This is a genomic window from Sphingomonas sp. AC411 (genome assembly GCF_979253035.1).
The window spans coordinates 1,203,922-1,319,264 of record NZ_CEEDAQ010000001.1; the positions used below are offsets into that span (position 1 = coordinate 1,203,922).

The following is a 115,343-nucleotide window of genomic DNA, read 5'->3' on the forward strand; positions in this document are numbered from 1 at the left end:
GCCCGCGCAACGCCTGCGCGATCGCCTTCAACACGACGTAATACATAACCTGGCGATACCCGATCCGCTGCGGGATCAGCAGCCAGAGCAGCCGCCAGCGCTCCTTCCGCTCCAGCGCAAACGCGATCGTCGCGGCGAGCAGGTCGATCGCCGTGAAGATCAGCCAATAGGCAAGCATCGTATAGACGTCGTGGCTGGTCTGCTCCCAACCATGTGCCTGCACGGACAGATAGGTCGAGGCGAAGCTGACCAGCAGCGCGAGATCGATGATCGGCGAGATCGACGCCAGCACGATCTGGAACACGATCGCCTGCGGCAAGCCGGACCAGCCGAGCCCCCGCGGATGCGAGCTGCCGATCGCCGAGCGGTGCTTGTACAGGCATTGCAGCGTCCCGAACGCCCAGCGGAACCGCTGCTTCGCCAGCGCCCGCATCGTCTCCGGGGCCTCGGTCCAGGCGATCGCGAACTGGTCGTGCTTCACCGCCCAGCCGTGTCGTTGGATCGCGATCGTCAGGTCCTGGTCCTCGGCGAGCGTATCGTCGGGATAGCCGCCGACGCTGCGGATCGCCTCGAGCCGCCACGCACCGACCGCACCCGGCACCACGGTCATCGCGTTCAGCCGCGCGAGCGCACGCCGTTCGAGATCTCTGCGCGGTGATGTATTCCAGCGCCTGCCACTTGGTGATCAGATTGACGCGGTTGCCGACCTTCGCGTTGCCGGCGACCGCGCCGAGCTTCGGATCGTCGAACCACCGGGCGAGGCGCGCGATGGTCATCGGCTCGAACTGCGTATCCGCATCGAGCGCGATCACGATCTCGCCGCGCGCAAGTTCGAGCCCGCGGTTGAGCGCGCGTGCCTTGCCGCCATTCTCCAGTGTCAGCAACCGGACGCGGTCATCGCCCGAGAATGATTCTGGAAACGACGCGGCTGGTGCCGTCGCTGGAACCGTCGTCGATCACGATCACCTCGATCGCGACGTCGGCGGAGGCGAGCACGCCCTGCACCGCACGGACGATCACGCGCTCCTCGTTGAACGCCGGGATCATCACAGTGACGAACCGCGACGGATCGATCGCCGGGAACACGGTCTTCAACTCCTCGTCGCGCCTGGATCAGCGCGAGCGCGGAGAGGGCCAAGGCGCGCAGGATGCCGATCGTGATCGCGATGCCGAAGATCCAGCGGAGTGCGACGACGATCCCGCCGAGCGTGCTGAACAGCGCGAGATCGGCGACGGCGGCGACGCGGTCGCTCGACGAGATCACCGGCATCGCCGCATCGCGCGACAGGCCTGCCAGCGTCGAGACGGGCACGAAGCTGTAGCCCATCGCGCGTAACCGATCGATGATGATCGGCAGCGCGGCGACGGTCTCCGCGCGATTGCCGCCGGCATCGTGGAGCAGGATGATGTTGCCGCTGCGCTCCGGATTGCCCGCCTCGACGCCGGCGATCGTCCGGTCGATGATCGCCTGCACGCCCGGCCGCTTCCAGTCGTCGGGATCGACGTGCAGGCCGACCGAGATATAGCCACGCTGCTGCGCCTCGAGCGCGGGCAGGATTTCGTCCGCGGTGCTCGGCTCGGCATCGCCGAAATAGGGTGCTCGGAACAGCCGCAGCGAGCGTCCGGTGAACGCCTGGAACAGCCGCTGCGTCGCGTTGAGTTCGTACTTCACCTGGCGCGTCGAGACGTTGGCGAGGTTGGGATGCGTATAGGTGTGGCTGCCGATCTCATGCCCCTCGGCGACCATCCGTTCGAGCAGCGACCGCCGCGTCAGCGCATTCTCGCCGATCACGAAGAACGTCGCCGGCGCATGCTCGCGCTTGAGGATGTCGAGGATCTGCGGCGTCCATTCGGGATCGGGACCATCGTCGAAGGTCAGCGCGAGCTGTTTCGGACGATAGCCGGTCCGCATCACGACATAGGGCGACGGCATCCGGGTGAAGTTGACGTCAGCGATCGTACCGTCCTTGGCCGGCACCGCGTCGCGGATGCCGGTGACGGGCTCGGCGGCGATCTTCAGGATCTCGCCATTGCCCTCGATATCGACGTTGGTGCCCGCCGGCATGGCGTCGATCGAATCGGGCACCGGCAGTTTCCGATGATCGCGACCCCAGATCGACCAGAGCCCGGGATCCTCCGACCCGAGACGCCACAGAGCTACGCTGCCCAGCCCCGCCTTTTGCAGGAATGCGATCTGGTTGTACGCCGACGCCGCATCGAGCAGCCAGACCTGATGCTGCACGCCGCCCTCGGAATAGGCGAAGCTGCTGTTGCCGCTAGCCTTGTCGAAGGTCGGCACCGTCCCCGAATCCGCGGCGTTCTGCCACGCTTCCTCGACGTCGAGCGCGTCGCCGTTGCCGCTCTCGGCCCCGGCATGCCAGTCGTAAGCGTAGGAGCCGATCGCGACGACCAGCTTCGACGGCGGATGCCGCGCGCCGCATCGGCGACCATCCGCGCGAACCAGCGTTGCGACGCGATCGGGCCCGGCGCCCCGCTCGTCTCGTGCTCGTCATACGCCATCAGGAAGATCTTGTCGGTTACCTTGGCGTAGGCGGGCAGGCTCAATCGGGGTTCGCGACCGGCGCTGCGATCGCGACCACCCAGCCACGCGGCGCGAAGCGGGCGCGGGTCTCGGCGAGGAACGCGCGATAGTTGGGCTGCGCCGACGCGGGCAAATCCTCGAAATCGTAGAACACGCCGCCGGCATGGTTCGCGCTGAGGAACGGTACGAGCTTGTCGAGGAACGCCGCGCGTGCCTTCGGATCGGCGAACAGCGCTGCGCTGCCGGCGCCGTCCCAATTTCCTTCGACCGCGTTCTGCACCATCGGCAGGATCACCGGGCGATGCACCGCCTTGTTGAGGATATCGCGCCCCGCCTGATCGCGGAACACGGTGATCTTGTGATCCTTGCCGGTGATCGAGACCCAGCCGGGGATCAGCCAGTCGAGCTGTTCGACGTGCCGCGCGAGGCTCGCGGTGCTCGCCTCGTCCCACGGCACGTGAAAGGCGATCGCGAGCGACGGGTTGGCGCCGTTGCCGACACCGGGCTTGGCCGCGCTCGTCCCGAACAGTTGCCGGGCGTAGTAGTTGATGTCGCGCCGGGTCTCGCGAAGGATCCCACCACGCGGTGCGGGCAGCTTGTGGAGCGCGGGGTGCTCCGGCTCGATCGGCAGCAGCGGCGCGGTGGGCACCGCGCCGATCGACACCGCGAATACCGCGATCGACAGCAGCAGCAACGCGACGAACGCTGCAACGCCAAAGGTAAAGCGCCGACGCCGGCGGCCACTTGCATCGTAGAAGACGGGATTGAGCGACATGGGACGAGTATCAACCGGCGGAGGGAAAACGGCAAATTGCGATTTCAGGCCGCTACAGCGCGTGACACGCGGACGCTTCTGACAAATGCGTCACGCTGGCGTTAGGAATAGGCTGGATCGTACCGCGGCAAGCCGAACCGGGCAGGCTTGAATATTGGCTCGAAGCGATCCTCCCCGCAAGGGGAGGTGTCGCCGAAGGTGACGGAGGGGAGGACACGGAACGGCGGTTGCCGCTTACCTCCCCTCCGTCTGGCAAGTCGCCAGACACCTCTCCCTTGCGGGGGAGGATCGATGGCACCCTACCCGCTCAGCGGAACTTGCCGCTGAGCGATACGCCGATGATCCGCGGTTCGTTGAACACCGCCGCCATGTAGTTCTCGATCACACCCTTGAGGTTCTTCTCACCCGTGATGTTGCGCGCGAATACCGCGAATTCATACGCATCGTCCGGCGCGGCGTAACCGATCTTCAGACCACCCTCGAAGTTGCCGTTCGCGGTGAACTCCTTGGTCTTGTACAGCACGAACTGCGTATAGCCCTGGATGTTGAAGTCGCCCGCAATGAACGCGCGACCGCCATTGCCGAGCGGCTGGTCGTACCGCGCGGTGAAGTCGACGTTATACTCTGGCGCGTTCGGCAGCGGGTTGCCGTCGATCTGCGCGAACGTGTTGGCGCCCACCTTGATCGTCGGATCCTCGACCGTGCAGACCACGACGCCGTTCAGGATGCAGACCTGCGCGTAGACGTTCTTGTCGCGGATCTTGCTGTGCAACAGGCTCAGCCCCGCACCCAGCGTCAGGTTCGGCACCGGCTTCCAGTTCGCCTCGGCCTCCATGCCGTACGCATCCGCCTTGTCGGCATTGAACAGCACGCCATTGCCGTTCACGTCGTCTGCCGTTGAGCTGGATGTCCTTGACGCGGTAGGCGAAGACCGTCGCGTTCAGGCTCAGCGTGTTATCCAGCAGGCGGCTCTTGACGCCACCCTCCCACGACAGGATCGTTTCCGACTTGGCGGTCGTGAAGTCCGAATTGAACACCGCCGACCGGCCCTGGATCGTCGGCCCGCGGAAGCCTTCGGCAAGCGCGCGTGTAGAAGCTGACGTCGGGGCTCGCCTGGTACAACAGGCTCGCGTCCCAGCTCGGCTTGGTCGCCTTCAGCGTCACGTCGGTGCGGCCGCGATACGTGACGACGCCTGCCGCCGTGTCCGCGGTCTTGAGAAGCTGCGTACGCTTCTTGTCCTCGGTGATGCGACCGCCGACGGTCAACGTCAGCTTGTCGACCAGCTCATAGCCGACCTGCCCGAAGCCGGCCCAGGACGTGTTGACGTTGTGCAGCCGGACCCAGTTGTTGGGGTTGCGTGCGCGCGGTCGTCAGGAAATAGCCGCGCTGGTAGAAGTCGGTGATGTCGCGCGTGTCGAAATACAGGCCGCCGACCTGCCAGTTGAAACGACCGCCGGGGGTGCCTGCAAGCCGGACTTCCTGCGACCATTGATCGAGATCGCGGATCTGGCCCTGCGACTGGCCGAAGCCGTTTGGCTGACCGCCGACCGGGAAGTTCGCGGCCGCACCGCCATCGGTATCGCCGCGGCTGAAGCCCGAGGTCGTCTCGTACGCGGTGATCGAGGTCAGCGCGGCCGGACCGAAGTCGTAGGTCGCACGGACCGAGCCGCCATAGGTGTTGTAGCTCTGCGGGTTGTCGTTCGCTTCGTCGTACGAGACGACGTTGCGCGGCTCGGCCGACACGTCGTTCGAACCCTTCTTCAGCGCACCGCGGTGGAACAGCGTCGAGGTGCCATCATACCAGCGCGCATGGCCCGACAGGTCGAGCGTGAAGCGCTCGCCGGGGGTCAGCGCCAGTTGCACGCGGACGTTGCGGTCGTCGAAGCCGCCCATCGCGTCCTTGCGCGGCGTCGCGGTGTTGTCGGCGCTGACGCCCGCGAACCGGTTGTCGACGTAATTCTCACGGTGCTGAATCAGCGTCGAGAGGCGGATCGACAACAGGTCCTTGATCAGCGGGCCACCGACGCCGGCGTCCAGGTTGACGCTGTTATACGAGCCGACCGATGCGGACGCGCGGCTCTCGAAATCGTTGCTCGGCTTGATCGTGTCGAACTTGATGATGCCCGCGGTGGTGTTGCGCCCGAACAGCGAGCCTTGCGGGCCGCGCAGCACTTCGACCTGGCGGACGTCATAGACCGGGTTCGACTTCAGCACGACATGCTCGAGGATCACGTCGTCCTGGATGATCGTGACCGGCTGCGAGGCGCCGAGGTAGAAATCGATGTTGCCGAGCCCGCGGATGTAGAAGCGCGGGAAGATGCGGCCGGTGGTCGATTCGACGTACAGGCCGGGCACCCGGCCCGACAGCGCGAGCAACGTGTCGTCGCCGCCCGAGGTGTAGGTGCGCAGCGCATCGCCCGACGCGACGCCGACCGACAGCGGCACCTTCTGGAGGTTTTCCGAACGACGCTCGGCGGTGACGACGATGTCGCCGAGGCCTTCCTCTGGTGCAGCCTGCTCCTGAACGGGCGCGGTCTGCGCAAATGCAGCCGAGCCACCCACGACAGAACCAAACGCGACGCCAAGCATCAGCGCCGACTTAACGACCGAAATCTTCAAAGTTTTTATTCCCCAATCGTGCGCCGGCGTCCCTGACGACCGGCCGCACATCCCAATATGCAACGCCGCTACGCGCCATCGACCGCCCTCCCCGGACGGCCCGACGACGCCTCGCGACGCTCACTCCCCGAGCCGGCGGTTAGTCGGGGATTGTGTTGGTATGATGACAGTTGGTGATGGAGATTACGGGTAATCCCGACGCGCATGCACGACGTTGACGATCTCGACCGTGTCCAAGACGAGGCGATAGATCAGCAGATAGTTGGGATGAATGACAGCTTCGCGGGTGCCGTCGGCCCTGCCCGGTCGGTACAGGAACGGATGATCGACGAGACGGGTGCGCATGCCTCGATCGATGTCGAAAGGCGCAGTGCTGCGCTCATATTTCGTTCGGCGATGTAACCCAGAATTGTGGAGGCATCCTCAATCGCTTCAGGGCGCCAGATCAGCTTCAGCGATCTCCGCCTGATCGATCGGCAGAGTCCAAAACCAACCTCATCGCGGCAACGGCATCATCGTGCTGGATCGACGGACGGGGGTCGGCCAACGACCGCGCAACCTTTTCGCGTAGCCAATGATCATAGGCTTCCGCTGAGATCGAGGACTCGGACTCCGAGGGTTTGGGTGCGATTTGCGGCATTAGGCGAGCTTAGGCCTGTTACTGCCGAAAGCAATGTAGCCGCGCCGCGGCAAAGCCGCGTCGTCGAACGACACGACCGAGGACGAGCTCGGCCGGTCGCCGTCCGGCTTGGCGCTTTCCTCGGCTAAGCGGCTACGCGCTTAGCCTTGAGCGCCTACGCGTCGTCGCCCATCCGCAGCGCTGCGATAAACGCCTCCTGCGGGATGCTGACCGAGCCGTATTCGCGCATCTTCAGCTTGCCCTTCTTCTGCTTTTCCAGAAGCTTCTTCTTCCGGCTTGCGTCGCCGCCGTAACATTTCGCGGTCACGTCCTTGCGCATCGCACTGATCGTCTCGCGCGCGATCACCTTGCCGCCGATCGCCGCCTGGATCGGGATCTTGAACAGATGACGCGGGATCAGTTCCTTGAGCCGCTCGACCATCCCGCGGCCGCGCACTTCGGCGGTGCCGCGGTGGACGATCATGCTCAGTGCGTCGACCGGCTCCTCGTTGACGAGGATGCCCATCTTGACGAGGTCGCCCTCGCGGTAGCCGATCTGGTGATAATCGAAGCTCGCATATCCCTTCGACATCGATTTGAGACGATCGTAGAAGTCGAACACGACTTCGTTGAGCGGCAGTTCGTACGTCGCCTGAGCGCGGCCGCCGACATAGGTGAGGTTCTTCTGGATGCCGCGGCGGTCCTGGCAGAGCTTGAGGACGCTACCGAGATACTCGTCGGGGACGTAGATCGTCGCCTCAATCCACGGCTCGCTGATCGTCGCGATCTTGTTCGGCTCGGGCATGTCGGCGGGGTTGTGCAGCTCGATATGCGTCGTGCCGGACGGATCGGGGTGGGTCAGCTCGATCTCGTATACGACGGAAGGCGCGGTGGTGATCAGGTCCAGATCATATTCGCGCGTCAGCCGCTCCTGGATGATCTCCAGATGCAGCAGCCCGAGGAACCCGCAGCGGAAGCCGAAGCCGAGGGCCGCCGACGTCTCCATCTCGAACGAGAAGCTCGCATCGTTCAGCCGCAGCTTCGAGATGCTCTCGCGCAGCTTCTCGAACTCGGCGGCATCGACCGGGAACATCCCGCAGAACACGACCGGCTGGACTTCCTTGAAGCCCGCCAGCGCTTCCAGCGCAGGCCGCTTGGCGTCGGTGATCGTGTCGCCGACGCGGGTCTGCGCGACCTCTTTGATCTGTGCGGTGATGAAGCCCATCTCGCCCGTGCCGAGCTCGGTCAGCTGCTCGATCTTCGGCCGGAAACAGCCGACCCGGTCGACCAGATGCATCGTGCCGGTCTGCATGAACTTGATCTGCTGGCCCTTCTTCAGGACGCCGTCGATCACGCGCACGAGGATGACGACGCCGAGATACGGGTCGTACCAGCTGTCGACCAGCATCGCCTTCAGCGGCGCCTCCGGGTCGCCGCTGGGGGCGGGATCTTGGTGACGATCGCCTCGAGGATCTCGACGATCCCAATTCCGGACTTGGCCGACGCGAGCACCGCCTCGGACGCGTCGATGCCGATCACGTCCTCGATTTCCTTGCGGACCTTCTCGGGCTCGGCGGCGGGCAGATCGATCTTGTTGATGACCGGCACGATCTCGTGGTCGTGCTCGATCGACTGGTAGACGTTGGCGAGCGTCTGCGCCTCGACGCCCTGCGCCGCATCGACCACCAGCAGCGCCCCTTCGCACGCGGCGAGGCTGCGGCTGACTTCGTAGGCGAAGTCGACATGGCCCGGCGTGTCCATCAGGTTGAGGACGTAATCGAGGCCGTCCTTCGCGTGATACGCGAGGCGCACGGTCTGCGCCTTGATCGTGATCCCGCGTTCCTTCTCGATGTCCATGTTGTCGAGCACCTGCTCGGACATTTCGCGCGCGGTGAGGCCGCCAGTTTCCTGGATCAGCCGGTCGGCGAGCGTCGACTTGCCATGGTCGATATGGGCGATGATGGAGAAATTGCGGATGCGGTCGAGCGGAGTCATGCCGCGCTCCTAGCAGTGCCGCCCCGCCCGCGATAGATCGCGGACGCAGCAGATATTTGTCTTGCCGGGACTCGCAGTCGCGGCTAGGGCGCTCACCGGCAATGTTGTCGGGGCGTGGCGCAGTCTGGTAGCGCACTGGTCTCGGGGTCCAGGGGTCGTAGGTTCGAATCCTATCGCCCCGACCATTGCCGATTTTCCTGGGCGGATGCCCTATCCCCGATATCGAACGTCATGCGCGCCGTTTTACACGGCGTGACGGCGGCTGGTCATCAGGGATAGGAGCGATTCTGGTGATCGAGGTCAATTTCGACGGGATTATCGGGCCTACGCACAATTATGCGGGCCTTCGATCGGCAATCTCGCCTCGGCGAACAACGCCGGCAACGTTTCCGCACCGCGCCTCGCCGCACTCCAGGGCATCGCTAAGATGCGCCGTGCGATGGCGCTCGGGCTGCGCCAAGGCGTTTTTCTCCCGCATGTCCGCCCCAATATCGACTGGCTCAGGACGCTGGGGTTCGTCGGTGCCGATGCCGAAGTCCTCGCCTCGGCATGGGCCGCGGACCGCGCGCTCGTCGCCAACGCGATGTCCGCCTCGGCGATGTGGACCGCGAACGCCGGCACCGTGTCGCCGGGCAGCGATACCGCGGACGGCCTGTGCCACATCTCGGTCGCGAACCTGTCGACGATGCCGCACCGCGCCAGCGAAGCCGCGCAGACCGAACGCCAGCTCCGCCTCGCCTTCGCCGATCCGCGCTTCTTCCGGGTACATCCTCCTGTTCCGGCGGCCTTCGGCGACGAGGGGCGGCGAACTTCATGCGCCTCGCCTCGCCCGCCGGGCACGGCGCGGTCGAGATGTTCGTCTATGGCGAGGGCAATGCAGGCGGCTTCCCCTCGCGCCAGCGCCGCGCCGCCAGCGGAGCCGTCGCGCGTCGCCACGGTCTCGATCCAGCGCGCACGCTCATGGTGCGCCAGAGCGACGCCGCGATCGCCGCCGGCGCGTTCCACAACGACGTGGTCGCGGTCGCCAACGGCCATGTCCTGTTCGCGCACGAGCACGCCTTCGCCGATCCCGCCGCACTCCGCTCGGCGTTGCGCACGCTGCTGCCCGACGCCCTCGTGATCGAAGTCCCCGCGGACCGCGTCAGCCTGGACACCGCGATCTGCACATACCTGTTCAATTCGCAGCTGGTGACGCTACCGGACGGAGACATGGCCCTTATCCTGCCCGCCGAAGCCCGCGACAATGATGCGGTCTGGACGTGGCTCGGCGACCTCGTCGCGAGCGGCGGTCCGATCCGGCGGCTGGAGGTCGTCGACGTCCGCGAATCGATGCGCAACGGTGGTGGCCCCGCGTGCCTGAGACTGCGGGTGCAAGTCGGCCCCGAGGCGCTCGCCGCGATCGATCCCCGCTTCCTGCTCGACGAGGCAGCCTGCGCGCGGATCGAGGCGGTGATCGCGCGCGCATGGCCCGAGGCGATCGCGCCCGACGATCTCGGCGATCCGCGGCTGTGGGAGCGTTGCACCGCAGCGCGCGCGGCGCTGGTCGCGGCGCTGGGTTTCAGTCCGGGCGAAATCTGACTCGAACGGATACGTAGCCCGCTTCGCGTTCGGCCGTCAGCGGCGGACGTCGAGCCCGCCTGCCAGATACGCATCGATATCGGCTTGGCGGAACAGGCTCGCATCGCCGGGCAGCGAGTGCTTGAGGGCGGCGAGCGCGAGGCCGATGCGCGCGACGTCGCCGAGGTCCTCGCCCGAGCGCAGCCCGTGGAGCACGCCCGCCGCGAACGCGTCACCGCCGCCGATCCGGTCGACGATCCCGGCGAGCACGACCTCGTCGGTCTGGACATGCGTCGCGCGCGTATCGATCCGCGCGGACAGGCGGTGGAGATCGACATGCTCGACGTGCCGCGCGGTCGAGGCGATCGTCTGCAACCGCGGAAACGCCGCGAACGCCGCCTCGGCCGCCTCGCGCCGCCGATCCTCCGCATCCCCGAAAAGTCGCGGCCGAGCAGCAGCGCGATGTCGCGGTGGTTGCCGAACATCAGATCGGCGTGCGCGACAATTTGTGTGAGAATCGCCTGTGGATCCGAATCCCACCGCTCCCACAATTTGCCGCGCCAGTTGCCGTCGAACGACACAGGGATACCGCGGTCCGTGGCGGCGCGGACGGCAGCGAGCGCGCTATCCGCCGGGACCGGACCGAGCGCTGGCGTGATGCCCGAGAGATGGAAGCGGTCGACGCCGGCGAGCAGCGTATCCCAGTCCCACGCGTCGACCGCCGCCTCGGCGAACGACGACCAGGCGCGGTCGTAGATGACTTCCGTCGCACGCAAACCGGCGCCCGACGTGACGAAGTACAGTCCCATCCGTTCCCCGCCGAGCGAGGTCGCTGCCATGTCGACGCCGTGTCCCCGCAATGTCGTGATCGCCGCGCGACCGAGATCATTGTCAGGCACCATCGTTGCCATGCCGACGTCGTGACCGAGCCGGGCAAGCTGCGTGACGACGTTCGCCTCGGCGCCGGCGACCCACACGTCGAGCCTCGGCGTCTGCAACAGCAACTCGCGCCCCGGTGGCGACAGCCGCAGCATGATTTCGCCGAACGCCAGAAACTTAGCCATATCGTCCCTTCATCTGATCCTCCCCGGCATGGGGAAAGGGGCCGCCCAGGGCGGGGATTGAGGGGCGTGCCACGACGGATACGCTTGCGAAAGCCCCTCTATCGTCCGCCCAAGGCCGCGACCTTCCGTGCCCATGACGATTTTGCGGTGTCAGCCGCCATCGCCGCCCCAATGATACAACCATGGACGTAGTTCGTCGCTGCGTATGACTGAAAGGGCGCTGATGCGCGGGGCGGGGGTCATCTGAAGTGGATCTGCGTAAATTCGCGGGGGCGCGATGCGGGAAAAGCGCCCCGCTTGTCCGTGTGACTGAAACCGGCGGGGCGCTAAAGGTACGCGTTACTGTGGCGATGCCCTGCGGCCGCTCTGCACTGTCCAAGGTAAATTTGGTGTTAACGAGGCACCCCGCCCGTCCGTGCGACACTCGTATCCGGGCGGGGCGCCGAGGATGCTGCAACTGTCGAGCCGCGCATCGCTGATGACAAGCTAGCAGGTGATCGCCCTGAGAAAAGCACCACCCATCACGCCAGCGGCTCGGTTGGTCCGATATTGGCCGGTAGTTCGATATTCCCGAGCGAGGCGACCCGAACGCGGCGTTTCGCTATAGGCGGGTGCATGGCGCCTATCCTCTACAGCTTCCGTCGCTGCCCCTATGCGATGCGGGCGCGGCTTGCGATCGTGGCGAACGGCCGCTCGGTCGAACTGCGCGAGATCGTCCTGCGCGCCAAGCCGGCGGCGATGCTCCAGGTTTCGCCCAAGGGGACGGTGCCGGTGCTGGTGATGCCGGACGGCTCGGTGATCGACGAGAGCCTCGATATCATGCGCTGGGCCGGAGCGGACACGGACGACGGGTGGCCGACCGACGCCGACGCGGCGCTGATCGCGACCAATGACGGCGCCTTCAAACACCATCTCGACCGGTACAAATATGCCGATCGCCACGGCGTCGATCCGGTCGAGCACCGGACGCCGCGACGGTCCTGCTGCGCGCGCTGGAAGAGCGGTTGCGAGATACCGGCAGTCTGGGGAGCATCCGCGCGCCGGTCGGCAGTCGATGACCGATCTCGCGATCATGCCGTTCGTCCGACAGTTTGCGCAAACCGACCGCCCCTATTTCGACGGACTGCCGTTCGAGCGGCTTCACGCCTGGCTGGCGAGGCACCTGGCATCCGCGCTGTTTGCCCGGATCATGATACGCCCGGTGCCCTGGCAGCCGGACGATCCCCCGATCCTGTTTCCGGCGACCGACACGGAGTAAGGACCACGGTCAACCCGCGGCCCCCCTGCCCTCCTCAGAACCCTACGCTGATCGTCCCGAACACCTGGCGAGGTGCCAACGGGAACTGGTTGAAGGTGCCGCTCGCCGCGCCGATGCTAAGCGTCGAGGCGGCGCGCTTGTTGGTGATGTTGGTGAGGTTGAGGCTGACCGTCGCGGTCTTGACGATCTCCCCTTCCGACAGCGGCACGCGCGCGGCGATGCGGCCCGACAGAGTGAAGTAGGCCGGTACCGACAGGTCGTTGGTATAGGTTGCGAACCGCTTGCCGATATAGTCGCCGACCAGCTGTGCGTCGAAGATCCCGCAATTGGCCGAGGCGACGAACTTGTTGAGCCAGTCGGGGCTGCCCGGTACCTTCTTGCCGGCGGTCGCGACCGTGGACGTCCCGCTGATGTAATCCTCCTCGTAGCGCGAGTTGTTGTACGACAGCGCGTCGTAGAACGAGAAGTGCGGGCCGAACCGGACCGTGCCGGCGACGTCGAACCCGTCGGTCTTCACCGCGCCGACATTCTGGAGGATCGCCGCGCCGCTGACGACCGCGGTGACCACCGGCGTCGGGCTGATGCCGAGCAGGCGGTTGCTGAAATCGACGTGATAGACGCTGATCTGCCCCTCGAACCCGGTGATCGGGCCGAGGTTCACCGCATGGTGCGAGCGCAGTCCGGCTTCGTAGGTCCAGCTCGTCTCGGGCTCCACGTCCTGTTTGAACAGGTCGAACGCCGCCTGGCTGCCGAGCGCGAACGGCGACAGGCCGGCAGCGGCGCTGGTCTGGAACTGGCGGATGTTCTTCTGGACGTTGACGAACAGCTGCTCGGTGTCGGTGGCATCCCACAGCGCACCGAGCTGGGGCAGGAAGTATTTGTGCGTGTCGATCTTGCCGACCGGCAGCGCGACCGACCCGGTGAACGAGCCCGGGATCGGCTGCACGGGCACGCGCTGCGACGCGTTCTGGAACGTGCTCTTGACGCCGCCCTGGATCGTCAGCGTCGGCAGCAGCTTCCAGCTGTCCTGGATATGCGCCTGGTATTCGTCGACGCGCACTTCGCTGTGATACTGCGTGATCAGCGGGGTCAGATTGTCGTTCGGGCGCTGGTAGGGCGTGGTCGGGTTGTTGACCGGGAACGGATACCAGCGACGATAGGCGGACGAGCTCTGATGCTCGTACCAGGCGCCGAATTCGATGTGATGCGCGCCGAGATCGATGCCGACGCTCGAGACCAAGCCGCCGCGATCGATCCGGTATTCGGTGGTGCGCGTGGCGAGGCCTGAGCCGCCGAACACCTGCGTCAGGTTCTGACCGGGATAATAGAACGAGAACAGCTTGGGGAGGCCGGCGACGTCGATCGGGCCGCCAATGACGCCGACGCCGTCGTTATGGTGGTAATAGGCCTGGTTCGAGAAGGTGACCGTGTCGCTGACGTTCCAGTCGTATTTGACGTAGCCGAGATAATCGGTGCGCGCCGCGACGCCGTAGTAGTTGCGGTAGTTCGACCCGTCCGCCTTGTAGGCGCCGGAGTTCAGATAGGTCAGCATCTCGTTGAAATTGGGGTAGACCAACGGGCGGACGTACGGCGCGGTCGCTTGCGTCGCGGTTGTGATGACGGTCGAATCCTCGTTCGGCTCGGTCTTGTCCGAATAGGCCGCGTAGAGCGTCAGCTTGCCGTTCGAGTCATCGTGGACGAACTTGGCATTGGCCTGATAGCCGCCCTGGATTCCGTTGAAATCCCACGCCTTCGCCTTCTGGCGCGAGCCCGAGATGTAGAAGCTGTTGCCGTTGCCGAATGTGCCGCTGTCGATCCGCGCGAACAGGCGCGAGGTCGAGTTGCTGCCGAGCGTCTGGTCGACCTGGACGCCGAGATACTTGCGCGGATCGCTCGAGAAGGTGTCGATCGTGCCACCGAGGTTGCTGGTTGACGCGGTGCCGAGATCGCCGGCGCCACTGGCCAGCGTGACCCGCGAGACGTTTTCCGAGATGATCGCACGTTGCGGCGACAGGCCGTTGTAGTTGCCGTAATTCTGGTCGCCGAGCGGCAGACCGTCGAGCGTGTAGCCGAGCTGTTGCGCGTTGAAGCCATGGACGAACAGCGAGATGTTCTGTTCGTTATTGCCCCAGGGATCGGCGGTCAGGAAGGTGACGCCCGGCAGCGTCTGGAGCGCCTTCAGCGGGCTGACGCCGGGCAGAATCTTCTGCATGTCGACGCCGCTGATCTGCGCGACCGAGCGCGTGGCGGTGCCGGTGACGACGATTGCATCGTCCTGACCGGCGGGTGCCGTTGCCGGATCGGGTTCGGATACCGGCGCAGGCGAGCCGGGCTCGGCATCCTTAGCTAGCAGCGACTGCGCCGTCGCAGCGACTGGTGCGCCGACCGCGACCAGGCCGACCGCGCCGCACAACAGCCGTGCGGCGGTACGAGAAAACATCGTCATTCTTGAAAACCCCTAGCGAGATCGTTCGATCGTCACTCCCGGGGCTGCGCCTATTACGCCTGCGAGACAGTCGGATGACCGTTGCGCTACAGAATTAATATGGTGCGGTGCAGCGACCGAAAGGGCCGCCGCACCGCCGCCAGCGCTACTTCGCGGTCGCCGTCAGGCCGCGATCTTCGAGCATCGGACCGATGTCGGGGTCCTTGCCGTAGAACGCCTTGAACATCGGCGCATAGTCTTGGGTATGGCCCTTCGACAGGATCATGTCGCGGAAGCGCTGGCCGTTCGCGCGCGTCAGGCCGCCATGCGCCATGAACCACGCATAGGCATCGTTATCGAGCATCTGCGTCCACAGATACGCATAGTATCCCGCGGCATAGCCGCCCGCCCAGATGTGCGCAAAATAGCTGGTGCGATAGCGCGGCGGACGTCCTTCGTGTCGAGCCCCATCGAGTTGAGCGACTTGGTCTCGAACGCGTCGACATCCTGCGGCCCCGCCGAGGCCGGCAGCGAATGCCAGTCCTGATCGAGCGTCGCCGCCGCGACCAGTTCGCCCAGTTCATAGCCCTGGTTGAACTTCGCCGCGTTCTTGATCTTCGTGACGAGCGCCTGCGGCATCACCGAACCGGTGCGGTAATCCTTGGCATAGTTCGCGAAAACCTTCGGATCGAGCGCCCAATGCTCGTTGAACTGCGAGGGGAACTCGACCCAGTCGCGCGCGGTGTTGGTGCCCGAGACCAGCGGATAGGTCTGGTTCGCGAACAGCCCGTGCAGCGCATGGCCGAACTCGTGGAACATCGTCGTCACGTCGTCGAACGTGATCAGCGCGGGCTGGCCCGGCGCGGGCTTGGTGAAGTTGGCGACATTGTAGACGACCGGCTTGGTCTTCAGCAGCTTCGACTGGCCGACGAAGTTCGACATCCATGCGCCGCCCGCCTTGTTGTCGCGCTTCCAGTAATCGAAATACATCAGGCCGAGCTCGGAGCCGTCCTTGTCGAACACCGTGAACACGCGGATGTCCGGCTGGTAGGTCGGGATGTCGCGGCGTTCCTTGAAGGTGACGCCGTAGAGCTGGTTGGCGGCGAAGAATACGCCGTCGGTCAACACGCGACTGATCTCGAAATACGGCTTCAGCTCGTTCTGGTCGAGGTTGTACTTGGCTTTCCGCACCTTGTCCGAATAGAAATCCCAGTCGGACGGTGCGAGCGGGAACGAGGCGCCGGTCGCGTTTATCGTCTTCTGCAACTCGGCGGCTTCGCGACGCTGTTCGGCCGCCGTCGCGGGGACAAGCTGCGTCATGAAGCCCTTTGCCGCTGCCGGGGTTTTCGCCATCTGGTCGTATAGCGAATAAGCGGCATAGTTGGGATAGCCGAGCAACTGCGCCTTCTGCGCGCGCAACTGCGCGATCTTCTGGATCAGCGCGCGCGTATCGTTGGCGTCGCCGCGCTGCGACCGGTTCCAGCTCTTCTCGAACAGCGCCGCGCGGGTTGCGCGATCTGAGAGCGAGGCGAGCGCGGGCTGCTGCGTCGTGTTCTGGAGCGACAGGACGTATTTGCCGGGCATCCCCGCTCCTTCGCGCCTTGCGCCGCCGCGGCGATCTCGGCGTCGCTGAGACCGGCGAGCTTGGCCTTGTCGTCGACCACCAGCGCGCCTGCCTTGGTCCCGGCGAGCAGCTTCTGCTGGAAGTCGGTGGTCGCGGTCGAGATCTGCGTGTTGAGCAACCGCAGCTTGGCCTTGTCGGCATCGTTCAACTGCGCGCCGGCGTGGAGGAAATCACTGTGGTAGATTTCCAGCACCTGCTTCTGTTCGGCGTCGAGACCGAGCGAATCCTTCTTCGCGTACAGCGCCTGGACGCGCGCGAAGAGCTTCGGGTCGAGGTAGATCGCGTCGCTGTGCTGGGCGAGCTTTGGTGCCTCGATGCTGCGGACCTTGTCGAGCGCATCGTTGGTGTTCGCCTGCGACACGCCGAAGAACGCCTGGCTGGCGCGGTCGAGCGTCCTGCCGGAGCGCTCCATCGCCTCGATCGTGTTGGCGAAGGTCGGTGCCGCGGGGTTGTTCGCGATCGCCTTCATCTCGGCGATCTGTTCCGCCATGCCCTGTTCCAGCGCGGGCTGGTAATCGGCGTCGGTGATCTGGTCGAAACGCGGCGCCTGGAACGGCAGCGTGCTGGGGACGGTCAGCGGATTGACGCGGCCGGTATTCGGCGCCGCCTGCGCGGTGTTGGAGGTTGCGAGGACGAAGAGGAACGCGGCGGAACGAAGCAGGCTGGAACGCGGCATGGGAGACTCACAATGACAGGAGTGATGTCCCTATAAATGCCCTCGCCGGTCCCTCGTGACAATCCATGTGCAAACCGCCGGGTTGAGCGCTTGCGCTGCCGCGCGTGCGCAGGCAGTAGGCGGTCAAACCCCAGGAGTTCGAACATGGCAAATACCCTTGAAATCGATCAGGCGAGCGTCGTCGACAACGACATCCAGAAGCAGATCGAATTTTCCGGCGAGTTCGACGGCGACGAGTATGAGTTCGCGGTCAAGTACGCGGTTCTGAAGGAACTCAGCGGCGACGAGCCCGAGGACGACGGCATCGAGCTGTTCAATCGCTTCAACGACGATATCGTCGACGCCTGCCTCGCAGCGATCGAGCGCAAGCCGAACGCGACGACGATCGTCGTCGACGAAGACGATCTGGAATAGTCTGGAATACGCAGAACCGGGAGAGCGACGGAAGGGCCTTTGCCATCCGTCGCTCTCCCTGCGCACTGGTCGTTGGAACGGCAGGTGGACCGACCTGCAGAGTTCAGTCGCCGGTCACGAACCGTCTGATACGGGTCGAGTAGCGGCTGCCTACGAGTAAGGTCACGCCGAACAGCATTGACGCCCCCATATCGCCGCGATGGCGATAATGACGAATTTCACCATGGTCGGACTCCGACGTTGTTTCAATAATTCGGTTTCGATGGCTGGCGATTACGACCGCCAAGACGGATATCTGCTGAACGGGATAGCAATCCGAGGTTCAGGTTAACCTGAGTTTCCCGGTCGCACCTGCGTGATAGCGTCGCGCTCAGGTCGCTTTTGTCGCCGGGCGGCGGCGCAGGACGTAGATGTCCATGATCCAACCGTGCCGGTCGCGCAGCGCAGCGCGCGTCCGCACGATCTGCGGCCCGATGCGGTCGAGCGGACCCGCCAGCAGCGCTTGATGCGGCATGCCGAGATAGGCGCCCCACCAGATGTCGATCCCTTCCGGAACCAGGGCTTCGAACGCGCCGCCGCCATCGAGCATCACCGCGACGGTATCGGCGCCGGTCGGCCACCCCCTTCCCTCAGGCGGCGCCCGGTGGTGATCAGGACCGGCGCGCCCAGCGTATTCAGGGGGATCGCATGCGCCGCGGTCAGCACTTGCAGGCTGGTGATACCGGGCTCGACATGAACCCGTAGCGCGATCCCGTCGGCGCGCAGCCGGTCCGCGATGCGCAGCGTGCTGTCGTACAGCGACGGATCGCCCCAGACGAGTAGCGCGAGACGCCCGCCGTCGGGCAGATGGGTTGCGATCTGAGTGGCCCAGGCTGCGGCGATCGCGTCGTGCCAGTCGTCGACGGCTTCCAGATACGGCGCGCGGGCGTCGCGTTTGGGGAGGTCGAACTCGACCACGCGGGTCGAGCCGGTCAGGACGTCGGCGCAGATCGTGCGGCGCAGATCGAGAAGGTCGGACTTCGCGTCGCCCTTGCGGGGGAGCAGGATCAGGTCGGCGGCGTTCATCGCGGTGATGGCGGCGCGCGTGAGGTGGTCGGGGTTGCCGGTGCCGATGCCGATCAGGTGGAGGTCGATCATTCGGCGTCCATGAGCGGTCCGTAGAGGATCAGCGCGGGCTTGCTGGAAAAGCCTGCCTGCAACTGCGCGGCCAGTTCTGCGATCGTCGAGCGGGTCAGGGACTGGTCGGGGTGGCCGATATTCTCGGCGATCAGCGCGGGCGTGTCCGGGGACAGGCCGTGCTCGATCAGCGAGGCGGCCAGCGCCGGGAAGGTGCGCTTGGGCATGAAGACCACCGTCGTCGCCTCGGGATCGGCCAAAGCGGCCATGTTGCGCTGTTCGGGGAGGTCGCCGGTGACGTCGTGGCCGGTGACGAACTGGACGCGGCGGGCGCTGAGCCGGCGGGTGAGCGGGATCTGCGCGGCAGCGGCGGCGGCGCTGGCGGCGCTGATGCCGGGGATGATCTCGAACGGGATGCCGGCGGTCCTCAACGCGACGATCTCTTCCTCGAGGCGGCCGAACATTCCTGCGTCGCCGGACTTGAGGCGGACCACGCGGATGCCGGTGCGGGCATACTCGACCAGCAGTTGCGAGACGTGCGCCTGGGTCGGCGACGGGCGACCGGCGCGCTTGCCGACCGCGACGAGATCGGCGCCCGGGCGGGCGTGGCCGAGGACCGCGGAGGACAGGTCGTCGAACAGCACGGCATCGGCGGATTGCAACCGCGCGACGGCTTTCAGCGTCAGCAGTTCGGGATCGCCGGGGCCCGAGCCCACGAACGAGACGAAACCAGTCATGATGGGCGCGCGATCATGTGGAAGAAGCTACCGGTGACGTGGCCGCGATGCGAGCCGGTTTCGGGGACCGGACTGCCCTCGGCATCGGTGACGTGCGCGAGCGGCGCATCCGGCTGGTCGATGATCGTCGAGTAATGGAACTCGTGGCCGGTGAGCGCGGCGCCCGCCGCGAAGCCGCCCATCGGCGCGTGGAGCGTCGCATTGCGGTAGCCAAGGTGCATTTTCCGCTGGGCGTAGCTGGTGACGAGGCCGAGCAGTCCGGCCATCCGGTGACGCGTGCCGTCGGCGTCGATCAGCCCTTCACCGAGTGCCATATAGCCGCCGCACTCGCCGTGGACGGGACGCGTGCGTGCATGCTCGGCAAGAGATGTATGGAAGTTGCGCGCTTCCGCGAGCTTGCCCGCGTGGAGTTCGGGATAGCCGCCGGGCAGCCAGACCAGATCGGCGTGCGCGGCCGGGGCTTCGTCGGCGAGGGGCGAGAACGGCAGGATCTCGGCGCCCGCGCGCCGCCAGCCTTCGAGCACGTGCGCGTAGGTGAACGAGAAGGCTGCGTCCTGGGCGAGCGCGATGCGCTGGGCGGGGGCCGGATCCAGCTTTGCGTGCCTGCCGCCCGGGCGCCGGCTGAAGCGGCGTTGCGGAGTGCGGGAATGTCGACGTGCGCGCGGAGGAACGTCGCATAGTCGTCGATGCGGGCGTCGAGGTCCGGGTGCTCGGCGGCCTGCACCAGCCCGAGGTGGCGCTCGGGCAGTTTCAGGTCGCCGCGCCTTGGCAGCGATCCGAACACGCGGATGCCGACCGCGTCCATGCCGCTGCGCGCCAGACGTTCGTGGCGGGGGCTGGCGACGCGGTTGAGGATGACGCCGGCGATCGGGACGCTGGCATCGTAGCGGCTGAAGCCGAGCGCGGTGGCGGCGGCGGACTGTGCCTGGCCCGACACGTCGATCACGAGCACGACCGGCCAGCCCATCCTGCGGGCGATGTCGGCACTGGCGCCATTGCCGGTTGCGCCCGGCTTCGCGACCCCGTCGAAGAGCCCCATCGAGCCTTCCGCGAGCGCAAAGTCCGCGTCTTCAGCATTGGCCGCGAGCGTGTCGAGCATCGCGGCGGGCATCGACCAACTGTCGAGGTTGAACGACGCGCGGCCGCTGGCGGCGCGGTGGAAGGCGGGGTCGATATAGTCGGGGCCGCTCTTGAACGGCTGGACCGCGAGGCCGTCGTCGCGGAGCGCGCGAAGGAGGCCGAGCATGACGGTGGTCTTGCCGGTGCCCGAGGCGGGCGCGGCGATGAGCAGGCCGGGGGTCATGCGAGGTCTCCGGCGAACTTCGAGTCCGCGGATTGGGGACGGAAGCGGCGATCATAGCCCGTTGCGTAGAGGCTGCTTTCGACGAAATTCTCCGCGGCCAGCGCTTTGCCGACGAGGATCAGCGCGGTGCGATCGGGTTTGCCTTCGATAGCCTGCGCGATCGTCGCGAGCGTGGCGCGCTCGATCTGCTGGTCGGGCCAGCTCGCGCGCCAGACGATCGCCACCGGGCATTCCGGGCCGTAGGACGGCGTGAGGTCCGCGACGACCTGCGCCAGATTGTGGACCGAGAGATGGATCGCGAGCGTCGCGCCGGTTGCCGCGAACGCGGTCAGGGTCTCGGCGGCGGGCATCGTGCTTGCTCGACCGGGCGTGCGGGTCAGCACCACCGACTGCACGAGTTCGGGCAGCGTCAATTCGACCTCCAGCGCGGCGGCGGCGGCGGCGAAGGCGGGTACGCCAGGCGTGATCGTGAACAGGATATCGAGCGCGCGAAGGCGGCGGAGTTGCTCGCCCATCGCCGACCAGATCGACAGGTCGCCGGAATGGAGCCGCGCGACGTCCTGCCCGGCGTCGTGTGCGGTCTGGATCTCGGCGATGATCTGGTCGAGCGACAGCGGCGCGGTGTTGACGATGCGCGCGCCGGGAGGACAGTGATCGAGCATCGCCGTCGGGATTAGCGATCCGGCATAGAGGCAGACGGGCGAACCGGCGATCCGGTCGCGGCCGCGCAAGGTCAGCAGGTCCGGCGCGCCGGGGCCTGCGCCGATGAAGTGGACGGTCATGCAGCGGGTCCTTCGACACCCGATCGGGCAATGGCGCAGGTGGCCATCCGGTCGGGCGAGATATGGCGGGTGGCGAGAAGGTGCGCGCCGGGTCCGGCGGCCGCGAGGGCCGAGGCTTCGGCGACGCTGCCGGTTTGGCGGGCTTCGAGGCTGGCGATCGACTGCGTGTGCGTTTTCGGCACCTGCAACGCGTTGGGTGGTACGGCGATCACGGGTAGACCCAGCGCCTCCGCCAGTTCCGAAACGAGCGTCAGCTTGTCGAGGGGTGCCGCCAGAGCCTTCACGGGCGCGCATCCGTGCTGCGCCGCGGCGAGCGCGGTACGTAGCGCAGCAACGTCAGCGCCGGTACGAAATCCGAAGCCGGCGACGATCACGACACGACGCTCCACTGGACCACGGGATAGCTCGCCCGCCAACCCCGGCGCGTGCCGAGCGGAGCGGCGTCGGACAGTTCGATCCGCATGAGCGTGCCGCCCTTCGCTGCGTGCCAGCCGGCCAAGAGCGCTTCGGACTCCAGCGTGACGGCGTTGGCGACGAGGCGGGTGCCGGCCGGAAGCGCCTTCCAGAGTGCGTCCAGCATCGCGTTCGAAAGCCCCCGCCGATGAAGACGGCGTTGGGTATGGCCTGGTCTGCGAGGGCATCGGGTGCGCGGCCTTCGACGACTTGCAGCCGGTCGACCCCGAGGGCGGCGGCGTTGTTGCGGATGCGGTCGGCGCGGACGGGGTCGGCTTCGAATGCGATGGCGTTGGTGGATGGATGGGAGAGCAGCCATTCGATCCCGATCGAGCCCGAGCCTGCGCCGATATCCCACAGCGTCTCACCGGGTTTCGGCGCGAGCGCGGACAGCGTCAGTGCGCGGACCGGGCGCTTGGTGATCTGGCCATCATGCTCGAACCACGCGTCGGGCAGGCCGGAGGTGCGCGGTAGCACCGTGCCGTCGCCGGCAAACGCGATGCCGATCGCGACGGGATGAACGATGTCGTCAAACGTCAGCGTGGCGGCGGTCGCTTCGCGGATGCGTTCGCGGGGGCCGCCAAGGGCCTCAAGGACGTGGAGATGCGATGCGCCGAAGCCGAGATCGTCCAGATAGCAAGCGAGTTTCGCCAAGGCCTCGCCGTCGCGGAGCAGGACCAGCGCGCGGCGGTCTGGTGCGATGTGCCTGCGAAGGCGTGACAGGGGCGCGGCGTGGAGACCGATACAGGCGGTATCCTCGAGCGGCCAACCGAGAGCGCGCGGCGGCAAGGCTGAACGTGGAAGGCGCGAGGTAAGCGACCCACTCGGTCGGTGCGAGGTGGCGCGTTACGGAGGTGCCTGCGCCGAACCAGAACGGATCGCCGGACACGAGCATCGCCACTCGCCGGCCGCGGTGTTCCAGCAGGCGGGGAATGCCCGCGTCGAACGGGACTGGCCAGGGCATGACCTCGCTCTTAAGGTCCGGAAGGAGGGCGAGGTGACGGGCTGCGCCGGTCACCAGGTCGGCCTCGGCGAGTGCTGCCTTTGCCGCTACGGACAGGCCGGCCGCGCCGTCTTCGCCCAATCCGATGATCGCCAGCCAGGGAGTGTCAGCCATGTCGAACATCCTGGTGCTGGGCGGCACGACCGAGGCCAGTGCGCTGGCTGCGATGCTGGCCGAGCGAGGCGATGCGGCCGTGTTGAGCTACGCAGGGCGCGTGGCGAACCCCAAGGTGCAGCCGATCCCGGTGCGGGTGGGCGGCTTTGGCGGCGTCGAGGGGCTGGTCGCGTATCTGCGAGCGCAAGGCGTGACGCATCTGGTCGATGCGACGCATCCGTTCGCGGCGCGAATGAGCGCGAATGCCGTCGTGGCGGCAGCGCATGCGGGGGTGGCGCACATCGCCTTGACGCGCCCCGCCTGGGTGCCCGGTCCGGGTGATAGCTGGACCCGCGTGAGCGATATCGAGGGTGCGGTCGCGGCGTTGGCTGGCCCCGCGCGGCGCGTGATGCTCGCGCTGGGGCGGATGCACGTCGATGCGTTCGCGGTGCAGCCTCAGCACGAGTATCTGTTGCGGTTCGTCGACGCGCCAGAGCAGACGCCCGGGTTGCCGCGGCATCATCTGATGGTCGATCGCGGGCCGTTCGACGTCGACGGCGATCGGCGGTTGATGGCGGCGCACGGGATCGAGCTTGTGGTCTGCAAGAACGCTGGCGGCACGGGCGCGCAGGCGAAGCTGGGCGCGGCGCGTACGCTCGGGCTGCGCGTGATCATGATCGATCGGCCGGCCCTGCCCGCTCGGTTGGAGGTGCATGCGGCGGAGGACGTGCTGCGCTGGATCGATCATGGTGCCGACCGGGGCGTGTAGAGAATCGGGCCAGCCGGGCGGTCGATGATCCGGGTCAGGCTGGAGCCGATGATGATCATCGTCCGCATGTCGGCCATCTCGGCTCGGGCTTCGGTGAGGGGCAAGATGCGGAGGGTTTCCTCGGGCGTGGAGACGGCGCGGGCGAACAGCACCGGGCGATCGTCGCGGCAGGTCTCGCGGAGGATCTCGAAGACGCGGATCAGGGCGTCGGGGCGCGCCTTCGATCGGGGGTTGTAGAAGGCGATCGCGAAATCGGCTTCGGCCGCGAGGCGCACGCGGCGTTCGATCAGCGGCCAGGGCTTGAGATTGTCCGAGAGGTTGATCGCGCAGAAATCATGGCCGAGCAGGGCGCCGGCGCGGGCGCTCGCGGCGAGCATCGCGGTGATGCCGGGAAGTACGCGGATGTCGAGATCGCGCCATTCCTGCGGGCCGGCTTCGAGCGCTTCGAACACCGCGGCGGCCATCGCGAACACGCCGGGATCGCCCGAGGACACGACCACCACCCGCTGGCCTTGGGCCGCGAGCTGGAGGGCGTGCGTGGCCCGGTCCAGTTCGACGCGGTTGTCGGTCGGGTGGAGCGTAAGGCCGTCGCGGGGGGCGACGCGCGCGACATAGGGGATGTAGCCGATGACGTCGGTCGCTTCGGCGAGCGCGGCGGTGACTTCGGGCGTCACGAGGTTTGGATCGCCCGGGCCGAGCCCTGCGATCGCGAGCCAGCCGGTCATGGACGGCGTCCTTGCCCGTGGATCAGCAGGATCGAGAAATAGGGCGTGATGGCGTCCGCCTCGCAGAGCCGCGTGACGCGCTGATCGGCCATCGCGGCGTATTCGACCAGCCATGCCTCGCTCTCGCGTCCGGCGGCGGCGACGGCGCGGCGGAGCTTGGCGAGGTGACGGCCGATCTTCATCACCACCAGCGCATCGGTGTCGCGGATGCGGCGGACCAGATCCTCCTCGGGGAGCGTGCCCATCAGCACCGTGAGCACGTCGTCGCCCCAGGTGATCGGCGCGCCGCTCGCGGTCCAGGCGCCGGACATGCCGGTGATGCCGGGGACGACCCGGACCGGTGCAATCGTCTGGAGGCGCGTGTAGAGATGCATGAACGAGCCGTAGAAGAACGGGTCGCCTTCGCAGAGCACGACGACGTCTTCACCGGCGTTGGCTAGCGCCGCGAGGTGATCGATGCAGGTTTCGTAGAACGCCGACAGGCAGTCGTTGTAGCGCGGGTCCGAGACGGGGATTTCGGTGGTGACGGGGTATTCCATCGGGAATTCGATCACGTCGGCGCGGAGCATGCCGTCGACGATCTTCCGGGCCTGACCGGCGCGGCCGGCCTTGCGGAAATACGCGACGTGGCGCGCGCCGCGGACGAGGCGATCGAGCGGACGCTCATGAGGTCCTGCGCGCCCGGGCCCAAGCCTACGCCGTGGATCGTGCCGCCGGTTCGCGAGGGTGTCATTCGGTGCCGCTCGCCAGCGCGTTGATTGCGGCGACGGTGATCGCGCTGCCGCCCATTCGGCCTTCGACGACGACGCAGGGGACGGGCTGGTCGGTCCAGAGCGCCGCCTTCGATTCGACCGCGCCGACAAAGCCTACGGGGCAGCCGATGATCGCCGCCGGGCGCGGACAAGCGGGGTCTTCGAGCATGTTGAGCAGGTGGAACAGCGCGGTTGGCGCATTGCCGATCGCAACGACTGCGCCGGCGAGATGCGGACGCCAGAGTTCGAGTGCGGCGGCGGATCGCGTGTTGCCCATCGTCCGGGCGAGCTCCGGCGTTTCGGGCGCGTGCAGCGTGCAGACGATGCGGTTGTCGGCGGGCAATCTGGCGCGGGTAATGCCTTCGGTGACCATGCGGGCGTCGCACAGGATCGGCGCGCCGGCCTGCAGCGCGCGGCGTGCTTCGACGGCGAAGTTGGGCGAGAAGCGGAGGTGCTGGGCGAGGCCGACGAGCCCGGCCGCGTGGATCATGCGGACGGCGACCGGCTCTTCGTCGGGCGAGAACCGGGCGAGGTCGGCCTCGGCGCGGATCATCGCGAAGGACTGGCGGTAGATCGCCGCGCCGTCGGTTTCATAGGCGTACGGCATTCAGGCGGCTCCGAACTGAGCGAGGATCTGCGCGGCGTCGAGGCCTGCACGGAGGGTGACGCACCGACACGTGCGTCGAAGGCGAGGTCGTAGCGGCCTTCGCGACCGGTCAGCGTCACGTCGGCGGGGCGGCGCGCGCGCATCCCTTGGCGCATCCGGAGACGTGGAGCCGGCCGGTGACGTGGGGGGCTAGGCGGTGTGCGAGGCTGCGGGTTTCGACGGTAGCTTGCGGACAGGCCGGTGCGCCGACGCAGGCATCCGCGCGAAGAATCGGCGAGGATGGGTCGGTGATGAAGTCGGCTGGGTCCGGCTGCACGCGGAGCTTGGCATCCGTTTCGCAGATCGCGATGTGCCAGGGTGTCAGGCGGATCGCCTCGACGGCGGTTTCGGCTTCGGGGAAGCGGGTCAGTGCCGACGCCGAGACCCGACCGAATGGCAGGCCGAGCGCGATGCCGGAGGGGTGCCTGCCGGGTTGGAGCCTGTACGCCGATGGCGCGGGTGACGTGATGCCGGCAGCCCAGTCCGGAAGGGGCGCGTCGTGTCGTGCCATGCGACCGCTCGCGGTGCCGCCGCTGTCCACGAACCATCGGGCTAATGCGATCAGGTGGTCGACTTCGGTGCCGGGCGACAGCGGGGTGCCGAGTTTGCGGCCGTCGGCACAGAGGAGCAATTGACCGGATGCGGCGCGTTCGATGCGGAAGTCGGCGGGGGCGTCCTGCAGCGTCGGCGTGGCGCCGGCGTCGATCGCGAAGCCGACCTTGCCGGGGAGGTCGGGCAGTTCGGACAGGCGCGCGCGCAGCGCTTCGGCGATGCGGTGGGTGTCGTCGCCTGTGCGCCAGTCGGGTGCGACGAGGATGTTAGCGCGCGCCTCTCGGGTCTGGTCCCGGTCGATCAGGCCGAGATCGAGAAGCGCGTCGATCAGCGGGCGCCAGCTTTCCTCGCGGACGCCGCGGATCTGGAGGTTCGCGCGGGTGGTGGCGTCGATCTGGCCGTTGCCGTGCCGCGTCGTGGCTTCGGCAAGGCCCAGAACCTGCGCGCGGGTCAGGCGACCGAGCTGCGGGCGGACGCGAACGAGCAGGCCGTCGCCGGCCATCATCGGGCGCCACGCGTCGGGGCACCAGCCCTTGACGACGAACCCGGTCATGCCGGCAGGTCCAGCGCTGCGAGGATCGAGTTGCGGCGGGTCGGCCACAGGTCCGCGGCGTGGAGCGCTGCGAACCGCGCCTGCATTGCCGCCAGCGCACCGGGGTTCGCTTCGGCGAGGAAAGCGTGGACGTCGTCGCGGCCGAGCGTGGCGTCGTAATAGAGGTCGATCAGTTCGGGGCGGACCGCACTGGCGAGGTGGGCGAAGGCGCCAAGATGATCGAGCGTGGCGGCGATCTCCGCACCGCCGCGGAAGCCGTGGCGTATCATGCCGTCGACCCAGGCGGGGTTCGCGGCACGGGCGTGGACGACGCGGGCTATTTCCTCCTTGAGCGGGCGGGCCTTGGCCTGGGTCAGGTCTCTCGCGTCGAGATGGTAGAGGGTGGCGTTACCCCCGGCGACCGATTGCGCGGCAGCGAAGCCGGCCTCGTGCGCGGCATAGTCTGCGGCGAGGAGCAGGTCGGTTTCGGGCAAATCCTGGACGTGGACGAAGGCGTCGGCGGCGGCGACACGGTCGCGGATGCCGGTGGGATCGAAGTTGCCTTGGCGCCCTCCCCATCAGTGTCGAGCGCGTGGCTCGACGCCGACAGCCACGCCTGACCCGCGGCGAGGCGCGCTTCCGGCGTGTAGGTTTCGGCGGCGTCGCCCATGCTCAGGCCGTAGCGGCCGGGTTCGGGACCGTAGACACGGGCGGTGGAGGGTTTCCCGACGAACGGGTTCCAGTCTTGCGGTTCGTCGCGTGCGGCGAGCGCGCGAACGGCTTGGCCGAACATCGTGCAAAGCGTCGGGAAGGCGTCGCGGAACAGGCCGGATACGCGCAGGGTGACGTCGATGCGGGGGCGGTCGAAATTGGCGAGCGGCAGGATCTCGACGCCCGTGACGCGGTCGGACTGCATGTCCCACACCGGTTCCGCGCCGAGCAGGTGGAGCGCCATCGCGAACTCCTCGCCGGCTGTCCGCATCGTCGCGGAAGCCCAGAGATCTACCACGAGGTTGCGGGGGTAGTCGCCGTGGTCCTGTAGGTGACGGCGGACGAGTTCATCGGCGAGTTTGACGCCTTGGGTATGCGCGGCGCGCGACGGGACTGCTCGGGGATCGGTGGTGTAGAGATTGCGGCCGGTGGGGAGGACGTCTGCGCGGCCTCGCCAAGGGGAGCCGGAGGGGCCGGACGCGATGCGTTTGCCCTGGAGCGCGGACAGGAGCCCGGCGCGTTCGGCTTCGCCTTGGTCGCCGCGGCCGTAGATATGGAGGCCGTCGCCATATTGGCTTTCCTTCACGTCGCAGACGAAGGTGTCGATGCGGGTGATCGCGTCGGCTTGGGACTGCGCGTCGTCGAGGCCTAGAGTGGCGGCGAGGCCGGTGGCGGTGGCCTCGTCGCGGATGTCGCGTTGCAGGCGGTCGCGGCGGGCTGGATCGAGGCCGTCCGCGTTGGAAAATTCGTCGAGCAGCGCTTCGAGGCGGCCGAGGCCGGCGCCGGTGCGCGTGCGCTCCAGCGGTGGCGGGACGTGGCCGAGCGTGACCGCGCCGATGCGGCGCTTGGCTTGGGCTGCTTCGCCGGGGTCGTTGACGATGAACGGGTAAATGACGGGCATCGCGCCGGTGAGCGCTTCGGGCCAGCAGGCCTCGGACAGCGCGACCGACTTGCCAGGCAGCCATTCGAGCGTGCCGTGCGCGCCGACATGGACCAGCGCGTCGGTGCCGCGCGTGCGGAGCCAGAGGTAGAAGGCGACATAGGCGTGGCAGGGGCAGCGCGAGAGGTCATGATACTCCTCCGCACGTTGCTCGGTTCGGCCGCGTTCGGGCTGGAGGGCGACGAGTGCCCCGCCCTGGTCGATCGCGGTGAAAGCGAAGTCTTCGGTTGGATCGCCCCAGGTTTCCTGAAGGTCCTTTTGCAGAGCTTCGGGGAGGTGCGCGAGGGCTTTGCGGTACTCGGCGAGCGGCCAGTGAATGCGCGAGGTAGCCAGATCGGTTGCGTCGGGCGTGATCGCGTAGCCGGCTTCGGTGAGGTCGGCGAGGATCGCCTGCGTGGAGGCGAGTGCGTCGAGGCCGACGGCGTGCGCCATCTGGTACGTCTTGCCGGGGTAGGTCGAGAGGACGATCGCGATGCGGTGGTCGGCGATGGGTTTGCTGGCGAGGTTCGTCCAGGCTTCGATCCGCGCAGCGATCGCGGTGATGCGCGCGGGGTCGGCGCGGTGTTCGCGGCGGGTGTATTCGAGGTCGCCGTCCCTCGCCGCGGCTTCCTTGAAGCTGGCGACGCCGGCGAAGAGGCGGCCGTCCACTTCGGGAAGGACCACGTGCATGGCGAGGTCGGCAGGCGACAGGCCGCGGGTGGCGCCGGCCCAGGCGGCGCGGTCGGAGGTGGCCAGCGCGACCTGGAAGACGGGGACATCGGCGGCGTCGAGTGGGGTCGTCTCACTCGCGCCGCGTGCGGAGAAGGCGGTGGCGTTGACGATCGCGGCGGGCTTCAAAGCTCGGACCCAGTGGCCCATCCAGCCGGCCGCATCCGGTGCCTTGAGCGAGGGCGCGAAGAGGCCGATGACGTCGAAGCCTCGCGCCGTCAGTTCGGCGTGGAGCGCTTCGATCGGGTGGAGGTCTGCGGCGGTCAGGTAGGAGCGGTAGAACACGATCAGCACGCGAGGGCGGTGCGCGTTGATCGCGAACGCGGCCGGGCACGTCGCGCCGTCGTGCGGTTGCCAGCCGCCTACATCGGCGATCGCACGGACTCCGGTGACCGGGCCGGCATAGCAACCGGCGGCTAGCGCGAACTGCGCGAGTGCCGCCTGCGCCGCAACCGCGCCGCCGGTGTCGCAGAGATGAGCCAGGCGGCGGAGCGTCGACAGCGGGATCGTCGAGGCGGCGTCGAGGCGCGTGTCGACGCGGCCGTCTGCGGCAAGGACGGCGAGCGCGATGTTGTTCCCCCGCGCGAGGTTTTCGACCTGTTGCAGGCCGTAGCTCCAGTAGGAGCGGCCGCCGATCAGCCGGATCAGGATGCCCTTGGCGCCGGCCAGCGTCTGCTCGACATAGGTGTCGACCGAGAGCGGGTGCTGTAGTGCGCTCAGGTTCGCGAGGCGTAGCGACGGCAATCGGCTTCCGACGGCGTCCGCACGTCTCCAGCCCGCGGCGAATGCGCCGAGGTCACCGTCGGAGAAGGAGAGAACGACGATATCCGCGGGGGATTGGGAGAGGTCCTGCGGGACCGCGCTTTCCTCCAGCCCGTGGGTCTCGCGGAAGACGACGTGCATCGGGGCTCAGGCGTCCAGCGCGGCCTTGATGCGGGCCTCGTCGATGCGGTCGTGCTCGGCGATCACCACCAGTTGCGTACGGCGTGGTTCGCCTGCGCGCCATGGGCGGTCGTACTGCGTGCGGACGCGGGCGCCGACCGCCTGGACGAGCAGGCGCATCGGCTTGCCGGTGACCGCCGCGTAGCCCTTCACGCGGAGGATGTCGGCACTGCGGGCGAGTGCCTCGATCTTCGCGGTCAGGTCGGCGGGGTCGGCGATCTCGCCCAGCTCGACGACGACGCTGTCGAAATCGTCATGCTCGTGATCGTCCTCGCCGTCGTGATGCGAGGGGCGGCTGGCGATATCGTCCTCGGCCGCGGCGTTGAGGCCGAGGATTACGCGGGAGTCGATGACACCGTCGGTCAGGTCGATGACCGGGAGCGGCCGTGCGGACTCGGCGGCGATCACCGCGCGCGCCTTGGCGACGCCTTCGGGGCCGGCGAGGTCGACCTTGGTCAGGAGTACGAGATCGGCGCAGGCGAGCTGATCCTCGAACACTTCCGATAATGGCGTCTCGTGGTCGACGCTGGGGTCTGCGGCGCGCTGGGCATCGAGCGCGGCCACGTCGGGGGCGAAGCGACCGGCGGCGACCGCTTCGGCATCTGCTAGCGCGATGACGCCGTCGACGGTGATGCGCGAGCGGATCGCGGGCCAGTCGAATGCCTTCAGCAGCGGCTTGGGCAGTGCGAGGCCGGACGTCTCGATCAGGATGTGATCGGGGCGCGGGTCGAGTGCGAGCAGCGTTTCGACGGTCGGGATGAAGTCGTCCGCGACGGTGCAGCAGATGCAGCCATTGGCCAGCTCGACGACGTTTTCGGCCGGGCAATCGGGGATCGCGCAGCCCTTGAGAATGTCGCCGTCGATGCCGAGCGTGCCGAATTCGTTGACCACGACCGCGAGGCGACGGCCGTTCGCGTTGCGGATCAGGTGGCTGATGAGCGTCGTCTTGCCGGCACCGAGAAAGCCGGTGACGATAGTGACGGGGACCTTGGCCAGATTGGGGGAAAGATCGGGCATTGGTATTCTCCTGCAAGCATACGCGCGCACGACCGGACGGCCGCACGCGTTCGTCGCTCAGACGGAGGTACCGTGCCGCGACCATCCCCTGGATCGTAGCAAGAGCGACCATTGCGCTGGCAGGTCTCCTGGCTCGCGGGTCGAGGCTCGACGTACGCCTTCCCAGGTTTCCCCAGTGGCTGCCCTCCGAAACGAAGGGCATGTGCGTCTCGCTCACCGCTTACAGTTGCAGGGACAGCCGCGGCATTGGGAGGACATCCTCCCGCACCGCATTCCCATTCAAGCCCTTCCGGGCACCGGCGCGATCTGTGAGGTTCGGTGAAACCGAGCCTCGCGGATGGGGTTAGAGGAATTCCGGGGGCGTGCCAATTCGCATATCGCTTTTCCGACATCCTCCCCCGCCAGGGGAGGTGGCACCGCAGGTGACGGAGGGGAGGACACGGAACCTACGGGGTCGCCGTCCTCCCCCTCCGTCTGGCGAGTGCCAGCCACCTCCCCTGGCGGGGGAGGATCGAGAGGACGGAGCGAGCTACCCGTGCACGACTTCGATTTCGTCGAAGCGTTTCCAGCGGTAGATGGCGAAGCTCAGGACCCAGCACAGCACGAACAGGCCGATGATCGCGAAGCCGAGGCCGTTGAAGTTCTCGCCGAGTGCGGCTGCCAGATCCCAGATGCCACCGGTCAGGCCGAGCTTTGCCCCGAGCAGCGCGAGCGTCTCGATGCCGCCGATCGCGATCGCGACGATGGCGGAGATCAGCGTGATGGTGATGTTGTAATAGAGTTTGCGGATCGGCTTCACGAACGCCCATTCGTACGCGCCGAGCATGACGACGCCGTCCGCGGTATCGATTAGTGCCATGCCGGTCGCGAACAGCACCGGGAGGACGAGCACCGTGCCGATCGAGAGACCGTCGGCGGCCTGGCTCGCGGAAAGGCCGAGGATCGCGACTTCGGTGGCAGTATCGAAGCCGAGGCCGAACAGGAAGCCGAGTGGGGCCATGTGCCAGCTTCGGGTCACCAGCCGGAACATCGGGCGGAACAGCCGCGCGAGCAGGCCGCGACTGCCGAGCAGCAGGTCGAGATCCTCCTCGACATAGGTGCCGCCGCCGCGGACGTGGCCGAAGGTGCGCCAGACCGAGCGCAGGATGATGAGGTTCATCGCGGCGATCGTGAAAAGGAACAGCGCAGAGATCATCGTCGCGACCACGCCGCCGACCTGCTTGAACGCCTCGAACTGCGACAGCGCGCTGGCGGTGAGCGCGATCGCGACGGCGGCGATCAGCACGATCCCGGAGTGGCCGATCGCGAACCAGAAGCCGACGGCGATCGGGCGCTGGCCGTCCTGCATCAGCTTGCGGGTCACGTTGTCGATCGCGGCGATGTGGTCCGCGTCCACTGCGTGGCGCAGGCCCAATCCCCAGGCTAGCAACGCCGTGCCGAGCATGAGGGTTGCGCGTGGAACAGCGAGAATGCCCAGCCCCAGGCGGCGATATTGGCCGCGATCAGGCCTGCGAACAGCCAGCCGATGCGCTTGCGAGTCGAAACCCGCGCCGGTCTTTCGAATGTTGAAGTCGTCATGCACAAACCCCGCAGCGTCCGACGAGGACCGGGGCCTGCCGCGAACGGCCGGGACATACGACGACCGGACGCCATGAGCGGCCGACGCACGACGCCGATGCGGCCCCCGCCACATGGTCGTCGCTCAGCCAGTGTCACGCAGGCGGCGTTCACCGTGCCTCGGCCACCCCTGGACCGGGACAAGAGCGACCAGACGCCGGCAGGTCTCCTGGCTCGCGGGTCGTTGCTCGATGCACGCCTTCCCAGGCTTTGCGGCCCAGTGGCTGCCCTCGCGGAGAGGGCTCGTGCGTCTCGCTCGCCGCTTACAGTTGCAGGGACAGCCGCGGCATAGGACGGCGAACCGTCCGCACCGCATTCCCAATCAAGCCCTTCCGGGCACCGACGCGATCACGGGAAACGGCTGGAAGCCGCATCCCGCGCGATCGGTACCCTGCTTTCAGTCGCGTGCCAACGGGCGTGCCAACGGGCGTGCTATTTCGCGACGCCGAGCTGTTGCAGCATGAACGCCTGCCACTCCGAATTCTGGCGATAACGCTCGAACCGGCCGGACTTGCCGCCATGCCCCGCCTCCATGTTCACCCGGAACAGCAGCGAAGTGGTGTCGGTCTTCAGTTCGCGGAGCTTGGCGACCCATTTGGTCGGCTCGTAATATTGCACCTGGCTGTCCCATAGTCCGGTGCCGACATACAGCGCCGGATACGCCTTCGCCTTGACGTTGTCGTACGGCGAATAGCTCAGCATATAGTCGTACGACGCCTTCTGCGCGGGGTTGCCCCACTCGTCGTACTCGAACGTGGTCAGCGGGATCGACGCGTCGAGCATCGTCGTGACGACATCGACGAACGGCACCTGCGCGATGATCAGCTTGTAATCCTGCGGCGCCATGTTCGCGACGCCGCCCATCAGCAGCCCGCCTGCGCTGCCGCCCATCGCCGCGACGCGATCCTTCGCGGCGTATTTCTGCGCGACGAGATAGCGGGTGACGTCGATGAAGTCGGTGAAGCTGTTCTTCTTGTTGAGCAGGTGCCCATCGTCATACCAGCCGCGGCCCATCTCCTGCCCGCCACGGATATGCGCGATCGCGTAGACCACGCCGCGATCGAGCAGGCCGATCCGGCCCGGATCGACGGCCGGGTCGCTCGAGATGCCGTAGCTGCCATAGGCGTATTGGAAGAGCGGCGCGGTGCCGTCGCGCTTGGTGCCCTTGGCGTAGACCAGCGAGACAGGGATCCGCGTGCCGTCTCGCGCGGGCGCCCAGACGCGTTCGGTGACGTATTTTGCGGGGTCGTATCCCGGCACCGGGGCGACCTTGAGGACGCGGCGCTCGCCGGTTTTCGCGTTGACCTCATACGTGGTGGTAGGCGTCACGAGCGATCCGTAGGTGTAGCGGACCCACGGCGTCGACGTTTCCTCGTTGACGTCGAGCGACATGCGATAGGCGGGTTCGTCGGCAGTCACCGCGGTCGACTTGCCGGCATCGTTCAGCACGCGGATCATGCGGTTGCCGCCCTCGCGCTGGTCGATCGCGACGAACCCGTCGAACGGTTTGAACCCCTCGATGAAGACGGTGTCGCTGGCGGGCGTCAGGTCGCGCCATGCGGCCGTGCCCTTGGCCAGATCGGCGTCGGCGACGGTGACGAGCTTGTAGTTCTTCGCGTTCCGGTTGGTGCGGATGATCCAGCGGTTGCCGATGTGATCCGCGCTATAGCGGAACTCGCGTGCGCGCGGTGCGACGATCGTGAAGTTGGTCGGTGCAGCGGCGGGGGCGCAGCGTTGCTCGTCGCTGACCGTGCTGCTCACGCCGATGCAGACGAACTTGTCATCGGCGGTGCGGGAGACGCCCATCGAATAGGTGTCGTCCTTCTCCTCGTACAGCAGCCGATCGCTGACGGCGGGCGTGCCGAGGACATGCGCCTTCACGCGGTAGCCACGCAGCGTGACCGGGTCCTTCTCGACGTAGAGCAACGTCTTGTTGTCGTCGGCCCAGACGACGTTGGGCTCGATGTTCGACACGGTGTCGGCAATCGACGCGCCGGTCGTGAGGTCCTTCACCTTGAGCACATATTGGCGCCGCCCGACGGTGTCCTCGGCCCAGGCGACGCGGGCGTTGTCGGGGCTTACCGCCCAGTCGCTGAGCGCGAAGAAGCTGTGGCCCTTCGCCATCGCCGGCTCGTCGAACAGCGTTTCGGCGGGCGCGGTGCGGCTACCCTTGCGGCGTTCGAGGATCGGATAGTCCGCGCCGGTCTGGAACCGCGAGCCGTAATAATAGCCGTTCTTCGCGTAGGGAACCGAGCTGTCGTCCTGCTTGATATGCGAGACGGTCTCTTCGTAGAGCTTGGCCTGGAGCGGCTTCAACGACGCGAGCTGCGCATCCGCATAGGCGTTCTCCGCGGCGAGATAGGCGAGCATCTCCGGGTTCTTCCGCGTGTCGTCGCGCAGCCAGTAATAATCGTCCTCGCGCGCGCCGTTGGGCGACGTCACCTGGAACGGCTTCTTCGCCACGCGCGGCGGCTGGACCTGTGCGACCGCCGCCGTCGAGACCAGCGCCACGCCAGCCAGCATCATGTGCCGTGTCATCATTGTGCTGCTCCCTGCGCCGTCGCTACCGCCGGCTTCCGGTATCGATCGAACCAGGCGATGATCGCCGAGGCCTTGGCCGCGGATTGCGACGGGCGTGCGGCGAGGCCACCGTGGCTCGCGCCCGGCACCTTCACCAGCGCGGTCGGCACGCCGCGAGATCTGGAGCGCTGCGTAATATTGCTCGGACTCGCTGACCGGCGTCCGGTAATCGTCGCCGCCTACCACCACCAGGGTGGGCGTCTTGACGTTGCCGACGAGGCTCAGCGGCGAGCGGTTCCAGTAGCTCATCGGATCCTCCCACGGCAGCTTGGTGAACCAGTAGCGCGAGGTGAACAGCGTGTTGTCCATCGTCAGCGCCTCGCTGATCCAGTTGATCACCGGCTTCTGCGTCGCGGCTGCCTTGAACCGGTCGGTCTTGCCGACGATCCACGCGGTCAGCAGCCCGCCGCCCGAGCCGCCGGTCACGAACAGATTGTCGGGGTCGGCGGTGCCGTCCGCGATCGCTGCATCGACCGAGGCGATCAGGTCGTCGTAATCGGCCGCCGGATAGGTCTTGTCGATCAGGTTCGCGAACTCGGCGCCATAGGAGGTCGAGCCGCGCGGGTTGGTCCAGAGGACTGCGTAGCCGGCCGCGGCGTAGAGCTGCATGTCGGTCGCGAAGCCGGGGCCGTAGGCGGCGTTCGGACCACCGTGGATCTCGAGAATCAGCGGCACGCGCTGCCCCGCGACGCGTCCCGGCGGGGTGGCGAGCCATGCGTCGATCGGCCGACCATCGGGCGCGGTCACCGCGATCTTCCGCACCGACGCGAGCGCCTTCGATCCGGTCAGCACCGCGTTGAGCGTCGTCAGGCGCCGCGGCTTGCCGCCCGCCAGCACCCAGACATCGGCGGGGGCGCTCGCATCGCCGCCGGTATAGGCGATCGTCCCGCCCTTCGAGACCGAGAACTCGCCGCCGGTATAGGGCCGGTCGAGCCCGCCGCCCGCGACGTTGTCGATCAGCGGCGTGACGCGGCCATCCACACCGACGCGCGCAACGCGGCGCCGGCCGTGATCGTCGTAGCTCGCATACAGGCTGCGACCATCGGCGGCCCACACCGCATCCTCGATCGCACGGTCGAGCGTGGCGGTGAGCGAGCGCGGCGAGGCGGCGTCGCGATCACCGACATAGAGCTGCGTGTTCTCGTAGCTGCGGCGCTTGTCGTCGAAGCCGAGCCACGCGATCTTCGAGCCATCTGGCGACACGCGCGGCTGCGCGTCGGGACCGTCGCGCGTCGTCAACGTCCGCATCATGCCGCTCATCGCATCGACCGCGATCACGTCGGAGTTCATAACCTGGCGATCGGCGGCGGGCCCACGGATCGCCGCGAAGACGATGCTGCGGCCATCGGGCGTCCACGAGAGCGGGCCCCCGTCGTCGAACTTGCCGTAGGTGAGCTGCCGTGCCGCGCCCCGTCGGCGCCGACCACGAACAGATGGTCGTAGCCCGGCTTCACATAGCCCGGCCCGTCGTTGCGGTAGTTGACCCGGTCGATGATCGTCAGCGGCTCGGCCCATTTCGCGCCCTCGGGCTTGGGCGGCTGCGTGCCGAGCTTGGTCCCCTCGCCTGCTACCGTCGCGATATAGGCGAGCTTGGTGCCGTCGGGCGACCAGGCGAGCGCCTGCGGATCGCCGGGAAAACTCGTCACGCGCGCGCTCTGCGCACCGTCGATCCAGCGGACGAACAGCTGCGATCCCTCTCCGTCGCGTGCGGCATACGCGATGCGCATACCATCAGGCGACCAGCGCGGGCTGCTGCCGTCGGTGGCGAATGGCGTCTGGCGACCGCTCGCGACGTCGATCAGCCATAGCGACGACTGCATCCTGTCGGTCATCACGTCGCCGGTCCGGCGGACATAGACGATCGTCTTGCCGTCCGGGCTGATCTGCGGATCGGCCGCGATCGTCAGCCCGAACAGGTCACTCCCGGTGAAGTTGCGCGTCGGGCCATCGGGCATCGGCGCGGGTGTCGGCGCGGCCGGCTGTTGCTGGGCAAAGGCCGGCGTCGCCGCGAGCAGGAGTATAGCTAGGGTCAAGCGCAACGGGCGGCTCCTTCGAATGAACCGCGTTACGATGACACATTATTACGTGGAGGCAAGCGGTACGAACGTCACCGGCAAACCGTCCTTCGGGCGCGGGATCGGGAAGACCTGCCACGCATCGCCGCTGCCTGCCGCCGCCTCGATCCGGTAGCGCGTGAGCAGGTGTGCGATCAGCAGCCGCATCTGCATCGTCGCGAAGTGCAGCCCAATGCACATGTGTGCGCCGCCGCCGAACGGCACCCACGCGAACCGGTGGCGGCCCTTCGATGCTTCTGGCGTGAAGCGGAGCGGGTCGAAGCGGTCGGGATCGGGCCAATATTCGGCCATGCGGTGCGTGTAGGTGATGCCGACGCCGACGCTGGTCCCCGCCGGAATATCATACCCGCCGAAACTGAAAGCCTTCAGTGCGCGGCGCGGGATCGACGGGACGGGTGGCATCATCCGCAGCGATTCCTTGAACGCATATTCGGTGAGGATCAGGCGATCGAGCTGCTCGGTCAGCGGCACGGCGGGGTCGAGAGCGGCGACTTCCTCGCGCAACCGATCCTGCCACTCGGGGTTCCGCGCGAGCAGCATGACAAGGCTCGTCGCGGACGAGGTGATCGTGTCGTGCGCGGCCATCATCAGGAAGTTCATGTGGTCGGCGATCGCCAGCGCGGTGAGCGGCGCGCCGTCGTCATCGGTCGCGCGGCAGAATTGCGAGAAGAAATCCTGGCCGTTGCCGGTGCGTCGCGCGGGGATCTCGCGCTCAAAGAAGTCGATCAGATACGCGCGCGCCTTGACGCCCTTACGCATCTGCGTGCCAGGCCAGGGCTTGCGGATCGGCGAGACGCTTGCCTGTACCTCGTCGACGAACGCCTGGTTGATCTTGTCCGCTTCCGCGCCGAGCGGCACGCCCAGGAAACTGGTCGCAGCGAGATCGAGTGTTAGCTTTTTCACCACATCGTAGAAGCGCAATGTCTGCCCGGCCCAGCCACCGATCGCCGCCTCGATTCCCGCATCGAGTTCGGTCGCGTAATGCCGCATCGGCTCGGGCTTGAAGGCGACCGACAGCGTTTTCCGGTCGGCGCGATGCTTGTCGAAGTCCATCAGCATCAGGCCACGCGGGAACAGCAGGTTGAGCACCGGTCCCCAGCCCTGTTCGGACGAGAAGATCTTGTCGCGGTCGAACAGCACCAGTTCGTTCGCGTCGGGGCCGAGCAGGTTGACGCCGGTGCCGCCGAGCGCGCGATTGCGATACACCGGGCCGTACCGCGCCGCCATGGTCTCGGAGAACGCGATCGGATCGGCGAGCAGTTTGAAGGTGTTGCCGAAGAACGGCAGGCCGTAATTGCCCGGGATATGATCGAGCGCGCCTTTATGCTGACGCGGGAGCCAGTGCGCGCTGGCGTTCTGCAACATGGCGTGGCTCATCGGCGGATCCTCAGCGACATGCCGGCTTGGCAAGCCTCGAATACCGGCATAACTAATGTTCTGCAACCGGGGCGCGGATCCCGGGCTTTGACAGGAGAGATGCATGGACCTCGCAAACAGTGCTGCCGTGGTGACCGGCGGCGCGTCGGGATTGGGCGCGGCGACTGCGCGCGCGCTGGCCGCCAAGGGGTAAAGGTGGCGATCTTCGACCTTCAGGCGGACAAGGGCGAAGGGCTCGCGGCGGAGATCGGCGGGGTGTTCTGCAAGGTCGACGTTACTTCCGACGACAGCGTCGATGCGGGGTTTGCGGTGGCACGCGCGGCGCACGGCCAAGAGCGGATCCTGGTCAATTGCGCAGGCACCGGTAATGCCGCCAAGACAGCGGGGCGATCGAAGCAGGACGGCTCGATCAAGCATTTCCCGCTCGATGCGTTCGACCGGATCATCCAGATCAACCTCGTCGGCACGTTCCGCTGTCTCGCCAAATCGGCGGCGGGGATGTTGACGCTGGAGCCGGGCGAGGACGGCGAGCGGGGGCGATCGTCAACACCGCGAGCGCCGCGGCGGAGGATGGCCAGATGGGCCAGGCCGCCTATTCCGCGTCGAAGGCCGGCGTGGTCGGCATGACCCTGCCGATCGCGCGGGATTTGATGAGTGAGGGGATCCGGGTGAACACGATCCTGCCGGGGATCTTCGATACGCCGTTGCTGGCTGCGGCGCCACAGCCGGTCCGCGATGCGCTGGCCGCGTCGGTGCCGTTTCCCAAGCGCTTGGGGCGGCCGGAGGAGTTTGCGGCGCTGGCGCTGACGATGATCGAGTGCGGGTATTTCAATGGCGAGGACGTGCGGCTGGACGGCGCGATCCGGATGGCGCCTCGGTAACGCGAGCCTAAGCGCTAACCCCTCCTCTCGTCATCCTGACGAAAGTCAGGACCCAGGATTACAAGCGGTGTCGTCCGTGGCTCTGGGTCCTGACTTTCGTCAGGATGACGGATTTGATCAGGCTGCTCGAGCCGCCCGCGCCAACTGCCGGCCCTTGATCATATCCGCCGCCTTCTCCGCTATCATGATTGTCGGCGCGTTGGTGTTCGAGCCGATCAGCGTCGGCATCACCGATGCGTCCACCACCCGCAGGCCCTCCAACCCGCGTACCGCGAGCGTCGCGTCGACCACCGCCATCGTGTCGTCAGCCGTGCCCATCTTGCAGGTGCCGACCGGGTGGTAGATCGTCTCCGCCGTCCGCCGCACCCAGGCGTCGATCTCGTCGTCGGTCCGCACGTCCTCGCCGGGCGACAATTCCCCAGCGCGGTACGGATCGAGCGCAGCCTGCCGCGCGACGTCGCGGCCGATGCCGACGCAGGCGCGCATCACGCGGCGATCCTCCGCGGTCGCGAGGTAGTTCGCCACGATCACCGGATCGGCAAACGGATCGGCCGAGCGCAACCCGATCCGCCCGCGACTCTCCGGCCGCAACTGGCACAGATGCAGCGTGAAGCCGTCCTCGGTCGCCTTCACCTTGCCGTGATCCTGCATGATCGCGAGCACCGCGTGGATCTGGACATCGGGTCGCGACAGACCTTGGCGCGACGACACGAACGCGCCCGCCTCGAGGAATTGCTGCCGCCCTGCCCCCTTGCCGCGCAACAGGTAATTCAGCCCGACGCCGATCATGCCGACGCCCTTGGTCATCGCATATCCGGTCCTCAGCCCGCGCGATTTCCAGTTCATCACGACGTCGAGATGATCCTGGAGGTTCTCGCCGACGCCGGGCAGCGCATGGACGACGCCCACGCCCGCCGCGGTCAGTCGATCCGGATCGCCGATCCCCGACAACTGGAGGATCTGCGGCGACTGCACCGCGCCCGCGCACAATAGTACTTCGCGCGCAGCCGTTACCGACTCCGCCCGTGCCCCCTTGTCGAGCACGTAATCGACACCGGTTGCACGCCCCTTGTCGATCCGGATCCGCGTCGTCCGCGCTCCCGTCACGCAGGTCAGATTACGCCGCGCCAACACCGGCCGAAGATACGCTGCCGCAGTGCTCCAGCGCTTGCCGTCCGCGACGGTCAGGTCATACCGCCCGAATCCCTCCTGGCTCGCACCGTTGAAATCCTCGGTTACCGGGTACCCCGCCTGCCGCCCCGCCTCGACCAGCGCGTCGTAGAAGGGACTGTCAGACTCGCCGCCAGAGATCGTCAGCGGCCCCCCGCCGCCATGCAGATCGCACTCGCCGCGATGATGCCCTTCGAGCCGCTTGAAATACGGCAGCACGTCGTCGAACGACCAGCCGGGCAAACCCATCTGGCGCCACTCGTCGTAATCCTGCGGGTGCCCCCGCGTGTAGATCATGCCGTTGATCGACGAACTCCCGCCCAGTCCCTTGCCGCGCGGCCACCGCAGGCGGCGGTTGTCGAGATGCGGCTCGGGCTCGGTCGAGAAGCCCCAGTTGCTCGGGTTCTTGCTCTTGATGAGTTCGCCGACCCCAGCGGGCATCCGCACCAGCACGCCGTCGTTGCGCCCGCCCGCCTCGAGCAACAGCACCGACACGTCGGGGTCCTCGGTCAGTCGCGCGGCCAGCACGCAGCCGGCCGAGCCCGCGCCGATAATTACGTAGTCATACGTCTGCATGCCCGCATCCTCCTCATAACGCTCCGCTTTTTACGGAGTCGCATCACCGCGATACGCTAGCGCTCGCACAGCAGCGTAAGCAACCCGTTGCGCAGCACGCCGCGATCGAGCCCCTCGACCGGATGCACCTCGCTCAAGCCCACCGCGAGCAGCGCATAGCCGCGAATCCCCGCTTCGACGGAATCGAACCCGTGCGCGGTCAGTTGCTCCACCAGGAACGCCATCACCTTGTCGTCATGCTCGCGGATCGCCGCCGCGCGCGCGCGTCGCTCTTCGCCCAGGCGCGCATCGCCAGTGCCAATTGCGACATGTCGTGATCGCGGACATGCTCGGCGAACGCGCGGATCCGCTCGACAGGGGCGAGCTCCGACGCAGCCAGCGACGCCAGCAACGGATCGATCTGCGCCTCGGCGAAATACGATGCGAGCGCCGCATGATAGCCGTCGAAATCCTTGAAGTGGTGATAGAAACTGCCGGTCGACGCGCCCGCGGCCTGCGCGAGGCTGCGAAGTTTCAGTGCGCGCAAGCCGCCGCTCTTCAGCAACGCCTGCCCGATCTCCAGCCAGTCGCGCGGCGCCAGATCCGCGCGGGGTGCAACGTCGTTTTCAACCGATACCGTGCTTGACAAGCCACTCTCCATAACGAATGTTACGTCGGAACGAAGCCGGACGCAATCCGGCATCAGGCACCACGACCGCACCATAGTGGCGGGTGTAACAGGAGAGAGAGTGTGGCCGAGGCTTTGATCATCGACGCCGTTCGTACCCCGCGCGGGATCGGCAAGACGGGCAAGGGCGCGCTTGCGCACATGCACCCCCAACATCTCGCCGCGACCGTTCTCAAGGCAATTGCCGAGCGAAACAAGCTCGATACCGCCGATGTCGACGACATCATCTGGTCGACCTCGACGCAGCGTGGCGAGCAAAGCGGCGATCTCGGGCGGATGGCCGCGCTCGATGCGGGTTATGACGTCAAGGCTAGCGGGACGACGCTCGACCGGTTCTGCGGCGGCGGGATCACCGCGGTGAACTTCGCGGCGGCGCAGATCATGAGCGGGATGGAAGACCTCGTCATCGCCGGCGGGACCGAGATGATGTCGCTCACCACGACGATGATGCAGGACGACATGGCGGCGGGCAAGCGGCCGCTCGGGATCGGGTCGGGCAATGCGCGGCTCGATGAGCGCCACCCGCAATCGAACCAGGGCATCTGTGCCGACGCAATCGCCAGCATCGAGGGGATCGACCGTGAGCCGCTCGAAGCGCTGGGGCTCGAGAGCCAGCGCCGTGCCGCGGTGGCGATCGCCGAAGGGCGGTTCGATCGCAGCCTCGTGCCCGTCACCGACGCGACCGGCGCGCTGGTGCTCGAAAAGGACGAATATCCGCGTCCCGATACCACCGCCGAGGGTCTCGCCGCGCTGCGCCCCTCGTTCGCCGGGATCGCCGACGTGCCGCTCGACGAAAAGGGCACGACGTATCGCAAGCAGATCAACCGCCGCTATCCCGACGTCGATATCAAGCACGTTCATCACGCCGGCAATTCCTCCGGTGTGGTCGATGGCGCCGCCGCCGTGCTGCTCGCCAGCGCCGACTATGCCGCCAAGCACGGGCTGAAACCGCGCGCGCGGATCGTCGCGATGGCGAACATGGGCGACGACCCAACGCTGATGCTCAACGCCCTCGTCCCCGCTGCGCGGAAGGTGCTGGCGAAGGCCGGGCTAACGGTCGACGACATCGACCTGTGGGAGATCAACGAGGCCTTCGCGGTGGTCGCCGAGAAGTTCATCCGCGACCTGAAACTCGATCGCGACAAGGTGAACGTCAACGGCGGATCGATCGCGCTGGGCCATCCGATCGGCGCGACCGGCGCGATCCTGATCGGCACGATATTGGACGAACTCGAACGCCGCGACTTGAAGCGGGGCTCGTGACGATGTGCGCGGGCGGCGGGATGGCCCCGGCGATCATCATCGAGCGCGTCTGATGCATCCCGTCGCGCATGCGCTCACCACGCCCGACAAGCCCGCCTATATCATGGCGGCGACGGGCGAGACGGTGACGTATCGCGAGTTGGACACACGGGCGAACCAGGGCGCGCACCTGCTCCGCTCGCTCGGGCTGAAGCGCGGCGACGGCATCGCGGTGCTGATGGACAATTCGCCGCGCTATCTGGAGGTGATGTGGGCGGCAGAGCGCACCGGCGTCTATTGCACCTGCCTTTCGTCGAAACTGACCGCGGCTGAGGCGGCGTACATCATCCGCGACGGCGATTGCCGCGTGCTGATCGTGAGCAAAGGATGCGCCGAGGTTGCCGCCGCGCTGGTGCCGATGCTCGACGACGTGCGGCGCTACGTGGTCGACGGCACGATCGACGGATACGAATCCTACGAAGCAGCGCGCGATACGATGCCTTCGCACCCGATCGCAGACCCCTCACCCGGCGGCATTCTGCTCTATTCGTCGGGCACCACCGGCAAGCCGAAGGGCGTCAAGCACGCGCTGTCCGACGAGCCATTCGGCACCAACGTCTCGCCGCTCGTGATGCTCGGCAAGGGGCTGTACGGCTTCACGCCCGAGATGGTCTATCTTTCGCCCGCGCCGCTCTATCACGCGGCACCGCTGCGCTGGTCGATGGCGGTGCATCAGGTCGGCGGCACTGTCGTCGTGATGGAGCATTTCGATCCCGAAGCTGCGCTCGCCGCGATCGAACGGTTCCATGTCACGCATGCGCAATGGGTGCCGACGCACTTCATCCGCCTGCTCAAACTGCCGCCCGAGGTCCGCGCGCGTTACGACGTGTCGTCGCTGCAAGCGGTGTGGCATGCCGCCGCCCCTGCCCGCTTCCGGTCAAGCAGGCGATGATCGACTGGTGGGGCCCGATCATCGGCGAATATTACGCCGGCACCGAGGGCAACGGGTTCTGCGCGATCTCCAGCGCGGAATGGCTGACGCACAAGGGCTCGGTCGGCCGCAACCTCACCGCGCAGACGATGATCTGCGACGAGGACGGCAACGCGCTGCCCCCGCGCGCGGAAGGCGACGTGTATTTCGCGGGCGGCGGGGCGTTCGAATATCACAACGATCCCGCCAAGACCGCGGAAGCCGCCAACGCACACGGCTGGACGACGCTCGGCGATGTCGGCTGGCTCGACGAGGAGGGCTATCTCTACCTCACCGATCGCAAGAGCTTCATGATCATCTCGGGCGGCGTGAACATCTACCCCGCCGAGATTGAGAACCTCCTCGTCACCCACCCCAAGGTCGCCGACGTCGCGGTGATCGGCGCGCCCGACGACGAGATGGGCGAACAGGTGGTGGCGATAATCTGCCCCGCCGATCCATCCGAGGACCGCGACCAACTCGCAGCCGAGCTCAGCGCCTTCGCTCGCGCCAACCTCAGCCACGTCAAGGCACCGCGCCGGATCGACTTCCGGGAGACATTGCCGCGGCACGAGACGGGCAAGCTCTACAAGCGCCTGCTCCGCGACGAATATTGGGCGCATTCGAAGGAGTCCGCATGAACTTCGATTATTCCGACGACCAGAAATTCCTTAAGGACGAAGCGCGCAAGTTTCTGTCCGCGCACTGCGGCAGCGACCGTGTCCGCGCGGTGCTCGACGATCCCGCCAAAGCGTATGATGCGGACCTGTGGAAAGCCGTCGGCGCGCAAGGCTGGCTCGGCGCGGCGATCCCCGAAGAGTTCGGCGGACTAGGCCTCGGCCATATCGAACTCTGCGCGATCGCCGAGGAACTCGGCCGCGCCTGCGCGCCGATCCCGTTCGCCTCGACCGTCTATTTCGTCGCCGAGGCCTTGATGCTCTACGGAAGTGACACCCAGAAAGTCCGATGGCTGCCGAGGATCGCGGCGGGCGACGTCATCGGCGCGTTCGCCACCTCCGAAGGCGCCGGCCCGGTCACCGCACGCTCGATCCGCACCACCGTCTCCGGTGGCAGGCTGACCGGCGAGAAGATCCCAGTCACCGACGGCGACGTCGCCGACCTGATCGTCGTCCTCGCGCGCGACGGGCTCTACCTCGTCGAGAAGGGCGCGGGCGTCACCGCGGACGTGCTCGAAACCCTCGACCCCACGCGCAGCGCCGCCCGCCTCACGTTCACTGCCGCGCCCTGCGAAAGGCTTGGCAGCGACGACGGCATCGCCGCGATGCAGGCCGTATTCGACCGCGCGGCCGTGCTCCTCGCGTTCGAGCAGCTTGGCGGCGCGGATCGCTGTCTCGACATGGCGAAGGGCTATGCGCTCGATCGCTACGCGTTCGGCCGGCAGATCGGCGGGTATCAGGCGATCAAGCACAAGCTCGCGGACATGTATGTGAAGAACGAACTCGCGCGCTCGAACGCCTATTACGGGGCGTGGGCGCTGAACGCGGGCGCCGCCGAACTCCCGCTCGCCGCCGCCACCGCGCGCGTCGCCGCCTCCGACGCCTATTGGTTCGCGTCGAAGGAGAATATCCAGACGCATGGCGGGATGGGCTTCACCTGGGAGTCCGACTGCCACCTCTATTACCGCCGCTCGCGCCAGCTCGCGCTCGTCGTCGGCGCCCCCGCCGCGTGGCGCGAACGCCTCGTCGGCCAACTCGAAATGCGCAATGCCGCCTAGTTGGGCCGCCTGAAAGGACGAGCATGGACTTCAACGACAGCGACGCCGAAGCCACCTACCGCGCCGCCGCCCGGCGCTGGCTCGACACGAACATCGCCGAGCATGACGCCGGCCATTACCCCGACGACATGACCAAGGCGAAGGCGTGGCAGGCGCGCAAGGCAGCGGGCGGCTACGCGTGCATCACCTGGCCGCAGGAATGGGGCGGCGGTGGCGGCACACCGATCGAGAGCGTGATCTTCGGCCAGGAAGAGGCGAAACACGCGGTCGACGGCAGCTATTTCACGATCGGGCTCGGCATGTGCGTGCCGACCGTGATGGCCTATGCCGACGACGCGACCAAGCGGCGGTTCGTCGGCCCCGCGGTCCGCGGCGACGAGATCTGGTCGCAGCTCTTCTCCGAACCCGCCGGCGGCTCCGACGTTGCCGCGATCCGCACGCGCGCGGTGCGAGACGGCGACGACTGGGTGATCAACGGCCAAAAGGTGTGGACCTCGGGCGCGCATTACAGCGACTATGGCATCGTCCTGGTCCGCACCAACCCCGACGTGCCCAAGCACCAGGGCCTGACGATGTTCTGGCTCGACCTGAAGGCTCCGGAATCGAGATCCGGCCGATCCACCAGATGTCGGGCGGGTCGAGCTTCAACGAAGTCTGGTTCGAGGACGTCCGGATATCTGACGCACAACGCCTCGGCCCGGTCGACGGCGGCTGGAAGGTCGCGCTGTTCACGCTGATGAACGAACGTCTCGCGATAGGGACGAGCGGCGGCGTCGGCCCCGAGGATATCCTCGCCTTCGCCGCCCAGGCCAACGGCGCCGACGGTCCGCTATTGAAGGACGCCGCGTTCCGCCAGACGCTCGCCGACTGGTGGGTGCAATCGGAGGGCCTGCGCAACACCCGCATGCGGACGATCACCGCGCTGTCGAAGGGCCAGGTGCCCGGCCCCGAAAGCTCGATCGGCAAGATCGTCGCCGCCAACCAGTTGCAGGCGATCGGCAACACCGCGATCGAGGCCGGCGATCAATACGGCATCATATCCGACCCCGCGCTGACCCCGCTAAAGGGCGCGTTCCACGCCGCGACGATGTGGGCGCCCGGCCTGCGCATCGCCGGCGGCACCGACGAAATCCTCAAGAACATCATCGCCGAACGCGTGCTTGGTCTTCCCGGCGAAATCCGCGTCGACAAGGACCAGGCGTTCCGGGATTTGCCGGTGGGGCGTGAGCAAATATTTTTCCGGTGCGTTGCAAATCGGAGTAGGCCGGTTTCTATTAATACCGGGCTCAGTCGGTTCTTTCACGTGATTAAAGAGATGGACGATGACGGTTGATTATTCAGATGCCGTCACGAAAAACATCGATAACTGGCACAGCAGTTTATTCCCCAAGATTTCCGTCGGTGGGTTGATCGCGCGCAGCAGCATTGCCCATAAATGGAAGACGCCTTTCCGGTGCGTGATGTTGCGTGAAGCAACCTTCTGGCGCGATCATGATTTGATGAACCAGTCGCACGTTTATTTGGCTTAGGGCACGTCCTGAGCGCACGAATTTTGCTTCGTGGCGGCGTTGAGACGTTAGCAACCTTAACCTACTTAAACATTTTGATGCAGCAAGTAATCGATAAGGCGCTTGATTTTCATGTTTTCGGACAAAAGACAACCGCGCTGCTTCTCGGGTCGCGCAACAATGACGCGATGCTTAAATCGATAAACATCGTGACAGTCTTAGAAAAGTGCGACAAGCAGTACGCTGGCGTCATAGATCTTTATGCTGACCTTTCAGAAACCGCTCACCCAAGCCATGAGGGGCTATGCTGTGGATACTCGAAGATAGACCACGATGAACATGAGGCGGTATTTTCAAACCGCTGGATGGAACTACGTGGAGGTCAGCATCTTGAAAGTATGTCGCTATGCATGGAAACCTTCCATCACGAGTACAACGAGGTTTGGCCAGCGCTGTTCGAGCGGATGGAAAACCGGATCGTAGCAAACGATGAACGCCTTGAGGCGACCAAGGGTGAGAAACAGCTAGCTTGCTAAAAGCAGCCAGCCCCTACTTAGCCTGCTGAACGCATTCCCCATTTTACCTCCACCATCGAGGATGTCCTGATGACCGACATGCACACCATCCTCACCTCCCAGCGCGACGCGTTCATGGCGGAGTTGCCCGTCACCAAAGCGGTACGCCTCGACCGGCTCAAGCGCACGGCAGCGATGGTGAGGGATAACACGGCGCGGTTCTGCGATGTGATGTCGGAGGATTTCGGGCATCGGAGTCGCGAGCAGACGATGATGACCGATATCGGCGCGTCGCTCGCGCCGATCGCGCATGCCGCCAAGCATCTCGATCGCTGGATGAAACGCGACCGCCGTCCGGTGCAGTTCCCGCTCGGCCTGCTGGGGGCGAAGGCGTGGGTCGAATATCAGCCCAAGGGTGTGATCGGCATTATCGCGCCGTGGAATTTCCCCGTGAACCTGCTGATCGCGCCGCTCGCCGGCGTGTTCGCGGCGGGCAATCGCGCGATGGCCAAGACGAGCGAATATACGCCTGCCACCGCCGCGCTATTCGAAGAGATCGCCCCCAAATATTTCGCGCAGGACGAACTCGCAATCGTCTCCGGCGGCGCGGAGGTCGGCAAGGCCTTTTCCGCCCTCCCGTTCGATCACCTGATCTTCACCGGCGCGACCGCGATCGGCCGCCACATCCTCCACGCCGCCGCCGACAACCTGACCCCCGTCACGCTCGAACTCGGCGGCAAGTCGCCCGTCATCCTCGGCGCATCGGCGGACATCGCCAGGGCGACCGAACGAGTCACGCTCGGCAAGATGATGAATGCGGGCCAGATCTGTCTTGCCCCCGACTACATGCTCGTGCCGTCCGCCAACGAGGCGAAGGTGGTCGACGGCATCAAGGCGGCGGCGAGCGCGATGTACCCTACGTTGCTCGCCAACGCCGACTACACCTCGGTGGTCAACGACCGCCATCACCGGCGCCTCACCGACTGGATCGCCGACGCCCGCGCGAAGGGTGCGACGGTCGAGGTGGTGAACCCCGCCAACGAGGATTTCGCCAGCGCGAACTCGCGGAAGATGCCGCTGCATATCGTCCGCGACGCGACCGACGACATGATCGTGATGCAGGAGGAGATCTTCGGACCCGTGTTGCCGATCCGCCGCTATGACGGGATCGACGACGCGATCGCGCAGGTGAACCGCCGCGACCGGCCGCTCGGGCTGTATTATTTCGGTAGCGACGAGGCGGAGCGGCGCCGCGTGCTCGACCGGACGATCTCGGGCGGGGTGACGCTCGACGACGTGGTCTTTCACGTCTCGATGGAGGATCTACCCTTTGGTGGCAGCGGCCCGTCGGGGATGGGCGCGTATCATGGGATCGACGGGTTCCGGACGTTCAGCCACGCGCGCGCCGTCTTCAAGCAATCGAAGCTCGACGTCGCCAAGCTTGCCGGGTTGAAGCCGCCTTATGGGGCTGCTGCGGCGAAGACGATCGCGCGGATGATGCGGGGATGATTGTGTGCGTGATCGCCGCGCGTGCCCTCACCCTTCCCACGGCTAAGTAGCCGCGGGCCCCTTCCCTCTCCCCGAGGGGAGAGGGAGATTAGGTCGCTACCGTAACAATTTCGTCGATCGTCTCGCAATCGTCTTGGATCTGTCGCCGACGCGTCACGCGGATCGGCAATGGGCCGCTGAGCGTCACCGCGTATCAGGGAATCCCATGCAGACCATATCGTCGCTTCTCGCCGGCGTTGCACTTGCCGCGTTCGCCACGCCCGCCGCTTTTGCCCAGAACCTGCCGGAAACCTCCGCGGCGGCTCCAACGGTGGCGGGTCAGACCGACCCGGGGACCACGGCCGAGACGGATGCCAGCCCCAGCGCTTCGGCTCCCGCGGACATCGTCGTGCTCGGCTTCGGCCAGAGCCGCCAGGTACAGAGCGTCAGCGCGGTCGACCTCGCGCGGCTCACCCCGGGATCGAGCCCTTTGAAGGCGATACAGAAGCTTCCCGGCGTCAATTTCCAGGCGTCCGATCCGTTCGGCGCGTATGAGTGGGCGGTCCGCATTTCGTTGCGCGGGTTCAACCAGAACCAGCTCGGCTTCACGCTCGACGGCGTACCGCTCGGCGACATGAGCTACGGCAACGTCAACGGCCTGCACATCAGCCGCGCGATCATCTCCGAGAACGTCGCGCGCACCGAAGTCGCGCAGGGCGCGGGTGCGCTCGGCACCGCCTCGACCAGCAACCTCGGCGGCACGATCCAGTTCTTCAGCGACAAGCCGCGCGATACCGCCAACGTCACCGGTGGTGGCACGTACGGTTCGGATAATACCTATCGCGGCTATGCCCGGCTCGACAGCGGCGATCTCGGCGGCGGATTGAAGGGGTATCTGAGCTATGGCTACCTCACCACCGACAAGTGGAAGGGCGACGGCGTCCAGCGCCAGCATCAGGCGAACGGCAAGATCGTCAAGGATCTGGGCGCGTTCGGCAGCCTGTCGGCGTTTCTGAACTTCTCCGATCGTCGCGAACAGGATTACCAGGATCTGAGCTACGACATCATCCGCCGCCGTGGCCTGCGCAACGACAACATCGCCGGCAACTACCCGCTCGCGCTGCAGATCGGGAAAACCTACCAGAACCAGGCGGCGCTCGCGAGCTATACCAAGGCGAACAACGGCTCGTCGGTCGGCTTCGTCGCACCGTGGGCGGGGGTCGGCACGACCTTCCCGAGCGGGTTCGGTACGGTCGACGACGCCTATTTCGATGCCGGCGGCGTGCGGCGCGATTACCTGGGCGGCGTGACGCTCAATGCGAACCTGACGCCCGAACTGACGATGGTCACGACCGGCTATTATCACGACAACAAGGGGCAAGGATCGTGGATCACGCCCTATTCGCCTACTGCCGCGGGCACGCTGAACCAGGACGGCAGCGTGATCACCGCGCCGAGCCCGCTCGGCTTCCGGACGACCGAGTACAGCATCAAGCGTGGTGGGGCGCTTAGCAACATTGCCTATGAGACGGGTGCGAACACCTTAGAGGTCGGTGGCTGGCTGGAAACCAACACCTTCACGCAGGCGCGGCGCTTCTACGGGATGACGGACAGCGCAACGCCGAACCGCGACGTGCTCGAGTTCCAGAAGAACCCCTATGCGACGCAGTGGGACGGCAAGTACGGCACCGACACGATGCAGTATCATGTCGAGGATACACTGAAGCTGGCGGGCGATCGGCTGATCGTCAACGCCGGGTGGAAGGGCGCCTATGTCGTCAACAGTGCGACGATGCTGCCCGATACGACCTCTCCGCTGGCGGTCGGCCGTATCTCGGCGAAGGACTGGTTCCAGCCACAGGCCGGCATCCTGTTCAAGCTGACCCCGGCGGCGGAGATCTTCGCGGATTATACCGAGAACATGCGCGCGTTCGTCTCGTCGGCGACGACCGGACCGTTCGCGGCGACGCAGGCGGGCTTCAACGACGTCCGCGGGCGCCTCAAGCCCGAGCGCTCGAAGACCGCGGAGGGCGGCGTCCGCCTGCACAGCGGGCCGTTCCAGGCCTCGGCGGTCGGCTATTACGTCGACTTCTCGAACCGGCTGCTGGCGTTCGCGAACGGAGTCGGCATCCTCGGCAATGCGCCGACACTCAACAACGCGGGCAGCGTGCGCACCTACGGCGCCGAGGTCTCGGCGAACTACCGCGTGTTCCGCCCGCTCTCGCTGTTCGCGAGCTATTCCTACACCAACGCGGAATATCAGGACACCGTCACCGACGCCTCCGGATCGGTCCAGGTCCGCAAAGGCGATACCGTCGTCGACACGCCCAAGCACATGATCAAGGGCGAGATCGTGCTGGAGCAGTCGGGCTTCACCGGCCGGGTCGGCGCGGACTATATGAGCAAGCGCTACTTCACCTATCTCAACGACCAGTCGGTGCCGGGCCGCGTTCTCGTCGACGCGAGCATCGGCTATCGTTTCGAGGGTGACGGCCCGCTGCACGGCGTCGCGATCGAGGGCAGCGTCACCAACCTGACCGACAGGAAGTATATCGCGACGATCGGCTCGAACGGCTTCACCGCGAGCGGCGACAACCAGACGCTGCTCGCCGGGGCACCGCGGCAGTTCTTCGTGTCGTTGAAGAAGGGCTTCTGACGTCCGAATGGGTATCGGACCGGGATGCGATCGCCCGGTCCGATATCACTCGACGGCGCGTAGCCTCGGCCGGCCGGGTGGCGACTGACGCAGAAGCTCGTCGACCCGCGCGGCAAGGTCGGTCTGGCGAAACGGCTTCGATAGACGGATGACACCCTCGGGCACGTCCTCGCCCGCCGCGGCATAACCGGTCACGAGCAACGCCGGGATACGGTTGCCCGACGACCATAATTCGGTGATGAGCTGTCCGCCGGTCATGCCCGGCATCAGATAGTCGCTGACCAGAATGTCCGCATCGACGCCTGAGCGGATCGCCGACAAGGCCTGGCTGGCGGACGACACCTCGACCACGACATAGCCGATATCGCGCAGCATATCGGCGGTCGCCGCACGCACGAGATCCTCGTCGTCGACCAGCAACACCTTGGCGGCACGCTGCGCGGGACGGGCTCGGCGGTGTTCTCGACGGTATCGGTCGCGACTTCATCGGTGGCCGGCAGCCACAGTTCGACCGTCGTGCCTGAACCCGGTTCGCTGGTCAGGCGCAGCGTGCCGCCCGATTGCGCAGCGAGGCCGTGAACCATCGACAGGCCGAGCCCGGTGCCCTTGCCGACGCCCTTGGTGGAGAAGAACGGCTCGGTGGCGCGGGCCAGCGTCGCGCGGTCCATGCCGACGCCGGTGTCGATCGCCGCGATCCGGACATAATGGTCGGGTGCGAGGCCGACGACGTTGCGCTCGTCGACGACGACCTCGCTGACCGTCAACGTCAGCTTGCCGCCGCCCGGCATCGCATCGCGCGCGTTGATCGCCAAGTTGAGCAGGGCGAGTTCGAGCTGATTGGGATCGACCCGCGCCGACGACAAATGCCGTGGAATCTCGATCGTTACCGCGATCGACGGACCGAGTGACCGCCGCATCAGGTCGACCAGTCCGTCGATCAGCGCACCGATATCGACCGCGCGCGGTTGCAAGGCCTGCCGCCGTGCGAACGCAAGCAGCCGCTGAGTCAACGTCGCCGCGCGCTCGGCCGCCTGCAATGCGCCGCCGATCATCCGCTGCGTGCGTTCGTCGTCCTTGTGACGGCGCCGCAACAGATCCAGGCTGCCGACGATCGGCGTCAGCAAATTGTTGAAATCATGCGCGACGCCGCCGGTGAGCTGTCCAATCGCATCCATCTTCTGTGCCTGCGCCAGTTGCGCATCGGCTTCCTTGCGATCGGTGACGTCGGAGACCACGCCGGTCATCCGCGCCGCCTTGCCGGCGTCGTCATATTGCACGCGCCCCTTGGCGACGAGCCAGCGCGAGTGGCCGTCGGCCGCGTCGATGCGGTATTCGACGTCGATCACGCCGGTTTTCGTGGCTTCGGTCATCGCGCGCGTGACGATGCCGCGTTGCTTGACGTCGATATGACTGAGGAACGTTTCCAGGTTCCAGTCCGCCTTGCCCTCGGGATATCCATAAATGGCATCGTGTCGCAGCGTGCGCCGGGACTCGCCGGTCGTCAGGTCGATGTCCCAACTGCCCATGCCAGCGGCCTCGAGCGCGATCTCCAGGCTTTCGCGTGCGGTCCGTAGTTCGCTTGTCCGATCCAGCACGGCGCGTTCGAGCGTCACCGCCACGTCGCGCAACTCGTACTGCCGTCGCCGCGCCGTCAGCGCCGACCGGATCGCGCCCAGCATCGCCTCGGCGTGCAGCGGCCGTTCGAGCAGCAGGACGTTCCCCAGATCGGCGAGCCGTTGCGTGGCACGCGCGGTACGCGGCGTCCGTGTCCCGTTCGCCAGCACCACGAACTGGATATCCGCCCAATTGGGTTGCGCCGAGACCCATTCGGCGAGCGGCGCGACCTCTTCGGTCACCAGCGCTTCTTCGGTGAGCATCACTGCTGCGGCGCCCTTGGTGAGTTCGACGAGCAACTCCGCCTGATCGTGGCAGACGAATGCGACGATGTCGTTCCTGCCGAGCAGATCCGCCGCGATCGCCGAATCGCGCCCGCGCGGCGCCAGGATCAGGACGCGGTCGTCCATGTCAGCCGCGAATGTCCCGTATTCCCATCCGGCTGGCCATCAACGTCTTTCCTTCGCCGGAGAATGTCGGGACGCCGGTCAATACGCCCTGGAATTCGCGAAGGGGCTCGCCGACCAGCAATCCGTTGCTACCGATCTGAAACTCCCGGATCGTCCGTTCGTGCCGTGCGGTGCGCGTCTTGATCACCGAAATCGCCTGTCGCACCTCACCATGCGCCTCGAAATAGCGGAGCTGGACGATGGTATCCGACAGATAGCTCAGGTCGACATCGGACCGGACGTCGCCTGTGATGCCGTGCAGGCCGAGGATCAGCAGGCTGACGATGCCCTTCTGGCCGAGGTACGTCAGCATCTCGTGCATCTGCAGGATCAGGAACTGCTCGTTGGGCATCGCCTGGAGATAGGCGTTGAGGCTGTCGATCACGACGACCTTGGCACCATGTTCCTCGACCGCGGCGCGTACTGCGCCCGAAAACTCCCCGGCGACATCTCGGCGGGATCGATCGCGCGCAGTTCGAGCTGTCCGTTGTCGACATACGGCATCAGATCCATGCCGAGTGACGCGCTCCGCTTCAGCAGCGTGGGGAGACGTTCGTCGAACAGGAAATACGCCGCGCGCTCGCCGCGCTTCAGGGCCGCAAGCATCGACTGGACCGACGCCGTCGTCTTGCCGACGCCGGCAGGGCCGGTCAGCAACGTCGCGGTGCCGGGGATCAGGCCGCCGCCGAGCAACGTGTCGAGTTCGACCGAGCCCGTCGAGACGGCGTCGTCCGAATATTTCATGACGTGTTCGGACGCGATCAGGCGCGGATAGACGCACAGCCCGCCGCGCTCGATTTCAAAGTCATGATAGCCGCCGCGATATCGGACGCCGCGCATCTTCACGACGTGGAGGCGGCGGCGTTGCGCGCCGAACCCGGACAAGGTCTGTTCGAGCGAAACGACGCCGTGCGCGATGCTGTGCAGTTGGAGATCGTTGCCCGAGCCACTCTTGTCGTCGAGGAACAGCACCGTGCAGGCGCGCGTCGAGAAGAAGTGCTTGAGCGCGAGGATCTGGCGACGATAGCGGATCGGGCTCTGCGCAAGCAGACGAAGTTCGGACAGGCTGTCGATGACTACGCGCTTGGGCCGAAGCTCGTCCACCTTGGCCATCACCGAGCGAGATCGTCTCGCCTAGCTCGACCTCGCTCGGGTGGAGCAGCGTCTGTTCGTGATCCTCGCCAAAGCCGTCGGCGGGGACCATCTCGAACAGGCTGAGCAGAATCCAGCGACCAGCCATGCGTCTCCGCCACCGCGCGCAGCTCGACCTCGGTCTCCGCGAGCGTGATGTACAGCCCAGCCTCGCCGACCGCCGCACCGGCCAGCAGGAAGCCGAGCCCCAGCGTGGTCTTGCCGGTGCCTGGCGTGCCTTCGATCAGATACATCCGGTCCGGCGTCAGTCCGCCGTTGAGGATATTGTCGAGACCCGCGATTCCAGTCCGGGCGAGCGCCGGCAATTGTCCGTCTTTTGCCAACGCGGCCGTCCTCTCGTCGATCGAGCGCACCCCGCGGGATACGATTTGTTATCTGCGTCTTAGGGGATAAGCCACCCAGCGCATAGCCTTGCGCATGAAGGCTTCGCCGGCGACCTTGCGGCGGCGCGGTGAACCGTGACACAGCGCGCCATCGTCACGATCGAGGCCCTAATGCCACTCAAGCACTCGTTTCCACCGGTCGCCGACGACGATGCGCGCGTACTGGTCCTGGGGAGCCTGCCGGGCGACCGCTCGCTCGCCGCGCAGCGCTATTACGCGCATCCGCAGAACCAGTTCTGGCGGCTGATGTCGCCGGTCGTCGGCCATGACCTCGTCGCGCTCGCCTATGACGATCGGCTCGCGGCGCTGCGGACGCGCGGGGTCGCATTGTGGGACGTGGTGGGCTCCGCGCGCCGGGCGGGCAGCAGCGATGCGGCGATCGTCGATATCGCGGGGAACGACATTGCCGGGCTGGCCGGGCGACTGCCCCGGTTGCGCGCGATCGCGTTCAATGGTGGTACCGCGTTGAAGCAGGGGCTGAAACTGCTCGGGCGGGATGCCGGGCGTGCGGGCGCCGCTGGTCCGGCGATCGTCGCGTTGCCGTCAAGCAGTCCGCTTCACACGGTCGGAGTGGCGGCTAAGCAGCCGGCGTGGGATCGGCTCGCGGCGTTCTTGTCCGACCGGCCGGAGTCGCGCGACTAGGTTGGCCGCCGGCGCGGGACCGGCGCTTGCACTTTACAAGACTGGCGAAGTTTGACGCGCTGCGGCAAGGGCGGTGGATGTCGATCGAAACGCTCATCGCCCAATATGGTCTTGCCGCGATCTTCGTTGGAGCGGGACTGGAGGGCGAGACCTCGGTCGTGACCGGCGGGTTGCTCGCGCACGAGGGCCTATTGTCGCTGGGCGGCACCGCGCTGGCGGCCGTGGTCGGATCGTTCGCCGCGGACCAGCTCTTCTTCTTCGCGGGCCGGCGTTACCGCGACACAGCCCGGGTCCGCAGGATCGCCGCGAAACCGGCCTTCGCCAAGGCGCTGGATACGCTGGACCGGCACCCCACGGTCTTCATCCTCAGCTTCCGCTTTCTGTACGGATTGCGCACGATCAGCCCGATCGCGATCGGCACGTCGCACGTACCCGCGCGGACCTTCGTCGTGCTCAACGCGATCTCCGCGGCGGTGTGGGGCGTGTTGTTCACCGGCATCGGCTATCTGTTCGGCCATAGCCTGATCGAGGCGATCGATGCGGTAATGCCGCGGCACAAGCTGCTCGCCATCGTCGCGATCATCGCGCTGGTCGCGCTGGTGATGATCACGATCCGGTATTGGCGTCGGCGTCGATCGAACGCCACCCGCCAACCCGAGGCGGAGCGGATCCGTTCGGCTGCGTCGACCGACGCCTCCGAACGGACCTGAGGCTCAGGCGATCTTTTCGAGCGGCTGATCCGGACGATCGGCGTGCGTGCGGAAGCGGGCTGCGGTGGCCTGGGTGTAGGGTTTGGCCATCACCGTCGAGACCGTGATCGAGTCCGCGGTCGCGTGTTCGGGCGTCAGCGTCAGCAGCGTGAAGCCCTTGCCGTCCTGGTCGCAGAAGCGGACTTCGCCCTTGTTCGCGTCGGCGATCAGGCTGCCGATGCCGGGCAGCAACGAACCATAGGACGGGCTGGTGATCGCGGTGCAGCCGAACTCTGCCGCGACCAGCTTGCCCGACGCATCGTGTAGGTCGTTCGCCCAGGCCGCGTGGCTGTCGCCGGACAGCACGATCGGCCGCGACTTAGCGCGTTGGAACGCCGCGTACAGGCGCTCGCGGGCTGGCGGATAGCCGTCCCAGCTGTCGAACCCGAACGGCAGGCCGGCGCGGTACGAGGCGATACTCGCCATCAGTCGCTCGCGCCACATGGCCGGGAGCTTCGCCATCGTCACGGCGAACTTCACCGGGCCGAGCTGGCGCTCCATGTCGGGGCCGGCGACCTTGGCCATCACCACCTGATTGCCGAGCACCTGCCACGGCTTGCCCGCCGCGACCGAGGTCGCCATCGTCTTCTCGACCCAGGCGAGCTGCGCCGGGCCGAGCAGTTCGCGGTCCGTCCGCGCGCGCTCCGCCAGCATCGCCGCATATTCGGCGGGCGTGATCTCCTCGCCCTTCGACACGACCTGATGACTGCGTGCGAGCAGCCGCGTCTCGACCATCACGAGCGTCGCGAGATCGCCGAAATCGAAGCTGCGGTTGATCGCCGCCCAGGGCTGGCCGGGCTTGGGATCGCGGATCGGCATCCATTCGAAATAGGCCTGCATCGCGGCCGCCTTGCGCGCGTCCCAGTCGCCTTCGGTCTTGGGATCATGATTTTCGGCGCCGTGCATCCAGTCGTCGTTGGCGACCTCGTGATCGTCCCACACGCAGATGAACGCAGCGCGGGCGTGCGCGGCCTGCATGTCGGCGTCGCGCTTCACCTGCGCGTGGCGCATGCGGTAGTCGGCGAGGCTGACGATCTCATGGCGCGGCTCGACGAGGCGGCCGATCTTCTTCGCGATGTCCGCGCCATAGCCGTCGACGCCGTACTCGTAGATGTAATCGCCAAGATGCAGCACCGCGTCGAGCCGGTCGAGCTTGGCGATCGCGTCATACGCGTTGAACAATCCGCCCGCGTAGAGCTGGCAGGAGACGACGGCCATGACGACGTCGGCGATCTTGCCCTTGGGCAAGGTCCGGAACCGGCCGACCGGCGAGCGCGTGCCGTCCGCAGCGTCGAACCAATAGCGATATTCGCGGCCCGGCTGGAGCCCGGTGGCCTCGACCTTGGCGGTGAAGTCGCGTGCCGCGCGGGCCTTGACGCTGCCCGACCGGATAGGCTTGCCGCCCTCCGTCTCGGCGATATGCCAAGTGAGCGCGATATCGCCGGCCTGGGCGTCGTCGGCGGGCGTCGCGCGGGTCCACAGGATCGCGCCGTCGACCGCGGGATCGCCGCTCGCGACGCCATGATCGAAGCGGCTCTTGACCGCACCCGCGGCCTGCGTTGCGACCGCGGGCAGCGCCAGGGTCGCGCCCGATCCGGCGAGTTTCAGGGCGTTCTTCAGGGCGTCGCGGCGGTTGATCGTCATCGGCTGAGGCTTTCGTAGCGGTGTCGTCCGGCTGCTAGCGGCGATCAAGACAGCGCGGTGGCAACGATGTGACACCGTCGTTACGGAACCGTCATCTTCGTTTCATCATCACGACGTCGAAACGTCACGTGCCGTCCGTAGTGCCTCCGCAACGATACGGGGGACTTCATGACACACTTGTTCACGCGGCTTGCGATGACGGCGCTCGCCACGACCTGCTCTACCGCGGCACTCGCGCAAGCGACCACGCAGGCCGAACTTCAGGCCGCGACGTCCAGCGACGAGATCGTCGTCACCGCGCAGAAGCGCGAACAGCGGATCGCCGACGTGCCGATCACCGTCACCGCGCTGACCGGCGCCCGGATGGCGTCGATCGGTGTCTCCGAACTCGACGAGGTCGCCGCCTTCATCCCCGGTCTCCAGGTGCAGGAGCAGAGCGCGAACAACCCCGGCTTCGTGATCCGCGGCATCACCTCGGACAACGGATCGTCGCAGCAGGGCGCGCGCGTCACGCTGTATTACAACGGCATCGACATCAGCCGGTCGCGCGGCGCGTGGCAGGACCTGTACGACCTGGAGCGCATCGAGGTCGTGAAGGGCCCGCAGGCGACGCTGTTCGGCACCGCAGCCGCGGTCGGCGCGATCAGCCTGATCTCGAACAAGCCGCAGCCGGGCTTCTCGGGCGGGCTCGACGCCTCCTATGGCAATTTCGACCGCACGCAGGTGTCGGGCTTCCTCAACGCGGGCAACGACATCCTGTCGGGTCGGATCGCCTTCGCCTACAAGTATCGCGAGGGCTATGTCCGCAACATCGCCGGCGACGCGAACGTGCCAAACCAGAATCAGGGCGGCGTCGACCAGGACGATCTGAACGGGCAGGATCAGCGCGGCGTCCGCGGCTCGCTCCGCTTCACGCCGAACGACAGCATCACCGCCGATCTCGTCCTGACCTATGACGGCCAGCGCAATCCGGGCACCGCGTTCAAGAGCCGCGCACATGCCCCCACCGGCGGACAGACCGGAGACTATGGCAACGCCGAACTGTCGGGGTCGCCGTACAGCGCGGAGGTTCTCGGCGCGCGCAAGCTTGGCCTCGACCGCAACGTCTATGACGCGAACCTGACGATCACCGCAGACCTGTCGCCGGGGATCACCTTCACCACGGTCAACGGGTATCGCCGCTTCGACGCGCTCGAGATCTTCGACGCGGACGGTGGCCCCGCTGCGTATCTGGAGTTCGCCGAGGATGCCAAGGGCGACCAGTGGAGCCATGAGAGCCGGTTCGCGTTCGAAGGCCCGAAATACCGTGCGTCGGTTGGCTGGAACGCGTTCTTCGAGAACGGCTTCCAGCGCGTCCCGTTCGCGACCGAAGAGGGCACGTATCTCGCCTGCTCCGTCGCCACGGCTTACGCGCCGATCCGCACGGCTTTGAACGGCCAGGGGATCCCGACCGGGACCGGCTGCGTCGCGGCGAACGGCACGATCCCGGCAACCCGCGCCACGTCGATCCTGACCGGCGGACGTGCAAGTGCAATACCTTACGCCGCCGAGTTCACGAACTATGGGAGGAACAACACCTATTCGGTGTTCGCCGACGCGACGTACATTCCGGTGCCCGCGCTCGAACTGACCGCCGGCGCGCGGATCATGATCGAGGATCGCCAGTCGGGCTATTCGTCGGTGCAGCCGAACTCGGTGATCCTCGCCGGGCTGGGCATCCAGTCGAGCCTGCTCGGAACGGCCAGCACCAACGGCAACAAGTTTGTCGCGGAGCGGAGTTTCACCGCGATCCTCCCGCGCTTCAACGCGCTGCTCAAGCTCAACGACGACGTCAATCTGTACGCGACGATCAGCAAGGGCCGCCGCTCGCCGGTGGTCCAGCTCGCCACACAGCGCACCGCGTTCGGTGTCGGCCCGAACCTGCAGATCGTGCCGCAGGAAAATGTCTGGAACTACGAGGGCGGCGTCAAGGGTCGCGTCGGGCCGTTCAGCGGCGCGGCATCGGTGTTCTACCAGACCTATGACGGCTTCCAGGTGTCGGTCAGCAATAACGGCGTCGTAACGACGCAGAGCGCCGGCTCAGCCAGAATCTCGGCATCGAGCTTGAAGGCAATCTGAAGCTCGCCTCGTATCTCTCTGTATTCGGGACCTTCGCCTATATCGATGGCGGCATCGGCGACGAGGCGGCCAACGGTGTGTTCGCGGGCAACCGCTTCCGCCTCCAGCCAGATGTGACGGCATCCGGCGGCGCGATGCTGCGCGTGCCGGTGGGTAGTGCGACGGTCTATGCGACGCCGACCGTCACCTACAAATCGAAGGTGTTCTTCGAATTGCCGAACAATCCGGCGATCAGCACGCCGGGCTATACGCTGGTCAACCTGCGGGCCGGGCTTGAATTCGCAGCAGGCAAGTACAGCGTCGGCGGCTTCGTCCGGAACGCGACCAACAAGCGCTATCTGATCGATGCGGGCAACACCGGCGGCGGCTTCGGCATCCCGACCTACATCGCCGGCGAGCCACGCTTCTACGGCGTCGAGCTGGGCGCGAAATTCTAACTTCACGCATCGCTATCGTACCGAGCAACCATCCCCGGGGGGACCACGCATGACCATCGACACCACCTATACCGACGGCGATATCGACACCAATCCGACCGCCAATCCGCATCTGAACGAACTGATCGATACGCGCTATTCGCGGCGCCAGACGTTGATGGGCGGCATGTCGGCAACCGCCGCCGCGGTGTTCGGCGGGATGCTGCTGACCGGGTGCGACGATGACAACGACGGCAACGGCAGCAGCCCGGTCACCGTCACCGCGACCGCGGGCGGCAGCTCGTCCGCCGGGCGGGTAGCGACGCTGACCGGCGCGGCGATCGGCCAGGTCGACAGCGTGAGCTGGACGCAGACGGCAGGCCCTACGGTGACGCTGGCCGGCACGACCACGTCGACTGCGACCTTCGTCGTGCCGGGGGCGACGGCGGGCACGGTGCTGAGCTTCCAGTTCACCGCCGTCTCGGCGAGCGGATCGGTGAGCGCGACGACCAGCGTGACGGTGGGCGCGGCCTCGCTCGGGTTCACTGCGGTTGCCAAGAGCCTCGCGGACGTCGTTTCGGTTCCTAGCGGATATGCGGTGACGGTGCTGTACCGGCTCGGCGATCCGATCGCGGGCGGCGTCGCGGCCTATGCGAACGACGGCACCGACACGAATTTCTCGAAGCGTGCGGGCGATCATCATGACGGCATGAGCTATTTCGGGCTGTCGGCGAGCGCTACGCCCGATGCCAACGGCAACACGCGCGGGCTGTTGGTGCTCAACCACGAGAATATCTCGCAGCCCTATCTGCATCCGAACGGCGCGACCAATCCGGGCGGCGTTCGTCCCGAAGCCGAGGCGCTGAAGGAAATGGAGTGCCACGGCGTGTCGGTGATCGAGGTCAGCCGCTCCGCGAACTGGGCCTATGTTCCGACCTCGTCGTTCAACCGGCGCATCACCCCGCTGACGCCGATGAGCTTTTCGGGGCCGGTGCGCGGCAATGACAGCCTCAAGACGCGCTATTCGCCGGACGCGACGACCGGGCGTGGCACGATCAACAATTGTGCCAATGGTACAATGCCTTGGAATACGTACCTGACGAACGAAGAGAACTGGGTCGGGTATTTCCGCCGCGAGGTCGGCGATGGCGCGCGGCGTGCAGCGACCGGTGCAGCCGGCGTCAAGGCGAACACGTCGCTGGCGCGCTATGGCAAGGGCGAGAGCAACACCGGCGGCAATTATGGGTGGTCGACGGTCAGGCCGGCCGACACGACCAGCACCGCCTATGCGCGCTGGAACATCACGGCGCAGGCGGGCGCCCCCGCCGACGGTACGGGCGATTTCCGCAACGAGATCTTCCAATATGGCTGGGTGGTGGAGATCGACCCGTTCGATCCGGCCTCGACGCCGCGCAAGCGGACCGCGCTGGGCCGCATGAACCACGAGGGCTGCGAGATCGGCCGGACGATCCCTGGCGTGAAGCCTGCGTTCTACATGGGGGACGATGCGCAGAACGAATATATCTACAAGTTCGTGTCGGCCACGCCTTGGTCCGCGGCCGATGCCACGGCCGCCAACCGGTTGGCGATTGGCGACAAGTATCTCGATACCGGAACGCTTTACGTTGCGAAGTTCTCGGCGGATGGTAGCGGTCAGTGGTTGCCGCTGGTGTTCGGCCAAGGGCCCCTCACCTCGGCCAATGCCACCTATTCGTTCGCGAGCCAGGCGGATGTGCTGATCAATACGCGACTGGCGGCGGATGCACTGGGGGCTACGCGGATGGATCGGCCGGAATGGACCGCGGTGAACCCGGCGACCGGCGAAATGTATTGCACGCTCACCAATAATACGTCGCGGACTGTGGCCACGGCGGATGCGGCAAACCCGCGCGCCTATGTCGATCCTCGGACCGATGGTCGCACGAACGGCACGGGGAACGTCAACGGGCACATCATCCGCCTGCGCGAGACGGGCGACACGTCCGAGGCGACGACGTTCGCGTGGGACATCTATGCGTTCGGCGCGGGTTCCGATCTGGATGCGACCAACATCAACCTGTCGGGGCTCGATGCGACCAACGACTTCTCGTCGCCGGACGGCCTGTGGTTCGGCCTGCCGAGCAATGCGTCGGGGACGATCGCGCCGGTGATGTGGATCGAGACCGACGACGGTGCGTATACCGACGTCACCAACTGCATGCTACTCGCCTCGGTGCCGGGCAAGGTCAACGACGGCGGTACGCGGACGGTGACCAACACCGTCGGCGCGGCGACCGGCTCGGTGACGACGCGGATCGGGAAGGCGCCGGGCGCGACCCTGCGCCGCTTCCTGGTCGGGCCGAAGGAGTGCGAGATCACCGGCATCTACTCGACGCCGGACGGGCGGTCGCTGTTCGTGAACATCCAGCATCCGGGCGAAGGTGGCGGGCCGACCAATATCACGAGCAGCTGGCCGGCCAACCAGGCCGGCACGGTGGCGACGCCGTCGCGGCCGCGGTCTTCGACGATCGTGATCACGAAGAACGATGGCGGTGTGGTGGGGCTTTAAGCTAATCGAGGAGTGAGAGTGGGTCGATCTTCCCCCCTCCCTGAAAGGGGGGCGGGGGTGGGTCGGCCTCCGCGCTGCGCAACGGTTCGGGCTCGAGCAGGCCTACCCACCCCCAACCCCTCCCTTTCAGGGAGGGGGGCAAGCAAGAACGTCAGTCGCCCGCGGGGATCCGCGCCAAGGCTTCCTGCTCGATCTTCTCAAGCTCGTCCCGAGTCTGGACGATCGCCTCGCGTTGCGCATCCAGCAGGTCAATCCGCTGGCGACAGCGCTCGGCCAACGCGCGCATCTGCTCCACATGTTGCGGGTCGGCGTCGTAGAGGTCGAGGAACTCCTCGATGTCGCGCAACGTGAACCCAAGCCGCTTGCCGCGCAAAATCAACTGCATCCGCGCGACTTCGCGCCGCGTGTAGACCCGTGTCGTGCCGATCCGGCAGGGCTCGATCAGCCCCTTGTCCTCGTAGAATCGGAGCGTCCGCGCGCTCACGCCGAGCATGCGCGAGACCTCCTGTATGCCGGTCAGATCGTCCTGTCGGTCGTTCACGAATCCACTCCCTCGCCTCCGCCGCTGCGGCCTTTGCGGCCTCTTCTGCGACAAGTTCCTTTTGGATAGCTTGCCGATCAGCGTCTTGGGGAGACTGTCGCGGATTTCGACCTCGCGGGAAGCTCGATCTTGCTGATCTTGTCGCGGAGAAAATCGCGCAGTTCTAGCGGGGTAGCCACCGCCCCTTCCGCCAGCACGACGAACGCCTTGGGGGCCTGACCGCGGTATTTGTCGGGCACGCCGATGACGACCGCTTCGAATACGGCGGGGTGTTCGTACAGCGCTTCCTCGATCACGCGCGGATACACGTTGTAGCCGCCAGCGAGGATAAGGTCCTTGATCCGGTCGACGATGAACAGATAGCCGTCCGCGTCGAGGTGCCCCACATCGCCGGTGCGCAGCGCGCCATCCGCGAACAGCTCAGCGGTCGCGGCGGGCTTGTGCCAATAGCCTTGCGTGATCTGCGGACCGCGCGCGCAGATCTCGCCATTCTCGCCGACCGGGAGCAGCCGGGTCGGGTCCTCGCGGTCGCGGATCTCGATCGTCGTGCCGGGGAACGGCAAACCCGCCGAGCCCGGCTTGTTGAGGCCGTCGATCGGATTGCAAGTTATGATCGGCGAGGCCTCGGACAGGCCGTAACCCTCGACGAGCTTGGCGCCGGTCGCCGTCTCGAACGCCACACGGACCTCGGCGGGGAGCGGTGCGCCGCCCGAGATGCAGGCGTGGATCGAGGACAGGTCGATCTTCTGCGTCTCCGCCGCGGTGGTGATCGCGGCGTAGATCGTCGGCACCGCGGGAAGTAGCTCGGCTTGGTCCGGTCGATCGTCTTGAGCAATTGCTGTAATTCGAAGCGCGGCAGCAGGATCATCTCGGCGCCGGTGCGGATCGAATAGGTGAGCACGGTGGTCAGCGCGAAGACGTGGAACAGCGGCAACGCGCCGAGCACGCGGTCCTGATGCGGTTGCTCGCCACCGACGAACGTCACCATCGCATCGGCGTTGGCGACGAGATTGGCGTGGCTGAGCATCGCCGCCTTGGGCTCGCCGGTCGTGCCGCCGGTATATTGCAGCACGGCTACCTCGTCGGGGGACACGGTAACGGAGTCGGTGCGCCTTTCGCCTTCAGCAGCGAATCGAACGTGCAATGGCGCGCGTCAGTCGGTGCCCGACCGATCTCGGCGCGCTTGAAGATGCGGTAGGCGATCGACTTCAGCGTCGGCAGCGCACCGGCGATCGGGCAGGTGATGACGTGCTTCACGCCCATCTGCCCCGCGACCTTGAGGACGCGCGCGTGGATCTCGGCGATGTCGCAGGTAGCGATGATCGTCGCGCCCAGAATCCTCGAGCAGATGCGCCAGCTCGCGTTCGACATAGAGCGGGTTGACGTTGACGACGATGCCGCCGGCCTTGAGGATCGCGAAGAACAGGATCGGGTAATAGGGCGTGTTCGGCAGGCAGAGCGCCACGCGCGTGCCCTTCACGACGCCGAGATCCTGGAGCCCGCGGGCGGCCCGATCGACCGACTCGCCAAGCTCGGCATAGGTCAGCGTCCGGCCCATGAAGTCGAGCACGTTGCGCGATCCGAAACGGCGGACCGACGTGTCGAGCATGTCGCCCAGCAGCCGTGGCTCGCCCTGCAACGACACACCGATCGCTTTGCCCCGGAACTATCCTGCATCTCGCTCTCCATAAGATGGTGTGCGTAAGCCATATTGTCGGCCGCTTCACCTTGACGTAAAGGTGAGGTATCGCACCTTAAGGGTAACCCGCAAGCGTTAACCGGGTCGACCGCAATATGAGAGGATCATCGTGACCAACGTCGTCATCGCCGGGTACGCCCGTTCGCCGTTCCACCTCGCCGGCAAGGGCGAACTCGCCCGCGTCCGTCCAGACGATCTCGCCGCGCAGACGATTCGCGGGTTGCTCGACAAGACCGGCGTCGATCCCGCCGAGATCGAGGACATCATCCTCGGCTGCGCCTTCCCCGAGGGCGAGCAGGGCCTGAACGTCGCCAAGCTGATCGCACAGATCGCCGACCTGCCGATCTCGGTCGGCGGGATGACGGTCAACCGGTTCTGCGGTTCGTCGATGAGCGCGATCCACATCGCTTACGGCCAGATCGCGGTCGGCGCGGGCGAGGCGTTCATCTGCGCGGGCCTCGAATCGATGAGCCGCGTGCCGATGGGCGGCTACAACCCGCTCCCCAACCCCGCGCTCGCGAAGAAGAGCGCCGGCGCGTACATGGGCATGGGGAGACCGCAGAGAACGTCGCGCGGCAGTACCAGATCACGCGCGCGGAGCAGGATGCGTTCGCGGTCAAGAGCCAGGACAAGGCCGCCGCGGCGCGCGCGGATGGCCGCTTGTCGGACGAGATCGTGACGATCCAGACCAAGGCGGGCCCGGTCAGCCAAGACGGCACGATCCGCGCCGGCACGACGACCGAAGCGCTCGCCGGCCTGAAGCCCGCGTTCAGCGCGGAGGGGTCTGTGACCGCGGGCACGTCTTCGCCGCTGACGGATGGTGCGTCCGCGGTGCTGGTGACCTCGGAGGAGTTCGCTAAGAAGCACGGGCTGACGATCCTCGCGCGGATCAAGTCGATCGGCGTGTCGGGTTGCGCGCCCGAGACGATGGGGCTTGGCCCGATCGGCGCGTCGAAGAAGGCGCTGGAGCGTGCGGGCATCACCGTCGCCGACCTCGACGTGGTCGAGATCAACGAGGCGTTCGCGAGCCAGGCGATCGCCTGCATCCGCGACCTCGGGCTGAAAGACGAGACGATCAACCTCGATGGCGGTGCGATCGCAATCGGTCATCCGCTCGGCGCGACAGGTGCGCGGATCGTCGGGAAGGCGGCTTCGCTGCTGTCGCGCGAGGGTGGCCGCTATGCGCTCGCCACGCAGTGCATCGGCGGCGGTCAGGGCATCGCCACGGTGCTGGAGCGCGCATGATGGTCGATGCTGTGAAGAAGGTCTGCGTCATCGGCGCGGGTGTGATGGGCGCAGGTATCGCGGCTCAGGTCGCGAACGCTGGCATCCCGGTGCTGCTGCTCGACATCGTTCCTCGCGAGGGTGACGATCGAGACGCAGTGGCGAAGGGCGCGGTCGCCAAGATGCTCAAGACCGACCCTGCGCCGTTCATGTCGAAGCGGGCGGCCAAGCTGGTCGAGACGGGCAACATCGACGATCATCTCGACCGCGTCGCCGAATGCGATTGGATCGTCGAGGCGATCGTCGAGCGGCTCGATATCAAGCAGGCGCTGTACGCCAAGCTCGAGGCGCTGAAGCGTCCCGGCACAGCGGTGTCGTCGAACACCTCGACGATCCCGCTCGGCAACCTCGTCGAGGGACGGTCGGACCAGTTCAAGGCCGACTTCCTCATCACGCACTTCTTCAACCCGCCGCGCTACATGCGGCTGGTCGAGATCGTGCGGGGCGACCACACCGACGTCGCGGTCGCGGAGAAGGTAGAGGATTTCGTCGATCGCTTCATGGGCAAGCGGATCGTCCGGGCGAAGGATACGCCGGGCTTCATCGCCAACCGGATCGGCACCTACTGGCTGGCGATCGCGATCAACGCGGCGATGGACCAGGGGCTGACCGTCGAGGAAGCCGACCAGATCGGCGGGCGTCCGATGGGCGTGCCGAAGACAGGGATCTTCGGGCTGGTCGATCTTGTCGGCGTCGACCTGATGCCGTTGCTGTCGAAGAGCCTGTCGTCCACACTGCCCGCGGGCGATCCGTATTTCGATACGGTGCGCGAGTTGCCGCTCGTCGACAAGATGATCGCGGAAGGGTTCACCGGCCGCAAGGGCAAAGGTGGCTTCTACCGGTTCGACAAGGCGACGCGGACCAGCTCTCGCTCGATCTCGCGACCGGCGAGTATCGGCCCGAGGCGAAGCCCGCGGACCTCCCCGGCAAGACCGGCAAGGACCTCGCCGCGCTGATCGCGGAGCCGGGCAAGATCGGCACCTATGCGTGGTCGATCCTCGGCAACACGCTGTCCTATGCGGCGATGCTCGTCGGCGAAGCGGCGGACGATGTCGTCGCGATCGATGATGCGATGAAGCTCGGGTATAACTGGAAATACGGGCCGTTCGAACTGATCGACCGCATGGGTCCCGGCGTGCTCGCCGCGCGCCTTGCCGAGGAAGGTCGCGACGTTCCGGCGATCCTGACGACCGCGGGCGATCGTACGTTCTACCGCGTCGAGAACGGGCAGCGTCAGTATCTCACTGCGGGCGGCGAGTATGCCGATGTGTCGCGTGCGGACGGCGTCGAACTGCTGGAGGACATCAAGCTCCGCTCGCAGCCGATCCTCCAGAACCTGTCGGCCTCGCTCTGGGATGTCGGTGACGGCGTCGCGGCGCTCGAATTCCACACCAAGATGAACGCGCTCGACGATCAGGTCGTGGCGTTGATCAACGAGGCGATCCCGGTCGTCCGCGACCGCTTCAAGGCGCTGGTAGTGTATAACGAAGCGTCGAACTTCTCGGCGGGTGCGAACCTGGGCGCGGCGATGTTCGCGGTCGGGGCGGGCCTTTGGGACATGGTCGAGGCCAGCGTCTCGGGCGGTCAGCAGGCGTACAAGGCGCTCAAATACGCGCCCTTCCCGGTCGTCAGTGCACCCGCCGGGCTCGCGCTTGGCGGCGGGTGCGAGATCCTGCTCCACTCGGACGCGGTGCAGGCGCATGCCGAGACCTATGCGGGGCTCGTCGAGTGCGGCGTCGGCCTCGTCCCCGGCTGGGGCGGCAATGGCGAGATGCTCGATCGCTGGACCAAGTCGGGCATGGTGCCGAAGGGCCCTATGCCGGTGTTGACCAAGGTGTTCCAGAGCATCTCGACCGCGGTCGTCGCCAAGTCGGCGGCGGAGGCGAAGGAGATGATGATCCTGCGCAAGGACGACGGCATCACCATGAACCGCGACCGGTTGCTGGCAGACGCGAAGGCCAAGGCGTTGTCGCTGGTCGAGGGCTATGCCGCGCCCGAGAAGCCGACCTTCCGTCTGGCGGGCGAGAGCGGCCGGACGGGGCTGAACATGGCCGTCGCCGACTTCCACAAGAAGGGCGTCGCGACCGAGTACGACCTCGTCGTCGCGGATCGTCTCGCGGAAGTGCTGACGGGGGGCGAGGCCGATCTGATCGATACCGTGACCGAGGACCAGTTGCTCGACCTGGAACGCGCGGCGTTTATGGCGAGCGTCAAGGATCCGCGCACGCAGGCCCGCGTCGTCCACATGCTGCAGACCGGCAAGCCGCTCCGCAATTGATGCTGTTCCCCCGCGAAAGCGGGGGCCAGGATCAAGCAGCGCCGCGTTCGTTACCCTGGGCCTCCGCCTGCGCGGGGAACGACACATCCATGAACACTTTTTACTCGCTGGAATCAGTAAGAAGACTTGACTTGTCTTCGTACAATTCTAATCGCAAACAATGATTGCCGTATACGGCAACAAGGTCTCGATAACGTCGACGGCCTGACGAGATTTTAACGACCGTACACATACGGCGTGCCCACATCCAAGGAGAGGATAGAAGATGTCCCTGTTGCTAATCACTGCCCTGCTCGCCGGTGCGCCTGCTACCGCGGACACCGTCATCGGCCGCTGGAAGACCGAGACGCATAACGCCATCGTCGAGATCGCCCGCTGCGGCCCATCGATCTGCGGCAAGATCCTCACCTCCGACGCGCTGCGCGCCAATCCTTCGATGAAGGACGCCAACAATTCCAACACCGCGCTGCGCAACCGGCCGATCCAGGGCATGCAGATGCTGAGCGGGTTCAAGCCCGACAAGGACGGCGTCTGGAGCAGTGGTCAGGTCTACAACGCCGAGGACGGCAAGACCTATAGCGGCAAGATCACGCCCGTCGGCGCGAACCAGTTGAAGCTGCGCGGCTGCGTGTTTTCCCGCTCTGCAAGACGCAGACCTGGACGCGCGTGCGCTGAGGCGCCGCGCTTCGTCTTCGATACTCCCGCCTAAATCAGTATAGCTTTCAGGATCTTGTCCATGACTCTGCGTACCAAAGCCCCGCTTCTCGCGGTTTCCGCACTCGTGTCCGCCTTCGGGTTCGCCAGCACCGCCTATGCCGACGCCTTCTATCTCCAGGCGCAGTCCGCACGCGGCGCGGGCCGTGCGTTCTCGGGCGAGGCCGCCGACACCGGTGCCGCATCCCTGTGGTGGAACCCGGCCGCGATCGCCGGCATCCGCGACGGCAGCGCGACGCTGAGCGCGACCGCGATCCTGCCCAAGGGCGACGTGGTCGACACAGGCACGCAGATCTGCCGCCCGGGTCAGGCCTGCACCGGCATCAGCGGCCAGTCGAACTCGCGCGATCCGGTCAACAAGGGCATCGTGCCGTCGGGTGCGGTCGCCTATCCGCTGACCGACCGGATCGCCGTCGGTCTCGCGGTGACGTCGCCGTTCAGCTTCACGACCAATTACGACTCGGACAGCTGGGCACGCTACAGCGCCGACAAGACGCGGCTGCGGACGATCGATATCCAGCCGTCGATCGGCGTCGTGGTGACCGACTGGCTACGCGTGGGTGGTGCGCTGAACGTCGAATATACCGACGCCAGCTTGAGCAACGCGCTGCCCAACCTGTCCGCGGCGCTGCCCGATGGACAGCAGGAACTGAAGGGCGACGGCTGGGACTTCGGCTGGACCGCGGGCGTACAGCTCCACAACGACTTCGCGACGGTCGGCATCAGCTACAAGTCGAGCATCCGGCATAACCTGAAGGGCGACCTCACCGTCAGCGGTCTCGTCGGTCCGCTCGCGTCGTCGAACATGACCGTGTCCGGTGCGAAGGCCGCGTTCAACACGCCGGGCCAGGTGATCGTCGCAGGGCGGTTCCGCGGGACCGACAAGCTGACGCTGAACGCGCAGGTGGTCGCCTACAACTGGAGCAAGTTCGACACGATCGATCTCGGCGCACCGCTGAACACCGCGATCCCCGAGAACTACATGGACAGCTGGAGCCTGGCGGGCGGCCTCGACTATGACGTCACGCCGAAGCTGACCGTACGGGCAGGCCTGCAGCGGACCAAGTCGCCGACGCAGGACGGCGAGCGCGACGCGCGCGTGCCCGACGCCGATCGCTGGACTTATGCCGCCGGTGGCTCGTACCAGCTGTCGCCGCACATCGCGCTCGACGCCGCCGCGCAATATGTCGACTTCGAAAATACGACGATCGACCGCGTCACGGCAGCGTATGTCGGCACGGCCGCGCAGACGAACATCCTGACCTCGGGCGCTCTGCGTAATGCGTCGGCGGTGGTGCTGTCGCTCGGCGGGCGGGTGAGCTTCTAAGGCGCCTTCACGATCCTCCCCGCCAGGGGAGGTGGCGCCGAAGGTGACGGAGGGGGAGGATACGGAACCGGGGTTTCCTTACCTCCCTCCGACTGGCAAGTGCCAGCCACCTCCCCTGGCGGGGAGGATTTCTACACTTCGACCAACCTCAGTCCCTCGGCATAGACGCGCTGCTTGGCCGCATATGCCGCGGCCGACATCTTCAGCCCGGCGATCGCTTCCGGGGATAATTCCCGCACGGCCTTGGCCGGCGAACCGACGATCAGGCTCCCCGCCGGAAACACCTTCCCCTCGGTCACCAGGGCATTCGCGCCGATCAGGCAATTTTCGCCGATCACAGCATTGTTGAGGATCGTCGCCCCCATCCCGACCAGCACGTTGCTGCCGATCGTGCAGCCGTGAAGGATCGCATGATGGCCCACCGTGCAGCCCTCGCCGATCGTCAGAGGCGCGCCGGGGTCGGAGTGCAGCATCGCGCCCTCCTGGATGTTGGTCCGCGCGCCGATCAGGATCGGCGTGTTGTCGGCGCGGATCACCGCCCCGAACCAGACGCTCGCGCCCTCCCTAGTCGCGCGTCGCCGATCACGTCGGCGGACGGCGCGACCCAGACGTCGTCGGCGAGCGTCGGTCGTTTACCCTCGATCGCGTAGAGTGGCATCAGGCGGCGTCCCTTTCCTTTGCCCGCGCGCGGAAGGCGTGGAGCAGCGGTTCGGTATAGCCGCTCGGCTGCGTCAGGCCATCGAACACGAGCGCTCGGGCAGCTTGAAAGGCGAGGCTGTCATCCTCATGCGCGGCCATCGGCCGATACAGCGGATCGCCCGCATTCTGCGCATCGACCTTGGCCGCCATCCGCCGCAGCGCCGCATCCGCCTCGTCGGGCGTGGCGATGCCGTGGAGCAGCCAATTCGCCATGTGCTGCGAACTGATCCGCAGCGTCGCGCGGTCCTCCATCAGGCCGATGTCGTGGATGTCGGGCACCTTCGAACAGCCGACGCCTTGGTCGACCCAGCGCACGACGTAGCCGAGGATACCCTGCGCGTTGTTCTCCAGTTCCTCGCGAACCTCGTCGGGCTGCCAGTTGTGCCCGGTCGCGACCGGGATCGTCAGCAGCGCATCGAGCGGCGCGATCGGCTCGGCCTTGCGCTCCGCCTGTCGCGCGAACACGTCGACGCGGTGGTAGTGCGTCGCGTGCAGCGTCGCGGCGGTCGGCGACGGCACCCACGCCGTGTTCGCGCCGGTCATCGGATGCGCGATCTTCTGCTCGAGCATGTCCGCCATCCGGTCCGGCGCGGCCCACATGCCCTTGCCGATCTGCGCCTTGCCGCTGAGCCCGCAGGCCAGCCCGATCTGAACGTTGCGATCCTCATACGCCTTGATCCAGGACGAGGCCTTCATGTCGCCCTTCCGGATCATCGGGCCGGCACGCATCGACGTGTGCATCTCGTCGCCGGTGCGATCGAGGAAGCCGGTGTTGATGAACACCACGCGGTCCTTCACCGCGGCGATGCAGGCGGCGAGATTGGCGGAGGTACGCCGTTCCTCGTCCATCACGCCGACCTTGATCGTGTGGCGCGCGAGGCCGAGCAGGTCCTCGATCGCGTCGAACAGCCGGTTGGTGAAGGCGGCTTCGTCGGGGCCGTGCATCTTCGGCTTGACGATATAGATCGAGCCCGCGCGGCTGTTGCGGATCGGGCCGGTGCTCTTCAGGTCGTGCAAGCCGATCAGCGACGTGACGATGCCGTCGAGGATGCCCTCGGGCGCCTCTTGGTCGTCGGCGAGCAGGATCGCGGGCGTCGTCATCAGGTGGCCGACGTTGCGCACGAACATCAGGCTGCGGCCGGGGAGCGTGAACGCGCTGCCATCCGGGGCGGTATACTTCCGGTCGGGTTCGAGCGACCGCGTGACCGTGCGGCCGCCCTTGTCGAAGCTGGCGGTGAGGTCGCCCTTCATTAGCCCGAGCCAATTGGCGTAGGCGGCGACCTTGTCCGCGGCATCGACCGCGGCGATCGAATCCTCCAGGTCGGCGATCGTGCTGAGTGCGGATCTCAGCACGACGTCGGCGAGGTTCGCAGGGTCGTCGCGGCCGATCGGATGCTCAGGATCGATCACAAGCTCGATGTGCAGCCCGTTGTGACGTAATAGAATGTTGTCGCCCGCATGCCCGACCAGCTGGCTCGGATCGGCAAGCTCAGGCGTGCCACCGGTCCAGTCGGTCCACCACCCGCTCGCCAGCGGCACGGCATCGTCGAGGAACGTCTTCGCCCACGCGATCACCTGCGCGCCTCGGGTAGAGTCATAGCCCTTGCCGGTTGTCGCACCTGGAATCGCGTCGGTGCCGTAGAGCGCGTCATACAAACTCCCCACCGCGCGTTCGCGGCGTTGAGCAGGAAGCGCGCGTTGAGGATTGGCACCACCAGCTGCGCGCCGGCGAGCGAGGCGACCTCTGCATCGACGTTGGTCGGCGCAACCGCGAACGGCGCGGGCTCGGCGACCAGATAGCCGATCTGGCGGAGGAACGCCTGGTACTCGGGCTGGTCGATCGGCTTGCCTGCGCGGGCTTCGTGCCAGGCGTCGATCTTCGCCTGGAGGTCGTCACGGACTGCGAGCAGTGCGGCGTTCTCCGGCGCGAACCTCGCGTAAATGTCGGAAACGCCCTGCCAGAACGAGGGCGCCTCAAGGCCCGTGCCCGGCAGCGCCTGCGTCTCGATGAAGTCCACCAGCAATGCGGCGATCTTCAGACCTGCCCGATTCTTGATAGGTGTCGATCATCTCGGCCATGCTGCTCTCCTATGCTCTGGCGGCACGATAGACGCCCGCCATCTTCGCCACTAGACACTATAAACCGAAAGCTGTTGATCGCCTGGAGAACGAATGGATCCCGACATCGTCCTCTTCGCCGAGGTCGTCCGCACCGCCAGCCTCAGCGCGGCGGGGCGGTCGCTCGGCATCTCGCCTGCGATGGTCTCGAAGCGGATCGCGCGACTGGAGGCGCGGCTCGGCGTGCGGTTGCTCAACCGGACGACGCGACGGCTAGAGCTGACCGCTCGCGGCGCGGCGTATCACCGAGACATGGTGGAGATCCTCGCCGCGATCCGCGATGCCGAGGCCCGCGTGTCGGACCGCGCCGACACACCGGCGGGGCCGCTCCGAGTCAGTGCGCCGACCTCGTTCGGCCGTCTCCACATCGCGCCGCACCTGAAGCCCTTCCTAGATGCACACCCAGCGATCGAACTCGACCTCGACCTGTCCGATGGCTTCTCCGACGTCATCGGCGACCGGCTCGACCTCGCAATCCGGATCGCGCCTGCCGTACCGCCGAGCCTCACGGGTTATCGTCTCGCCGACAGCCGCCGTGTCCTCTGCGCTGCGCCAAGCTACAGCCCGCCATGCGACGCGGCCGACCTTACCAAACACCGGCTGCTTGCGGCGAAGGGCCAGATGCCGTGGCGGCTGGCCGGCCCCGACGGCGACGTCACGATCGACCGCCCGAGCTACGTCGCGACCAACTCCAGCGAAGTCGTCCGCGAACTCACGCTGGCGGGCGTAGGTATTGCGTTGCGCTCGCTTTGGGACGTCAGCGCGGACCTTGCCAACGGCCGACTCGTCCGCGTCTTGCCCGAGCTCGCTGGGTCTGCGGACGTCGGTATCTACGCGGTGCATGCACGCGGGGCGGTGTCGTCGGGCACAATGGCGCTGCTCGATTACCTGCGCGGTCTATGGTCGCCGATACCGCCGTGGGACTCCTGAACGAGGTCGATCGTCACTGCGTCGATCCGCCGCAGCATTGCCACGAACTGCTCGACCTCCTTGGCGGAGAACCCGGCGAATATACGCCGTTCCAGATCAAGTGCCTTAGGTGCCACCGACGCATAGAGCGTGTGGCCGTCGTCGGTGAGCTTCAGCAAATGCGAGCGACGATCCTCGGAGTTGGCGTGCCGCTGCATCAGCCCGCGCTCGACCAGCGCGATCGCCGCCCGGCTGACCGTGACCTTGTCCATCCGGGTCTGCTGGCCGATCTGCTGCTGCGTGATCCCGCCGGCCTCGGCCACCACGGTAACCAGCCGCCACTCCGGAATCGTCAGGCCGAACAGCGCTTCGTAGGTGTCCGCCACCGCCTCGCTGACGAGGTTCGAGGTGATCGACAGGCGATACGGGATGAAATCGTCCAGGACGAGTGCGCGGTCAGCCATGGCGAGATCGTAACGATTGACACCAGTTGATCAACCCGCCAGATTGGTAACAACAGATACCAATCTAAGGATCGAGTCATGGACCATATGCCCCAGTCTGATCATATGGACGTAAACCCGATGGGTCTCGACGGGTTCGAGTTCGCCGAGTTCACCTCGCCCGATCCCGACCGGATGGCCGCGCAGTTCGAGCAGTTCGGCTTCGTCGCCGCCTCGACCCACCCGACCAAGGCCGTCACGCGCTACAAGCAGGGCCGCATCAACCTGCTGCTCAACCGCGAGGAAAGCGGTCATGCGGCGGCGTTCCGTGCGGCGCATGGTCCCTCGGCCAGCGGGATGGCGTTCCGCGTTCACGACGCCAAGGAGGCATTCGACGCAGCCCTGTCGCGTGGCGCGAAGGCGGCGGATGCCAACACAGGTGCGCTCGGCGAGGGCAGCTATGTGCTCGAAGGGATCGGCGGTTCGCTGCTGTATCTCGTCGACAAGCATGGCGCAGCCGGCAGCCTGTACGACGACTGGAACCAGGTTCCGGGCGCGGCCGAAGCCGAGGCCGCGAACAATGTCGGTCTCGATCTGCTCGATCACCTTACGCACAACGTGAAGCGTGGCCAGATGCGGACCTGGGCGGAGTTCTACGGCCAGATCTTCGGCTTCGAGGAGCAGAAGTATTTCGACATCAAGGGCAAGGCGACGGGGCTGTTCAGCCAGGCGATGATCGCGCCTGACCGCGCGATCCGCATCCCGCTCAACGAGAGCCAGGACGACAAGAGCCAGATCGAGGAATTCATCAAGGATTACAACGGCGAGGGCATCCAGCATCTGGCGCTGACCACCGACGATATCTTCGAGACGGTCGAGAAGCTGCGCGCGCGGCGTCAAGCTTCAGGACACGATCGAGACCTATTACGAGCTGGTCGACAAGCGCGTGCCGAACCACGGCCACGATCTGGAGCGCCTGCGCCGCAACCGCATCCTGATCGACGGCAATGTCGGCGAGGAGGGGTTGCTGCTCCAGATCTTCACCGAGAACATGTTCGGGCCGATCTTCTTCGAAATCATCCAACGCAAGGGGAACGAGGGCTTCGGCAACGGCAATTTCCAAGCGCTGTATGAGTCGATTGAGCTGGATCAAATCCGCCGTGGAGTGATCACGGTCGACGCGTGAGTGCTTAAAACCCTCTCCCCCTCGGGGAGAGGGAAAGGCGCGCCAGCGCCGAGGGTGAGGGCACGCGCAACGCCAGCACGTGCCCTCACCCTTCCGCCGCGCAAGCGCGCGTCTCCTCCCTCTCCCCAAGGGGAGAGGGCAAATAAGAGTTTGAACGGCCGGCGGTTCGGGCGTTGATCGGAACAGGTGACGGAGAGGAAGCCATGACAATTCACCAGCCAATCAATGCCGCAGGCGAGACCGCCGGCCAGACCGAAGACCACGCGGCGTACCAGCCCGGCTTCGGCAACCACGTATCGACCGAGGCGATCCCCGGCGCCCTGCCGATTGGCCGTAATTCGCCGCAGCGTCCCGCGTTCGGGCTCTATACCGAGCAGCTCTCCGGCACTGCGTTCACCGCACCCCGGCACGAGAACCGCCGCAGCTGGCTCTACAGGATGCGTCCGACTGCGGAGCATCCTCCGTTCGAGCGCTATGCTGGCGCCAAGCGGTTCGCGCCCGGCACCACCGATGCGCCACTCGCACCCAACCGCCTGCGCTGGGACCCGATCGCCGCGCCCTCCCCGGCACAGATCTGATCGACGGTATGACGACGATGCTCGTCAACCGCGATCCCGCCGATCTCGAAGGCGTCGCGCTCCACGTCTACGCCGCCAATACCGACATGACCGACCGAGTGTTCATGGATGCGGACGGCGAATTGCTGTTCGTCCCGCAGAAAGGACGGGTGCGATTGCTGACCGAACTCGGCCGCATCGACATCGCGCCTGGCCAGATCGCGCTGGTCCCGCGCGGCGTCCGCTTCCGCGCCGAACTCCCCGATGGCGAAGCGCGCGGCTATGTCGCGGAGAACCACGGCGCGTTGTTCCGCCTGCCCGATCTCGGGCCGATCGGTGCCAACGGCCTCGCCAACCCGCGCGATTTCGAGACGCCGGTCGCGTGGTTCGAAGACCGCGACGAGCCGGTCGAGGTGGTGCAGAAGTTCATGGGATCGCTGTGGACCACCACGCTCGATCACTCGCCGCTCGACGTCGTCGCGTGGCACGGCAACCTCGCGCCTTGGCGCTACGACCTGTCGCGGTTCAACACGATCAACACGGTCAGTTTCGACCATCCCGATCCGTCGATCTTCACGCTGCTGACCTCGCCGAGCGACGTGCCCGGCCGGGCGAATGCCGATTTCGTGATCTTCCCGCCGCGCTGGATGGTCGCAGAGGGTACGTTTCGGCCACCGTGGTTCCACCGCAACGTCATGTCCGAGGCGATGGGGCTGATCACCGGCGCTTACGATGCGAAGGCCGAAGGGTTCGCGCCGGGCGGGATCTCGCTGCACAACCTGATGTCGGGCCACGGGCCGGATCTGGCGAGCTGGCAGGGCGCGAGTGCGGCGGAGTTGAAGCCGCACAAGATCGACGGCACGATGGCGTTCATGCTGGAGAGCTGCTGGCCGTACAAGCCGACCGCCTATGCGCTGGAACATTCGCAGCTTGATTACGATGCGGTGTGGTCGGATTTCCCGAAAGCGGTCCTCCCGAAGTGAGCCTGACGCTGCACGGCTATTGGCGCTCCACCACCGCGTACCGCGTCCGCATCGCGCTGGCCGTGAAGGGCGTAGCTTACGAGCAGGTTGCGCACGATCTCCGCACCGGCGCGCAACGCGAGGACGCGTATCGGACGCTCAATCCTCAGGGGCTCGTTCCGGCGCTGGAGACCGACGATGTAGTCCTGACCCAGAGCCCGGCGATCCTAGAATGGATCGACGAGGTGTATCCCGACCCACCGTTGCTTCCCTACGGTGCGAACGACCGGACGATGGTCCGCGCGATGGCCGCGACGATCGCGTGCGATATCCATCCGGTGAACAATCTTCGTATCCTGAACGCCCTGCGGACCGATTTCGGGGCGGATGAGGCGGCGGTGAGCCGCTGGATCGCACGCTGGATCGGCGACGGGTTCGCTGCGCTGGAGACGCTCATCGCGCAATATGGGGATGGCTTCGCGTTCGGTGCGACGCCGACGATCGCCGACTGCCATCTGGTGCCGCAGGTCTATTCGGCCGAGCGGTTCGCGGTCGATCTCTCGCCGTACCCGCGCCTCAAGAGCGCCGCCGACAAGGCGCGCGCCCTCCCTGCCTTTGCCGCCGCGCATCCGGACCGGCAGCCGGACGCCGACCGCGCATGAGCGACGGGGAACGGCTGACCGCCACGCCCGGCGGGATCAAACTCGCGCCGCTCGATGCGGTTGTCGAGGGGAAGGCGCGCAACTTCGTGCTCCAGATGCGTGCTGGACGCTTCCACGGTTTCGTCGTGCGCAAGGACGATGCGGTGTTCGGTTATGTCGATCGGTGCCCGCACATGGGTCTGCCGCTCGCGCAGGTGCTCGACGACTATCTCGCGCCGCGCGGCGACCTGATCGCATGCAGTTGGCACTCCGCTTTGTTCGAAATCGACAGTGGCGCGTGTGTCGGCGGGCCATGCGGCGGCGCGCGGCTGACACCCTGGCCGGTAGCAGTGGTCGACGGGATGATCGTCACCACAGGCTGACGTGGGGGCGACTTGCGCTAAGGGGACGCACCTCCTCCCCTGCACGATGAACCGATGACCGAAACCCTGCCCATCCGCGTCGTGGCGCTGTACCGCTTCACGCCGTTCGCCGACATCGCCGCGATCCAGCCGCCGCTTGCGCTCGTGTGCTGTTCGAACGGGGTGAAAGGGACGCTGCTTCTCGCCGCCGAAGGGATCAATGGGACGATCGCCGGGTCCGAAGAGGGCATCGACGCGGTGCTTGCGCATATCCGCGCGCTGCCGGGTTGCGCCGATCTCGACGTCAAGGAATCGCGCGCCGAGACGATGCCGTTTCACCGGATGAAGGTGCGGCTGAAGCGCGAGATCGTGACGATGGGCGAGCCTGCGATCGATCCGCTGGAGGGCGTCGGGCATTATGTCGAGCCGCAGGACTGGAACGCGTTGATCGCCGAGCCGGGGACGATCGTGATCGATACGCGCAACGATTACGAGGTCGCGGTCGGGACGTTTGCCGGCGCAGTCGATCCGCAGACGCGGACGTTCCGCGATTTTCCGGCGTGGTTTCGCGAGCATCGTGACGAACTGGTCGGGGACGGCCCGCCGCCGAAGATCGCGATGTTCTGCACCGGAGGGATACGGTGCGAGAAGTCGACCGCGTTCCTGAAGGCCGAGGGGCTGGATGAGGTGTATCATCTCAAGGGTGGCATCCTGAAATATCTGGAGACCGTGCCCGCGGCAGAGAGTCTTTGGGAGGGAGAGTGTTTCGTGTTCGATCAGCGGGTTGCGGTTGGACATGGACTCGCGCTGGGAAGTCATGTTCTGTGCCATGCGTGCCGGATGCCGGTGAGCGTCGCGGATCGGTCGTCGCCGCTGTATGTCGAGGGGGTGAGTTGCCCGGCGTGTAGTGATGCGCGGAACGAGGCGCAACGGGCGGGCTATGCGGAGCGCGAGCGGCAGGTACGGCTGGCTGAGGCTCGGGGTGAGGCGCATGTCGGGGCGGTGTTGCCTAAGGCGCATGGGGCGGATTGATCCGCAGGACCTTCACCAGCTTCCTCCCGGCGAAGGCCGGGGTCCACTGGGGAACGGCGCTAACGAAGCGCCGTCTTCCGTTACTGCGACCTTTCCACTGGGCCCCGGCCTTCGCCGGGGTGGTAGCACTCGGTTGCTAGGCCGAAAATCGCGCCACTAACGCCGTGTTCCCCTGCGACACCGCCAGCGAGCGTACGGTGTTCCTGCCGAATCGGCGATCGCCGGGTCCGCGCCTTGCTCCAGCAACAGGTCGATGATCGCCGTCTTGTTGACCAGCGCCGCCATCATCAGCGCGGTTTGCCCGACGCCATTCCGCCGGTTCACGTCGGCGCCTGCGTCGAGCAGGATCTGCGCGATCTCGGTATAGCCCTTGAAGCAAACGCCCATCAGCGCGGTATTGCCGCGCGCGTCCGCGGCACCGTCGACCTTCGCGCCCGCCGCGAGCAAAGCCGCGGTGGCCTCGGCCTGTCCGTTGTAGCTGGCGATCACCAGCGGTGTGTAGCCCTTCGCGTCGGTCACCTCGATATCGACGCCCGCCTGCAACAGCGCCGGGATCATCTCGTCCCGCCCCGTCCGCGCGGCGTCGAACATCAGTTCGACCAGCCGTTCCATCGGCGGCAACGGGGGTAGGTCTCGCGCGTCAGTCATCATTCGCCTCGATGATATGCGGCACGAACCGCGCGAGATTGCGCGTCACGGCCGTTTCATCTTCCCGAACGCCGATCCCCGCGGCTTCGTTGCCGACCATCCACGCACCGATCACGGGATGGCGGCCGTCGAACACCGGTGGCGGTGCATAGGCCTGGCGGATCGCGCCCTCCGCGCCGTAGCCTTGGTCAAGGACCGCGTGGCCGCTTTCGCCGATCACCTCGACGTTCGCACCCTCGCGCGAGAACAGCGGTTTGCGCACATATTTCGGCCCGAGGATCTTCGCGGCGGGGTCGTCGTCGAAGAACGCGGGGAGCAGGTTCGGATGCTCGGGATGCCGCTCCCACAGCAGCGGCAGGATGCCCTTGTTCGACAGGATCGACTTCCACGCCGGCTCGATCCAGCGCACGTCGGCGCGCGACAGGTTCGGCGCGTACGGCTCGCGGAGCATGAACTCCCACGGGTACAGCTTGAATGCCGCCTGCACCTCGAAACCATCGGTGTCGATAAAGCGGCCGTCGGCGGCGAGGCCGATGTCCTTCATCTCGACGAACTTCGGCTCGATCCCGACCTGCGAGGCGAGATCCTCGAAGAACCGCACCGTCTGCCGGTCCTCGATCGCCGACGCATCCGCCGCGAAATGGACGAAACCGCCGCTCGGGAACAGCGCGCGGAAGCGTTCGCGCAGCTTGTCGAACAGGCTGTTGAACTGATCCGTCCCCGCCGGCAAAGCACCGCTGGCGAGCAGATCCTCCAGCCACATCCACTGGAACGTCGCGCATTCGAACACCGACGTCGGCGTGTCGGCATTATACTCGTAGAGCTTGGCCGGGCCGGTGCCGTCATAGGCGAAATCGAACCGCCCGTAGAGCGACGGCTGACGCGTCCGCCACGTTTCCGCGACATAGTTCCACTGCTCGCGCGGAATCGCGAGGCGTTCCATCAACTGCTGATCGCGGACCACCTCGTCGACCAGATCGAGGCACATCGCGTGCAATTGTTCCGCGGCGGGTTCGAGGTCATCCTCGATCTCCGCCAGCGTGAAGGCATACGCCGCGCCCTCGTCCCAATACGGTTCGCCATCCGTATCGTGATAGACGAACCCGATCGCGTCGGCCCGTTCGCGCCAGTCGCCGCGCGGGTCGACCGCGATCCGGCGCATCAGGAGTCCGACGTCTTGGAGTCTTCGCGCTGCTCGATCTGCAACGTCTGGCCGAGTTCCGGCGTCTTCGGTGCCGTCAGGCGCGCGAGCACGTCGTCCGCCGACGACTGCCCTGGTCCGATGCCCGCAAGCCGGAGCTTCTCGTCGAGATCGGCGCCGGTGCGACGGTCCTCCAGTTCGCCCGCGGCCTTGATCCGCTCGCCGCGGATCGCCTGACGCTCGCGAATGCGCGCGAGGCTGTCCGCCGCCGAGCCAAGCTTGTTGCCCGCGCCCATGCTGCCCGACGCGACCGATGCCTGCGCCTTCTGCACCGACCTCATTGACCTTGACGACTTCGACCTCGCGGCGGAGCTGTTCGATCTTGCGGTCGGTCTGCGCGACCGCGGTGTGGATCTGCTCCTCGGCGGCCCGCATGTCCTCGACCTGCGGGGTCTTCAGCGCGATATCCTGTTCGAGATCGGCAATCCGCTGCGCGACCTGGCGCGCGAGATCCATGTTGCCCTTCTCGACCGCGATCCGCGCCGAAGCCTCGTACTTGGTCGCCTGCGCGCGGAAGCTCTCGACCTCGGTCTCGAGGATGCGGCGACGCGCCACCAGTCCGGCGAGATCGTCGCGCGCCTTACCCTGCGCCTTGTCGGCATCGCGAATTTCCTGGTCGAGGATACGCAGCGCGTTCGCATCGACGACCGCCGCGCCCGCTTCGTGCGCGCCGGCACGACCGAGGGTGAAAGCTTGCTCCAGATGGCCATGCCAGTCTCTCCGTTTGTATCAGTTCAGGCGGCAGGAACCTGCGCGTGGCGCAGGTCGGTGGCCGCATCGATCGCATTTTCGGCAAGCGTGCGCAGTTCGATGATCACGGTATCGAGCGGGCTCGACGTCGCGAGTTCGCCGAACAGCTCGTAATAATCGCGGCCCTCGACGGTGCCGATCCCGAAGTTCGACAGCGGCACCAGCTTCTGCGATTTCAGCAGGAAGGTGTTGAACGCCAATTGGTCTTCCTGCTCGTCGCATGGCCACAGCAAGGTCGAGCACGCGATCTGCGCCTCGCTGACGTTGACGAACAGCTCGAGGTCGCCGTGGTGGTGCATCGTTACCAGCAGGACGGGGTCGGTGCCTTCCAGGATCCGCGCGGTGAATTCGCCGGCTTTCGCAGGCTCGGACGTGTCGAGCGCCGCCTTCAGGCTGCGGACGGTCCAGATGTCGGTCAATGCAAGAACTCCCGTGCTTGTCGCTCGCGGTGACACATAGGCGTTTCGCGAGCGCCTGCCACCCTCCCCACGTCCTCTTCCTTTCGTCATCCTGACGAAAGTCAGGACCCAGGGTAACCAACCGCAGCGTTTATGGCTCTGGGTCCTGACTTTCGTCAGGATGACGGGGTTGCGCTTTGCGAGCCTGCGCGCTTTGGCCTAAGAGGCACGCCAACCACAGAGACGCGAGGATTGCATGTTCGATCGCCTGTTCGGCCGCAAGCCAGCGCTTGACGGCAACGCCCTCCCCGTCGTCCGCAACGTGACGCTCGGGCGCACGGTGACGGTCGATCCGCTGGCATGGCGCCGGTTTGGCTCGGAACTGCTGTTCCCGTTCGACCGCGATACGCTGGTGATCGTCGCGCAGGGACTGATCGACCTCAACGAAGGCGGCTTCGTCCACCGTTTCTACACCGACGACGACATCATGTTCCAGGCGGTGTCGAACGACCGCGACGGGCAGGACGTCACCGATGTTACGCTGTTCGCGCCGTGGGACAGCAGCTATCCGTCGTCCGCCGCCGAGCGCCCGGCCTGGAAGAGCCGCCTCAAGGCGCGCGCCTTCACCGCCGAAGGGCTGCCCGACTATAGCCGCGCATGGTTCGGTCCCGAGACGAGCGAGCAAGAGCCGGTGACGTTCTGGGAGGAACTCCACGACGACCGCGACGGGATCGTCGACCGCCGCATCTTCCAGACCTGCATGCTGTTCAGCCGCGACCTGCCGGGCGACGACGGCCGCGAATTGCTGCTCGCGATCGACATGGAGACCGAGTCCGGTGACGTGTCGTTCGAGATCATGCTGGGCGTGGCACTGGAACTCGGCGAGTTCAGGGCCTAGCATCACGGACGAACGGCTCCGGGGAAATGCCATGATCGACCAATATAGCTTCGGCGCCAGCGCGCTCGCCTTCCTGATCGCGTTCGTCGCGGCGGGGGCGTTCACGATTCTCTTCAAGATCATCTTCCAGGCGACGACGCCGTATCACGAAAAATCGCTGATCCGCGAAGGTAATACCGCTGCCGCGATCACGCTGGGTGCGGCGCTGCTCGGGTATGTCCTGCCATTGGCGTCGGCGCTCACGCATACCGTCACGTTGCTCGAATTCGCGGTCTGGGCCCTGCTGGCAGGCGTAATCCAGATCGTCGCCGCGCTCGTCGTGCGGCGGCTGGTGATGCGCGACATCCACGACCGGATCGTTCGTGGCGACATTGCCGCCGCGACCTATATGGGGAGCATCTCGCTGTGCGTCGGCATCCTCAACGCCGCCTGCATGACGAATTGAGGAAGCATCGATGAAGCGTTCCAGAACGATCGTCCTGACCAGCCTGATCGCGGGATCGGGTGTCTCGCTGACCGCGTGCGACGGCGATGTCGGCGGCAAACCCGTCGAGGCGCAGAGCTATGCGTCGGTCGCGGAATGCCGTGCGGCGGGTGCGTTGTCGGCAGTCCAGTGCGATACCGCATTCGAACAGGCGAAGGCCGATGCCGCCAAGACCGCGCCCCGGTTCGAGGACAAGCAAACCTGTGAGGAGCAGTTTGGTGCCGCGCAGTGCGAGCCGCGCAACAACGGCAATGGCGGCAGCTTCTTCACGCCGCTGCTCACCGGCTTCCTGGTCGGGCAGGCGCTCAACGGCGGCTTCGGCAATCGCGGCGCGCCGATGTACCGCGACCGGAATGGCAATTATTATGGCGGTGCCGGGGGACGGATCAACCGCGACTATGTGACGGGCCGGACGCGTGTAGGCTCCGACGCCTTCACCCCGACCACGGCTAGGGCCCCTGCCCGCGTCCAGTCGCGCAGTTCGGTGATCTCGCGCGGCGGCTTCGGCGGCGGCTTCGGCGGGCGCAGCTTCGGGGATAACGCGGCCGTTACCCCTCGCTTTGCGGTTAGCGGCGGGCGGGCATCAGCGGGCCGCCGATTTCGGTCGCTGCGATGAACGCCGGACGGGCGCGCAGGCGATCGAGATACGCGGCGACGTCGGGGTGCTCCTTCAGCAATCCGGCGCTTTCGGCGATCGCGAGAATGTAGCACATCTGGATATCGGCCAGCATCAGCTGCTCGCCCATCAGGTAATGGCCGTCACCAACACCTGCGCCGATATAGTCGAGCGTCTTGGTCACCTCGGGCCCGGTGAACTTGGCGAGGCCGTCGGGCAGTCCGCCCATGCGCTTGCCGAGCGACGTCATCATGATCGGCAGCGATGCCGAACTTTCGACATATTGCAGCCACTCGTCGTGGATCGCGGCCGCGTCGCTATCGACCGGCGGCGAGAAGCGGCGGTTGCCATAGCGCTCGTCGATGTACGACAGGATCGGTGCGCTCTCGGCCAACGTCAATGTGTCGTCGACGAGGACGGGGCCTTGCCGAGCGGATGGATCGCCTTGAGTTCGGGCGGGGCGCGGAAGTTCTCGTCGCGCTCGTATTTGACGAGGTCGTATTCGATGCCGAGCTCTTCGAGCAGCCACAGGACGCGGATCGAGCGCGAGTAGTTCAGGTGGTGGAGCGTTAACATAAGCGTCCTTTGACTAGGAATGTGCTGCACCGCGGAACGGCCGGGCGGCATCGAAGGTTTCGTCGACCGTGGCTCCGGAATTCTCCGGCAACGGAGAGACGTATGACGAAGCTGACCTGCGACGTGGCGATCATCGGCGCGGGCACCGCGGGCCTCGCTGCCGAGCGGAGCGCGCGTCGCAACGGTGCGAAGACGCTGCTGATCGACGAAGGTTTTGGCGGCACGACCTGCGCGAGCGTGGGGTGTATGCCGTCCAAGCTGTTGATTGCGGCTGGAAACGCGATGCATGCCGTGAAGCACGCTGGGGTGTTCGGGGTCGAGGCATCGGGCAAGGTCGACGGCGTCGCGGTGATGACGCGGGTTCGAAAGGAACGCGACGCGTTCGTCGCCGGGGTCGAGGCTTCGATCGACAAACTGCCCGACGACGTAAAGATCGAGGCGCGTGCGCAATTCGCCGGCGCGACGGTCCTTTCGCTCGGCGATGGTCGCGAGGTTCACGCCAAGGCGGTGGTGATCGCGACGGGATCGAGCCCGATGATCCCCGCAATGTTCGACGCGGTGCGCGACCGCGTGCTGACCAACGAAAGCATCTTCGAACTGACGGACCTGCCGAAGTCGATCGGCGTCGTCGGCGCCGGCGCGCTCGGGCTCGAACTGGCGCAGGCGATGGCTCGGCTCGGGGTCGAGACGATGGTATTCGACACGGGCGAGACGATCGGTGGACTGAAGGACCGCCACGTGGCCGAGGCGTATCACGCGATCCTGTCGCGCGAGATTCTGATCCTGCTCGGCGTCGAACTCGAAGTGGCGCGCGAGGATGATGGCGTCGCGCTGTCCTGGGCGGGGTCGGCCACGGGACGGAAGCGCTTCGACTATCTGCTGGTCGCAACAGGGCGGCCACCGCAGATCAAGGGACTCGGGCTCGAAACGACCGGCCTCTCGCTCGATGAGCACGGGATGCCGGACTATGACTGCGAGACGATGCAGTGCGGCACCGCGCCGATCTTCATCGCGGGTGACGCGGATCATGACCGCGCGGTGCTGCACGAGGCGTCTTCCGAGGGGACGATCGCGGGGCGCAATGCGGCGAGCTATCCCGAGGTCACGCCGGGCACGCGGACGGTGCCGTTCGCGATCACCTTCACGCATCCCAACGTTGCGGTGATCGGCAAGATCGCCGCGGACGACGACGCGAACAGCGTGATCGGTACGGCCTCTTACGATGATCAAGGCCGAGCGAAGGTCGAGGCATGCAACGCCGGACTGGTGCGATTTTATGCCGATCGTCGCGATGGCCGGCTGACGGGCGCGACGATGGCAGGGCCCGCGGTCGAGCACAGCGCGCACCTGATCGCGTGGGCGATCCAGAGCGGCTGGACCGCGACCGAGGTGCTCGATCTGCCCTTCTATCACCCGACGTTCGAGGAGGGGATGAAGGGCGCACTGCGATCGATCTGTAGCGAGGTGCATGCCCCGACGCCGCCGGATCGCGACGACGGGTTTCTTCCGGGGACCTAATCCAATCCTCCCCGCCAGGGGAGGTGTCGCCGAAGGTGACGGAGGGGGAGGACACGGAACGGAGGTTGTCCTTTCCTCCCCACCCCGTCTGGCAAGTGCTAGCCACCTCCCTGGCGGGGAGGATCGAGGGGTGGCGCTATTCCTCCAGATCGAGATACGCTACGACGTCGTTCTCGGTGGCCAGATACAGCCCCGCCTGGACATCCTCCTCCTGTTGCGCGGCGATCACCAGCGCCTCCTCCAACGGGCCGTAGAACAGCGTCGTTGCCGCCCCGCCCTCGCCGCTGTCGTCGAGGTGGTAGAGCCGAACCGACACGCTGGAAGAGATCGTACGCATTCCAATACCTTGCTCAAAAGTTTTGCGGAACAAAACCGACACGGCCCGGCGCAACTTTGCCGCGCTTCGTCCGTTCGGGTAACAGATACAGGGGTTTATATGCATCACGATGAAACTTTTCCGGTGTCGCGCCGTGGCGTGATCGCCGGCGGCGTCGCGTCGGCCACCTTGGCAGCCGCACCCGTCGCGCAGGCCCAGACGCAGGACGAGGCACAGGGGACGACCCAACCAGCCCCGCCGACCATGCCGGTCACGCTCAAGGTCAATGGCCGTACGACGAAGCTGAACGTCGACACCCGCACTACGTTGCTCGACGCGCTGCGTGAGAATTTGAAGCTCAGCGGCACGAAGAAGGGCTGCGATCACGGCCAGTGCGGTGCGTGCACGGTGATCGTCGAGGGTCGCCGGATCAACAGCTGCCTGACGCTCGCGGTCATGCACGAAGGCGAGGAGATTACCACGATCGAAGGCCTCGGCACGCCCGAGAAACTGCACGCGATGCAGGCGGCGTTCGTCAAGCATGACGGCTATCAGTGCGGATACTGCACGCCCGGCCAGATCTGCTCCGCAGTCGCCACGCTCGGCGAGATCAAGGCCGGCATCCCCAGCCACGTCACCGGCGATATCGCTGCTCAGCCGACCGTCACCACCGACGAGCTTCGCGAGCGGATGAGCGGCAACATTTGCCGCTGCGGCGCCTATTCGAACATCATCGACGCGATCCACGACGTCGCCGGTACGGAGCGCACGGCATGAAGGCCTTCACCTACGAGCGGGCGACGTCGGCGAAGGAAGCCGCCAGCGCCGCGGTTCGCACGCCGGGCGCGAAGTTCATCGCGGGCGGGACCAACCTGCTCGACCTGATGAAGCTTCAGATCGAGACGCCGCAGCATCTGATCGACGTCAACGGCCTGGGCCTCGACAAGATCACGCCCACCTCCGAGGGCGGTCTCCGCGTCGGCGCGCTGGTCCGCAACACCGATCTCGCTGCCGACGCGCGCGTGCGGAAGGATTATGGCGTGTTGAGCCGAGCGCTAGTGTCCGGCGCGTCTGGCCAGCTCCGCAACAAGGCGACGACCGCGGGCAATCTGCTCCAGCGGACGCGGTGCCCGTATTTCTACGACACCACCAAGCCCTGCAACAAGCGTCAGCCCGGCAGCGGCTGCGCGGCGATCGGCGGTTTCAATCGCAACTTGGCTATCATGGGCACGAGCGAGGCATGCATCGCCACGCATCCGAGCGACATGGCCGTGGCGATGCGCGTGCTCGATGCGACCGTCGAGACGGTGAATGCCTCCGGCGAGACGCGGACGATCCCGATCGCCGAGTTCCACCGCCTTCCCGGCGCTACGCCGAACGTCGAGACGTCGCTTGCGCCCGGCGAGTTGATCACCGCGGTCACCCTGCCCAAGCCGATCGGCGGCACGCACATCTACCAGAAGGTGCGCGACCGTGCGTCCTATGCGTTCGCGCTGATTTCGGTTGCGGCCGTGATCCAGCCGGGTGGTCGTGGGCGTCTCGCCTTCGGGGGCCTCGCCCATAAGCCCTGGCGCGTCGAAGCCGCCGAGGCGCAGATGCCGAACGGCGCCAAGGCAACCGCGTCGGCCGTTCTCGCCGGCGCCCGCACCACATCACAGAACGCGTTCAAGCTGCCGTTGGTCGAACGCACCATCGGCGCCGTGTTCGAAGAAGCGAAGGCCTGACGCCCATGAAGTTCGACACCCCCGCCACGGCGAACCCGAGCGACCGCATGAAGGTTCTCGGGCAGCCGATCGATCGCATCGACGGCAAGCTGAAGACAACCGGCACCGCGCACTACGCTTATGAACGCAGCGACGTCGCGCCGGATGCCGCCTATGGCTACATCGTCGGTTCGGCGATCGCCAAGGGACGGATCGAGAGCATCAACGACGCCGACGCGAAAGCTGCGCCCGGCGTGCTCGCTATCGTCACCTACAAGAACGCCGGCACTGTCGCTAAGGCCAAGGCCCATACCGCGCGGATGCTCGCCGGCCCCGACGTCCAGCATTACGATCAGGCCGTGGCCGTCGTCGTCGCCGAGACGTTCGAACAGGCCCGCGCCGCCGCCAAGCTGTTGCGCGTCAACTACGCCCGGACGGCTGGCAGCTTCGATCTGGACGCGGTCAAGGCATCGGCAGCCAAGCCCAAGGACGGCAATCCCGATACCGCCGTCGGCAATTTCGCGGGGGCGTTCGCCAAGGCGGCCGTCAAGGTCGACGAGCAATATACCACGCCCGATCAGAGCCACGCGATGATGGAGCCGCATTCCACGACGGCCGCCTGGAAGGGCGACAAGCTGACCCTGTGGACGTCGAACCAGATGATCAACTGGGCGGTTCGGGACATGAGCGAAACCTTGGGCATGCCGAAGGAAAACATCCATGTGATGTCGCCCTATGTCGGCGGAGGCTTCGGCTCGAAGCTCTGGATCCGCAGCGATGCGGTGATGGCGGCGCTCGGGTCGCGCGCGATCGGCGGGCGTCCGGTGAAGCTGGCGCTCGCGCGTCCTCAGGTGATGAACAACACCACGCATCGCCCTGCGACCATCCAGCGACTCCGCATCGGCGCGCAGAAGGACGGCAAGATCACCGCGATCGCTCATGAAAGCTGGTCGGGCGATCTGCCGGGTGGCGGTCCCGAGACCGCGCCGAACGCGACCCGGCTGCTCTACGCCGGCGCCAACCGCATGACCGCGACGCGTCTTGCCGTGCTGGATCTTCCCGAGGGTAACGCGATGCGCGCGCCGGGCGAGGCCGTCGGCCTGCTCGCGCTCGAGGCGGCGATGGACGAGCTTGCCGAGAAGCTGAAGATGGACCCGGTCCAGCTGCGCATCATCAACGATACGCAGGTCGATCCGGAAAGCCGTCGCGCCAGTTCTCGCAGCGGGACCTCGTCGGCTGCCTGAAGACTGGCGCTGAGCGCTTCGGCTGGAACAAGCGCAATCCCGTCCCTGGTCAGGTCCGCGACGGTCGTTGGCTGGTCGGTATGGGCATGGCATCGGCGTTTCGCGACAACGTCACGATGAAGTCGGGCGCGCGCGTCGGCATCGACAAGAAGGGCGTCGTGACCGTCGCCACCGACATGACGGACATCGGCACCGGCAGCTACACGATCATTGCGCAGACCGCCGCTGAGATGATGGGCGTCCCCGTGGACAAGGTCATCGTCCTGCTCGGCGACAGCAGCTTCCCGGCCTCGTCGGGTTCCGGCGGCCAGTGGGGCGGCAACAGCTCGACCGCTGGCGTCTATGCAGCGTGCATGGCGCTGCGAGACTCGGTTGCGCGGAAACTCGGGTTCAACTCGACCGACGTCGTGTTCGAGGACGGCAAGGTGAAGTCGGGCAACCGCAGCGTCTCGCTGTCGGAGGCCGCCGGCGATTCCGGCCTGTCCGCGGAGGACTCGATCGAGTTCGGCGACCTGACCAAGACCTATGCGCAAGCCACGTTCGGCGCGCATTTCGTCGAGGTCGGTGTCGACTCGGCGACCGGCGAGATCCGCGTCCGTCGCATGAGCGGCGCGTTCGCCGCGGGCCGTATCCTCAACCCGAAATCGGCCCGCAGCCAGGTGATCGGCGCGATGACGATGGGCGTCGGCGCGGCGCTGATGGAGGACGCGGTCGTCGACAAGCGCTTCGGCTATTTCGTCAACCACGATCTCGCCGAATATCACGTCCCCGCCCACGCCGACATTCCCATGCAGGACGTGTTCTTCATGGACGAACTCGACGAAAAGTCCTCGCCGATGAAGGCCAAGGGCATCGGCGAACTCGGCTGTGTGGGGTCGGCGCGGCGATCGCCAACGCGGTCTACAATGCGTGCGGCGTCCGCGTTCGCGAATATCCGCTGACGCTCGACAAGGTCATCGGCAAGATGGCCTGATCATAGGCTCCCCGGCGTCATGCCGAATGTCGCTGGGGAGCACATGCGGAATGCTGCGATCGACTATTCCGTGGCGATACCGTGCAACCCTGCCAGATCGAGTATCCGTATTCGGGCATAAGCGACCGCCACAATGCCTTCGCGCTCGAAGGTCTTCAGGTGGCGGTTCAGGGTTTGACGGGCGATACCGACAATTGCCGCAAGTTCGTCCTGCCGGATGATGACACTGCCATCGCCGGCGACCGAGGCGCGCAGGAGCGCTAGGGCCAGTCGCACGCGGATACTCTGGCCGATGCTGTTGGCGATGAACCGCAGCGCGGTGCGCTGATGCGCGCAAACCAGCAGCCCGAGATCGCGATACAATTCCGGTTTTAACGCGGCTGCCCGGGCGAACGCGGGCATCGGCACGTGGAGCAGGCGGGCGGATCCGAACGCCGTCGCCTCATGAGGGCGCGGCAGTCCATCGAGCGTTGACAACTCGCCGAACCAGGTCCCCGGCCGCACGATTAGCGCCAGCAATTCGGCGCCGTTCACGGACAGTCCCTTCAACCGCACCTGACCCTCCAGCACCGCCCACAGACCGTTTGGCGGATCGCCTAGCCCATAGATCCGTGCACCAGCCGCGAGCAGTTCGACCCGGGCCTCACGCAGCAACGCCTCGCGACGCTCCGCAGCCATGGTTTCGAACCACTGATCGGCTGCCAGCGCTTCGATGTCCAAATCGCCCATCGGATCATTTTTACCCGGTTCGGCGAGATTGTCACCATCGCGACATTCTTATCGCGCCGACTGCCGTATCCTTCGCGCAACGATAAGGAGACGGTTGATGGCCACGGCACTCAAGGCGATGGAAACGATACAGGATCAGGTATCCCCCGAAGAATGGGCGCTGCGCGTCGATCTGGCGGCGGCCTATCGGCTGGTCGCGCTCTACGGTTGGGACGATTTGATCTTCACGCATCTGTCGGCGCGCGTGCCGGGGCCCGATCATCATTTCCTGATCAATCCGTACACGCACATGTTCGAGGAGATCACCGCGTCGTCGCTGGTGAAGATCGACGTCGACGGTAACAAGGTCATGGACACGCCAGCGCCGGTCAACCGCGCCGGCTTCGTGATCCACTCCGCGATCCATGCCGGGCGCGACGATGCGGTCGCAGTGCTGCATCTCCACACCCCCACGGCCAGGCGGTATCGGCGATGGCGGAAGGTCTTCTCCCGCATACCCAGACCGCGATGATTGCCGGGCACGATGTCGCGTATCACGACTTCGAGGGCATCGCGACCGAACTGGAGGAGCGCGAACGGCTGGTCGAGGATCTTGGCACGAAGAACTCGATGATCCTGCGTAATCACGGCACGCTGACCGTGGGCGAATCCGTTCCGCAGGCCTTTCTTCGCATGTATTTCCTGGAGCGAGCGTGCGAGGCGCAGGTCCTGATGCTGAGCGCAGGCCGGGATAACCTGAACAGGCCGAACCAAGGTGTCGCCGAAAAGGTCGAGGGCCAGTCGAGCGGTCCCGGTATGCGGATGCTTGCCGATGGCCTTGCCTGGCCGGCGTTGCTGCGCAAGCTCGACCGCGTCAATCCGGGCTATCGCGACTGACGGACGCCTACGCCTCCCGTCAGGCGTAGGCGTCCGCGTTCCGCTAGATGGCGCATGGTCGCGCGTGCGATCGCCAGCATCGTGCCGGCGATCTCGAACGCGGCCATGCGCATGGTCACGCGGACCTTGGGGGCAGCCGATCGCTCGAGTTGCGCGTTCAGGCGGATCAATACGGAGAGACCAGCGATGAAACTCTATTACTCGCCCGGCGCCTGCAGTCTGGCCGACCACATCGCCTTGCATGAGGCAGGGCTGTCGTTCGACCACGAAAAGGTCGATCTGAAGACCAAGCGGACCGAAAGCGGCGCCGATTACACGGCGATCAACCCGAAGGGTTATGTCCCTGCGCTCACGCTCGACACGGGCGAGACGCTCAGCGAGAACATCGCGATTCTCGACTGGATCGCACACCAGGATACCGCGCTGAAGCCGACCGGGCCGATGGGCCACACGCATCTGATCGAAGCCCTGGCGTTCATTTCCACCGAGATCCACAAGAGCTTCAAGCCGTTCTTCGCCGGTGGCAGCGACGAGGAAAAGGCCAAGGCCGGCGCGGTCATCGTCAAGCGGATGACCTATCTCGCCGACACGATGGAGGGCGACTATCTGTTCGGTGCGGCGGTCAGCGCGGCCGACTGCTACCTGTTCGTGATGCTGCTGTGGGCAGCGAAGAACAAGCTGGATGCACCGGCGGCACTCGTCGCCTTCCGCGAACGCATGATGGCGCGCCCGGCCGTGCAAGAAGCGATGCGCCACGAAGGGCTCGTCTAGACCGGCGCGACGCCACATGGGGCTGCGGGCGTGGAGGAAGCGCCCTCACCCGCCCCGTAACATCCCGACCAGACGGCAAGCTGGAACGCAGGACGGCGCCGATCCGGTTCTGCCGGATCGACGCCGCCCTCGGAGCAAGTCTTCAGCTACGATCAGCCGTGCAGCGACCGGCGGAACGTTTCCGGCAGGAACACCAGGCCGACCAGCGCCGTCACAGCGCAGGCGAGGATCGGGTACCAGAGGCCGTAGTAGATGTCCCCGGTCGCCGCGACCATCGCGAACGCCGCCGTGGGGAGGAACCCACCGAACCAGCCATTGCCGATATGATAGGGCAGCGACATCGAGGTGTAGCGGATCCGCGTCGGGAACAGCTCGACCAACAGCGCTGCGATCGGGCCGTAGACCATCGTCACGTAGAGCACGAGCAGGACGAGGATCGCGATGACCATCGGCTTGTTGATCTGCGCCGGGTCCGCCTTTTCGGGGTAGCCCACCGCGGTCAGTGCGGTCTTCACTTCGGTACCGAACGTCTTGATAGCCGCCGCCTTTCGGGCCCCGAAACCACCGCCGGGTTGACGACCGGGATGGTCGCGCCGCCGATGTTGATCTGCGCGACGGTGCCGGCGGGTGCGATCACGTTGGTGTACGAGATGCCCGCCTTTGCGAGATACGACTTGGCGATGTCGCACGAGCTGCTGTCGAACTTGTTCTTGCCGACCGGATCGAACTGGACCGAACACTCGTCGGGGTTAGCCACCACAGTCACCGGCGAATTGGCCTGTGCCGCATAGAGCGCCGGGTTGGCGGCCTTCGACAGCGCATGGAACAACGGCATGTACGTGAGTGCCGCGAGCGCGCAGCCGGTCAGGATGATCCACTTCCGCCCGATCTTGTCCGACAGCCAGCCGAAGAAGATGAACGCGGGCGTGGCGATCAGCAGTGCGATCGCGATCAGGATGTTGGTGGTCGGCCCGTCGACGCGCAAGTTCTTCTCGAGGAAGAACAGCGCGTAGAACTGGCTGGTGTAGAACACGACGCCCTGGCCGACGACCGCACCGAACAGCGCGATCAGCACGACCTTGAGGTTGCTCCACTGCCCGAACGCTTCTGTCAGCGGTGCCTTCGAGGTCTTGCCCTCGTCCTTCATCTTCTGGAACACCGGGCTCTCTTCGAGCTGCATGCGGATCCAGAGAGACACCGCCAGCAACGCGATCGAGACGATGAACGGGATGCGCCAGCCCCAGGCCGCGAACGCCTCTTCGCCGACCAGAGTGCGGACGCCGATGACGATCAGCAGCGCCGCGAACAGGCCGAGCGAAGCAGTCGTCTGGATGAAGCTGGTGAACAGCCCGCGTTTCTCATCGGGCGCATGCTCGGCGACATAGGTCGCGGCACCGCCGTACTCGCCGCCGAGCGCGAGGCCCTGCAACAGGCGTAATACCACCAGCGCGATCGGTGCGGCGACGCCGACCGAGGCGTAGCTGGGGAGCAAACCAACCAGGAACGTCGACAGGCCCATGATCGCCATCGTCACGAGGAAGGTGTTCTTGCGCCCGACGACATCGCCGATCCGCCCGAACACCAGCGCACCGAACGGGCGCACCGCAAACCCGGCCGCGAACGCCGCGAGCGCAAAGATGAACCCGGTAGTCTCGTTGACGCCCGAGAAGAACTGCGCGGTGATGATCGTCGCGAGCAGGCCGTAGAGATAGAAATCATACCATTCGAACACCGCACCCAAGGAAGATGCGATGATGATCAACGGCTGGCTCTGCTTCACGTGACCAAGGGGCGATGCGTCCCCGGTTGTCGTTGCCATGGCGGTATCCTCTCAGGTGGAGCGATGGAGATTCTGGAGCGTTGGGCAATCAGAACCCGTATTTGAATGCGAATTCGAGGCGGTCGAGCGCGCCGGTGTCACCCGAGACCAGCTCGCGGACGGCGTGGCGATATTCCACGCCGATGTCGAAGCCCTTGCCAGGCGACCAGAACAGGTTGCCCGCGCCGCCATAGGACTTGGCATTGGCCAGTCCCGTGACGATCACGCCGGCTGGATAATCGGCCGATTGGTAGCTGCCCATGACCGTCGAGTGGATCGCATCGGTCCAGCCGATACGGAACGCCGCGAAGGCCGCGAAATTGTCGATCCGCTCGAGCCGGGTCGCGGTGCCGCCGTAGATCGCGTCGGGGACGTATCCCAATCCCAGGTACCGGCCAATGCCTTGCCCGTAGGTCGCCATGAAGCGCAGGTCGTGACGCTTGCCGATGGGAATCTTGCCCGACCCGGAAACGCCCCAGCCGAAGGCGGTGTCGCCGCTGCCCAGCGTATCGGTGCGCAGCTCGCGCGCGATGCCGGCCAGCGCGAAATCGCCGAATGTCGGCTTCCAGTTCACGCGTGCCACCACGTCGGGCAGGCGATCGTCGTCCGTGTCGACCAGCGCCGCATTGGCCGGCAGCGCGGTCTCCGTCTCGGGGTTCTCGGCAGCGATCTGCAACGTCAGCCCGGGTCGCAAGGGAATGGAATAACGGACCAGCGCCTGGCGGTTGAACACCGTGCCATCCAGCGGACCGACGAAATCGGTCGTCTCCGGCAGCACCGCGATGTTCTGGAAGGTCGACCATTCCTGCCCGACCAGCAGGTTGCCATATTCGATGAAGCCGCGGCGGAAGGTGGGCGTGTAGGGATTGGTCGCGCGCTGCGCGCCGACCGGTGCCGTCGCGAGCGCGAAATCGAACTCCACAAGCGTCTTGATTTCGGTGCCGTTCATCGGGGTCGCCGTGCTGAACTGCAGGCGGGTCTGGCGCGCGGAAAGCAGCAGATCCTGGCTGGAGAACCCGCCACCGACCGGAATCTGCTGCGGCAGGAAGAACTCCTTGCCCAGCCCGCCGACCGCGACCTCGCCATCGCTGTAGCGGCTGGCAATGACGTTGAGGCGAACGAAGCCGCCCAGCTTGACCGTGGTGTTCCCGACGCGAAAACCGTCGGTCGGTGCCGACTTTGTCGCGGCAGGCCTGGCCTCGGCCACATTGGTCGCGCCGGGCGATCGGCCTGGCGACGCGGGTGCCGCGCTCATCGACGACGCGGTCATGGGATTGGCGGTCATGGGAGGCGCGCTCATCGGAGCCGCGTTCGTTGAGGTCGAGGCGATCGGTGCCGCAGACGTCGCGCGTGCCGCGGTCAACTCGCCGCGCAGATCCTGCACCGCCGCTTCGAGCGCCTTCAACCGTGTCTCGAGCTCGATCTCGCGTGCCGTCTGTGCCTGCGCCGTGCCTGGTACCAGCGCGGTACCGCTAAGCAACGCGGTCAAGGCCAGCCTCGTCTTGAATGCCATCGGTGTCATCCCCGTCTCCGCGCTCTTCCACTGGTCTTACGCGTGGAATGAGCGTCGTGATCATGGCGCATTGCGAACGCTGGGCCATCCCTTACTTTGGTGCGGGATGATCGCCCGAACGCGACCGCGTACAGCGCGGCAAAGGAGAGCCAGATGACCGAGGCCAGCTATCCCGTCCCCGCAGAATGGGCAAAGGACGCCCTGATCGACGCCGCCGCCTATGACCGGATGTATGCCGAGGCCGCGACCGATCCCGACGCGTTCTGGGCGAAGGAGGCCAAGCGGCTAGACTGGATCGTCGCCCCGACCAAGATCAAGGACACGTCGTTCGACGAGAGCGACTTCCACATCCGCTGGTTCGAGGACGGGCAGCTCAACGTCGCCGCCAACTGCGTCGATCGCCACGCCGACGCCCGCCCCGACGCGACCGCGATCCTGTGGGAAGGCGACGACCCCGACGAATCCCGCAAGATCAGCTACACCGAACTGCGCGACGAGGTGTCGAAGCTTGCCAACTGCCTGAAGGCGCGCGGCGTGAAGAAGGGCGACCGCGTCACCATCTACCTGCCGATGATTCCCGAGGCGGCGTTCGCGATGCTCGCCTGCGCGCGGATCGGCGCGATCCATTCGGTGGTGTTCGGCGGCTTCTCGCCCGAGAGCCTGTGCAACCGCATCCACGACTGCGACAGCCGCATCGTCATCACCGCCGACGAGGGTTTGCGCGGTGGCAAGACCGTGCCGTTGAAGGCCAATGTCGACGCCGCGCTCGACCACGGCGATCTCGCGGTCGAGGCGGTCATCGTCGTCCGCCGCACCGGTGGCGCGGTCACGATGACCGAAGGCCGCGACTATTGGTATCACGAGTGCGTCGAGGGCCAGTCGACCGACTGCGCACCCGAACCGATGAACGCCGAAGACCCGCTGTTCATCCTCTACACCAGCGGCTCGACCGGCCAGCCCAAGGGCGTGCTGCACACCAGCGGCGGCTATCTGGTGTGGGCGTCGATGACGCACGAATACGTCTTCAATTACCGCCCCGGCGAGATCTTCTGGTGCGCGGCCGATGTCGGCTGGGTCACCGGCCACACCTATTCGCTGTACGGCGCGCTCGCGAACGGCGCGACCACGGTTATGTTCGAGGGCGTGCCGAACTATCCCGATCACAGCCGGTTCTGGCAGATCGTCGATAAGTACCAGGTCAACATTCTCTACACCGCACCGACCGCGCTCAGGTCGCTGATGCGCGAGGGCGACGACTGGGTGACGCGCACCAGCCGCAAGTCGCTCCGCCTGCTCGGGTCGGTCGGCGAACCGATCAACCCCGAAGCTTGGAACTGGTATCACACCGTCGTCGGCGAAGGCCGTTGCCCGATCGTCGACACCTGGTGGCAGACCGAGACCGGCGGGCACATGATCAGCCCCTGCCCGGCGCGACCGCGCTCAAGCCCGGCAGCGCGACCAAGCCACTGTTCGGCGTTCTCCCCGAACTGGTCGACGCGGACGGCAAGGTCCTCGACGGCGCAGTCGAGGGCAATCTCGTCATCGCCGACAGCTGGCCCGGCCAGATGCGGACCGTGTGGAACGATCACGAACGCTTCTTCCAGACCTATTTCTCGACCTATCCGGGCAAGTATTTCACGGGCGACGGCTGCCGCCGGGACGGGGACGGCTATTACTGGATTACCGGCCGCGTCGACGACGTCATCAACGTCAGCGGCCACCGCATGGGCACCGCCGAGGTCGAGAGCGCGCTGGTCGCGCATTCGAAGGTCGCCGAGGCCGCGGTCGTCGGCATGCCGCACGACGTAAAGGGCCAGGGCATTTACGCCTACGTCACGCTCAACGCGAACGCCGAGCCGAGCGAGGACTTGCGCAAGGAGCTGGTCCAGTGGGTCCGCCGCGAGATCGGGCCGATCGCGACGCCTGACATCCTCCAGTTCGCCCCGGCACTCCCGAAGACGCGTTCGGGGAAGATCATGCGCCGCATCCTGCGGAAAATCGCGGAGAACCAGCTCGACCAGCTCGGCGACACCTCGACGCTGGCCGATCCCGCGGTGGTCGATGCCTTGATCGCAGGACGCGAGGAGGCCACTTCAGTCCCGGCATGACGCGCACGATCCTCATCGCCGACGACCACCCGCTGTTCCGCCAGGCGCTCAAACTGGCGGTCAGCCGCGCCGCGCCCGACGCGGTGGTGATCGAGGCGGGGCAGCTGTGCGAAGCGGTCGACGCGGTGCGCGGTGCCGAGCGGCTCGACCTGGTCCTGCTCGACCTGCGGATGCCGGGGTCGGAGGGATTTGCCGGCGTAGCACTGCTCCACGCCGAACGACCCGACACGCCGATCATGGTGATCTCCTCGGCCGACGAGGCCGAGGCGGCGCCCGCGCGCGTGCCTATGGCGCAATTGGCTTCGTTTCGAAGACCGCCGACCTCGCCACGCTGGAAAACGCGGTCGCCCGCGCGTTGGCGGGCGAACGCGACACGCCAACTGAAGGCGCGCCGGTCGACGAGATGTCCACCCGCGTCGCCAGCCTCACCCCCACCGAACTGAAGGTGCTGCTCGGCGTGCTCGCCGGCCGCCTCAACAAGCAGGTCGCCTTCGATCTCGGCATCTCGGAAGGCACGGTGAAAGGCCACATGACTGCGATCCTGCGGAAACTGGGGGTTCAGAACCGGACGCAAGCGGTGCTGGCGGCACGGGCAATGGACATCCACTTTGCCGACTAAGGCAGACCAGAACTACTCCGCCACCCCGGAGTAAGGACGACCCGCCCTTTAAATCCTCCCCCGCCAGGGGGGCGCCGAAGGCGACGGAGGGGAGGAACTTGCAACCGAGGTTTCCCTTCCTCCCCTCCGTCTGGCAAGAGCCAGCCACCTCCCCTGGCGGGGGAGGATTCAAGCGCTCAACTTCCCTGCGCCGCGGCCGCCGAAGCCTCCTCGATGAACCGCCACAGATCCGCGGGTTCAACTGGTTTGGTCAGCACGACCAGCCCCGTACACCGCACATCCTCCACCGCCGCACGGTCCGCGGTCACCAGCGCGATCGCCGGGGCCGGCGTCATCGCCCGCAACCGCGCGACCACGTCGAGCCCGTCCTCTTCTTCGTCCAAGTGGAAGTCGACCAGTGCCACATCCGGCTCCTCGTCCGCAGCCAATTCCATCGCCTCGGCGATCGTCGCGGCCAATAACGGCACGCACCGCCGCGCACGCAACGCCGCGTCGAGCGCCGCGAGGATCGTCGCGTCGTTATCGAGACACAGCACCCGCAACCCCGGCACCAGCGCGCGCGCCGCCGAGGGCGTCGGCAGCGGCACGTCGAACCCTGCGGGCGCAAGCGGCACGCGCACCGCAAACGTCGTCCCCCGCCCCGGCTCCGACCGTAACTCCACCGCCGCCCCGAGCAGACGCGCGATCCGCCGGACGATCGCGAGCCCCAGCCCGACGCCGCCGCCCGCGCTCCCCTTGCTCTCCAGCCGCTCGAACTCCTCGAAGATCCGCTCGCGGTCCGCCGCGGCGATCCCCGGCCCATTGTCGCGAACCTCGATCAGCACGTCGCCACCCCGCCGCCGCGCGCCGATCCAGATCCGCCCGTCCGCCGAATAGCGCACCGCGTTCGACAGGAAATTCTGCAGGATCGAGCGCAGCAAGGATCGATCGGTCGCCACGCTGAACGCGCCGGGATGCGACGCCAGTACCAGCCCCCGCTCGCCCGCCAACGGGCGGAACTGCGCCGCCAGTTCCTCGATCAGCGCCCCCAGCGCGAACCGCTCGACCTTCGGCACCACGCCCCCGCATCGAGCCGCGACACGTCGAGCAGCGCGCGCAGCAACGTGTCCGCCGAGCCGATCGCGCCATCGATCGCGCGCACCAGTTCGCCCTGATGCGGTGCCTTGCCTTCGTCCAGTGCAGCGCAGAACAGCCGCGCCGCGTGCAACGGCTGCAGCAAATCATGGCTCGCCGCCGCGAGGAACCGCGTCTTGTCGCGCGTCGCGGTCTCCGCGACCGCGCGCGCCTCGTCCAGCATCGCGTTCGACTGGGCAAGATCCTGCGTCCGTGCCGCAACCCGCGCCTCGAGGTCAGCCTGCGCCTCCTTCTCCGCGGTAATATCCGTGAAACTCTGCACGTACCCGCCGCCCGGCATCGGTCGTCCGACCATCTTGATCCAGCGCCCAGACGGCCGCTGCCGCTCGAAACTATGCGGCGTGCCGCGCGCGAGATGTGCCACCCGCCGCCCGACATGCGCCGCGATATCGCCGACCCCCTCGCGCTCGGCATTGTAGCGGATCAGGTCGGCGATCGAGCGACCGACCACGACATACCCCTCGGGATAGTCGAACATCTCGACATAGCGCGGATTCCACGCGACCAGCCGCAGGTCCGCGTCGATCACGCTAACCCCCGGATCGATCGTCTCCAGCGTTGCCGACAGCAACGTCCGCGAGAACCGCAGCGAGCGCCCGCGCTGGTCGAGGAGGCGTACCACGTCGCTGACGTCGATCGCCGAGCCGGCAATGCTCGACGCGACGATCTTCCGCGCCGACGGAGCACCGATGACGCCCGCGATCAGCCGCTCGGCCGTGCGTGCGGCGGGACCATCGATCGGCGCACGCAGGTCGGGCGACGCCACGCCGATCGCCTCCGCCTCGCCGTCGCCGACGAACCGCGCAACCAGCATCCGCAATTCGCCGAGCGTCGTGACGTGGTCGAGCGCGGCGTTCCCCGATGCCGCTCGCGCACGTGCAGCCCGGCCATAAGCGCGACGTTGACACCCAGGCTCCACACCGTGCCATTCACCAGCGGCGAGCCGATCCGCCAGCCGAGCAACGCATCCGGATCGAGCCAGCCGCGCGTGAACTGCGCCAGCATCGGGCCGATGCTCTCGCCGATCGACGGCAGCAACAGGCAGTAGATCCAGACGATCACCCCACCGATCAGCCCGGCGCGCGCCGCGGTATGATTGGCGAAGTTCCACCCGACCGTTGCGATCAGCGCAGGCGCGAACTGCGCGACGCCCGCAAATGCGATCAGCCCGATCGAGGCGAGCGGCAGGTCCGCGCCGAGGCTCCGGCCATACAGCAGCGCGACCGCGACGATCGCGGCGATGATCACCCGCCGGACGCGCAGCATACGCCGACCGAGCTCGCCCTCGCCCGCCTCGCCGTGCCGCCGGAGCAGCAGCGGCGCGAGCAGGTCGTTGGTCGCCATCGTCGACAGCGCGATCGTCTCGACCACCACCATCGCCGTCGCTGCCGAGAACCCGCCGATGAACGCGATCAGCGCGACGAGGTTCTCGCCCTGCTGCAACGGCACCGCGAGCACGTACAGATCGGGCTCGGCATCGCTCGGCAACAGCGTCATCCCTGCCAACGCCAGCGGCAGGACGAGCAGCGAGATCACCACCATGTACGCGATGAAGGGCCAGCGCGCTCGCGCCACCGCATCGGGGCCGCGCGCCTCGATCACCCCGACATAGAATTGCCGCGGTAGGCAAAGGATCGCCAGCGCTGACAACACAGTGCGCACCCAGAAGTCGGAGGTCAGCGCGCGCCAGGTAAAGCCCGACTCGAGCCGTGAGAGCGGTGCCGCCAGCGTCTCCGCCGGAACATCGACCAGCAACGCTACCGTGACTACGCCGAGCACGATGAAACACAACAGCTTGATCAGCGACTCCGCCGCGATCGCCGCGACCACGCCGGGATTGCGCCCCGCGACCTCGTACCGCCGCGCGCCGAACAGGATCGCGAACACCGCCAGCAGCAACGCGACGAACGTGCCGACCTCCGCCGAACTCCCGACTCCCGCGATCGCGCCGAAGCTCAGCGTCACCGATCGCAACTGAAGCGCGATATACGGCACCGACGCGAGCAACGCCGTCCCCGCGACGATCGCCGCAGTCCCCCGACTGCGCCCGTAGCGCGCCGAAATGAAGTCCGAGATCGAACTCGACCCTTCCTCGCGCGCCAGCCGCACCAGCCGTGCGAGAAACTTCGGCGCAAGCAGGAACACCAATGCCGGCCCGAGATAGATTGCGAGGTAATCCCAGCCGCGCGTCGCCGCGGTGCCGACCCCGCCGAAAAACGTCCAGCTGCTGCAATACACAGCCAGCGACAACGGATAGGCGATCCGCCCCAGCCGCTGCGACAGGCCCCGCCGGTCCACGACCCAGGCGATCCCGAACAGCAGGATGCCATAGCCGAGGATGGCGAGGATGACACTTGGCCCGACGATGGTGGCGCTCCGTTTTTCGCAGTCCGATGATGCTCCCTAGCACAGGATCGGCGGAGCGCTCGCGTCCACCGGTACGGTCGTCAGACTGTCGCCTCGGCCATGCGCCACTGCCGGTAGCCGATCACCGCGAGCGCGATCATCGCCGCGTAGAGACCGGCGGTCAGCGTCAGGCCTTTGACGAGAAACATGCCGACATAGAGGACGTCGACGACTATCCAGAGCAGCCAGTTGGCGGTGTGGCGGCGTGCGGTCCAATATTGCGCGACGAGGCTGAAGCTGCTGAGCGCGGCGTCCATCCAGGGCAATGCGGCATCGGTGTAGCGGCTCAGGAACCAGCCGATCGCGACCCCGCCGGCCGCGCCCGCGGCCAGGCCGGCGAGCGCGTGTGCGGGGCGGAGCGGCATCACGACGACGTCGCCAGTGGCGTCCTTGCCACGGGTCCAGGCGACCCAGCCATAGAGGATCGCGAGCCCGAACAGCGCTTGCAGGACCATGTCGGCATAGAGCCGGACGTCGAGGAACAGCTTGAAATAGAGCGCGCAAGCGATGAGGTTTACCGGCCAGCACAGCATGCGCCGCGTCGCGGTTAGCCATATGCCCGTGACGCTCACCGCGACCGCGACGATCTCGAACAGGGTCATTGAGAATGAGCTCCGGCTTCGATCGCGCGAAGGAAATCCTGCCCTAGGGTAGACAAAAACCACTCCGCGTGGCCGATCAGATACCCGTCCCAGGTGAGCGCGGCAGATGCCGGGTCTTCGACCACTGCGGTGAAGTAATCGATCTCCGACAGCGCGAACTCGAGGTGGACCAGCGGCAACACGCGCAGGACCGCGGCGATGGCCGCGCGACCGAGCGGCGCGGTGGTGGCGTAGCCCGCGAGCAGCGCCAGCGCCGCCTCCGGGTCGCCGATGTCGTCCGCCCCCTGCCCCAGGTCGAGCCAGCGAACGGCGGTGCGCTCGATCGCGGTGGCGATGTCGTGGACGGCGCAGGTGCGATCGGCGAGTCCGAAGTCGAACGCGGTTCGGACGCTGCCATCGTTCGCCCAGAGCAGGTTGGAAGGGTGCCAGTCGTTGTGTGTCCACAGGGGCGCCTGCTCGGCGAGCAGTTGAGCAAGCCCCTGCCCCAAGGCTTCGAACAGTCGTGCGAGTTCACGCCGCCAAGGCCGGGGAGCGAGGAATGCCGCCAGCGCGGGACGGTCGGCGACGTAGGCTTCGGCCGCAGCGATCGGATCGGCGGCGGGAAGGATGGTGAAGCTGGCAACCAGCGGCTGCGATCGGCGTGCCGGTGCGGTGAAACTGCGCGCCGCCTCGTGCAGCGTGGCGAGCGTCACCCCTGCGGCATGGGCATGCGCGTACGAGGCGAACGGCGTCCACGACAGGCGGTCGCGGTACAGGTCCGCGCCGGGCGCCGCGCGGTGCAGTTCGTACGACCAAGCGCCGCTCGCCACCGCCGTCGCGCCCTCCGCGGTCGCCATCACCTCGGGTACCGACACGCCTGCGCCAGCAAGGTGCGCGATGAACGCGTGTTCCTCCGCCAGCCCCTCGACCGTGCGGACGCTGCGATGGTGACGCTTCAACAGGAACGCGCCCAGCGTCGTATGCACCAAGGTCGCAGCGGAAAACGGCCGGGGAGAATGCCAGTGCAGCCCCGTCATCAGCACCCCCGGAAAGCGAACGAGTACCGCCTCGGCCTCTTCGGCAGTGATGGCGGGCCAGGTCGGCGCCTCCATCGCGGTGCCCATGCCGTGGACCAGATGCGCAGGCTGCGTCACCACCTCAAAACGCCCGCGAGATCGTCGCCATGACCGCTGCGCCGCTGCCGACATAATAGGCGGGCGGCGAGCCGGCGATGACCGTGCCGTTGCGGCCGATCGTGTCCTGCGCGTTGGTGCTGACCGACTGCACGCCGGCGAGGACGTGCGGATCGGTGACATTGATCGCGTTGACGCGCAGGTCGGTGCGCTTGCCGTCGAGCCAGTCGGCGAGGTGCATGCCGACCGACAGGTCGAGCGTCGCATAGCCCTTGATGCGCTCGTCATTCATGAAGCTCGCATATTGCCGGCCGATATATTTCGACGCGACGCTGCCGAAGAAGCGGCCGTCGTCGTAGATCCCGCCGACGCCGAACTGGACGGTCGGGCTGGACACCGCGTGCTTGCCCCTGGTCGGCAGGAAGTCCGCGCCGACGGGCAGGTCGTCGTCGATCCGCGCGCGCAGATATTCGCCCGATAGGTACAGGCTGACACCCGCGACCGGGCGGTAGTCGATCTCCGCATCGACGCCGTACGAGGTCTGGCCACCGGCGTTGATCGTGGCGTTCACCTGCGCGCCGCCCTGGTCGAGCACGGTGGCGAGTTGGCGGTTGCGGAACTTGTAGTGGAAGCCGGTCAACGAGGCGGAGAGCTGTTCGCCGATGAACCGATAGCCGATCTCCTGCGAGACCGAATATTCGTTCTTGAGCGCGTTCGTCCCACGCACGACGACTTCGCCACCGAAATAGCTGTTGTAGAGCGTGAACTCGTTGGGGGTGCGGAAGTTGGTGGTGATGTTGGCGAACAGCTGCTGGCGGTCGTCGAGCCGGTAGTGGATCGCGGCGCGCGGCAATGCGGCGAAGCTGTCGTTGCGCACCTTGTCCTGCGGTCCGGGCAAATAGGTGCGGCCGTTGCGCAGGACGTTGACGCCCTTGAACCCGGCGTCGATCGTCAGCCGCGGCGTCAGCGCGATGCTGTCGGCGAGGAAGAAGCCCTTCGTCACGGTGACGGTGCGCTGGTTCTCATAGGCGAGCAGGCGGCCGTCGGCGGTGCGGATCGCTTTCGCGCGATAGCCCCAGCGGTCGAACGGCTGCCCATCGGCGTCAATCGACGTGTACGACTGGGTGACGCGATCGGTGCCATAATCGAACCAGAGCCCGGCGGTCAGCGTGTGCATGCCTGTCTTGAAGGTGAGCTTGCTGACGTTGCCGGTCCGCATCTGGTCGCCGGTATAGTTGCCGAGCACCGTGGCCACGCCGTCGACTGCGCCGGGCAGCGCGATCGGCTGGGCGAGTGCCTCGGTGCCGAGGAAATTGCCTTCGGTGGTCAGCTGCGTCCCGTAGGGCGAGTTGCCGTAACCGAACTGGAGATAGGTGGTGCTGTCGAGCGCAAGCCGATCGTTCAGCACGATATGCACCGGCGCGGAGGCGTAGAGGTTGCGGAACGGCGCGCGGTACAGCCGCCAATAGTTGGTGTTCCCTGCCGTGTAGCGCTCGTCGAAATTGAAATCGCGGCCCTGCGCATTCCACTCGGCGAGCGTCGGGCTCGGGTAGCTCGACGAGTTCGCGTCGTTGTACGAGAGTGCAAGGCTGGCGCGGTTGCCGGCGCCCCACTCGTTCAGGATCTTGGCGTCGATGTGCTGGCGCGTGTCGAAACCGGCACCCCGCCAATTGTCCGCGCGCGTGTTCGAATAGGACAGGAACGCCTTCAGCCCGGTGTTGCCGATCGTCCCGCTATCGATCCGGACGAACGCGCGCCGCGCCGCGTAGCTGCCGAGCGACAGGTCGACCAGCGCGCCGGGACGCGCCTTCGGATCGTCGAGCGATAGCGACAGTAAACCGCCTGCACCGCCGAGCGTCGGGGAGTCGATATCGACCGAGCCTTGGGCGAGCGAGATCCGCTTGAGGTTCTCGGGATCGGCGAACTGCGACGGATAGGCGTAATAATAGCCGATGTCGTTCTGCGGCGCGCCTTCCATCAGCACGCCGATCTCGTCCTGGCCGAGACCGCGCAGCGTCAGGCTGGAACTGGTCGACAGACCGTACGGATCGCTCGACGCGACGTTCGCGCCGGGCAGCAAAGTCACCAGCTGGAACGCGTTCAGGGTCGGCGCCTGCTTGACGATGAAGTCGGCGGAGATCGCACTCTGCGCGCGCGGCACCTTCTGGTCGGGGAGCAGCCCCGCCGGGTCCTGCTTGCCGACCACCCGGATCTCGGCGGGTTCGACCGGATCGGATACCTGCGCCCCGGCCGCCGAGGCCGCGAGCGTTGCCGAGATGAGCAGGGTCGCCCGCCCCAAGAGCCTGCGCTCGCGCCCGGCGGAAGTCACAACAGAACCAACACTGAAAAACGTCACGTCCACTCCAATCGGAGGGACAACGGGCCAGCCGCAGACCCTCCCTACGCCGGTATAAGCCGGATCAGGTTCAGCGGGTCATGGGCTGCAGCCCACCTCTCAGCCGCGCATCAGCGGCCCCCGGGGATTTCCGTCGCTTAGGCGCTCGACCGGCCGTTGGAAAGCGTCATCGCCACCGTCGCGCCAGCGTGTGCGGCGGCGATACGCACAGGCGGCGCTGGCTATGTGGCCGGAAACACGCCACGCCCTGCGGACCGCCAACAGCCTGGACGACCGCGCATGTGCTTTTCGGCGACTGCAAGCTTCGCTGCCTCCGGGGTACTCGCCACGATCGGCATAGCCACGTTGCGGCACGTCCGCGAGCCACGCGCGCTGCTCTTCGCATCGGTGCCTTTGTTGTTCGCCCTCCATCAATTCAGCGAAGGATTGGTGTGGCTGGCGTTGCACGGCGAACTGGGCAAGGTCGCGCTCGATCATGCCGTGCTGCTGTTCACGGTCTACGCGCTCGGTATCCTGCCGGTGCTGATGCCGGCCGCTGTGGCATTGATGGAGCCGCCCGGCTGGCGTCGCACTGCAATCGTCGGCCTGACGATCACCGGCGCGCTGGTCTGCCTGTGGGACATCGCCGGGCTCGTGTTGTTTCCAACCCAGGCTTTCATCGAACAGCACTCGATCGCGTATCTGAACGCGATGACGAGCAACATGATGGTGTCGGTCTTCTACATCCTGGCGACCTGCGGCGCGTTGCTGCTGTCGAGCCACCGTGTCGTCAGGACCTACGGCGTCGTCAACGTGATCGGGCTGACGATCGTCCATCTGGTCAAGGGCTACGCGTTCGCCTCGGTCTGGTGCTTCTACGCCGCCATCCTCAGCGTGATGCACTATTGGCAGTTCGATCGACGAAAGATCGATATCCGGACTCCCAACGGCGTCTCGGTGGCCGACCAGCCTTTCCTGCTCATCTGGCTGAGGCGCGCACGGTCACGGACTACGTCGCACGCCTGAGATGGAGACGTCGTCCCTCGGATCCGCCGTGCTGTGCCAACGCATGGTCTTTCGCCGTTTGCCGCCTTACGCTGCGCCCATGACCACGGTTCTTCGACGCGCGCGCACTCCGGTGATCCTGTTGGCCCTGTTGGGTACGCCGCTTGCGGCCCAGCGTGGTACGCCGCCAACCGAGCGGACGCGGTGGCAGGCGCAAGCCGCCCGCGTCACGATTACGCGCGACGATTGGGGAATTCCGCATATCGAGGGGCGATCGGATGCCGATGCGGTGTTCGGGCTTATCTATGCGCAGGCTGAGGATGATTTTCCCCGGATCGAGGCGAATTATCTGACGGCGCTGGGCCGTACCGCCGAAGCGGAGGGCGAGGACGCGATCTGGGCGGATCTCAGGCAACGGCTGTTCGCCGATCCGGTCGAACTCAAGGCGCACTATGCGGCAAGCCCGGCATGGTTGCGCACGCTGATGCAGTCCTGGGCGGACGGGCTGAACTATTATCTCGCGACGCATCCACAGGTCAGACCCAAGGTGTTGACCCGGTTCGAGCCCTGGATGGCATTGAGCTTCACCGAAGGCAGCATCGGCGGCGATATCGAGCGTATCTCGCTGAGCGACCTGAAGACCTTCTACGGCCGCCCGACCCCGCCGACCCTCGAGGAACTCGGGACGGTGCCGCGCGAGCCATCGGGCTCCAACGGCATCGCGATCGCGCCGCGGCTGACCGCGAACGGCAATGCACTGCTGCTCATCAATCCGCACACCAGCTTCTATTTCCGGTCCGAGGCGCAGATGACCAGCGCCGAAGGGCTGAACGCGTATGGCGCGAGCACGTGGGGGCAGTTCTTCATCTACCAGGGCTTCAACGCGAAGGCCGGCTGGATGCATACCTCGTCGACGGTCGACAACGTCGACGAATTCGCGGAACGGATCACGCGGCGCGGCGCCGGCTACGACTATCGCTACGGCAAGGTCAGCCGACCGGTCGCGACGAAGATCGTGACGCTACGGTACAGCAAGCCGGACGGCACCACCGGCGACCGAAGCTTCACGACCTATCGCACGCATCACGGACCGATCGTCGCAATCAAGGCGGGACGCTGGATCGCCACGGCATTGATGTGGAAGCCCGTTCCCGCGCTCGAACAGAGTTACCTGCGGACCAAGGCGACCGATCTCGCAAGCTATCTGACGGTCGCCGAGCGCAAGGCCAACTCTTCGAACGACACGCTGTTCGCCGACAGCAAGGGCGAGATCGCCTTCCTGATGCCGCAGTTCATGCCGTTGCGTGACGATCGCTTCGATTACACCCGACCCGTCGACGGCAGCGACCCCGCGACCGACTGGCGCGGACTGCATACGCTGCCCAGCTTGCCGAGCGTGCTCAATCCGCGCACGGGCTGGGCGCACAACACCAATGACTGGCCTTGGAGCGCGGCTGGCCCCGACAGCCCAAAGCCCGCAGACTATCCCCGCTACATGGATCAGGTCGGAGGCAATGCGCGCGGCGTGCATGCCGATCTGTTGCTGACGGGCAAGTCCGGCTGGACGCCCGATACGCTGCGAGGGGCGGCGTTCGATCCGTATCTGCCGGCGTTCGCCCGGTTGCTGCCCGATCTGGTGACGGCCTGGAACGCCCTCCCGACCACCGACCCGCGTCGCAAGGCGCTGGAGGCACCGATCGCACTGCTCAGGTCATGGGACTATCGCTGGAGCTACGAGTCCACCGCGACCAGCCTGGCGGTATTCTGGGGCGATCAATTGTGGCGCGAGGTCGGTAGTTTTGCGCAAGCCGAGCGGCTGAACGTCCCGGACTTTATCGCCACGCGGGTCGGTCCCGATGCAAAGCTCGCGGCGTTGACGGCCGCCGTCGATCGGCTCCGCCGCGATTTCGGCGATTGGCGGACGCCGTGGCAGGACATCAACCGATTCCAGCGGCTCGATGATGCAATCAAACCGCATTTCGACGATACGCGACCCTCGATCCCGGTGCCGTTCACCTCGGCACAATGGGGCAGCCTGGCATCGTTCGGCGCTAAGCCCTGGCCGGGTACGAAGCGCTATTATGGCACCAGCGGCAACAGCTTCGTCGCGGTCGTCGAATTCGGCCCGCGCGTAAAGGCATCCGCGATCATGGCTGGCGGCCAGAGCGGCGATATCGCCTCACCCCATTTCGCCGACCAGGTGACGCGGTACGCACACGGCGATCTGCGCCCGGTCTATTTCTATCCCGACGAATTGAAGGGCCATGTCGAACACCGTTACCGTCCCGGACGGTGACCGCAGGGACAGGCCGGCTCAGATACCCAGGTTGCGACGCTTGAGTTCGCCGAGCAGCGCCTCGGCAACCGGATTGCCGACCTCGCCGCCCGATTGCCGGTAGGCAGAGGACAGGTCCTCGTCCGAAGCGGCCTGGAGCAACCCAGTGACTTCCGCGCTGAAGCCGTCGACTTCCTCGGCCGCCGCCTTTGCCGCGTCCTCGCTCGTGACGGCCGGTTCGTGTCCGGCCTCCGGCGCATGCGCCATCACGGCATCCTGCTTGAAGATATCGAACGCCTCGGCGGCCTCGTTGCGCTCCTCCAGCGCGATTTCGAGAAGGGTGAACAGGTCGAGCGAGGGTGCGGTGTTTTCCATGACCCATCCTAAGCGCCGGCGGACGTTTCACGCAAATCATTGCGGGTCTCGGCGCGAAGATCTTGCCGATGCCTCGCCATCCGTCGCCGCCCCCGGGGATGGACCGGACGATGACGTGCGCGGCGCGGACCTCGTAAGTGTCGACGATCCGGCCCTTTCCTCCCTGGCTGCAAGCACAACCGAACCCGGTTGCGCCCCACTCGCACCTGCGTCACTGTGGCAACATGCGTAAATATCTCGGTCTTATTCTTCTCGCCACACCGGCCGCAGCCCCGGCCCAGAGCATCGCACCGGGCCGTTGGGATATCGTCTCCACCGCGGTCGATCTCGTCATACCCGGCGCCCCCGGCTTCCTGCTGAAGATGATGAAGGGCCGCTCCAAGACGGAGCACAAGTGCGTGACGCCAGTATCGGCAGAGACCGGCGTCGCGGCGCTGCTGGTCCCCGACCCGAAGGCGCAATGCCGGGTCGACACCGTGCAGATCGCCGGCGGTCGTTACGCGCAGACGCTCACCTGCCCGCAGAAAAAGGGCGGTCCGATGCAGATCACGCGCGCCGGCACCTACACCGCCAACGGATTTACCGGACGACTGAAGATGGTCGGGCAAGCACCCAAGGGCCCGCTGGCGATCACGATCGATCAGACCGCGACGCACGTAGCGGGCGCCTGCCGCAGTAACTTCGTCGCGGCACCGCCCGCATCGACGGGCGGCGCCGCGACCGTTCAGAACGCGACCTTGAACTGGCCGCCGATGATCCGCGGTTCGTTGATCATGCCGGTCAAATTGTTGAAGTCGATCGCGCTGATGCTGCGATACTGGTTGGTGATGTTGCGGACGAACGCGCCGACTTCATACCCCTGCGGCGATTTGTAGCCGACCTTCAGGCCGCCTTCGAGCGACGATTTGCCCGTGAACTCGACGGCTTCGTACAGGAAGAAGTTGATGCTGCTGCGATAGACCCAGTCGGTATAGGCATAGACTTCCCGCCGTTACCGAGCGGAACGCCGTAGCGCGCGGTCCAGTTGGCGATCCAGCGCGGCGCCTGGGGAAGATCGTTGCCGTCGATAATCGCGAACCCGTTGACGATCGGATCGAGCACCGTGCAGGTCGCGCACACCCCCACGCCGATGTTCGGATCGCGAATTTCGGTGAAGTTGTAGCTGCCGCTCGCGGTCAGCGTCAGGTCGGGCAATGGCCGTGCCTCGAACTCGCCCTCGACCCCGTAGCCGATCGCCTTGTTCGCGCTGATCAGCCGCGCCGAATTGCTGCTGCCCCCGACTGCGGTGATCTGCAGGTCCTTGGTGCTGTACCAATAGGCGTCGAGCGAGAAGTTCACCTTGCGGTCGAGCAGCGTGCCCTTGAACCCGCTCTCGCCCGAGAAAGTGGTCTGCTTGGGCGCGGTGCTCTGGACGCTGCCGAAGGTCACGCGGTCCTGGATCGCCGGGCCCTGATAACCGGTCGCCAGCCGCGAATAGACGTTGATCGCGGGCGTCAGTTCGTAGGTCGCACTCGCATCCCAGGTGACGTTCGAGCCGCGAACGACCGCGCGCGCTGGCAAAGTGTCGCTGATCCCGGTGCCGGGAATCGGCGCGGTGACGAGGTCGTTGCGGTAATCGTGCGAGTAACGGACACCCGCGCGCAACGTCAGCAGCTCGGTCGGCTTCGCCTCGATCGACGCGAAGGCGCCGTAATTCTCGTTGCGATTGTCGTGGAAGATATCCTGCGTCAGGTCGGTCGCGCGCGAACCGGTGCCGCCGAACGCATAGTCATACTGGTTGTAGCGCAGCGTCTGGTGGAAATAATATAGACCACCCTGGAGGCGGATGCCGTTCATGTCCTCGCTGGCATAGCGCAGTTCCTGGCTGAATTCCTTCGGCTTGGTGAGGCCGCCGGTGTTCGACGGGAACAGCCCGACGTCGATGGCGCCGATCGTCCCGCCGAGGAACGTGTAGTTGTTGCCGCCGTCGACATCGCCGGTGCTCTCGACCTTGGCCTGCTCGTAGCCGGTGACCGAGTAGAAGGTACCGATGCCGTCGAGGTGATAGTCGAGCCGGAGGTTCGTGCCCCACTGCGTCAGGCTCTGGCTGGTATAGCCGTCGAGCGCAGCATGCTTCGGGTCGAAGCCGGTGTTGAAGTCGTTGGTGCCCGGCTTGAACAACCCGGCGCGGAAGATGCGCGGTGACCCGGTTAGGTCGCGGACGTGGACGTTCAGCAACGCGTTGAAATCGCTGCTGGTATAGCCGAGCTGGAAGCGGCCGGCGACGTCGCGATAGCCTTCGAGCTTGCGGTCGGCGTTACCCGTGGCGGAGTCGTTCGTAACCCAATCGTCGCGCGACTGGATCAAGCCAGACGCGCGGAACGCGAAACCGTTGCCGATCGGCAGATTGATCGCCGCCTCGCCGTTGATGGTGTTGTAGGTCGCCCATGACCCGGTCGCATAGCCCGACACCTTGTCGGGGTTGGGCTTGGCGGAATTGATCTTCACGACACCCGCTGGCGTGTTGCGCCCAAACAACGTGCCCTGCGGACCACGAAGAACCTCGACGCTCTGCAGATCGAAGACCGGGAAAGACTTCAGCATCGGGTTCTCGAGCGCGACGTCGTCATAGACGACCGAGACGGGCTGCGCGGCGTTGGGATCAAAATCGGTGTTCCCGAGACCGCGGATGTAGAAGCGCGGGAAGGTACGGCCGAACGACGACTCCACCTGGAGGCTCGGCGTGCGACCGGCGAGGAACCGGATGTCGAGGCCGCTCGAGTTGAGCACGTCGAGCTTCTCGCCGCTGATCGCGGTGACCGCGAGCGGGACGTCCTTCGACGATTCCTGCCGGCGGGTCGCTGTCACGACGATCTCGCTTAGACCCTGATCGCTGTCCGGAGCACCGACGGCCTGGCCTGTCGGGGCCTGGTCCTGTGCGGCGGCAGGTACGGCGAAAGCGAGTAACGGCGCGCTGGCGGCCAGCAGGCGGGCGATGGCAGACGTACGAACGGGCAAGCGAGATCATGGATGGTCCCCCTTGGGTTTCGAGCATCCTCCTGCGTCGATCCGTGTGCCCCGGACCCGTCACCGATCGGTAACACCGCTGTAACGTGCGGCAATAGGGCGGATCAGGCCCGATGCGCTTTTGCCGACCACCGCGACATCTTTGCCCCAGTCGGCGTGGTCGACGCGGCGATGTTCAGCGCGGCAAAGGCCGCATGTAGAGAGCACGCATGGCTGCCTCCAGCTTCGCGCGGTCGACACGGAGCACGACGCGCTGCGCGCGTTCTCCCAGGTGCGGGCGGTACGCGTCATGCCATGACAGCGTATCGCCGTAGCCAGCGGTCTGGTTCGTTTCGAAATCGATGTAGAGCGTCTCCCCGCGCGTGACGATCGACGGCTCCAGCCAGACCATCGCCGCAATCTCGTCCCACATCGGAAAACCCGGTTCGAGCCCGGTCTGGAGCGTTTCTGTGAGCGTGG

The 115,343-nt window shown here is 66.3% G+C and carries 71 protein-coding genes, 1 tRNA gene, 34 pseudogenes and 3 riboswitches (2 of these 109 only partly in view); of the genes and pseudogenes, 43 read left to right on the top strand and 63 right to left on the bottom strand.

Translation table 11 applies throughout. The features are described 5' to 3' along the window. The 5 genes and pseudogenes from AC0IX7_RS06215 to lepA form a co-directional block, all read right to left on the bottom strand. A pseudogene (locus AC0IX7_RS06215) lies at positions 1 to 3,317 on the bottom strand (polysaccharide deacetylase family protein); it reaches 53 nt to the left of the window's first position. Positions 3,318 to 3,624: 307 nt separating this feature from the next. After that, positions 3,625 to 5,907, bottom strand: a pseudogene (locus AC0IX7_RS06220) (TonB-dependent receptor). 213 nt (positions 5,908 to 6,120) lie between these two features. Continuing rightward, on the bottom strand, positions 6,121 to 6,282 hold the full coding sequence (locus AC0IX7_RS06225) for a type II toxin-antitoxin system RelE/ParE family toxin (protein ID WP_471810875.1): 162 nt from the start codon (positions 6,280 to 6,282) through the stop codon (positions 6,121 to 6,123). A gap of 106 nt (positions 6,283 to 6,388) precedes the next feature. Then, the gene (gene relB / locus AC0IX7_RS06230) at positions 6,389 to 6,577 is read right to left on the bottom strand and encodes a type II toxin-antitoxin system RelB family antitoxin (RefSeq protein WP_471810876.1); all 189 of its coding nucleotides are present in this window, start codon (positions 6,575 to 6,577) and stop codon (positions 6,389 to 6,391) included. A 154-nt stretch (positions 6,578 to 6,731) separates the two neighbouring features. Next, positions 6,732 to 8,551 (bottom strand): annotated as a pseudogene (gene lepA, locus AC0IX7_RS06235) (translation elongation factor 4). Between the two features lie 108 nt (positions 8,552 to 8,659). Here lepA and AC0IX7_RS06240 point away from each other — a divergent pair. Both AC0IX7_RS06240 and AC0IX7_RS06245 read left to right on the top strand, forming a co-directional pair. Further along, positions 8,660 to 8,736, top strand: a tRNA-Pro gene (locus AC0IX7_RS06240). 99 nt (positions 8,737 to 8,835) lie between these two features. After that, positions 8,836 to 10,129: pseudogene (locus AC0IX7_RS06245) on the top strand (N-succinylarginine dihydrolase). Positions 10,130 to 10,165: 36 nt separating this feature from the next. Here AC0IX7_RS06245 and AC0IX7_RS06250 read toward each other — a convergent pair. Further along, positions 10,166 to 11,172: pseudogene (locus AC0IX7_RS06250) on the bottom strand (sugar kinase). 615 nt (positions 11,173 to 11,787) lie between these two features. Here AC0IX7_RS06250 and AC0IX7_RS06255 point away from each other — a divergent pair. Then, positions 11,788 to 12,430 (top strand): annotated as a pseudogene (locus AC0IX7_RS06255) (glutathione S-transferase). A gap of 34 nt (positions 12,431 to 12,464) precedes the next feature. On the opposite strand, the gene AC0IX7_RS06260 reads toward AC0IX7_RS06255, so the two are convergent. The 4 genes from AC0IX7_RS06260 to AC0IX7_RS06275 form a co-directional block, all read right to left on the bottom strand. Continuing rightward, positions 12,465 to 14,876 carry a TonB-dependent receptor gene (locus AC0IX7_RS06260; protein ID WP_471810877.1) on the bottom strand — a complete coding sequence of 804 codons (2,412 nt, stop codon included), beginning with the start codon at positions 14,874 to 14,876 and terminating at the stop codon, positions 12,465 to 12,467. A 145-nt stretch (positions 14,877 to 15,021) separates the two neighbouring features. Then, positions 15,022 to 15,270, bottom strand: coding sequence for a M3 family metallopeptidase (locus AC0IX7_RS06265; RefSeq protein ID WP_471813764.1), 249 nt, complete (start codon positions 15,268 to 15,270; stop codon positions 15,022 to 15,024). After that, a complete protein-coding gene (locus tag AC0IX7_RS06270) occupies positions 15,171 to 16,352 on the bottom strand; it encodes a M3 family metallopeptidase (protein WP_471813766.1) in 1,182 nt (393 codons plus the stop codon). Before AC0IX7_RS06270 ends, AC0IX7_RS06265 begins: the two co-directional genes overlap by 100 nt. Next, on the bottom strand, positions 16,292 to 17,155 hold the full coding sequence (locus AC0IX7_RS06275; RefSeq protein ID WP_471810878.1) for a hypothetical protein: 864 nt from the start codon (positions 17,153 to 17,155) through the stop codon (positions 16,292 to 16,294). Before AC0IX7_RS06275 ends, AC0IX7_RS06270 begins: the two co-directional genes overlap by 61 nt. A gap of 144 nt (positions 17,156 to 17,299) precedes the next feature. Here AC0IX7_RS06275 and AC0IX7_RS06280 point away from each other — a divergent pair, with 144 nt between their 5' ends. After that, a complete protein-coding gene (locus AC0IX7_RS06280) occupies positions 17,300 to 17,569 on the top strand; it encodes a DUF1488 family protein (RefSeq protein ID WP_128452689.1) in 270 nt (89 codons plus the stop codon). Positions 17,570 to 17,939: 370 nt separating this feature from the next. Here the strand turns inward: AC0IX7_RS06280 and cobF are convergent. From cobF to cbiE, 6 genes and pseudogenes are all read right to left on the bottom strand, one after another. Continuing rightward, positions 17,940 to 18,706 (bottom strand): annotated as a pseudogene (gene cobF / locus AC0IX7_RS06285) (precorrin-6A synthase (deacetylating)). Further along, positions 18,703 to 19,422 carry a uroporphyrinogen-III C-methyltransferase gene (cobA, locus tag AC0IX7_RS06290; protein ID WP_471810879.1) on the bottom strand — a complete coding sequence of 240 codons (720 nt, stop codon included), beginning with the start codon at positions 19,420 to 19,422 and terminating at the stop codon, positions 18,703 to 18,705. The pseudogene cobF and the gene cobA overlap by 4 nt, the downstream one beginning before the upstream one ends. Continuing rightward, positions 19,419 to 20,725: pseudogene (locus AC0IX7_RS06295) on the bottom strand (cobyrinate a,c-diamide synthase). The gene cobA and the pseudogene AC0IX7_RS06295 overlap by 4 nt, the downstream one beginning before the upstream one ends. Beyond that, the gene (gene cobM / locus AC0IX7_RS06300; RefSeq protein ID WP_471810880.1) at positions 20,722 to 21,507 is read right to left on the bottom strand and encodes a precorrin-4 C(11)-methyltransferase; all 786 of its coding nucleotides are present in this window, start codon (positions 21,505 to 21,507) and stop codon (positions 20,722 to 20,724) included. The pseudogene AC0IX7_RS06295 and the gene cobM overlap by 4 nt, the downstream one beginning before the upstream one ends. After that, positions 21,504 to 21,881, bottom strand: coding sequence for a cobalamin biosynthesis protein (locus tag AC0IX7_RS06305; RefSeq protein ID WP_471810881.1), 378 nt, complete (start codon positions 21,879 to 21,881; stop codon positions 21,504 to 21,506). Before AC0IX7_RS06305 ends, cobM begins: the two co-directional genes overlap by 4 nt. Then, positions 21,878 to 23,086, bottom strand: a pseudogene (gene cbiE, locus AC0IX7_RS06310) (precorrin-6y C5,15-methyltransferase (decarboxylating) subunit CbiE). Before cbiE ends, AC0IX7_RS06305 begins: the two are co-directional and overlap by 4 nt. Here cbiE and AC0IX7_RS06315 point away from each other — a divergent pair. Beyond that, positions 23,076 to 23,825, top strand: a complete 750-nt coding sequence (locus tag AC0IX7_RS06315) for a cobalt-precorrin-6A reductase (RefSeq protein WP_471810882.1) — start codon at positions 23,076 to 23,078, stop codon at positions 23,823 to 23,825. The pseudogene cbiE and the gene AC0IX7_RS06315 sit on opposite strands and share 11 nt — an antisense overlap. On the opposite strand, the gene cobJ is transcribed toward AC0IX7_RS06315, so the two are convergent. The 10 genes and pseudogenes from cobJ to AC0IX7_RS06365 all read right to left on the bottom strand — a co-directional run bounded on the left by cobJ (position 23,801) and on the right by AC0IX7_RS06365 (position 38,999). Beyond that, the gene (cobJ, locus tag AC0IX7_RS06320; protein ID WP_471810883.1) at positions 23,801 to 24,550 is read right to left on the bottom strand and encodes a precorrin-3B C(17)-methyltransferase; all 750 of its coding nucleotides are present in this window, start codon (positions 24,548 to 24,550) and stop codon (positions 23,801 to 23,803) included. The genes AC0IX7_RS06315 and cobJ overlap by 25 nt on opposite strands. Further along, positions 24,547 to 25,283, bottom strand: a pseudogene (gene cobI / locus AC0IX7_RS06325) (precorrin-2 C(20)-methyltransferase). Before cobI ends, cobJ begins: the two are co-directional and overlap by 4 nt. Then, the gene (locus tag AC0IX7_RS06330; RefSeq protein ID WP_471810884.1) at positions 25,280 to 25,909 is read right to left on the bottom strand and encodes a precorrin-8X methylmutase; all 630 of its coding nucleotides are present in this window, start codon (positions 25,907 to 25,909) and stop codon (positions 25,280 to 25,282) included. The pseudogene cobI and the gene AC0IX7_RS06330 overlap by 4 nt, the downstream one beginning before the upstream one ends. A gap of 115 nt (positions 25,910 to 26,024) precedes the next feature. After that, positions 26,025 to 27,053 (bottom strand): cobalamin biosynthesis protein CobG, encoded by a 1,029-nt coding sequence (locus AC0IX7_RS06335; RefSeq protein ID WP_471810885.1) that lies wholly within the window; start codon positions 27,051 to 27,053, stop codon positions 26,025 to 26,027. After that, positions 27,050 to 30,294 (bottom strand): annotated as a pseudogene (gene cobN / locus AC0IX7_RS06340) (cobaltochelatase subunit CobN). Before cobN ends, AC0IX7_RS06335 begins: the two are co-directional and overlap by 4 nt. Before the next feature lie 6 nt (positions 30,295 to 30,300). Next, complete coding sequence (gene cobW / locus AC0IX7_RS06345) at positions 30,301 to 31,350, bottom strand: cobalamin biosynthesis protein CobW (protein ID WP_471810886.1); 1,050 nt, start codon at positions 31,348 to 31,350, stop codon at positions 30,301 to 30,303. A gap of 101 nt (positions 31,351 to 31,451) precedes the next feature. Continuing rightward, positions 31,452 to 31,666: riboswitch (cobalamin riboswitch) on the bottom strand. Between the two features lie 213 nt (positions 31,667 to 31,879). After that, positions 31,880 to 32,928, bottom strand: a pseudogene (locus AC0IX7_RS06350) (HoxN/HupN/NixA family nickel/cobalt transporter). A 181-nt stretch (positions 32,929 to 33,109) separates the two neighbouring features. Continuing rightward, positions 33,110 to 33,326: riboswitch (cobalamin riboswitch) on the bottom strand. 73 nt (positions 33,327 to 33,399) lie between these two features. Further along, the gene (locus AC0IX7_RS06355) at positions 33,400 to 35,508 is read right to left on the bottom strand and encodes a S9 family peptidase (RefSeq protein ID WP_471810887.1); all 2,109 of its coding nucleotides are present in this window, start codon (positions 35,506 to 35,508) and stop codon (positions 33,400 to 33,402) included. After that, positions 35,505 to 37,502, bottom strand: a pseudogene (locus AC0IX7_RS06360) (prolyl oligopeptidase family serine peptidase). Before AC0IX7_RS06360 ends, AC0IX7_RS06355 begins: the two are co-directional and overlap by 4 nt. Positions 37,503 to 37,628: 126 nt before the next feature. Then, the gene (locus AC0IX7_RS06365; RefSeq protein ID WP_471810888.1) at positions 37,629 to 38,999 is read right to left on the bottom strand and encodes a cytochrome P450; all 1,371 of its coding nucleotides are present in this window, start codon (positions 38,997 to 38,999) and stop codon (positions 37,629 to 37,631) included. 103 nt (positions 39,000 to 39,102) lie between these two features. Here AC0IX7_RS06365 and AC0IX7_RS06370 point away from each other — a divergent pair. After that, positions 39,103 to 39,880 (top strand): annotated as a pseudogene (locus AC0IX7_RS06370) (SDR family NAD(P)-dependent oxidoreductase). A 117-nt stretch (positions 39,881 to 39,997) separates the two neighbouring features. Here the strand turns inward: AC0IX7_RS06370 and AC0IX7_RS06375 are convergent. Genes AC0IX7_RS06375 through AC0IX7_RS06385 form a run of 3 tightly spaced genes read right to left on the bottom strand, consistent with a single transcriptional unit; the run spans position 39,998 to position 42,254 of the window. Continuing rightward, positions 39,998 to 41,626: a choline dehydrogenase gene (locus tag AC0IX7_RS06375; RefSeq protein WP_471810889.1), complete on the bottom strand. Its 1,629-nt coding sequence runs from the start codon at positions 41,624 to 41,626 to the stop codon at positions 39,998 to 40,000. Positions 41,627 to 41,682: 56 nt separating this feature from the next. Beyond that, positions 41,683 to 41,850 (bottom strand): hypothetical protein, encoded by a 168-nt coding sequence (locus AC0IX7_RS06380; protein WP_471810890.1) that lies wholly within the window; start codon positions 41,848 to 41,850, stop codon positions 41,683 to 41,685. Beyond that, entirely contained in the window at positions 41,850 to 42,254 is a 405-nt protein-coding gene (locus AC0IX7_RS06385; RefSeq protein ID WP_471810891.1) for a TetR/AcrR family transcriptional regulator, read from the bottom strand. Before AC0IX7_RS06385 ends, AC0IX7_RS06380 begins: the two co-directional genes overlap by 1 nt. Before the next feature lie 102 nt (positions 42,255 to 42,356). Between AC0IX7_RS06385 and AC0IX7_RS06390 the strand changes: the two are divergent. The 9 genes and pseudogenes from AC0IX7_RS06390 to AC0IX7_RS06430 all read left to right on the top strand — a co-directional run bounded on the left by AC0IX7_RS06390 (position 42,357) and on the right by AC0IX7_RS06430 (position 52,407). After that, positions 42,357 to 43,609 (top strand): annotated as a pseudogene (locus AC0IX7_RS06390) (acetyl-CoA C-acetyltransferase). Then, positions 43,609 to 45,146, top strand: a pseudogene (locus AC0IX7_RS06395) (acyl-CoA synthetase). Before AC0IX7_RS06390 ends, AC0IX7_RS06395 begins: the two co-directional pseudogenes overlap by 1 nt. Further along, the gene (locus tag AC0IX7_RS06400; protein WP_471810892.1) at positions 45,143 to 46,240 is read left to right on the top strand and encodes an acyl-CoA dehydrogenase family protein; all 1,098 of its coding nucleotides are present in this window, start codon (positions 45,143 to 45,145) and stop codon (positions 46,238 to 46,240) included. Before AC0IX7_RS06395 ends, AC0IX7_RS06400 begins: the two are co-directional and overlap by 4 nt. A gap of 23 nt (positions 46,241 to 46,263) precedes the next feature. Next, positions 46,264 to 46,977, top strand: coding sequence for an acyl-CoA dehydrogenase family protein (locus AC0IX7_RS06405; protein ID WP_471810893.1), 714 nt, complete (start codon positions 46,264 to 46,266; stop codon positions 46,975 to 46,977). After that, positions 46,977 to 47,573, top strand: a complete 597-nt coding sequence (locus AC0IX7_RS06410; protein WP_471810894.1) for an acyl-CoA dehydrogenase family protein — start codon at positions 46,977 to 46,979, stop codon at positions 47,571 to 47,573. The genes AC0IX7_RS06405 and AC0IX7_RS06410 overlap by 1 nt, the downstream gene beginning before the upstream one ends. Then, a complete protein-coding gene (locus AC0IX7_RS06415) occupies positions 47,563 to 47,769 on the top strand; it encodes a hypothetical protein (protein ID WP_471810895.1) in 207 nt (68 codons plus the stop codon). The genes AC0IX7_RS06410 and AC0IX7_RS06415 overlap by 11 nt, the downstream gene beginning before the upstream one ends. Before the next feature lie 23 nt (positions 47,770 to 47,792). Next, on the top strand, positions 47,793 to 48,284 hold the full coding sequence (locus AC0IX7_RS06420; protein WP_471810896.1) for a hypothetical protein: 492 nt from the start codon (positions 47,793 to 47,795) through the stop codon (positions 48,282 to 48,284). Between the two features lie 69 nt (positions 48,285 to 48,353). Beyond that, on the top strand, positions 48,354 to 49,772 hold the full coding sequence (locus AC0IX7_RS06425; RefSeq protein ID WP_471810897.1) for a coniferyl aldehyde dehydrogenase: 1,419 nt from the start codon (positions 48,354 to 48,356) through the stop codon (positions 49,770 to 49,772). A gap of 205 nt (positions 49,773 to 49,977) precedes the next feature. Continuing rightward, the gene (locus AC0IX7_RS06430; protein ID WP_471810898.1) at positions 49,978 to 52,407 is read left to right on the top strand and encodes a TonB-dependent receptor; all 2,430 of its coding nucleotides are present in this window, start codon (positions 49,978 to 49,980) and stop codon (positions 52,405 to 52,407) included. A 45-nt stretch (positions 52,408 to 52,452) separates the two neighbouring features. On the opposite strand, the gene AC0IX7_RS06435 is transcribed toward AC0IX7_RS06430, so the two are convergent. The 5 genes and pseudogenes from AC0IX7_RS06435 to AC0IX7_RS06455 all read right to left on the bottom strand — a co-directional run bounded on the left by AC0IX7_RS06435 (position 52,453) and on the right by AC0IX7_RS06455 (position 55,945). Next, the gene (locus AC0IX7_RS06435; protein ID WP_471810899.1) at positions 52,453 to 52,782 is read right to left on the bottom strand and encodes a response regulator; all 330 of its coding nucleotides are present in this window, start codon (positions 52,780 to 52,782) and stop codon (positions 52,453 to 52,455) included. Beyond that, positions 52,674 to 54,431 carry an ATP-binding protein gene (locus AC0IX7_RS06440; RefSeq protein WP_471810900.1) on the bottom strand — a complete coding sequence of 586 codons (1,758 nt, stop codon included), beginning with the start codon at positions 54,429 to 54,431 and terminating at the stop codon, positions 52,674 to 52,676. Before AC0IX7_RS06440 ends, AC0IX7_RS06435 begins: the two co-directional genes overlap by 109 nt. 1 nt (position 54,432) lies before the next feature. Next, a pseudogene (locus tag AC0IX7_RS06445) lies at positions 54,433 to 54,882 on the bottom strand (ATPase domain-containing protein); the annotation flags it as partial. Then, complete coding sequence (locus AC0IX7_RS06450; protein ID WP_471813768.1) at positions 54,852 to 55,583, bottom strand: ATPase domain-containing protein; 732 nt, start codon at positions 55,581 to 55,583, stop codon at positions 54,852 to 54,854. The gene AC0IX7_RS06450 and the pseudogene AC0IX7_RS06445, both read right to left, overlap by 31 nt. Continuing rightward, a complete protein-coding gene (locus AC0IX7_RS06455; protein WP_471810901.1) occupies positions 55,583 to 55,945 on the bottom strand; it encodes an ATPase domain-containing protein in 363 nt (120 codons plus the stop codon). The genes AC0IX7_RS06450 and AC0IX7_RS06455 overlap by 1 nt, the downstream gene beginning before the upstream one ends. 171 nt (positions 55,946 to 56,116) lie before the next feature. Between AC0IX7_RS06455 and AC0IX7_RS06460 the strand changes: the two genes are divergently transcribed. Together AC0IX7_RS06460 and AC0IX7_RS06465 are read left to right on the top strand one after the other, a co-directional pair. Then, positions 56,117 to 56,647 carry a DNA-deoxyinosine glycosylase gene (locus tag AC0IX7_RS06460; RefSeq protein WP_471810902.1) on the top strand — a complete coding sequence of 177 codons (531 nt, stop codon included), beginning with the start codon at positions 56,117 to 56,119 and terminating at the stop codon, positions 56,645 to 56,647. Positions 56,648 to 56,673: 26 nt separating this feature from the next. After that, positions 56,674 to 57,357 carry a DedA family protein gene (locus AC0IX7_RS06465; protein WP_471810903.1) on the top strand — a complete coding sequence of 228 codons (684 nt, stop codon included), beginning with the start codon at positions 56,674 to 56,676 and terminating at the stop codon, positions 57,355 to 57,357. Positions 57,358 to 57,360: 3 nt separating this feature from the next. Here the strand turns inward: AC0IX7_RS06465 and AC0IX7_RS06470 are convergent, their stop codons facing one another. After that, positions 57,361 to 59,040 (bottom strand): alkaline phosphatase D family protein, encoded by a 1,680-nt coding sequence (locus tag AC0IX7_RS06470; protein ID WP_471810904.1) that lies wholly within the window; start codon positions 59,038 to 59,040, stop codon positions 57,361 to 57,363. A gap of 168 nt (positions 59,041 to 59,208) precedes the next feature. On the opposite strand from AC0IX7_RS06470, the pseudogene AC0IX7_RS06475 reads away from it, so the two are divergent. Both AC0IX7_RS06475 and AC0IX7_RS06480 read left to right on the top strand, forming a co-directional pair. After that, positions 59,209 to 61,595 (top strand): annotated as a pseudogene (locus AC0IX7_RS06475) (TonB-dependent receptor). Positions 61,596 to 61,644: 49 nt separating this feature from the next. Next, positions 61,645 to 64,122, top strand: a complete 2,478-nt coding sequence (locus AC0IX7_RS06480; RefSeq protein ID WP_471810905.1) for a PhoX family protein — start codon at positions 61,645 to 61,647, stop codon at positions 64,120 to 64,122. 151 nt (positions 64,123 to 64,273) lie between these two features. Here the strand turns inward: AC0IX7_RS06480 and AC0IX7_RS06485 are convergent, their stop codons facing one another. From AC0IX7_RS06485 to AC0IX7_RS06500, 4 genes and pseudogenes are all read right to left on the bottom strand, one after another. After that, positions 64,274 to 64,663 (bottom strand): MerR family transcriptional regulator, encoded by a 390-nt coding sequence (locus AC0IX7_RS06485; RefSeq protein WP_093397577.1) that lies wholly within the window; start codon positions 64,661 to 64,663, stop codon positions 64,274 to 64,276. Between the two features lie 77 nt (positions 64,664 to 64,740). Then, positions 64,741 to 65,049 (bottom strand): AMP-binding enzyme, encoded by a 309-nt coding sequence (locus tag AC0IX7_RS06490; RefSeq protein ID WP_471813770.1) that lies wholly within the window; start codon positions 65,047 to 65,049, stop codon positions 64,741 to 64,743. Between the two features lie 117 nt (positions 65,050 to 65,166). Next, positions 65,167 to 65,756 (bottom strand): annotated as a pseudogene (locus AC0IX7_RS06495) (AMP-binding protein); the annotation flags it as partial. Positions 65,757 to 65,816: 60 nt separating this feature from the next. Beyond that, positions 65,817 to 66,308 carry an AMP-binding protein gene (locus AC0IX7_RS06500; RefSeq protein ID WP_471810906.1) on the bottom strand — a complete coding sequence of 164 codons (492 nt, stop codon included), beginning with the start codon at positions 66,306 to 66,308 and terminating at the stop codon, positions 65,817 to 65,819. A gap of 163 nt (positions 66,309 to 66,471) precedes the next feature. Here AC0IX7_RS06500 and AC0IX7_RS06505 point away from each other — a divergent pair. The 4 genes and pseudogenes from AC0IX7_RS06505 to AC0IX7_RS06520 all read left to right on the top strand — a co-directional run bounded on the left by AC0IX7_RS06505 (position 66,472) and on the right by AC0IX7_RS06520 (position 71,965). Further along, positions 66,472 to 67,607: pseudogene (locus tag AC0IX7_RS06505) on the top strand (thiolase family protein). Continuing rightward, a pseudogene (locus AC0IX7_RS06510) lies at positions 67,607 to 69,924 on the top strand (3-hydroxyacyl-CoA dehydrogenase/enoyl-CoA hydratase family protein). The pseudogenes AC0IX7_RS06505 and AC0IX7_RS06510 overlap by 1 nt, the downstream one beginning before the upstream one ends. 265 nt (positions 69,925 to 70,189) lie before the next feature. Then, positions 70,190 to 70,599: pseudogene (locus AC0IX7_RS06515) on the top strand (DUF2147 domain-containing protein). Positions 70,600 to 70,660: 61 nt separating this feature from the next. Continuing rightward, positions 70,661 to 71,965 carry an OmpP1/FadL family transporter gene (locus AC0IX7_RS06520; protein WP_471810907.1) on the top strand — a complete coding sequence of 435 codons (1,305 nt, stop codon included), beginning with the start codon at positions 70,661 to 70,663 and terminating at the stop codon, positions 71,963 to 71,965. 131 nt (positions 71,966 to 72,096) lie between these two features. Here the strand turns inward: AC0IX7_RS06520 and AC0IX7_RS06525 are convergent, their stop codons facing one another. The 3 genes and pseudogenes from AC0IX7_RS06525 to AC0IX7_RS06535 form a co-directional block, all read right to left on the bottom strand. After that, positions 72,097 to 72,501: a gamma carbonic anhydrase family protein gene (locus AC0IX7_RS06525; RefSeq protein WP_471810908.1), complete on the bottom strand. Its 405-nt coding sequence runs from the start codon at positions 72,499 to 72,501 to the stop codon at positions 72,097 to 72,099. After that, positions 72,498 to 72,623: a hypothetical protein gene (locus AC0IX7_RS06530; protein WP_471810909.1), complete on the bottom strand. Its 126-nt coding sequence runs from the start codon at positions 72,621 to 72,623 to the stop codon at positions 72,498 to 72,500. Before AC0IX7_RS06530 ends, AC0IX7_RS06525 begins: the two co-directional genes overlap by 4 nt. Beyond that, positions 72,623 to 74,721, bottom strand: a pseudogene (locus AC0IX7_RS06535) (malate synthase G). Before AC0IX7_RS06535 ends, AC0IX7_RS06530 begins: the two are co-directional and overlap by 1 nt. A 115-nt stretch (positions 74,722 to 74,836) precedes the next feature. Here AC0IX7_RS06535 and AC0IX7_RS06540 point away from each other — a divergent pair. Beyond that, complete coding sequence (locus AC0IX7_RS06540; protein ID WP_471810910.1) at positions 74,837 to 75,712, top strand: LysR family transcriptional regulator; 876 nt, start codon at positions 74,837 to 74,839, stop codon at positions 75,710 to 75,712. Here AC0IX7_RS06540 and AC0IX7_RS06545 read toward each other — a convergent pair. Beyond that, the gene (locus AC0IX7_RS06545) at positions 75,667 to 76,155 is read right to left on the bottom strand and encodes a MarR family winged helix-turn-helix transcriptional regulator (protein WP_471810911.1); all 489 of its coding nucleotides are present in this window, start codon (positions 76,153 to 76,155) and stop codon (positions 75,667 to 75,669) included. The two genes, AC0IX7_RS06540 and AC0IX7_RS06545, sit on opposite strands and share 46 nt — an antisense overlap. 105 nt (positions 76,156 to 76,260) lie before the next feature. Between AC0IX7_RS06545 and hppD the strand changes: the two are divergent. The 5 genes and pseudogenes from hppD (at position 76,261) to trhO (ending at position 80,874) form a co-directional block, all read left to right on the top strand. Next, positions 76,261 to 77,320: pseudogene (gene hppD, locus AC0IX7_RS06550) on the top strand (4-hydroxyphenylpyruvate dioxygenase). A 203-nt stretch (positions 77,321 to 77,523) separates the two neighbouring features. After that, positions 77,524 to 78,860: pseudogene (hmgA, locus tag AC0IX7_RS06555) on the top strand (homogentisate 1,2-dioxygenase). Then, the gene (maiA, locus tag AC0IX7_RS06560; protein WP_471810912.1) at positions 78,857 to 79,501 is read left to right on the top strand and encodes a maleylacetoacetate isomerase; all 645 of its coding nucleotides are present in this window, start codon (positions 78,857 to 78,859) and stop codon (positions 79,499 to 79,501) included. The pseudogene hmgA and the gene maiA overlap by 4 nt, the downstream one beginning before the upstream one ends. After that, on the top strand, positions 79,498 to 79,863 hold the full coding sequence (locus AC0IX7_RS06565; RefSeq protein ID WP_471810913.1) for a Rieske (2Fe-2S) protein: 366 nt from the start codon (positions 79,498 to 79,500) through the stop codon (positions 79,861 to 79,863). Before maiA ends, AC0IX7_RS06565 begins: the two co-directional genes overlap by 4 nt. A 54-nt stretch (positions 79,864 to 79,917) precedes the next feature. Next, a complete protein-coding gene (gene trhO, locus AC0IX7_RS06570) occupies positions 79,918 to 80,874 on the top strand; it encodes an oxygen-dependent tRNA uridine(34) hydroxylase TrhO (protein WP_471810914.1) in 957 nt (318 codons plus the stop codon). Between the two features lie 156 nt (positions 80,875 to 81,030). Here the strand turns inward: trhO and AC0IX7_RS06575 are convergent, their stop codons facing one another. The 5 genes and pseudogenes from AC0IX7_RS06575 to AC0IX7_RS06595 form a co-directional block, all read right to left on the bottom strand. Continuing rightward, positions 81,031 to 81,522, bottom strand: a complete 492-nt coding sequence (locus AC0IX7_RS06575; protein WP_471810915.1) for an ankyrin repeat domain-containing protein — start codon at positions 81,520 to 81,522, stop codon at positions 81,031 to 81,033. Beyond that, on the bottom strand, positions 81,515 to 82,684 hold the full coding sequence (locus AC0IX7_RS06580) for a glutathionylspermidine synthase family protein (protein WP_471810916.1): 1,170 nt from the start codon (positions 82,682 to 82,684) through the stop codon (positions 81,515 to 81,517). The genes AC0IX7_RS06575 and AC0IX7_RS06580 overlap by 8 nt, the downstream gene beginning before the upstream one ends. After that, entirely contained in the window at positions 82,684 to 82,959 is a 276-nt protein-coding gene (locus tag AC0IX7_RS06585; RefSeq protein WP_471810917.1) for a PspA/IM30 family protein, read from the bottom strand. The genes AC0IX7_RS06580 and AC0IX7_RS06585 overlap by 1 nt, the downstream gene beginning before the upstream one ends. A 100-nt stretch (positions 82,960 to 83,059) precedes the next feature. Continuing rightward, positions 83,060 to 83,425, bottom strand: a pseudogene (locus AC0IX7_RS06590) (PspA/IM30 family protein); the annotation flags it as partial. 32 nt (positions 83,426 to 83,457) lie between these two features. Then, the gene (locus AC0IX7_RS06595; protein WP_471810918.1) at positions 83,458 to 83,892 is read right to left on the bottom strand and encodes a YjfI family protein; all 435 of its coding nucleotides are present in this window, start codon (positions 83,890 to 83,892) and stop codon (positions 83,458 to 83,460) included. A 235-nt stretch (positions 83,893 to 84,127) separates the two neighbouring features. Here AC0IX7_RS06595 and AC0IX7_RS06600 point away from each other — a divergent pair, with 235 nt between their 5' ends. The 3 genes from AC0IX7_RS06600 to AC0IX7_RS06610 are packed head-to-tail and all read left to right on the top strand — an operon-like array spanning position 84,128 to position 85,869. After that, the gene (locus AC0IX7_RS06600) at positions 84,128 to 84,769 is read left to right on the top strand and encodes a DUF2491 family protein (RefSeq protein ID WP_471810919.1); all 642 of its coding nucleotides are present in this window, start codon (positions 84,128 to 84,130) and stop codon (positions 84,767 to 84,769) included. A gap of 31 nt (positions 84,770 to 84,800) precedes the next feature. Continuing rightward, positions 84,801 to 85,214 carry a DUF350 domain-containing protein gene (locus AC0IX7_RS06605; protein WP_187502084.1) on the top strand — a complete coding sequence of 138 codons (414 nt, stop codon included), beginning with the start codon at positions 84,801 to 84,803 and terminating at the stop codon, positions 85,212 to 85,214. A gap of 10 nt (positions 85,215 to 85,224) precedes the next feature. After that, complete coding sequence (locus AC0IX7_RS06610; RefSeq protein WP_471810920.1) at positions 85,225 to 85,869, top strand: DUF1190 domain-containing protein; 645 nt, start codon at positions 85,225 to 85,227, stop codon at positions 85,867 to 85,869. Here the strand turns inward: AC0IX7_RS06610 and AC0IX7_RS06615 are convergent. Together AC0IX7_RS06615 and AC0IX7_RS06620 are read right to left on the bottom strand one after the other, a co-directional pair. Beyond that, the gene (locus AC0IX7_RS06615; protein WP_471810921.1) at positions 85,820 to 86,263 is read right to left on the bottom strand and encodes a glutathione S-transferase family protein; all 444 of its coding nucleotides are present in this window, start codon (positions 86,261 to 86,263) and stop codon (positions 85,820 to 85,822) included. The genes AC0IX7_RS06610 and AC0IX7_RS06615 overlap by 50 nt on opposite strands. Before the next feature lie 2 nt (positions 86,264 to 86,265). After that, positions 86,266 to 86,445 (bottom strand): glutathione S-transferase N-terminal domain-containing protein, encoded by a 180-nt coding sequence (locus AC0IX7_RS06620; RefSeq protein WP_471810922.1) that lies wholly within the window; start codon positions 86,443 to 86,445, stop codon positions 86,266 to 86,268. A 102-nt stretch (positions 86,446 to 86,547) separates the two neighbouring features. Between AC0IX7_RS06620 and AC0IX7_RS06625 the strand changes: the two genes are divergently transcribed. After that, entirely contained in the window at positions 86,548 to 87,963 is a 1,416-nt protein-coding gene (locus AC0IX7_RS06625) for a dihydrolipoyl dehydrogenase (protein WP_471810923.1), read from the top strand. 136 nt (positions 87,964 to 88,099) lie between these two features. Here AC0IX7_RS06625 and AC0IX7_RS06630 read toward each other — a convergent pair whose 3' ends face one another. Beyond that, complete coding sequence (locus AC0IX7_RS06630; protein ID WP_254685488.1) at positions 88,100 to 88,300, bottom strand: hypothetical protein; 201 nt, start codon at positions 88,298 to 88,300, stop codon at positions 88,100 to 88,102. 99 nt (positions 88,301 to 88,399) lie between these two features. Here AC0IX7_RS06630 and paoA point away from each other — a divergent pair, with 99 nt between their 5' ends. The 3 genes and pseudogenes from paoA to paoC all read left to right on the top strand — a co-directional run bounded on the left by paoA (position 88,400) and on the right by paoC (position 92,199). After that, on the top strand, positions 88,400 to 89,056 hold the full coding sequence (gene paoA, locus AC0IX7_RS06635) for an aldehyde dehydrogenase iron-sulfur subunit PaoA (protein ID WP_471810924.1): 657 nt from the start codon (positions 88,400 to 88,402) through the stop codon (positions 89,054 to 89,056). Then, positions 89,053 to 90,003 (top strand): FAD binding domain-containing protein, encoded by a 951-nt coding sequence (locus tag AC0IX7_RS06640; protein WP_471810925.1) that lies wholly within the window; start codon positions 89,053 to 89,055, stop codon positions 90,001 to 90,003. Before paoA ends, AC0IX7_RS06640 begins: the two co-directional genes overlap by 4 nt. A gap of 5 nt (positions 90,004 to 90,008) precedes the next feature. Next, positions 90,009 to 92,199, top strand: a pseudogene (gene paoC, locus AC0IX7_RS06645) (aldehyde oxidoreductase molybdenum-binding subunit PaoC). Positions 92,200 to 92,262: 63 nt separating this feature from the next. Here paoC and AC0IX7_RS06650 read toward each other — a convergent pair. Next, positions 92,263 to 92,928 carry a Crp/Fnr family transcriptional regulator gene (locus AC0IX7_RS06650; RefSeq protein WP_471810926.1) on the bottom strand — a complete coding sequence of 222 codons (666 nt, stop codon included), beginning with the start codon at positions 92,926 to 92,928 and terminating at the stop codon, positions 92,263 to 92,265. A gap of 97 nt (positions 92,929 to 93,025) precedes the next feature. On the opposite strand from AC0IX7_RS06650, the pseudogene AC0IX7_RS06655 reads away from it, so the two are divergent. Beyond that, positions 93,026 to 93,804 (top strand): annotated as a pseudogene (locus AC0IX7_RS06655) (class II aldolase/adducin family protein). A 54-nt stretch (positions 93,805 to 93,858) separates the two neighbouring features. Beyond that, positions 93,859 to 94,575 (top strand): glutathione S-transferase N-terminal domain-containing protein, encoded by a 717-nt coding sequence (locus AC0IX7_RS06660; RefSeq protein ID WP_471810927.1) that lies wholly within the window; start codon positions 93,859 to 93,861, stop codon positions 94,573 to 94,575. 152 nt (positions 94,576 to 94,727) lie between these two features. Here the strand turns inward: AC0IX7_RS06660 and AC0IX7_RS06665 are convergent. Together AC0IX7_RS06665 and AC0IX7_RS06670 are read right to left on the bottom strand one after the other, a co-directional pair. Beyond that, positions 94,728 to 96,394, bottom strand: a pseudogene (locus tag AC0IX7_RS06665) (MFS transporter). A 49-nt stretch (positions 96,395 to 96,443) separates the two neighbouring features. Continuing rightward, positions 96,444 to 97,907: a DcaP family trimeric outer membrane transporter gene (locus AC0IX7_RS06670; protein WP_471810928.1), complete on the bottom strand. Its 1,464-nt coding sequence runs from the start codon at positions 97,905 to 97,907 to the stop codon at positions 96,444 to 96,446. Between the two features lie 153 nt (positions 97,908 to 98,060). Between AC0IX7_RS06670 and acs the strand changes: the two are divergent. Both acs and AC0IX7_RS06680 read left to right on the top strand, forming a co-directional pair. Continuing rightward, positions 98,061 to 100,015: pseudogene (gene acs, locus AC0IX7_RS06675) on the top strand (acetate--CoA ligase). Further along, positions 100,012 to 100,634, top strand: a pseudogene (locus tag AC0IX7_RS06680) (response regulator). The pseudogenes acs and AC0IX7_RS06680 overlap by 4 nt, the downstream one beginning before the upstream one ends. A gap of 176 nt (positions 100,635 to 100,810) precedes the next feature. On the opposite strand, the gene AC0IX7_RS06685 reads toward AC0IX7_RS06680, so the two are convergent. The 6 genes from AC0IX7_RS06685 to AC0IX7_RS06710 form a co-directional block, all read right to left on the bottom strand. Then, entirely contained in the window at positions 100,811 to 101,692 is an 882-nt protein-coding gene (locus AC0IX7_RS06685) for a sensor histidine kinase (protein ID WP_471810929.1), read from the bottom strand. After that, positions 101,653 to 102,582 carry a sensor histidine kinase gene (locus tag AC0IX7_RS06690; protein WP_471810930.1) on the bottom strand — a complete coding sequence of 310 codons (930 nt, stop codon included), beginning with the start codon at positions 102,580 to 102,582 and terminating at the stop codon, positions 101,653 to 101,655. Before AC0IX7_RS06690 ends, AC0IX7_RS06685 begins: the two co-directional genes overlap by 40 nt. Beyond that, complete coding sequence (locus AC0IX7_RS06695; protein ID WP_471810931.1) at positions 102,471 to 104,066, bottom strand: SLC5/6 family protein; 1,596 nt, start codon at positions 104,064 to 104,066, stop codon at positions 102,471 to 102,473. Before AC0IX7_RS06695 ends, AC0IX7_RS06690 begins: the two co-directional genes overlap by 112 nt. A 149-nt stretch (positions 104,067 to 104,215) precedes the next feature. Beyond that, positions 104,216 to 104,776, bottom strand: coding sequence for a nicotinamide riboside transporter PnuC (pnuC, locus tag AC0IX7_RS06700; protein ID WP_471810932.1), 561 nt, complete (start codon positions 104,774 to 104,776; stop codon positions 104,216 to 104,218). Next, a complete protein-coding gene (locus AC0IX7_RS06705; protein ID WP_471813772.1) occupies positions 104,773 to 105,879 on the bottom strand; it encodes a phosphotransferase enzyme family protein in 1,107 nt (368 codons plus the stop codon). Before AC0IX7_RS06705 ends, pnuC begins: the two co-directional genes overlap by 4 nt. A gap of 34 nt (positions 105,880 to 105,913) precedes the next feature. Further along, positions 105,914 to 108,187, bottom strand: a complete 2,274-nt coding sequence (locus AC0IX7_RS06710) for a TonB-dependent receptor (RefSeq protein ID WP_471810933.1) — start codon at positions 108,185 to 108,187, stop codon at positions 105,914 to 105,916. Between the two features lie 81 nt (positions 108,188 to 108,268). Beyond that, positions 108,269 to 108,377, bottom strand: a riboswitch (TPP riboswitch). A 146-nt stretch (positions 108,378 to 108,523) separates the two neighbouring features. On the opposite strand from AC0IX7_RS06710, the gene AC0IX7_RS06715 reads away from it, so the two are divergent. Both AC0IX7_RS06715 and AC0IX7_RS06720 read left to right on the top strand, forming a co-directional pair. Then, entirely contained in the window at positions 108,524 to 109,249 is a 726-nt protein-coding gene (locus AC0IX7_RS06715; protein ID WP_471810934.1) for a DUF6629 family protein, read from the top strand. A 79-nt stretch (positions 109,250 to 109,328) separates the two neighbouring features. Continuing rightward, the gene (locus AC0IX7_RS06720; RefSeq protein ID WP_471810935.1) at positions 109,329 to 111,524 is read left to right on the top strand and encodes a penicillin acylase family protein; all 2,196 of its coding nucleotides are present in this window, start codon (positions 109,329 to 109,331) and stop codon (positions 111,522 to 111,524) included. Positions 111,525 to 111,542: 18 nt separating this feature from the next. Here the strand turns inward: AC0IX7_RS06720 and AC0IX7_RS06725 are convergent, their stop codons facing one another. Then, positions 111,543 to 111,878, bottom strand: coding sequence for a hypothetical protein (locus AC0IX7_RS06725; RefSeq protein WP_471810936.1), 336 nt, complete (start codon positions 111,876 to 111,878; stop codon positions 111,543 to 111,545). 224 nt (positions 111,879 to 112,102) lie between these two features. On the opposite strand from AC0IX7_RS06725, the pseudogene AC0IX7_RS06730 reads away from it, so the two are divergent. After that, positions 112,103 to 112,537: pseudogene (locus tag AC0IX7_RS06730) on the top strand (DUF3617 domain-containing protein); the annotation flags it as partial. A 65-nt stretch (positions 112,538 to 112,602) separates the two neighbouring features. On the opposite strand, the pseudogene AC0IX7_RS06735 reads toward AC0IX7_RS06730, so the two are convergent. Continuing rightward, a pseudogene (locus tag AC0IX7_RS06735) lies at positions 112,603 to 114,875 on the bottom strand (TonB-dependent receptor). 184 nt (positions 114,876 to 115,059) lie between these two features. Beyond that, positions 115,060 to 115,343, bottom strand: a pseudogene (locus tag AC0IX7_RS06740) (nucleoside hydrolase); it runs 876 nt beyond the window's last position.

Excerpts from the sequence above, each read along its gene's own strand:
- AC0IX7_RS06435 (WP_471810899.1), bottom strand. The coding sequence starts at position 52,782 with ATGCTGCGCGATATCGGCTATGTCGTGGTCGAGGTGTCGTCCGCCAGC.
- cobM (WP_471810880.1), bottom strand. The coding sequence starts at position 21,507 with ATGACCGTCCACTTCATCGGCGCAGGCCCCGGCGCGCCGGACCTGCTG.
- AC0IX7_RS06720 (WP_471810935.1), top strand. The coding sequence starts at position 109,329 with ATGACCACGGTTCTTCGACGCGCGCGCACTCCGGTGATCCTGTTGGCC.
- AC0IX7_RS06260 (WP_471810877.1), bottom strand. The coding sequence starts at position 14,876 with ATGACGATGTTTTCTCGTACCGCCGCACGGCTGTTGTGCGGCGCGGTC.
- AC0IX7_RS06690 (WP_471810930.1), bottom strand. The coding sequence starts at position 102,582 with ATGCTGGTTGCGCGGTTCGTCGGCGACGGCGAGGCGGAGGCGATCGGC.
- AC0IX7_RS06610 (WP_471810920.1), top strand. The coding sequence starts at position 85,225 with ATGAAGCGTTCCAGAACGATCGTCCTGACCAGCCTGATCGCGGGATCG.
- cobW (WP_471810886.1), bottom strand. The coding sequence starts at position 31,350 with ATGCCCGATCTTTCCCCCAATCTGGCCAAGGTCCCCGTCACTATCGTC.
- AC0IX7_RS06355 (WP_471810887.1), bottom strand. The coding sequence starts at position 35,508 with ATGATGACACGGCACATGATGCTGGCTGGCGTGGCGCTGGTCTCGACG.
- AC0IX7_RS06365 (WP_471810888.1), bottom strand. The coding sequence starts at position 38,999 with ATGAGCCACGCCATGTTGCAGAACGCCAGCGCGCACTGGCTCCCGCGT.
- AC0IX7_RS06660 (WP_471810927.1), top strand. The coding sequence starts at position 93,859 with ATGGTCGCGCGTGCGATCGCCAGCATCGTGCCGGCGATCTCGAACGCG.
- AC0IX7_RS06405 (WP_471810893.1), top strand. The coding sequence starts at position 46,264 with ATGGACTTCAACGACAGCGACGCCGAAGCCACCTACCGCGCCGCCGCC.
- AC0IX7_RS06545 (WP_471810911.1), bottom strand. The coding sequence starts at position 76,155 with ATGGCTGACCGCGCACTCGTCCTGGACGATTTCATCCCGTATCGCCTG.
- paoA (WP_471810924.1), top strand. The coding sequence starts at position 88,400 with ATGCATCACGATGAAACTTTTCCGGTGTCGCGCCGTGGCGTGATCGCC.
- AC0IX7_RS06375 (WP_471810889.1), bottom strand. The coding sequence starts at position 41,626 with ATGCAGACGTATGACTACGTAATTATCGGCGCGGGCTCGGCCGGCTGC.
- AC0IX7_RS06225 (WP_471810875.1), bottom strand. The coding sequence starts at position 6,282 with ATGCGCACCCGTCTCGTCGATCATCCGTTCCTGTACCGACCGGGCAGG.
- AC0IX7_RS06380 (WP_471810890.1), bottom strand. The coding sequence starts at position 41,850 with ATGGCGTTCCTGGTGGAGCAACTGACCGCGCACGGGTTCGATTCCGTC.
- AC0IX7_RS06330 (WP_471810884.1), bottom strand. The coding sequence starts at position 25,909 with ATGCCGTACGCCTATGAAACCGACGGCGCGGCGATCTACCGCCAGTCC.
- AC0IX7_RS06540 (WP_471810910.1), top strand. The coding sequence starts at position 74,837 with ATGGATCCCGACATCGTCCTCTTCGCCGAGGTCGTCCGCACCGCCAGC.
- AC0IX7_RS06670 (WP_471810928.1), bottom strand. The coding sequence starts at position 97,907 with ATGGCATTCAAGACGAGGCTGGCCTTGACCGCGTTGCTTAGCGGTACC.
- AC0IX7_RS06440 (WP_471810900.1), bottom strand. The coding sequence starts at position 54,431 with ATGGACGACCGCGTCCTGATCCTGGCGCCGCGCGGGCGCGATTCGGCG.
- AC0IX7_RS06530 (WP_471810909.1), bottom strand. The coding sequence starts at position 72,623 with ATGCCACTCTACGCGATCGAGGGTAAACGACCGACGCTCGCCGACGAC.
- AC0IX7_RS06415 (WP_471810895.1), top strand. The coding sequence starts at position 47,563 with ATGACGGTTGATTATTCAGATGCCGTCACGAAAAACATCGATAACTGG.
- AC0IX7_RS06480 (WP_471810905.1), top strand. The coding sequence starts at position 61,645 with ATGACCATCGACACCACCTATACCGACGGCGATATCGACACCAATCCG.
- AC0IX7_RS06470 (WP_471810904.1), bottom strand. The coding sequence starts at position 59,040 with ATGACGATCAACCGCCGCGACGCCCTGAAGAACGCCCTGAAACTCGCC.
- AC0IX7_RS06715 (WP_471810934.1), top strand. The coding sequence starts at position 108,524 with ATGTGCTTTTCGGCGACTGCAAGCTTCGCTGCCTCCGGGGTACTCGCC.
- AC0IX7_RS06410 (WP_471810894.1), top strand. The coding sequence starts at position 46,977 with ATGAACGAACGTCTCGCGATAGGGACGAGCGGCGGCGTCGGCCCCGAG.
- AC0IX7_RS06275 (WP_471810878.1), bottom strand. The coding sequence starts at position 17,155 with ATGCCGCGTTCCAGCCTGCTTCGTTCCGCCGCGTTCCTCTTCGTCCTC.
- trhO (WP_471810914.1), top strand. The coding sequence starts at position 79,918 with ATGACCGAAACCCTGCCCATCCGCGTCGTGGCGCTGTACCGCTTCACG.
- AC0IX7_RS06725 (WP_471810936.1), bottom strand. The coding sequence starts at position 111,878 with ATGGAAAACACCGCACCCTCGCTCGACCTGTTCACCCTTCTCGAAATC.
- AC0IX7_RS06425 (WP_471810897.1), top strand. The coding sequence starts at position 48,354 with ATGACCGACATGCACACCATCCTCACCTCCCAGCGCGACGCGTTCATG.
- relB (WP_471810876.1), bottom strand. The coding sequence starts at position 6,577 with ATGCCGCAAATCGCACCCAAACCCTCGGAGTCCGAGTCCTCGATCTCA.
- AC0IX7_RS06335 (WP_471810885.1), bottom strand. The coding sequence starts at position 27,053 with ATGACCGGGTTCGTCGTCAAGGGCTGGTGCCCCGACGCGTGGCGCCCG.
- cobJ (WP_471810883.1), bottom strand. The coding sequence starts at position 24,550 with ATGACCGGCTGGCTCGCGATCGCAGGGCTCGGCCCGGGCGATCCAAAC.
- AC0IX7_RS06575 (WP_471810915.1), bottom strand. The coding sequence starts at position 81,522 with ATGACTGACGCGCGAGACCTACCCCCGTTGCCGCCGATGGAACGGCTG.
- AC0IX7_RS06605 (WP_187502084.1), top strand. The coding sequence starts at position 84,801 with ATGATCGACCAATATAGCTTCGGCGCCAGCGCGCTCGCCTTCCTGATC.
- AC0IX7_RS06315 (WP_471810882.1), top strand. The coding sequence starts at position 23,076 with ATGTCGAACATCCTGGTGCTGGGCGGCACGACCGAGGCCAGTGCGCTG.
- AC0IX7_RS06640 (WP_471810925.1), top strand. The coding sequence starts at position 89,053 with ATGAAGGCCTTCACCTACGAGCGGGCGACGTCGGCGAAGGAAGCCGCC.
- AC0IX7_RS06625 (WP_471810923.1), top strand. The coding sequence starts at position 86,548 with ATGACGAAGCTGACCTGCGACGTGGCGATCATCGGCGCGGGCACCGCG.
- AC0IX7_RS06705 (WP_471813772.1), bottom strand. The coding sequence starts at position 105,879 with ATGGGCACCGCGATGGAGGCGCCGACCTGGCCCGCCATCACTGCCGAA.
- AC0IX7_RS06600 (WP_471810919.1), top strand. The coding sequence starts at position 84,128 with ATGTTCGATCGCCTGTTCGGCCGCAAGCCAGCGCTTGACGGCAACGCC.
- AC0IX7_RS06450 (WP_471813768.1), bottom strand. The coding sequence starts at position 55,583 with ATGGCCAAGGTGGACGAGCTTCGGCCCAAGCGCGTAGTCATCGACAGC.
- AC0IX7_RS06585 (WP_471810917.1), bottom strand. The coding sequence starts at position 82,959 with ATGGGCGCGGGCAACAAGCTTGGCTCGGCGGCGGACAGCCTCGCGCGC.
- AC0IX7_RS06565 (WP_471810913.1), top strand. The coding sequence starts at position 79,498 with ATGAGCGACGGGGAACGGCTGACCGCCACGCCCGGCGGGATCAAACTC.
- cobA (WP_471810879.1), bottom strand. The coding sequence starts at position 19,422 with ATGACTGGTTTCGTCTCGTTCGTGGGCTCGGGCCCCGGCGATCCCGAA.
- AC0IX7_RS06650 (WP_471810926.1), bottom strand. The coding sequence starts at position 92,928 with ATGGGCGATTTGGACATCGAAGCGCTGGCAGCCGATCAGTGGTTCGAA.
- AC0IX7_RS06580 (WP_471810916.1), bottom strand. The coding sequence starts at position 82,684 with ATGCGCCGGATCGCGGTCGACCCGCGCGGCGACTGGCGCGAACGGGCC.
- AC0IX7_RS06430 (WP_471810898.1), top strand. The coding sequence starts at position 49,978 with ATGCAGACCATATCGTCGCTTCTCGCCGGCGTTGCACTTGCCGCGTTC.
- AC0IX7_RS06520 (WP_471810907.1), top strand. The coding sequence starts at position 70,661 with ATGACTCTGCGTACCAAAGCCCCGCTTCTCGCGGTTTCCGCACTCGTG.
- pnuC (WP_471810932.1), bottom strand. The coding sequence starts at position 104,776 with ATGACCCTGTTCGAGATCGTCGCGGTCGCGGTGAGCGTCACGGGCATA.
- AC0IX7_RS06620 (WP_471810922.1), bottom strand. The coding sequence starts at position 86,445 with ATGTTAACGCTCCACCACCTGAACTACTCGCGCTCGATCCGCGTCCTG.
- AC0IX7_RS06400 (WP_471810892.1), top strand. The coding sequence starts at position 45,143 with ATGAACTTCGATTATTCCGACGACCAGAAATTCCTTAAGGACGAAGCG.
- AC0IX7_RS06460 (WP_471810902.1), top strand. The coding sequence starts at position 56,117 with ATGCCACTCAAGCACTCGTTTCCACCGGTCGCCGACGACGATGCGCGC.
- AC0IX7_RS06280 (WP_128452689.1), top strand. The coding sequence starts at position 17,300 with ATGGCAAATACCCTTGAAATCGATCAGGCGAGCGTCGTCGACAACGAC.
- AC0IX7_RS06630 (WP_254685488.1), bottom strand. The coding sequence starts at position 88,300 with ATGCGTACGATCTCTTCCAGCGTGTCGGTTCGGCTCTACCACCTCGAC.